Annotated in this window: 64 protein-coding genes, 1 rRNA gene and 4 pseudogenes; 50 read left to right on the forward strand and 19 right to left on the reverse strand. The window is 39.1% G+C overall.

Annotation, left to right across the window (positions count from 1 at the left end; all coding sequences use genetic code 11):
• The first annotated feature begins 314 nt into the window (after window positions 1–314).
• Window positions 315–1211: a diacylglycerol/lipid kinase family protein gene (locus ACFQ19_RS14635; RefSeq protein ID WP_379593326.1), complete on the forward strand. Its 897-nt coding sequence runs from the start codon at window positions 315–317 to the stop codon at window positions 1209–1211.
• 69 nt (window positions 1212–1280) lie between these two features.
• On the opposite strand, the gene ACFQ19_RS14640 is transcribed toward ACFQ19_RS14635, so the two are convergent.
• Together ACFQ19_RS14640 and ACFQ19_RS14645 are read right to left on the reverse strand one after the other, a co-directional pair.
• Entirely contained in the window at window positions 1281–1526 is a 246-nt protein-coding gene (locus tag ACFQ19_RS14640) for a phage holin (RefSeq protein ID WP_379593328.1), read from the reverse strand.
• Between the two features lie 256 nt (window positions 1527–1782).
• A complete protein-coding gene (locus ACFQ19_RS14645) occupies window positions 1783–2700 on the reverse strand; it encodes a LysR family transcriptional regulator (RefSeq protein WP_379593330.1) in 918 nt (305 codons plus the stop codon).
• 674 nt (window positions 2701–3374) lie between these two features.
• Here ACFQ19_RS14645 and fdhA point away from each other — a divergent pair.
• The 6 genes from fdhA (at window position 3375) to ACFQ19_RS14675 (ending at window position 8835) form a co-directional block, all read left to right on the forward strand.
• Window positions 3375–4589 carry a formaldehyde dehydrogenase, glutathione-independent gene (gene fdhA, locus ACFQ19_RS14650; protein WP_080873744.1) on the forward strand — a complete coding sequence of 405 codons (1215 nt, stop codon included), beginning with the start codon at window positions 3375–3377 and terminating at the stop codon, window positions 4587–4589.
• 46 nt (window positions 4590–4635) lie between these two features.
• On the forward strand, window positions 4636–5046 hold the full coding sequence (locus ACFQ19_RS14655; protein WP_379593332.1) for a GlcG/HbpS family heme-binding protein: 411 nt from the start codon (window positions 4636–4638) through the stop codon (window positions 5044–5046).
• A gap of 710 nt (window positions 5047–5756) precedes the next feature.
• Complete coding sequence (gene thrS, locus ACFQ19_RS14660; protein ID WP_379593333.1) at window positions 5757–7679, forward strand: threonine--tRNA ligase; 1923 nt, start codon at window positions 5757–5759, stop codon at window positions 7677–7679.
• Window positions 7680–7789: 110 nt separating this feature from the next.
• A complete protein-coding gene (locus tag ACFQ19_RS14665) occupies window positions 7790–8248 on the forward strand; it encodes a GNAT family N-acetyltransferase (protein ID WP_379593335.1) in 459 nt (152 codons plus the stop codon).
• A gap of 132 nt (window positions 8249–8380) precedes the next feature.
• Entirely contained in the window at window positions 8381–8566 is a 186-nt protein-coding gene (locus ACFQ19_RS14670; RefSeq protein WP_379593336.1) for a hypothetical protein, read from the forward strand.
• Window positions 8567–8580: 14 nt separating this feature from the next.
• A complete protein-coding gene (locus ACFQ19_RS14675) occupies window positions 8581–8835 on the forward strand; it encodes a spore coat protein (RefSeq protein ID WP_379593338.1) in 255 nt (84 codons plus the stop codon).
• Window positions 8836–8950: 115 nt separating this feature from the next.
• On the opposite strand, the gene ACFQ19_RS14680 is transcribed toward ACFQ19_RS14675, so the two are convergent.
• Both ACFQ19_RS14680 and ACFQ19_RS14685 read right to left on the reverse strand, forming a co-directional pair.
• Entirely contained in the window at window positions 8951–9574 is a 624-nt protein-coding gene (locus ACFQ19_RS14680; RefSeq protein WP_379593340.1) for a response regulator transcription factor, read from the reverse strand.
• Window positions 9575–9928: 354 nt separating this feature from the next.
• Window positions 9929–10327 (reverse strand): SLAP domain-containing protein, encoded by a 399-nt coding sequence (locus ACFQ19_RS14685; protein WP_379593341.1) that lies wholly within the window; start codon window positions 10325–10327, stop codon window positions 9929–9931.
• Between the two features lie 158 nt (window positions 10328–10485).
• On the opposite strand from ACFQ19_RS14685, the gene ACFQ19_RS14690 reads away from it, so the two are divergent.
• Window positions 10486–10794 (forward strand): DUF2187 family protein, encoded by a 309-nt coding sequence (locus ACFQ19_RS14690; protein WP_379593343.1) that lies wholly within the window; start codon window positions 10486–10488, stop codon window positions 10792–10794.
• 65 nt (window positions 10795–10859) lie between these two features.
• Here the strand turns inward: ACFQ19_RS14690 and ACFQ19_RS14695 are convergent, their stop codons facing one another.
• The 4 genes and pseudogenes from ACFQ19_RS14695 to ACFQ19_RS14710 form a co-directional block, all read right to left on the reverse strand.
• The gene (locus ACFQ19_RS14695; RefSeq protein WP_379593405.1) at window positions 10860–12746 is read right to left on the reverse strand and encodes a PTS fructose transporter subunit IIABC; all 1887 of its coding nucleotides are present in this window, start codon (window positions 12744–12746) and stop codon (window positions 10860–10862) included.
• Between the two features lie 78 nt (window positions 12747–12824).
• A pseudogene (locus ACFQ19_RS14700) lies at window positions 12825–13265 on the reverse strand (PTS sugar transporter subunit IIA); the annotation flags it as partial.
• 16 nt (window positions 13266–13281) lie between these two features.
• Window positions 13282–14193, reverse strand: coding sequence for a 1-phosphofructokinase (gene pfkB / locus ACFQ19_RS14705; RefSeq protein ID WP_379593345.1), 912 nt, complete (start codon window positions 14191–14193; stop codon window positions 13282–13284).
• Window positions 14194–14940 (reverse strand): DeoR/GlpR family DNA-binding transcription regulator, encoded by a 747-nt coding sequence (locus ACFQ19_RS14710; RefSeq protein WP_379593347.1) that lies wholly within the window; start codon window positions 14938–14940, stop codon window positions 14194–14196. It lies immediately after the preceding gene.
• A 217-nt stretch (window positions 14941–15157) separates the two neighbouring features.
• Between ACFQ19_RS14710 and ACFQ19_RS14715 the strand changes: the two genes are divergently transcribed.
• Window positions 15158–16186, forward strand: coding sequence for a PTS transporter subunit IIC (locus tag ACFQ19_RS14715; protein WP_379593348.1), 1029 nt, complete (start codon window positions 15158–15160; stop codon window positions 16184–16186).
• 116 nt (window positions 16187–16302) lie between these two features.
• Here ACFQ19_RS14715 and ACFQ19_RS14720 read toward each other — a convergent pair whose 3' ends face one another.
• Together ACFQ19_RS14720 and ACFQ19_RS14725 are read right to left on the reverse strand one after the other, a co-directional pair.
• Entirely contained in the window at window positions 16303–18216 is a 1914-nt protein-coding gene (locus ACFQ19_RS14720; protein WP_379593349.1) for a vWA domain-containing protein, read from the reverse strand.
• A 30-nt stretch (window positions 18217–18246) separates the two neighbouring features.
• On the reverse strand, window positions 18247–19116 hold the full coding sequence (locus ACFQ19_RS14725) for an ATP-binding protein (protein ID WP_379593351.1): 870 nt from the start codon (window positions 19114–19116) through the stop codon (window positions 18247–18249).
• Window positions 19117–19313: 197 nt separating this feature from the next.
• On the opposite strand from ACFQ19_RS14725, the gene ACFQ19_RS14730 reads away from it, so the two are divergent.
• Window positions 19314–20267: a D-2-hydroxyacid dehydrogenase gene (locus ACFQ19_RS14730; RefSeq protein WP_379593353.1), complete on the forward strand. Its 954-nt coding sequence runs from the start codon at window positions 19314–19316 to the stop codon at window positions 20265–20267.
• Window positions 20268–20313: 46 nt separating this feature from the next.
• Window positions 20314–20844, forward strand: a complete 531-nt coding sequence (locus ACFQ19_RS14735; RefSeq protein ID WP_379593354.1) for a thermonuclease family protein — start codon at window positions 20314–20316, stop codon at window positions 20842–20844.
• Between the two features lie 65 nt (window positions 20845–20909).
• Here ACFQ19_RS14735 and ACFQ19_RS14740 read toward each other — a convergent pair whose 3' ends face one another.
• Both ACFQ19_RS14740 and ACFQ19_RS14745 read right to left on the reverse strand, forming a co-directional pair.
• Complete coding sequence (locus ACFQ19_RS14740; protein ID WP_379593355.1) at window positions 20910–21680, reverse strand: GNAT family N-acetyltransferase; 771 nt, start codon at window positions 21678–21680, stop codon at window positions 20910–20912.
• Window positions 21650–21784 (reverse strand): hypothetical protein, encoded by a 135-nt coding sequence (locus ACFQ19_RS14745; RefSeq protein WP_379593408.1) that lies wholly within the window; start codon window positions 21782–21784, stop codon window positions 21650–21652. Before ACFQ19_RS14745 ends, ACFQ19_RS14740 begins: the two co-directional genes overlap by 31 nt.
• Window positions 21785–21956: 172 nt before the next feature.
• Here ACFQ19_RS14745 and ACFQ19_RS14750 point away from each other — a divergent pair, with 172 nt between their 5' ends.
• The 9 genes and pseudogenes from ACFQ19_RS14750 (at window position 21957) to ACFQ19_RS14790 (ending at window position 28440) form a co-directional block, all read left to right on the forward strand.
• Window positions 21957–22244 (forward strand): GNAT family N-acetyltransferase, encoded by a 288-nt coding sequence (locus tag ACFQ19_RS14750; RefSeq protein ID WP_379593356.1) that lies wholly within the window; start codon window positions 21957–21959, stop codon window positions 22242–22244.
• Window positions 22245–22475, forward strand: a complete 231-nt coding sequence (locus ACFQ19_RS14755) for a helix-turn-helix domain-containing protein (protein WP_379593357.1) — start codon at window positions 22245–22247, stop codon at window positions 22473–22475.
• A gap of 79 nt (window positions 22476–22554) precedes the next feature.
• Entirely contained in the window at window positions 22555–23466 is a 912-nt protein-coding gene (locus ACFQ19_RS14760) for an RluA family pseudouridine synthase (RefSeq protein ID WP_379593358.1), read from the forward strand.
• Between the two features lie 267 nt (window positions 23467–23733).
• The gene (locus tag ACFQ19_RS14765) at window positions 23734–24237 is read left to right on the forward strand and encodes a redoxin domain-containing protein (RefSeq protein WP_379593359.1); all 504 of its coding nucleotides are present in this window, start codon (window positions 23734–23736) and stop codon (window positions 24235–24237) included.
• A 1096-nt stretch (window positions 24238–25333) separates the two neighbouring features.
• The gene (locus tag ACFQ19_RS14770; protein ID WP_379593360.1) at window positions 25334–25519 is read left to right on the forward strand and encodes a hypothetical protein; all 186 of its coding nucleotides are present in this window, start codon (window positions 25334–25336) and stop codon (window positions 25517–25519) included.
• A 33-nt stretch (window positions 25520–25552) separates the two neighbouring features.
• A pseudogene (locus ACFQ19_RS14775) lies at window positions 25553–26377 on the forward strand (ABC-F family ATP-binding cassette domain-containing protein); the annotation flags it as partial.
• A 195-nt stretch (window positions 26378–26572) separates the two neighbouring features.
• Window positions 26573–26893: pseudogene (locus ACFQ19_RS14780) on the forward strand (ATP-binding cassette domain-containing protein); the annotation flags it as partial.
• A gap of 327 nt (window positions 26894–27220) precedes the next feature.
• A pseudogene (locus ACFQ19_RS14785) lies at window positions 27221–27439 on the forward strand (ABC transporter ATP-binding protein); the annotation flags it as partial.
• Window positions 27440–27771: 332 nt separating this feature from the next.
• Complete coding sequence (locus tag ACFQ19_RS14790; protein ID WP_080873774.1) at window positions 27772–28440, forward strand: hypothetical protein; 669 nt, start codon at window positions 27772–27774, stop codon at window positions 28438–28440.
• Between the two features lie 46 nt (window positions 28441–28486).
• On the opposite strand, the gene ACFQ19_RS14795 is transcribed toward ACFQ19_RS14790, so the two are convergent.
• Together ACFQ19_RS14795 and ACFQ19_RS14800 are read right to left on the reverse strand one after the other, a co-directional pair.
• Window positions 28487–29836 (reverse strand): CoA-disulfide reductase, encoded by a 1350-nt coding sequence (locus tag ACFQ19_RS14795; RefSeq protein WP_379593361.1) that lies wholly within the window; start codon window positions 29834–29836, stop codon window positions 28487–28489.
• A 166-nt stretch (window positions 29837–30002) separates the two neighbouring features.
• Complete coding sequence (locus ACFQ19_RS14800) at window positions 30003–31355, reverse strand: sodium-dependent transporter (RefSeq protein WP_379593362.1); 1353 nt, start codon at window positions 31353–31355, stop codon at window positions 30003–30005.
• A 780-nt stretch (window positions 31356–32135) separates the two neighbouring features.
• On the opposite strand from ACFQ19_RS14800, the gene ACFQ19_RS14805 reads away from it, so the two are divergent.
• A complete protein-coding gene (locus ACFQ19_RS14805; RefSeq protein WP_379593406.1) occupies window positions 32136–33593 on the forward strand; it encodes an aldehyde dehydrogenase family protein in 1458 nt (485 codons plus the stop codon).
• A gap of 51 nt (window positions 33594–33644) precedes the next feature.
• Complete coding sequence (locus ACFQ19_RS14810) at window positions 33645–34817, forward strand: saccharopine dehydrogenase family protein (protein WP_379593364.1); 1173 nt, start codon at window positions 33645–33647, stop codon at window positions 34815–34817.
• A 276-nt stretch (window positions 34818–35093) separates the two neighbouring features.
• On the opposite strand, the gene mreBH is transcribed toward ACFQ19_RS14810, so the two are convergent.
• The gene (gene mreBH, locus ACFQ19_RS14815) at window positions 35094–36101 is read right to left on the reverse strand and encodes a rod-share determining protein MreBH (RefSeq protein ID WP_379593365.1); all 1008 of its coding nucleotides are present in this window, start codon (window positions 36099–36101) and stop codon (window positions 35094–35096) included.
• Between the two features lie 658 nt (window positions 36102–36759).
• Here mreBH and ACFQ19_RS14820 point away from each other — a divergent pair.
• From ACFQ19_RS14820 to ACFQ19_RS14895, 16 genes are all read left to right on the forward strand, one after another.
• Window positions 36760–37485: a CAP domain-containing protein gene (locus ACFQ19_RS14820; RefSeq protein ID WP_379593366.1), complete on the forward strand. Its 726-nt coding sequence runs from the start codon at window positions 36760–36762 to the stop codon at window positions 37483–37485.
• Window positions 37486–38501: 1016 nt separating this feature from the next.
• Entirely contained in the window at window positions 38502–39497 is a 996-nt protein-coding gene (locus tag ACFQ19_RS14825) for a glutaminase (protein ID WP_379593368.1), read from the forward strand.
• Between the two features lie 189 nt (window positions 39498–39686).
• Window positions 39687–40178, forward strand: a complete 492-nt coding sequence (locus ACFQ19_RS14830; protein ID WP_379593369.1) for a low molecular weight protein-tyrosine-phosphatase — start codon at window positions 39687–39689, stop codon at window positions 40176–40178.
• Window positions 40171–40467, forward strand: coding sequence for a YtxH domain-containing protein (locus ACFQ19_RS14835; RefSeq protein ID WP_379593371.1), 297 nt, complete (start codon window positions 40171–40173; stop codon window positions 40465–40467). Before ACFQ19_RS14830 ends, ACFQ19_RS14835 begins: the two co-directional genes overlap by 8 nt.
• 130 nt (window positions 40468–40597) lie before the next feature.
• Window positions 40598–41413, forward strand: coding sequence for a YihY/virulence factor BrkB family protein (locus tag ACFQ19_RS14840; RefSeq protein ID WP_379593407.1), 816 nt, complete (start codon window positions 40598–40600; stop codon window positions 41411–41413).
• Between the two features lie 497 nt (window positions 41414–41910).
• Window positions 41911–42705: a YfkD family protein gene (locus ACFQ19_RS14845; protein WP_379593372.1), complete on the forward strand. Its 795-nt coding sequence runs from the start codon at window positions 41911–41913 to the stop codon at window positions 42703–42705.
• A gap of 133 nt (window positions 42706–42838) precedes the next feature.
• On the forward strand, window positions 42839–44146 hold the full coding sequence (locus ACFQ19_RS14850) for a Na+/H+ antiporter family protein (RefSeq protein WP_379593374.1): 1308 nt from the start codon (window positions 42839–42841) through the stop codon (window positions 44144–44146).
• Between the two features lie 81 nt (window positions 44147–44227).
• Complete coding sequence (gene pdaA, locus ACFQ19_RS14855; protein WP_379593376.1) at window positions 44228–45010, forward strand: delta-lactam-biosynthetic de-N-acetylase; 783 nt, start codon at window positions 44228–44230, stop codon at window positions 45008–45010.
• Window positions 45011–45342: 332 nt separating this feature from the next.
• Window positions 45343–47502, forward strand: coding sequence for an ATP-dependent Clp protease ATP-binding subunit (locus ACFQ19_RS14860; protein WP_379593378.1), 2160 nt, complete (start codon window positions 45343–45345; stop codon window positions 47500–47502).
• A gap of 474 nt (window positions 47503–47976) precedes the next feature.
• A complete protein-coding gene (locus tag ACFQ19_RS14865; RefSeq protein ID WP_379593379.1) occupies window positions 47977–51048 on the forward strand; it encodes an ATP-binding response regulator in 3072 nt (1023 codons plus the stop codon).
• Between the two features lie 678 nt (window positions 51049–51726).
• Window positions 51727–52728 (forward strand): response regulator, encoded by a 1002-nt coding sequence (locus ACFQ19_RS14870; protein WP_379593381.1) that lies wholly within the window; start codon window positions 51727–51729, stop codon window positions 52726–52728.
• A 26-nt stretch (window positions 52729–52754) separates the two neighbouring features.
• Window positions 52755–55799: an ATP-binding response regulator gene (locus tag ACFQ19_RS14875; protein WP_379593382.1), complete on the forward strand. Its 3045-nt coding sequence runs from the start codon at window positions 52755–52757 to the stop codon at window positions 55797–55799.
• A gap of 373 nt (window positions 55800–56172) precedes the next feature.
• On the forward strand, window positions 56173–64275 hold the full coding sequence (locus tag ACFQ19_RS14880) for a Cna B-type domain-containing protein (protein WP_379593383.1): 8103 nt from the start codon (window positions 56173–56175) through the stop codon (window positions 64273–64275).
• A gap of 164 nt (window positions 64276–64439) precedes the next feature.
• Window positions 64440–65318 (forward strand): ComEC/Rec2 family competence protein, encoded by an 879-nt coding sequence (locus ACFQ19_RS14885; protein ID WP_379593384.1) that lies wholly within the window; start codon window positions 64440–64442, stop codon window positions 65316–65318.
• A 74-nt stretch (window positions 65319–65392) separates the two neighbouring features.
• On the forward strand, window positions 65393–66238 hold the full coding sequence (locus ACFQ19_RS14890; protein WP_379593385.1) for an SPFH domain-containing protein: 846 nt from the start codon (window positions 65393–65395) through the stop codon (window positions 66236–66238).
• A 12-nt stretch (window positions 66239–66250) separates the two neighbouring features.
• Window positions 66251–66430 carry a toxin-antitoxin system HicB family antitoxin gene (locus ACFQ19_RS14895; protein WP_379593386.1) on the forward strand — a complete coding sequence of 60 codons (180 nt, stop codon included), beginning with the start codon at window positions 66251–66253 and terminating at the stop codon, window positions 66428–66430.
• 78 nt (window positions 66431–66508) lie between these two features.
• On the opposite strand, the gene ACFQ19_RS14900 is transcribed toward ACFQ19_RS14895, so the two are convergent.
• Window positions 66509–67411 carry a TIGR01777 family oxidoreductase gene (locus tag ACFQ19_RS14900; RefSeq protein WP_379593387.1) on the reverse strand — a complete coding sequence of 301 codons (903 nt, stop codon included), beginning with the start codon at window positions 67409–67411 and terminating at the stop codon, window positions 66509–66511.
• A gap of 90 nt (window positions 67412–67501) precedes the next feature.
• Between ACFQ19_RS14900 and recX the strand changes: the two genes are divergently transcribed.
• Window positions 67502–68320, forward strand: a complete 819-nt coding sequence (gene recX, locus ACFQ19_RS14905) for a recombination regulator RecX (protein ID WP_379593388.1) — start codon at window positions 67502–67504, stop codon at window positions 68318–68320.
• 62 nt (window positions 68321–68382) lie between these two features.
• Window positions 68383–68715 (forward strand): YfhH family protein, encoded by a 333-nt coding sequence (locus ACFQ19_RS14910; RefSeq protein ID WP_379593389.1) that lies wholly within the window; start codon window positions 68383–68385, stop codon window positions 68713–68715.
• A 163-nt stretch (window positions 68716–68878) separates the two neighbouring features.
• Here the strand turns inward: ACFQ19_RS14910 and ACFQ19_RS14915 are convergent, their stop codons facing one another.
• A complete protein-coding gene (locus ACFQ19_RS14915; protein ID WP_379593391.1) occupies window positions 68879–69868 on the reverse strand; it encodes a metal-dependent hydrolase in 990 nt (329 codons plus the stop codon).
• Window positions 69869–69940: 72 nt separating this feature from the next.
• On the opposite strand from ACFQ19_RS14915, the gene mutY reads away from it, so the two are divergent.
• The 4 genes from mutY to ACFQ19_RS14935 all read left to right on the forward strand — a co-directional run bounded on the left by mutY (window position 69941) and on the right by ACFQ19_RS14935 (window position 74359).
• Window positions 69941–71017 (forward strand): A/G-specific adenine glycosylase, encoded by a 1077-nt coding sequence (mutY, locus tag ACFQ19_RS14920; protein ID WP_379593392.1) that lies wholly within the window; start codon window positions 69941–69943, stop codon window positions 71015–71017.
• A 138-nt stretch (window positions 71018–71155) separates the two neighbouring features.
• On the forward strand, window positions 71156–71332 hold the full coding sequence (locus ACFQ19_RS14925; protein ID WP_080873799.1) for a gamma-type small acid-soluble spore protein: 177 nt from the start codon (window positions 71156–71158) through the stop codon (window positions 71330–71332).
• Window positions 71333–71919: 587 nt separating this feature from the next.
• Window positions 71920–72453: a nucleoside tri-diphosphate phosphatase gene (gene ntdP / locus ACFQ19_RS14930; RefSeq protein WP_379593394.1), complete on the forward strand. Its 534-nt coding sequence runs from the start codon at window positions 71920–71922 to the stop codon at window positions 72451–72453.
• Between the two features lie 157 nt (window positions 72454–72610).
• The gene (locus tag ACFQ19_RS14935) at window positions 72611–74359 is read left to right on the forward strand and encodes an ABC transporter ATP-binding protein (protein WP_379593395.1); all 1749 of its coding nucleotides are present in this window, start codon (window positions 72611–72613) and stop codon (window positions 74357–74359) included.
• A gap of 74 nt (window positions 74360–74433) precedes the next feature.
• Here the strand turns inward: ACFQ19_RS14935 and ACFQ19_RS14940 are convergent, their stop codons facing one another.
• Window positions 74434–75732: a glutamate-1-semialdehyde 2,1-aminomutase gene (locus ACFQ19_RS14940; protein WP_379593396.1), complete on the reverse strand. Its 1299-nt coding sequence runs from the start codon at window positions 75730–75732 to the stop codon at window positions 74434–74436.
• A gap of 337 nt (window positions 75733–76069) precedes the next feature.
• Between ACFQ19_RS14940 and ACFQ19_RS14945 the strand changes: the two genes are divergently transcribed.
• From ACFQ19_RS14945 to perR, 4 genes are all read left to right on the forward strand, one after another.
• Window positions 76070–76504: an ion channel gene (locus ACFQ19_RS14945; protein ID WP_379593397.1), complete on the forward strand. Its 435-nt coding sequence runs from the start codon at window positions 76070–76072 to the stop codon at window positions 76502–76504.
• A gap of 62 nt (window positions 76505–76566) precedes the next feature.
• Window positions 76567–77046: a thioredoxin-dependent thiol peroxidase gene (bcp, locus tag ACFQ19_RS14950; RefSeq protein ID WP_379593398.1), complete on the forward strand. Its 480-nt coding sequence runs from the start codon at window positions 76567–76569 to the stop codon at window positions 77044–77046.
• 20 nt (window positions 77047–77066) lie between these two features.
• The gene (locus ACFQ19_RS14955) at window positions 77067–77624 is read left to right on the forward strand and encodes a cob(I)yrinic acid a,c-diamide adenosyltransferase (protein ID WP_379593400.1); all 558 of its coding nucleotides are present in this window, start codon (window positions 77067–77069) and stop codon (window positions 77622–77624) included.
• A 157-nt stretch (window positions 77625–77781) separates the two neighbouring features.
• Window positions 77782–78231, forward strand: coding sequence for a peroxide-responsive transcriptional repressor PerR (perR, locus tag ACFQ19_RS14960; protein ID WP_379593401.1), 450 nt, complete (start codon window positions 77782–77784; stop codon window positions 78229–78231).
• 99 nt (window positions 78232–78330) lie between these two features.
• Here perR and ACFQ19_RS14965 read toward each other — a convergent pair whose 3' ends face one another.
• Window positions 78331–78702: a YgzB family protein gene (locus ACFQ19_RS14965; RefSeq protein WP_379593402.1), complete on the reverse strand. Its 372-nt coding sequence runs from the start codon at window positions 78700–78702 to the stop codon at window positions 78331–78333.
• A 245-nt stretch (window positions 78703–78947) separates the two neighbouring features.
• On the opposite strand from ACFQ19_RS14965, the gene ACFQ19_RS14970 reads away from it, so the two are divergent.
• Both ACFQ19_RS14970 and ACFQ19_RS14975 read left to right on the forward strand, forming a co-directional pair.
• Window positions 78948–79817, forward strand: coding sequence for a nucleotidyltransferase-like protein (locus tag ACFQ19_RS14970; RefSeq protein ID WP_379593403.1), 870 nt, complete (start codon window positions 78948–78950; stop codon window positions 79815–79817).
• Window positions 79818–80662: 845 nt separating this feature from the next.
• Window positions 80663–80744, forward strand: a 16S ribosomal RNA gene (locus tag ACFQ19_RS14975); the annotation flags it as partial.

Here is an 80744-nt window from a genome sequence, read left to right on the forward strand (position 1 = left end):
AATTGCGGAGGAGAAATGTATCCAGAATATTATAATGGCATCCATGGACAGGAATACAAATTATCAGATGTTCTCTAATTTGGATAGAAAGAAAAGGACCGGGCGGGGTTTGCCCGGTTTTTCTTAATAAAAAAGGACGTTCTATAAAAACGTGTCAATAGAAAGTCAAAACGAGTGCAGTACTTTTCTCTTAGGGAAAATGCTTATACTGATGTATAATTTACATGGAACGATATATTGGCACATCGGGTAGCTTCTCTTTTTAAAAGCATCTCCGGTATACGAATAAACCTAACTTGCGAGGAGCGGAGAAGATGAAAAAAGTCGCTTTAATTATAAATACACACGCAGGAAAACAAAAATTAGCTCAGAAATTGGATAAAATCATATCCAGGTTGAATGAAGCGTTTGAAGAGACAACCGTCTATCAGAGTGAGAAGGAAGGAGACGGGAAACGTCTTGTTGAAGAGCATGCACAGGACGTGGATATGCTGATTGCAGGCGGCGGGGACGGAACTGTTTTTGAAATAATGAATGCACTCGCTCCTTTGAAAAAAAGACCAGTGTTTGCCATTTTACCAGGCGGAACATGCAACGATTTTTCCCGGACTCTTGGCATCAGCCAAAAGCCATTAGAGGCGTTGGAGCAAATTATCAGTCAGAAACGAATGGAGGTTGATGTTGGGAAATATGGTGAGAATTACTTTTTAAATTTCTGGGGAATTGGTATTATTTCCAAGGTTGCTGAGGAAATGGATGAGGCAAATAAGCAGGTTTTTGGAAGGGTTTCGTATTACTTGAATACGTCGAAGCTGGCTTTTAAAAATGAAGCTTTTACATTGAAATTATCTAGTAAGGAATTTGATTTTGAAGAAAATGCAGAATTGCTGGTTGTCGGTAATGGATCCTTTCTTGGCGGAATTCAATCCTTCTTTCCCAATGCAGATGTGCAGGACGGGAAATTTGATGTGTTGATTGTGAAAGAAGCGAAATTAAAGTATTTAAAGAAATGGCTTGAAGCTAAAATACAAGATGATTATCCGGAAAATGAAAAAGATGATGACATTATCTTTTTTCGAACCAACCAATTAGAAGTATCCGCTTCTCCGGAACAAAATATTGATTGTGATGGGGAATTTTTAGATAAAACACCAGCAACTATTGAAGTACTTCCGAAACATCTGGAAATGGTTTACGGGGAGATGTTGTAACGAACAAGCTGATGGACAAATCTTTGCCGATACGAATGAAGGCATCGATTTGTCCATCCGTTTTTTGTACTAACGTTTCAACTTCTCCATTAATTTATCTGCTTCTTTTGCCTGTGAGGTATAGCTGTTATTTTTCCAATGGTTCCAGATTTCCGATAGGAATAAAGCAATGAGAGATAATACAGAAACAAGTTCTTCGTTGGATAAAGGGATCAGTTTGTAGCCTAAAAGCATAGCTGCTGTATTTAAGAAAACAATCACTAGTACAGCCAGCCGAATCCATTTGTTATTTATTTTTGACAAATTTTCATTCATGGAAGAAGCCTCCTCTTTGGCTCAATGTAAGCTTCATTGGTCCAAGGGTCTATCAATTATCTCATTGTGGCGCTAACAGGGGTGTTGGCTAGACGAGTAAGCACAACTAGTACACAGCCAGTACCAGTTACATTGCCGTTATAACGCCATGATGTTGTACTCTATAAGTATGTTTTGATTGAGATAATTATGAGCAGAGAAGGCTTGATAATAATATCAAAAGTTAAACGAAGCCATTGCCTGAAATAATAGCCTGCTATACTAAATATTTTCCTTGATCTGAAATATTAACCATCGGTTGCATGAACGGAAGAGCAGCTGATTTCTTACATTCATGGATAACATCCATAAACTTTGCCATTGTATTTGTTAAGTAAGTATCTGCCCGCCTGATAAAAACGGTAGATATATCACTGTACTTTGCGGGAATCGGGTAGCACTGAACAACGCCAGCTGCTTCTAGATGGCTGACTGCAGATTTAGACACCAGGCTGATGCCAAGTCCTGATACAACACTCCCTAAAATGGTTTCTAGTGTGCCGAATTCCATGACTTTTGCATCCGTTATTCCCTCTTCATACAACCAGTTTTCTAAACGTGTGCGGTAACTGCACCCTGCGTTAAAAACGAGTAAAGGCCTGGTTTTTAAGTGCTCGTAGTCAACTCTCTCGCTGTCAGATATGATAACGAGTTCCTCTTGAAAAACGTTTATTTGTTCTATCTCCGGATGGTTAAAGATTCCGGAAACAAAAGCACCATCCAGTTTATGTTTCAATACTTGGTGAATAAGTTCTTGGGATACACCCGTTTTCAATGTTAAATCTACTTGAGGGAATTTTCTGTGAAAGGAAGATAAGACCATTGGAAGTTTCATAACGGTTTCTATTGTTCCAATCTCTAAGGCCCCAGATGGATTGTCAGAATCTCGAAAATCCTTATTCATTTCCTCTATCATCAATAATATTTTTTCCGTATAACCCAAAAGTTTCTTCCCCTCTGAGTTCACTGTCGTTCCCCTGCTGTGCCGATCAAATAATTGTGTTTGTAATTGTGCTTCCAATGATTTTATTCTGGCTGTGACGTGTGATTGTACATAATTAAGTTCATCTGCTGCTTTACTAATGCTTCCATTGTGGGCAACGCTCTGAAAAATCAATAAGTCTTTAATCTCCATTTACAGCCTCCTCATTTTTCCATTCATTCATAGTGATAGCAGTTATCTATTTAAATCATTATTCGTGATTGCGTTTTCATTTTATAATATACCTTACTAATAAACAAGCTGGAATGACTGAAGATAGTTGTCGAATCATCATATATAAATTGGATTAATACATTTTCTTTGTGTGCTTAAACAATGAAGTTATTTATTTCAAGTTATATACCATTAAGAACTTCCTTGTCTCTGATAGTGTTTCTCTATTTTATATTGAACCGTCCCGTCCTTTATAAATCAAATTCTATCAGCAATATCGATGTACAAACATAAAGAAAAGATATAAAATTCTAAATTTGAAGTTTACTGCATATCGAAAAGGGAACAATACCTGAAACAAAAAATATTAGTAGTCATGATATACGTTCAAATTTAACGTTGAATCAAAACTCTATACAGTTATGTATGATGATTTGCGTTTAGAAGATCGTATATTATCAGTTTTACAGATGGGTCCTATCAATATTAGACATTTTACCTGCTGACAGTTCGTATTTATGATAGAGGTAAATACGGAATTTTTGGAAAATGGTCCCGACTTGATTATTTCTTAAAAGGGGGGGATTGCATTCATATTACTGTAGAATGGCATCGCTTACGCAAGGTGGTTATAACAAAATCAAGGAGGAATGATGATGACAAATAAAGGCGTAGTGTATAAGGAACCGGGAGTTGTAGCAGTTGAAGAAATTGGATACCCAGAACTTATATTAAGGGACGGTCCCGGGGTCAATCCCTTGAACGTTGGCCGGAAATGTGAACACGGTGTGATTGTCAAAGTGGTAACAACGAATATATGCGGAAGCGACCAACACATGGTCCGAGGCAGAACAACCGCTCCGTCCGGACTGGTTCTTGGCCATGAAATTACTGGAGAAGTAGTTGAAACAGGACGCGATGTAGAGTTTATTAAAAAAGGCGACTTTGTTTCCGTTCCTTTTAATATCGCTTGCGGACGCTGCAGAAATTGTAAACAGCAGGATACACATATTTGTGAAAATGTGAATCCGGATCGTCCCGGTTCTGCATACGGTTATGTAGATATGGGCGGCTGGGTCGGCGGCCAATCCGAATATGTGATGGTACCTTATGCAGATTTTCAGCTGTTGAAATTTCCTGATAAAGATCAGGCAATGGAAAAAATACTGGACTTAACGATGCTGTCTGATATCTTTCCAACAGGCTACCACGGTGCGGTAAGCGCAGGAGTTAAACCCGGGTCTACCGTATATGTAGCTGGAGCTGGACCTGTCGGATTAGCAGCAGCTCACTCTGCTCAGCTTCTTGGCGCGTCAGTTGTCATTGTCGGTGATATGATAGAAGAACGGCTTGAACAAGCAAGAAGCTTTGGCTGTGAAGCGGTAAACTTGCGGGAGCATGCTAATTTAGAAGAACAGATTGAACAAATTCTGGGTGATCCGGAAGTGGACTGTGCCATTGATGCAGTCGGTTTCGAAGCGAGCGGTCACGGAGAAAATGCAGAAGAGGCTCCAGCCACTGTATTAAATTCTATCATGGATATTACCCGGGCTGGCGGACGTTTAGGGATTCCCGGGCTCTATGTAACAGGTGATCCGGGTGCTAAGGACAAGGATGCGCAGGAAGGGGCATTAAAAATCCGATTCGGTTTAGGTTTTGCCAAGGCGCATACATTTGTTACCGGGCAAACACCTGTCATGAAATACCACAGAGATTTGATGCAAGCTATTTTAAGTGACCGGGCACAGATTGCCAAAGCTGTAAATGCAACGGTGATTTCCCTGAATGAAGCGCCAGATGGTTATAAAGCATTTGATGGCGGTGTTGCTAAGAAATTCGTTATTGATCCGCATGGTTCATTAAAATAATGTTTGAAAAGTTATCTCACTATTTTTACTAAGGAGGAATCGTTTGATGCGTGAAGTGAATCTTGAATTAGCAAAAAAATTGATTGAGGGTGCTGAGAAAGAAGCCCAAAATATTGGGGTTTCCATGGTCATATCTGTTGTCAATGAAGGTGGAAATCTTATCGCTGTACATCGTATGGATGACGCATGGCTGGCCAGCATTGACATCGCACAAAATAAAGCTTGGACTTCTGTTGCGCTAAAGATGCCAACTTCGAATTTAGCTGAGGCAACGGTTCCACATGCTGAATTGTATGGGTTAAATACCACCAATAATGGACGGATTGTGCTTTTCGGAGGAGGTATTCCGTTAGTAGAAAATGATCAAGTTGTAGGTGCTGTAGGGGTAAGCGGAAGTTCTGTAGAGCATGATATGCAAGTAGCACAGGCGGCAGTAGATGTTTTTGATAATGGCTGAATTTGAGACAACTTCGTGAACTTTTGAAAAATAAAAAAGAACCTTGCATAAAGTAAAAATCTTTAGTATGATATTCTATAATTTATTAATCAAAAGCGATGAAGAGGACAAGAATGACTTGGAAGGTTCCAAGAGAGGAGAGCAGAAGGTGTGAGCTCTCCAGCAAAGAAGAGCCATTTACCACCTCGGAGCTGTGTTAGAGTAACAACTGGCACCGTAATATGCAGCGTTATTGCAAAATGAAGCCGTCAATCAGGTTGGCGGGAATTTGGGTGGAACCGCGAAGATGACACATTCGCCCCTTCTTAGGAAGGGGAGGATGTGTTTTTTTAATACGATAAAATATAAGAATCATCAAAACGATGAAGAGGACATGAATGATCCGGAAGGTTTAAAGAGAGGAGAGCAGCTGCTGAGAGCTCTCTAGCCAAGAAAGATAATTTACCGCCTCCGAGTGCGTCAGGGTAACAACTGCCGCCGTAAACATGCAACGTTACTGCATAATGGAGCCGTCATTCAATGTGACGGGAATCTGGGTGGAACCACGGAAAAGCATATTCGTCCCTTTGTAATAGAGGGACGTGTATGCTTTTTTATTTGGCAGTAAGAAAGTTTACACTTTCTTACTGCATAAGTGTAACTAAGATTGACACTTAAAGCTTGGTGACAACCAAGTTTTCTAACATCAAACGGAGAGGGAGTATCAAAAAATGACAAAGAAAGTAAAAATTATATTTCCGGATGGAAAAGAAAACTATGTAGAAAAAGGAATTTCATTAAAAGTAATCGCAGAAAACATATCCATTAGTTTAGCAAAGAAAACTGTGGCAGGAAAGGTGAATGGCAAACTAGTGGACCTCAGTTATTCGATTTCCGAAGAGAGTGCGATTGAATTAGTGACACTGGAGTCAGAAGAAGGGCTGGAGGTTATGCGGCATACTGCTGCACACGTGTTAGCGCAAGCAGTGGAGCACCTTTATGGAAAAGGTAATGTTCAGTTTGGGGTTGGCCCGGTGATTGATCATGGTTTTTATTATGATATGAAGTGTCAGGAATCCATTACGCAAGCTGATTTGGTAAAAATCGAGAAAGAGATGCAAAAGATTATTCAGGAGAATATCCCCATTCGTTCATATGAATTTTCTTTAGAACAAGCAGAAGCGTATTTTAAACAGCAGAACCAGCCTTATAAACTAGAACTGTTAAAAAGCATTCCCAATGATGAACCGATTACGATTTATGAGCAGGGAGATTTTTCTGATTTATGCCGGGGGCCGCATTTGCCATCTACTGGTTATGTAAAAGCCTTTCATCTTACAAATTTGGCAGGCGCATATTGGAGAGGAGATAGCGATAATGAGATGCTTCAGCGTATTTATGGCATTGCATTTGCAAAGAAAAAAGATTTAGAAGCGCATTTACATTTCTTAGAAGAAGCTGAAAAAAGAGATCACCGCAAATTAGGAAAGCAGCTGGAGCTGTTTATGTTTTCGGAAGAAGCGCCGGGCATGCCATTTTATTTGCCTAATGGTCAAATGATCCGTCAGAATCTTGAGGAGTTTTCCAGAGAAGCACAGCTAAAAGCAGGCTATCAGGAAGTACGTACGCCGCTTCTGATGAACCAGCAGCTTTGGGAAGAATCCGGCCATTGGGATCACTACCATGAAAACATGTATTTTTCTGAAGTAGATCATACCAATTTTGCACTAAAACCGATGAATTGCCCAGGGCATATGTTGATTTATAAACAAAAGCTCCATTCGTATCGTGATTTGCCAATCAGGTTAGCTGAATTTGGGCAAGTACATCGTCATGAATATAGTGGAGCTTTAAATGGACTGCTTCGTGTCCGTACTTTTTGTCAGGATGATGCTCATATTTTTGCTCGTGAAGATCAAATTGAAGCGGAAATGGAAAAAGCCATTCACTTGATTGACGAGATATATGGGGTATTTGGTTTCAGCTATGCAGTTGAACTATCTACTCGGCCGGAAAAATCAATGGGGGAAGATGCTGCTTGGGAATTGTCAGAGCAAGCTCTAGAAAATGTTTTAGAACGGATGGAGCTTCCCTACCAAGTTAATGAGGGAGACGGTGCATTTTATGGACCAAAAATTGATTTTCATATCAAAGACGCCTTAGGTCGCAGTCATCAATGTGCGACATTGCAGCTTGATTTTCAGATGCCGGAAAAATTTGATTTAACATATATCAATGCAAACAATGAAAAGGTGCGTCCAGTTGTAATCCATCGGGCAATTTATGGTTCCATTGATCGCTTTTTAGGGATTCTGATTGAACATTTTGCAGGTGCTTTTCCTGTATGGCTGGCTCCTGTTCAAGCGGTTATTTTGCCAGTTTCCTCTGTCCATCAGTCTTATGCAGACCAGCTAAGGGAAACTTTCCAGGAAGCAGGTATACGTATGGAAACAGACTACCGGGAAGAGAAACTGGGATTGAAATTAAGAGAAGCACAGATGAAGAAAATTCCTTATCTTTTTGTTGTTGGTGATAGCGAAGAAGCACAGCAAGCTGTCAACGTCCGGAAATATGGGGAAAAACAGAGTCAGAGTGTACCGGTTAAGAATGTGTTAAACCATCTTAAAAATGAAATAGCTGAAAAGCATATATAATTTTCAGGATCAGGAATTTCAGAGTGGAAACGTTTGATTAATAACTATTCATTCTGTCTCCTTTCGTATAAAATAGAGGTATCATCTATAATAAAAGGAGATGAGTGGGAATGACAATTTCATTTAAGAAAATTGATGAATCAAATTATAAAGAATGCGCTTTATTAAAGGTGAATGATAATCAAAAAGATTTTGTAGCTCCAAATTGGTATTCTGTTTTGGAAGCTGTATATGAAGAAAAAGAAGAGAGACATCCATATGCGATTTATCATGAAGACGAGATGGTTGGATTTTTAATGTATGTGTATTATCCAGCTGATGAAGATTATGATAAAGATTCATGGTGGATGGAGCGTTTTATGATTGCAAAGGATTTTCAAGGCAAAGGTTATGGCAAAGCTTCTTTAAAGAAATTTATTAAAGATTTTCAGGGAAATCACCCAAGCGAGGCATTGCGCACATCAGCCGTGAAGGAGAATCATGTTGCTATCACACTGTATGAACATAGCGGTTTTCAACGGACAGGAGAGTTTGTTGACGAAGAAGCTGTGCTGCTGCTGGAGGGTTAGAGTATTTGAATGGGATATAAAAAAATAAACATAACACCAAGAATTATTTTTTAATCATTCTCTTATGCGAGCATATAAAATCGCTTAACGGGCATAATAACCTTGATTCTTATTTGGAAAGGGGTTTGTCTGATGAGCCAATTAACGCAAACAGAACTAGAAACATTGCGTAAAGTTATTGGAGAGCATGGGATGATTGCGAATAAACTGGAGGCTTATGCTGAGCAGGCACAGGATCCAGAATTTCAATCGATTCTGCAATTTGATGCACAAGATGCTCGGAATGCACAGCAACAATTAATGTCATTTTTACAATAGGAGGGTGATTAAAAATGTTTCAGGATAAAGAAATGGTGAATGATTATTTAAATGGGCTGAATGCAAGTTTGAAAGGTTATGCTGGTTATATTTCTGAATCAAATAACCCCGAATTGCGCCAAAAATTCGTGGAAATGAGAAACAAGGATGAAGCACGCCAATTGAAAGTGTATCAATATGCATTGCAGCATGGCTATTACCAGCCTGGTCAATCGGCAAGTCCTCAAGAAATCCAGCAGGTGCAGACGGAACTGTCTCAAGGCAGCTAATGCAATAGAATGGGTGTAAAACATAAATAGTATTGCGATGCGTAAGGGTTTTATGAATTATTAAAAACGAGAAGTCTATTTTTTATAGGCTTCTCGTTTTTAATAACATTATTTTCTATATCCAGCCTTTTCGGTACGCTAATAACATTGCATTGGTCCGGTCATTAACATTAAGTTTCCGCAACACAGTTGTTACATGGTTTTTTACTGTTTTATCAGAGATATCTAAATTACTGGCAATAATTTCATTATTATTTCCTCTGGATATTTCAAGTAAGACATCCCATTCCCGTTTGGTAAGAAGACCTTCCGGGCGGGACTGTAAGGTTGAAGATAGAGTTAAAAACTGATCATGTAACGCTTTAGCCAATTCGGGGTAAACATAAATGTATCCTTCGTGAATGAAACGAATACCTGATATGATTTCATTTAAGCTCATATTTTTAACAAAGAATCCATCGATATCATGTTCATATAAGCGGATAGTATCTTTCATATGCAAATTAGGCAAGATAACTGCTGTTTTAACGTCTTTTAACTGCTCCTGCTCCAAAATACGGGTTACATCGTTATATTGATAAATTGGAATCATCATTAAATCTGGTATATTAGAGGAATCGAGCTGAAAGTTATCTAGTTCTCTTAAAGATAAGATAGAAATATTTAAATTCGTTTTTTCAGATAATGTAAATGCATCAATAAAATTGAAAGTAGAATTCGAAGTTGGCGTAATACTCAAAGTTATCATCTCCTGTCATTTAAGTAAGTAAGTTCGTGATGTCAATAAGAATGAATAATCATGCGACTTGAGTGTTGCTTCTATTTGCTTGTTTTGAAAAACGATTCTAAATATTATTTATATAAGATACAGGTATGGAGAGTCTTAGCAATGCCCATCTTTAAATATAGCATACGATTGAAGATATTTAAATTTTGTAACAGTTTCTTAATATAAAATGATAATTAAATCCTGGTTTAAAAAAGTCAAAGTACCTACTTAAGCATGAATATTCATGTAATATATTGATTAAAAATTTAATTATACCTAAAATTCTTTCGACATAATCAGATCAACCGCTGCATTTTGTCGGAGTTATCGATTGTCGTTTATTTTATGAAAAACTAAACTGCCGTTTAAGTTAATGGAATGATTGATAAAGCTGGATTTTGGAAAGATAAAAGTCCAAGGCATACTGGAGTCAGGAGGAACCAAAACCCTGTCTAAGGTAAATTCTTTCCTCGCTTTAACCACATCTTCTTCTATATATTCGAGCGTGGAATGCTCGAATGAATATGGCTGTTTGCTGAAATTATTAATTAAAACAGTAACCAGTAAATTGGATCGGTGATTTCTTGCTTGCCATAAAGGGGTGAAAGTAATTGATTTATTCGCTGACTCTGCTGGAACTTTGTGCTGGAATGTTTGTTCAATTTTTTGCCGATCTGTATCTGGAAGGGCTTTATGCCATTTTGACTCAAAAACAAGGTTCATAACAAATCCTCCTAACAAGATACCTTGATTATATAAGATTCGGATGCAGAAATAAATTTTTAGCGTTTCTTTTGAAAAAAAATATGATTCGTTTTAGACTTGTGGTACGATAGACGAAGTGAGTCACTCGTCCGCTATGAATGAAGGAGGTTATGAACATGGAAGAGGAAAATTTAGAGCAAAATCAAGAGCAAGAACAGGAAGAAGAAGAACAGGATCAAGACCAAATTCGAGAACAAGAACTGGTTCAGGAACTAGAGCAAATGCAACAACAAGAGCCTGTGAAGCAAGAGGATATTGCAGAAGTCGGTGAAACGATCAGTGTTGTCCGGGGAGAGTACAAGGGAGAAACAGCAGAGGTTCTTCTTATTCGTGATAATTCCGTGATAGTCCGTATCGGAAACCATCCTTCCACAGGAGAACCGATTAAAACGGTGGTCAACCATAAAAATTATAAAAGAAAATAAATGAAAAGCTCCGGTATAGTTGAATATGCCGGAGCTTTTCATTTATTTGGTGAGTACAATATCTCTTATTTGGAAACAGGTTTTCTCCAAAATCCAAGTATGAGTGCTGCAATAATAGTACCGATGATTAATGATAAGACGAAGAATATTCGAGCATCACCTAGTCCTAAAACAACAATAATACCGCCATGTGGTGCGGGAACGGTACTCTGGAAGAATTGCGTCAGTCCGCCGGCAATGGCTGAACCAATAACAGATGAGGTGATCACACGTAATGGATCGGCTGCTGCGAATGGAATAGCACCTTCTGTAACAAAGAATAGTCCCATAATATAATTGGCTGTTCCAGATTTACGTTCATCGGATGTAAATTTATTTTTAAAGAATGTTGTTGCCAAAGCAATTGCCAACGGAGGCACCATGCCACCAATCATGACAGCTGCCATAAAAGCGCCATCTCCTGTATCGGTGAAAATACCGATAGAGAATGCGTAAGCTGCTTTATTAAATGGTCCGCCCATGTCAATAGCCATCATGCCTCCAAGCAGTACACCAAGTAAAACAATATTTCCAGTTCCAAGACCTTGTAAGAAATCTAAAATATAGTTATTTAGTGTTGAAAATACAGGTCCGATTACGAAGTACATAGCTGCTCCTGTTACAAGCAGGCCAAGTACCGGGAATATTAAAATCGGTTTAAGGCTTGCTAATGACTGTGGCAGGTCTTTTAATAAACGTTTTATTAATAAGACTAAGTAACCAGCTACAAAACCGCCAATCAGTCCGCCGATAAATCCGGCATCACTTTGAACCGCCATCATACCAGCTACAATACCAGGCATCAGTCCAGGTCTGTCACTGATACTCATAGCAATATAACCAGCAAGAATAGGGATTAAGAAGTTAAATGCTGTTTCACCAATCGTATTGAAGAAAAGGAAGATCTCTGATTCATCCCCGTATATCCCTTCAAATAGAAAGGAAATAGCCATTAAAATCCCGCCGCCAATAACAAATGGCAGCATGTAGGAAATACCGTTCATTAAATCTTTATAAATTTTACCCCAAGCAGATTGTTTTTCATATTCTTCATCGTCCTCCGTGCTTTCTCCAGAGCTTTGATAAATTGGCGCATCCTGATTTACTGCTTGTGTAATCAGTTCTTCTGCTTTCTTTATCCCGTCGACAACCGGGCGTTCAACGACATGTTTTCCGTCAAAACGGGCCATTTCTACTTTCGTACTGGCTGCAATGACAACGCCGGTAGCTCTTTGGATATCTTCATCGGTTAAGCGATGCTTTACCCCGTCTGAACCGTTTGTTTCCACTTTTATATCGATATCCATTTCTGCTGCTTGTTTCTTTAATGCATCTTCTGCCATATAGGTATGAGCGATGCCGGTAGGACAAGCTGTGACAGCTACTAAAAACGGTTTGTCGCCATTGTTGTTTGCAGGTTCCGCTTCAGATGAATCGGTTTCTGCCGGTGTTTCCTCTTCTTTTGTTTCTTCTAAGAAAAGCTGCTGCACTTCATCAGGTGTAGAAGCTTCTTTTAATTTCGTTACAAAAGTTGGTTCCATCAATAGTTTAGATAAGGATGCCAATGTCTGCAGGTGGGTGTCATTCCCGCCTTCAGGAACAGCAATCATAAAGAAGAGGTGGGCGGGCTGTCCGTCCAAGGAATTATAATCCACACCTTGTTTACTTTTCGCAAACAGGACAGCAGGTTCTGTGACTGCTTTTGTTTTTGCGTGCGGCATTGCAATCCCATCACCTAAACCAGTAGAGGATTGTTCTTCACGGGCCAGAATCGCTTCTTTAAATGATGCTTGTTCTGTTAATATATTGTGCTTATGCAGGCTTGCAATCATTTCATCAATTGCCGATTCTTTCGATGAAGCTTGAAGATCTAAAAGCATTACATCTTTTTTTAATAAATCAGCTACATTCATCGCAGCATGATCTTCTTGATCTTCCTGGTTGGTATCCTCTTCAGGAGTATCTTCTTCTTTCGTTGCTTCCGTGAACAGAGTTTGTACTTCATTTGGTGTACTTGCTTCCTTCAATTTATGGACAAATTCGGGTTCCATTAAAAGACGAGATAGTGCTGCAATGGTTTGCAGATGTGTATCGCTTCCGCCTTCAGGAACAGCAATCATAAAGAAGAGATGCGCAGGCTGTCCATCTAAAGAATTATAATCAATCCCTGCTTGACTTTTAGCGAATAGAACAACCGGTTCTCTGACTGCTGCTGTTTTCGCATGCGGCATGGCGATTCCGTCGCCAAGCCCGGTAGAGGACTGATCTTCACGGGCAAGAATGGCATCTTTAAACGATGCTTGTTCTGTTAAGAAGCCATGCCGATAAAGATTGGTAATCATTTCATCAATAGCAGCTTCTTTGGAGGAAGCTTGCAAATCCAAGAGCATGACGTCTTTGTTTAACAAGTCGGTTACTTGCATGTTTCTCATCCTTTCTTTCGTAGTATTAAAGTTTTTTGACTTGAACTTGAGAGCATAAATTTTCTATAGCTTCTGCGGCAGCCAGATCCTCTGAAAAAGCTGTTGCACTGCCGGATGCCACAGATGTTTTAAATGATTCGACAGGATCTTTTGATTTTAAGAAGGAGCTGATAAATCCTGCGACCATGGAGTCGCCCGCACCAACAGAGTTAATAAGCTTTCCTTCAGGCGCTTTAGCTTTATAGTTTCCCTCTTTCGTGACAAGTAATGCGCCATCACCGCCCATGGAAATAATAACGTGCTCTGCACCTAGTTCTAAAAGTTTCTTTCCGTAGGTTATTACATCTTCATCCGTTTTCAGTTTTACATCAAATAACGCTTCTAATTCATGAATATTGGGTTTGACCAATAATGGTTTATAACGTAAAGATGCTTCTAATGCAGCTCCTGTCGTATCAATTACGAACGCAGCACCTTGGCGGCTGGTTTTCTGGATTAATTGTTCATAAAAATCCCCGGGCAGAGAAGGGGGCTTGCTTCCGGATAAAATGACCGTATCTCCTTCTTTTACCTGTTCCAGCTGTTGCAACAGCTGATTGACTTCTTCATTCGTTAATGTTGGACCGCGCCCATTTATTTCTGTTTCCTGGTCTGATTTAAGTTTGATATTAATGCGGGTATCTTCCTGGATATGGACAAAGTTTGTATGAACATCTAATTGATTTAAAGAATCTTCAATAAATCTGCCAGTAAAACCACCTGTAAAACCAAGAGCTACAGAATCTGTCGAGAGTGCTTTTAAAATTCGTGAGACATTGATTCCCTTCCCTCCAGGGAGTTTATAATCATTGTCCATGTAACTTAATCCGCCTAATTCGATGTGCTTTACTGGAACAATAAAGTCAATCGATGGGTTTAAGGTGATGGTATAAATCATCTAATCTACCTCCAAAATGGTTGTGTGATTTAAATAAGGCTGATGGATAGCTGATAGCTTATCTGTAATAAACATTACGTCGGAAAAATCGCATATCTTCGCAAAACTGACTTTATTCCATTTACTGTCATCTGCAAGAAAATACGTACTTGAAGCTCTGTCAATCGCCAGCTGCTTCATGGAAGCTTCCTCGGGGTCCGGTGTTGTACAGCCGTATGTCATATCAATACTGTCTACACCGAGAAAAGCTTTGGTGAATTGGTAATTCATTAAAGCATGTTGACTGGGAGCGCCTACCATTGCTTTTGTAGCATGTTTTAATTTACCGCCGACGAGATATGCTTCTATTTGTCTGTCTGCAAGCATGGAAGCATGGGCAACACCATTTGTGACAACGGTAACAGATAAATGCGCGAGAAATGGAATCATTTCAAGCGTCGTGGTTCCTGCATCTAAATAGATGACATCATTTTCTTCCAAAAGAGACGCTGCATGTTTCCCAATATTCCTTTTTTGTTGACTGTTTTTGACTGTTTTTTCCTGGTATGTTAATTCCGTTCCAAATGTAGCGCGTAACTTTGCTCCGCCATGAATACGCAGGAGCATTCCTTTTTCTTCAAGGTATGCAAGATCTCTGCGTATGGTGGATTCCGAGCAGACAAGGCTCTCGATTAAATCAACTGACTTAACTACACCGCTTTCATTTAAACGACGCAAAATATACTGATGGCGTTCATCTGTTAGCATGACCTTCACCTCTTGTTATTATCCTATCATTAAAAACAATCAAAAACAACCAAAAACATTCTTTTTCAATTAATAAATAAAAATTCACGATAAAATCATTATTGACGTGATAAAGAATTCGGTTTATTATAAATAGCACTTTCTATTTAGAATTAAATAACATTTCCCACTAATTGAAAGAAAAAGAATGAAAGAAAGTTTTTAGGAGGTAAGGAAAGTGAAAGAGTCAACAAAGAAATACATCATCGACCGCTTATACAAAGCGTCCCAAGGTTTGGCTAATGCCGTCTTAGTGACACTTGGTATCGGATTGTTAATTGAGACAATCGGAACATTTACAGGGTGGGAAGGTTTTTTGGTAGTTGGTAATGCAGCTCAATTGATGCTGGCTCCGGCAATTGGTGCGGGAATAGCTTATCAGCTTGGAGGAAATACACTAGTTATTTTTGGAGCCATGGCTTCCAGTACGGTTGGTGCGAATGCCTTATCGATGGCGGATGATGGAAGCTGGGTGCTTATTACAGGACAGCCGATCAGTGCGGTATTAGCAGCAGTTATTGCGACGTGGGTCGGGAAGCGTGTAACAGGGAAAACATCGCTTGATATGATGGCGATACCGTTTTGTTCTATATTCGTTGGTGGAGTGGCCGGTGTTGGACTGGCTGCAGTAACGACTCCGCTGCTGGAAGAGATTAGTCAGATAATTGCTAACTCTACAACAGGATCACCATTTATTTCAGCTGTCGTTATTTCGTTAATTTGGAGTATCTTTTTAATGTCGCCAGCGTCTTCTGCAGCGATAGCGATAGCTTTGCAGCTTGATCCGGTGTCAAGTGCTGCCGCTTTAATTGGTTGTACAGCACAATTTGTAGGATTTACTGCTATGTCTATCAAACAAAACAATTTAGGTGCAAATATTGCGCAGTTCTTCTTAACACCAAAAGTGCAGGTTCCAAACATTGTGAAGAACCCGCGCTTAGTTATTGGGCCATTTGCTTCATCGATTATATGTGCACCCATCGCTATTTTACTATTTGATTTTGAAGTACCTTATGAATTGGCCGGCTTAGGATTAAACTCCTTTATCGCGCCGTTGAATATATTAGCCAATCAAGGTGCAGGTGTTTTAGTCATGTACATTGTGGTTGGGGTAATTACACCTGCAATTATTTCAGTCATGACTTATAAGGCTCTGCAAATGAAAGGTTGGGCAAAAACAGGCGATCTGCACATGGAAGTACAGTAACAGCTGTACATAAGCAGGTTATTTTGAGAATAAATGTCAGAAAAATAGTATATATTTGTTTTTCATAAAAAAGGGAAGCACTTCCAGGAAGTGCTTCCCTTTATAATAGGTGATGTTTAGATTACTTTTAATAATAAACGCTTAAGCAATGGAGCAAAATGCTCTGGCAGGGCGCTTACGTCAGGAACCATAATACGTTCTTTTCCATAAATATTCTGCATCAGGCTATCATCATTTTCTTCCACCTGTCCGTTAGCCAGAAACATGCCGATGACATCAATTTGATGTTTGCGGGCTTCGACTACAGCCTGGTACGTGTCTACAATGCCGTTTTGATCATAGCCCGCAGCTGCCGGTTGTCCATCGGAAAAAATCAGCAGGAATTTATTTTTCTCATTACGGGTAATGAGTTTTCTAGTAACATGACGGATGCTGAAACCGTCACGATTATCCTCTTGTGCTTCAAGTTGCATGATTTTTGCACCGTGTTCCTGATATAAAGAATCCTCCAATGTTTGAATATATTGCATGTAATTCGGTTGATAGGTATTTGTTACATTGTTTGCGTCTTCCCAAAAACCAATAATTTCATGCGGAATGCGTAATTCTTTCAAAACTTCATGAAACAGGGCTACGCCACGTTTTGTTTCTTCCATCTTATTTTCCATGGAGGCTGAGCAATCAATTAATAATGTGAATACCGCATCAAACTCTTTTGACTCTTGTTCTTTTTTATAAAAAACACGCGGGGAATCATCCAAAAAGACAGGTAGCAGTTTTTTAGACAGACGGCCAAACAATAAATTGGTTCTTGGTGCATTTTGTTTATGCTCCAAGGTTAATTGAATGGTTTTGGCAAGTTTGATTTTAAAAGGGTTGACGTCCTCTATTAATTGCCGGTACTGCATTTCCTCTTCTTCCGTCGGTGTCTCTGCATATTCTGTAAACATCTGCGCATGCTCATTTTCTTTCCCGAAACTGGAATTGCTGCTGCTTTGGGAAGTATTTTCTTCCTTGGTCAAGGTCTCTTGATCGGAATAATCGTTTTGCTGACTTTGGCCGGAAGTTCCTTGGATAGCTGCCATTGCCTGGTCGCCATCTTCTGTTTCCCGAGCGCCGCCTCCAAGCATCGAGGTTTTGGTTCCTTGCTCCAGCTCGAATTGCAAAAAGTTCTGTTTACGGTCATCATTTTTATTTTCACGATGCCAGGTGGAGAACGTTTCATCAAAATATTCATTTTCTTCATTCGTTTCTTCCTGTTCCTCGTCATTCACAAGGGGATCGGTACGCGTTAGTTCATCGAACAAGTTGTTTTTATCATAGGATTCTACATGGCCGATTGGCAAAATAAAGTACTCATGGATCGAATCACGATAACCTGCTCCTTGCATCATTTGTGTCATTTTTTCTGCCAAATCGGTATTATCCCGGGTGTGTTTTGCCTCAAAGACGCTGTATAAATAGGGCTTTAAACGGTCAAGCATTTCCAGCTGTTCTTCTCCCGCACGTGGGAAATCCGGATCTGGCTGATCGGCAAACAACTGTAAATAAATCATGCAAAATATTTCGTCTGTGACATAACTGCGGGTAACATTAGCCTGCAGTTGTGTCGTGAAGTAATGATGAAAATACTTTTGCCGGTACATAAAGTTTTGCCTTATACCTGGCCGTTGTTTGCGGATAGCGTCTTCTAAACGGATGTCTTCTAATAAAGTTAACAGCTGTATGGCAAATTTAGGGAGCTGCGTGTCTTGAATGTTTTCTTTGAATTGCTGGATTGTTTTTACATCCGTTTGATGAAGTGTACCCAGTGTGCGCAGAATAACATCTGATTTGGCGCCGGCTTCCTGCGTTTCGGCCGGGAGTCTATCCCAAAAACGTCCGGCTGTGACTTTGTTCTCTGTTAAATCGATAAAAGAACCGAAGCTGGACTCGAATTGCAGCTGCTCATTCTTTGCCAAAACGGTCGTTAAATCTTGCAGTTGCATAAATAAATGAGTATCCACTTTGGATTGATGAAATCGATACATATAAAAGCTACTCCTTTCAAAGGATGTGCATCAAAATAGCGTGTCTGCTAAATTCTCTACAAACGCTTTTTCCCGTTCTTCATCCAGCTTATCGACAATGCTGCGTAAAATAGCACGTTTAGGAGGAAGATAAGCCGAAAGGTCACAAGCATCCAGTAAAGCACGGACAGATGCCGCATCTTCTGCTAATTTTCCTTGACTTACTGCAGTAATCAAGTCGTTGGATAACGTGACAAAACGTGTAATCAACTGTTTATCGTTCAAATTGGTCATATCTGAAATTAATTGCTCCAGCTGCTCTCCCTGAATATATGGGACATCAATGACAATAAAACGATTTTTTAGCGCTTCGTTCAATGGAACAGTTCCTATATAGCCTTCGTTAATCGCTGCAATCACGCCAAACCCTTCTTCGGCCGTAATGTTTTCATTGGTGAAAGGATTGGTAATCGTTCGACGGTAATCCAATACCCCGTTAATCAATGGTAAGGTTTCTGGCTTAGCCATATTAATTTCATCAATGTAAAGAAAAGAACCTTGTTTCATTGCATTGGTTACTGGTCCAGGAACGAATTGAATGGTTTGCTTTTCTTCTTCGTAAGCAAGTGTTTTAAATCCCATTAAGCTTTCTGCATCTAAGTCGACTGAACAGTTCACACTGTACATTGGCTGCTCAAATAGTGAAGACAGGGTTTCCGCTAATTTGGTTTTTCCTGATCCTGTCGGTCCTTTTAATAATATATTTTTACCCATGCTTAAAGCGACAATGGCATCAATAAATAATTCTTCACTAGGGGGAAGGTATCCGCCAGAACGAATGAGTTCTTTGTGATTGGATGATGTTTTTTTATGATTATCAAGCAGTTTTTGTACTTCCTCTGGTAATTGAATGGTATTCATGCTAAGTTCTCCTTTCGAAATCAAATCAGGGCGATTCCGTTGTTCATAGCTTTTCAGTTCCGTCCATATTGTATTACTACTTCATCCAAATTACAAAGAATGCGCAGTTGTTGCGCTATGGGTGAGCAATTGCTAAGATTAATATAATAACGCAGAGGAGGCGCTGTCCACGGGACGGTACCTGGATAGGAGGATATATGGCGAAACGGACGATGGCAATTCATTTAGATTTAAAGGATAAATATGTGGAGGAAATTCGGAAGATTGTGCCAGATTGGGATATTTATGTGGGAAAAGAGCTTTCGGATGATATCCTGAAAGAAGCAGAAATCCTGGTTCATTGGCGTAAAGATAAAGAAGATACCTATCTGGAAAGCAATCAAATTAAGTGGGTACAATCCTGGAGCGCAGGGGTGGATTCTTTAAACCGAAATAAAATTGCGGAGAAAGACATCATGCTGACAAGCGCAAATGGGGTACATAGTTATCCGATTTCTGAAACGATCTTTGCTTATATTTTAGGATTTACGCGGCGTATTCATACTTATGTCAGGCAGCAGCAGGAAAAGGTATGGCATCATGCGAAACTCCGAGGCGAAATTCATAACAAAACCATGGCTGTGCTTGGTGTCGGAAAAATTGGACAGGAGACAGCAAAAATTGCGAAAGCTTTTGGAATGAAAGTACTTGGGGTACGGCATTCAGGAAAAGCAGCGGAGTATGTGGATGAAATGTACCAACCGCATCAGTTAGACCAGGTACTTCCGCAAAGTGATTTTGTTGTCGTTACATTGCCGTTAACGGAGGAGACACATCATCTTATGAGTATGGAGCAATTTAAGCAGATGAAGAAGGAAGCTTTTTTTGTCAATATCGGACGTGGTTCGGTCGTGGATGAAGAAGCATTAATCAAAGCACTAGAAAATGAAAATATTGCCGGTGCAGGTCTGGATGTGTTTGAACAGGAACCATTAGAAGATTCCAGTCCGCTCTGGGAGATGGAAAACGTGATTCTGACCCCACATACAGCGGGAGCAACGGAATTTTATAATCAGCGTGTTGTGGAAGATATATTTATTCCCAATTTAAAAAGCTATGTAGAAGGCGATACACCATCTATTAATTTGTATCGGCATGACCGCGGATATTAAAGGATAACTTGAAAAAAGAATATCGATGAAGGTAAGGATACATGAAATGAAAAAGGTACTTATTGTGCTTGCATCTCTGTTTGTTTTAACGGGATGCGGCGTACTTGATTTATTAGAAGAGCAGGAGCCGGCGGAAGGAAGAGAACTTGTTACAATAGAACGGGTCGTGGATGGGGATACTGTCATTGTTCATTTGGAAGATGGAACAAGAGAACGTGTTCGCCTGCTTTTAATTGATACTCCGGAAAGTGTCAAACCGGATACGGAAGTACAGCCATTTGGAGAAGAAGCCAGTGATTTTGCCAAAGAATTCATGCAGGAAGGGGAGACGGTTGAATTAGAAAGAGGAAATCCAGAAAGAGATGATTATGACCGTTTGCTTGCCTATATCTGGGTGGATGGTGAAAATGTCAATCAGCTGCTAGTAGAGGAAGGGTATGCGAGAGTTGCTTTTGTGTATGAGCCGAATACAAAGTATTTGAGTGAGTTAGAGGAAACGCAGGAGGAAGCAAAGGAAAATGAGGAAAATATTTGGTCTATTCCCGGTTATGCAGAAAGCAGGTTTTATGAATATTAAAGCTCTATAAACTGAATCGCACCAATCAAAGCGTAGTGCATATGCTTGATTGGTGCGGTTTTTGTTTACGTATGGTTTTTCCACGTATTCCTGTCCATTCCATATAACAGCCACGGGGAATCTAATTCAAACGGATGATCTTCAGGCAGCTGATGAATGATAGAAGCAGGGATATCCATCCATACGTGGACAGTTTCATCTGGGCACTGATTTTGTAAGTCTTTTTGCGCTTGGACAATTGTTTCCCATAAACCAGGCCGTTGAAATAAATCTTCATACGGATAAACAGCATGAAGATAGGCTTCTTTTTTTGTATCTGTTTTTGTAACCAAAGGGGGAAGGTCTCCCTCTTGAAAAAAGCGCCAGTCTTCTATTTGTTTTGCTTCTTCTTGAAATAATGTAGAGGTACTAGGAAAAGGATAGTAACATTCGATTGGAAAAAATGTATGTTTATTAACATGGTATGTATGTAATAAATTCTGTTTTTCTTTCAACTGAGTTGTTTTCGGCCAAACATTACCTGCACGCAATAGGTTATCTATGCTTTGTGCCGTACATCCATAAAGCAGTGTCTGTTTTTCGAAATAACTGCTGTTTAAGACTTGTTGCGCAGGAATATTATTTTTTTGCGTATTTGCGCCAAGCCATTCCAACGCCTGTGCCTGAAAAGCCTGATTACGGACATATTGTGTTAATTGCTTGGAATATCCTTGCCCTTGATAACGAATATCGGTTCTCAATCTTCCAAGCATAGCATTTGCAGATCCGAATGTCGTGTATCCTGCTGTGCACACTAATCGATTATCTATAAAAAGGCCAAAAAGCGTATTGTGCATAATGTCTCAAAAATACGTAAAATATAATCATCTGTAATCCCAGTATGCATGTCCTCCATTGATTTTTTATCAGATGGTAATAATTGTCGAATAATCGTCGCCATCAAATCACCTCAAGCTTCATTGTAAAAAGAAGTATCTGGTTTCGTCCAGCAATTCATTTGCAAAAAAAGTGTGTTATTTCTCAATATTTAAAACGCTTACAAAAATAATATCTTGTAGCAGGAAACTTGGAAGAGTATAATGAAGTAAATGTAGATATTTAGGAGGGCTATAATGACTACCATTCATAGAGGAGAAACAAAATTTTTTGTAGGGGAGGACATCCGTGACCCGCAAGCAGAAATTACTTTTGTACAATCAGGGTCGAATCGCTTAGTGATAGATCATACGTATGTGGCAAAAGAACTCCGAAGCCAGGGAATTGCTCAACAGCTGCTGGAGCAGGTTGTTCAGTATGCAAGAGAAAATGATAAATATATTATCCCTTTATGCCCGTTTGCAAAAAAACAAATGCAGAAAAATGAAGCGTATCATGACGTCCTTCAAAATCAATTTATTTAAATGTATCTAACAATCAAAGAAACAGCAGCATATTTATCAATAGATGAATCCATTGTGCGTACGTATGTATTGCAAGGAAAGATACGCGCGGTTTATGATGGGGAAAATTATGTCATTAATAAAGAACAATTTACAACATATTTTGAACAAGTGGAGAAGTATAGAAAGGTTATTCAGGCATATTTAGACGAACCGATTCCAGAAGATATCGATGTGAAGGATGAGGATTAAGTGTTTCTCACAAGACGGAATATGAAAAATGTTTGAAGAAATGAAATTCTATACTGTGCAAGTATAAAGGAGATTTTAAATGAAAAACAATAAACGTCCCCGAACGAAAAAAGCTGCCCCTTTTTTGAGTTATACGGTGACGGAAGAAAAAGAACTGCTTTCTTTTTTAAGAGAAGTATTAGTAAATCGCAGTCGTAATTCCGTGAAGTCTATTTTAACGAGAGGGCAAGTTTCTGTGAATAATCGTATTCAGACGCAGCATAATTATATGCTGGAAAAGGGACAAGTTGTTAAAATATTGAAGAATAAAGAGGCTGTCAAACAAGAAGTATTTATTGGCATGTCTATTGCTTATGAAGATGAAGATATTATTGTGGTTGATAAGGAAGCAGGACTGCTTTCGATTGCTACCAAAGAAGAAAGGCGACAAACCGTTTTTCATCAGCTGATGGATTATGTGAAACAAGATGACCCTGCAGGCCGCATCTTTGTTGTTCATCGTCTTGATAAAGAAACATCCGGCGTCATGATTTTTGCGAAAAGCGAGAGAGTGAAACGGAAACTTCAGAACAATTGGAAAAACATAGTAAAAGAACGTACTTATATCGCTCTGGTGGAAGGCGAAGTTCAAAAGGAAAAAGGGTATATTGTTTCCTGGTTAAAGGAAAGTTCCACCCATCAAATGTACTCCAGCCGTGTTAAAAATGACGGTCAGCGAGCAGCGACGCGTTATCGGGTTATTCAATCCAACCAACAATTCTCTTTACTGGAAATCGAGTTGGAAACGGGAAGAAAAAATCAGATCCGTGTTCATATGCAGGAACTTGGTCATCCCGTAGTAGGGGATAAGAAATATGGCGGCGGAAATCGCCGGGTACTTGGCCGACTAGGACTGCATGCAAAAGCCTTGGCGCTGTATCATCCGAGCACAGATAAACTGATGTTTTTCCGTTCGGATGTTCCAAAATCTTTTTATCATAAATCGAAATAAGTCAAAAGCCATTATCCTTTGGCGGAAGGATAATGGCTTTTATCTGATGAAAGGGTTTGTAAAGCACTCTATAAAAAGTTAAATAGACACTCCTTCTAACACTTTCCCTCCGTGCTTCGCGGTAAATTACTTCTTCAATTATATCTGCGACAGCTTGAAAAAATGGGTTCATGATTGGATAATTATCTTTTTTTGAATAAATTTGCTGTATGGGATGGACTATATCGGAGAAATTAAGACAGAGGTGATTGTATGGGGAAGCGTATGATGAATATATTCATACTCAGTCTGCTTTGTTTTTTGTTTACAATAAATGAAGCCTATGCAGCAGATGTACAGGAAGGCGTTGAGATTGGCGATAAGGCACCTAATTTTATGTTGGAGACGCTGGATGGGGAAACAATGCAATTATCTGACTTTCAAGGTGAGCGGGTTATGATTAACTTTTGGGCAACCTGGTGTCCGCCTTGTAAGCAGGAAATGCCTGATATGGAGCAATTTTATCAGGAACATGACCCTGTTATTCTTTCGGTAAATTTAACGGATGGGGAAATGAATACAGAACAAGTGGGGCAATTTATTCAAGAACTTGGGCTAACTTTCCCTGTTTTATTGGATAAAGAAGGAGAAGTCAGTCAATTGTATCGCATTCAGCCGATTCCAATGACGTATATGATTGACGCAGAAGGAATCATTCAATTTAAATCCTTTGGGGCATTAAGTTATAAGCAGATGGTAAAGCAGTTTGAGCAAATGAAGAAAGCGGACTAAGACAGCGAGAGAAGTATTAAACAAGCATGAAAATCTTTGATTATAGAGGACCATGCTTGTTTTTTGAATGCATACAGCTTTCTAAAAAGGTAAACATATAAACCTCGCTGTTCCAGGATGGACATGAACTCTATTCTCATGCTTGCTTTTTGTTCAATCATCCTTCTATTTTTTTGAACAGAGTATGGTGTGTAGCAACCGCTCCGGCCAGGCCCTCCGCTTTCTGACGTACAACTCTTTTCGATGGGGCGAGTAAGCGCAGCCCCAGCCCCAGGATGTACTAGTGCAGACGTTGCAACAAATGTATTCGGTGGGGTGAGTAATCGCAACAATGTTGTCAGGTTAATGAATTTTCAAAAGATTATAGTTGCTACTAGCAGATAGCATGAAAGCTAACTAGCGGAGGAAAAATACGGAGACTCCTGTGGGAATGCGCAGTGTGAAGACCCCGCAGAAAAAAAGCGAACTTCTTTTTTTCGAGGAGGCTGAGGACAAGCCCACGGAAAGCGTAGTGTTTTTCCGTAGCGGTCATATTAACCTGACAACATTGGTAATCGCAACCCCAGGAGTCACGGTTTTAGCCTGCAAACCACTCAAGGAGTCTCCGTGGTTGGCCTGCGCTCTAATAGGACGCTTACAATGTTTGGAAGAAATAACATCCTGATGAAGTGAGATGAAATAATGACTTCTCAGCCTAAATAAACAATCATTTATTTGTTCAGCTATTTCAAGTATATTACATCCCACTAGCGGAGACGGACCGTTTTGACTCCTGAGGGATTAGCACCCTCTGAAGATGCCCTTTTGCCAAGCGCTCTTCTTGGCAAAAGTTAGCTGAAGAGCGTGCCCCTAGGAAAGCAAAACGGTCCGCCGCAGCGGTAGTCTTATACTTTACCACTTTACCTTCTCATTTTTGTCAATTCCTGTTCTTTTGGAAAGGAAGTTACTTTTAATATGCGAAAGTTGAGTTTCTAAGAAAAGATAATGAATTAAGATAGAAAAATGCCTGCGAATACGATAAAATAGAAGTTAGGCGTTTTTTATGGAAATACAAATTTACGAATACATAAATAATATAACTTTGGGAGGCATCCACATGAAATTACTGCTTGGCCAGTTTGTGATTATTTTCATTGTATGGCTTGGTCTGCTTTCCTTTTTTCAGGATATGAATCAGGTAAGCCAGTATATTTTTTATTTGGTTACTTCTTGGCTGCTGTTGTTAGTGGTTTTAATGATGAAGACATGGATCAAAGAAAAGAAGAAAGCCAATCAGAAATAATCCGTATTTAAAGAAATAAGGAAGTGATGCGTTATGTTACGTATTGAAAATATCAGTAAATCTTATGGAGATAAAGATTTATTTACCAATATCCATACCACCATCGGTGAATATGAACGGATTGGTTTAATCGGTGTGAATGGTACAGGAAAGACAAGCTTCTTAAAAGTCATTGCTGGAATAGATAAGCCGGATCAAGGTGAAATCAAACACGCAAAAGATTATCAGATTGAGTATATTGCACAGGAAATCGACCTTTTTGAAGATTTAACGGTTATTGAACAGATTTACTATGGTGACTCAGATCAGATGAAACTGATGCGTGCTTATGAACAAGCGTTGCTTAACTTGGAAAAAGAGCCGGAAAATGAAGCAGTTCAGCAGCAGTTATTACAGTTGCAGCAAAAGATGGATGAGGCAGAGGCTTGGGAAGCAAATGCCAACGCTAAAACAGTGTTAACCAAGCTTGGCATTACCGCTTTTGGCAAACAGGTCCGGGAATTGTCGGGCGGACAGCGAAAACGGGTTGCTATTGCTAAAGCACTGATTCAGCCTGCAGATTTGCTTATTTTAGATGAGCCGACAAACCATTTGGATCATGAAACGGTGGAATGGTTGGAAAAATATTTACAGAACTATCGCGGTTCCATCTTATTAGTGACCCATGATCGTTACTTTTTAAACCGGGTAACTAACCGTATTTTTGAACTGGATAAAGGCAACCTTTATGTCTACGAAGGAAATTATGAGCTGTTTTTAGAGAAAAAAGCAGAGCGGGAAGCACAAGAAATAAGTGATGAGCAAAAGCATCGCAATACGCTAAAACGCGAACTTGCCTGGCTAAAACGCGGGGCAAAAGCAAGGTCAACGAAACAGCGTGCCCGTGTGGAACGGGTGCAGGAAATGAAGGAAAAGAAATTTGATACCAAAAAAGAAAATGTGGCTATTCAAGCTGGTTCAAAACGGCTGGGGAACGACGTTATTGATTTGGAAAATATCTCAAAAGCTTTTGAACAGCAGACGCTTATTGATGATTTCTCTTATCAAATTATTCCGGGCGACCGGATTGGTATAATAGGTCCTAATGGTACTGGTAAAACCACCTTACTCCATATCATGGCGGAGCGTATTTTACCTGATAAAGGAAATGTGAAAATTGGAGATACTGTGCGAATCGGTTACTATACCCAGGATGATGAAGATTTAGATGGGAATTTACGTATTATTGAGTATATCAAAGAAGTAGCAGAGGTCATGCATACCTCAAATGGACAAGTGATTACGGCAGAACAGCTGCTGGAGCAATTTCTATTTCCAAGACCGCAGCAATGGTCTTATATTCGGACGTTATCAGGCGGAGAAAAACGTCGTCTGTATTTGCTTAAAGTATTGATGCATGAACCAAATGTATTGTTTTTGGATGAGCCGACGAATGATTTGGATACGCAAACCTTAGGCGTTTTAGAAGAATACTTGGAGACATTTCCTGGCGTCGTTATAACTGTTTCGCATGACCGTTATTTTCTGGACCGGATTGTAGATAAGCTCTTTGTATTTCAAGGAGGCGGCGAGGTTTCCCTTTATTATGGAAACTACAGTAATTTTTTAGAAACCAATACGATTCCAAAACTAAAAGAAACTGCACCTGCAAAAGAAACAAAAACAGAATCTGCTCCGAAAACAAAAAAGAAACTGTCATACATGGAACAGCGTGAATGGGAAACAATAGAAGAGGAAATCACACAGCTGGAAACTCGGTTAACCGAAATCGAGCAGGAAATTGCAGATGCAGGAAGTGATATTGGCAAGGTACAGCCGTTATTTACAGAACAGCAAGAGGTAGAAGACAAACTGGAAGAAAAAATGGAGCGCTGGGAAGCATTATCCATATTAAAAGAAAGCCTTGAAACAGATAAATAGTATGGTGACAAGTTATCATGTATCGTAATTTTTTTGCATACGATAATAATCGGGTAGCATTCAAATGATTAGCGTGTTATACTTACGTTGGAAAATTACCAGATAGGCTGAGGAAGTCTAGTGTATAGGCGTTTGTCCACACTTAGTACCCGAATAAACTTTCTGTTTATGTCAAACGCAGATTCATATCAATCCTTGCTCCAAATGAAAATAATTAGCGCTTCCTAAAATGAAAATGAGAGCATTAGAGGTTTCATTTTTGTGAGTATGAGGGTATATAGAGAAGAAGAGCGTGCCTTATTTTGGAATTGATCAATCAAGGAGGTTATTAAATGAAACTTTTTCAAGTAAGAAAAGGACAATTTGTATTTTATGAGAATGAATTGCATAAGGTATATTCTGTTAAGCCGATGTTTAAAAAATCTGTGCATATGTATCGGTTAAAGGATATGAAACAAGTATTAACAACAGCAAGAGAAATTAACTTTTATCGTCCGAAACATAATGATACTTTTATTTTTTATGGCAAACGATATACGGTTGATCAATATGCAAAACCAAAAGCCGGTGACTATATTTTGATTGTGAAACCTACGCCAGATTTTCTGGATCATTATTCATTGAATGAGATTGAGAAAGTGGAGCGGGTTGAAGATGGAAATGTTATTACAACCCGTGATAATGGTGTGAAACATAGTGAATATGTTGTGATGGTTCCAGGGAAATCAGATGCAAGTCAAGAAATTGCTTACTTTGATAAATCACTTGTTCCGGAAGAAAAGCAGCTGCAAGATGAATCCATTTCTTATTTAGCAGAAAATGATGATACACTCCAGCCTGCTGTTGGGGATATTTATTTGGATATCCATAACAATACCCGGGCTATGATTATAGCTATGACGGATGATGAGATTGTATTCGGTCATGGCGTACGGGTGCATGTTGCTGAACTGTTAGATGAAACAAGATATGAATTAGTTTATCAATTTGAAGATAATTAATAGAGAAAAGCCGGCTAAGGATGATGAAGCCGGCTTTGTTTATGCTCTATTTATTTGATTTCTTCCATTCGTCTGTTGCTTTATACCCCAGGATGTTGAGTGCATCTTTGGAACTGGAATAAATCGGGTTATATCCTAACTCCAGGTCTGTCAAATCCTCAACCGTCAGTTTTCCTTTAATTGCTGTTGCAAGTACGGCCATTCGTTTATCAGCCCCTTCTGGTCCGATAACACTGCCTCCTAATAATCGACCTGATTCCGGATCAAATACAATCTTCATCCAGAGCTTTTCTGAACCAGGGTAATATCCGGCGTGGGAAAAGCCTTTAGACATAACTTCTTTGAATGGTATATCTAATGCTTCCAGAGCTTTACTGCTTTGTCCTGTTATAGCCACGGTATAGTCAAAAATGCGGAAAATAGAAGAACCTAAAATACCGTCACGCGCAATTTCTTCCCCGTTTAAATGAGAAGCAATCACAAATGCTTGCCGATGGGCAGGCCATGCCAATGCTACATGAGCTGGTTTTTTGGTAATAAAATCAACTTCCTCCACAGCGTCTCCTAATGCATAAATGGAAGGGTCGCTCGTCTGCATGAACGCATTCACTTTAATTGCTCCGGTTTCCCCCAGTTCCAGACCGGCATTTTCTGCAAGTTCAATATTAGGCGTGATACCAACAGCCATCAGTGTCATATCTGCCTGAAGGCTTTTTCCGCTTTGAAGGTGCAGCGTCGTGCCATCGTCAGAATAACTTTCCAATCTGTCATTTAGATAAAGGTCTACGCCGTTTTCTTGGATATGATTATCAACAAGACTTGCCATATCAGCATCTAATCGAGACATGACATGCTCGGAATGATCGACAAGGGCACATTGCAATCCTCTTTGATGCAGGTTCTCAAGCATTTCCAGACCGACAAACCCGCCGCCGATAATAGCAGCTGTCTTCGGTTTATTATCCGAAATAAATGCCTCTATCTGATCCATATCTTCCACCGAACGCAGTGTAAAAGTATTGTACCCGATACCATCTAATTCTGGCATAACAGCTCGTGCTCCGGGTGAAAGAATTAATGTATCATAATCCATTTCATATGGCTTGTTATTTTTCTCAAATAACAGGGTTTTTTTCTCTGGCTCGATATGCGTAACCCTGGCATAGGTTTCAATCGAAACATGGTATTTCTCTCTAAAATCATTTTCCGAATAAATGACCTGACTCCGGTCTGTAATGGTTCCTCCTAAATAATAAGGCATGCCGCAATTTGCGAAGGAGATGTAACCATTCCGTTCAATGATATAAATTTCGGACTCTGTATCATATCTTCGTATTTGTGCAGCGACTGTGGCCCCGCCCCCGACACCGCCGACGATGACAATTTTATTAATCATAATCAAAGTTCTCCTTTCCAATTCGCTTTTTTATATTTAAAATACGTCTTATCAGTATCATAATTCCCGAATTTTAGTAATTTAAAAAGTGATTATGCTATTAAAAAATCTCCCTGCCAAAAAGCAGGAAGATTTTCATGTGCATCAAACATTGTCTGTGGCATTTTTAAAATGGAAAAACGCCGAGTGAATAAAGAAAAACAATAACGATGGTAATGGGTGCAATCCACCGTAATAGTTGATACCATAGCTGAAACATACCGTTTCCAAGAGGATGTCCTGCTTGGAACTCCTGTTCAACTAAGGAACGGTTCATTTTAAAACCGACAAATAAAGCAATAAATAAACAGCCGACAGGCAGCATAATGTTGCTGACTAAGAAATCACTGGCGTCAAATGCTGTTTTTCCGAAAATATGAAAATCAGCAAGCACATTGGATGATAAAGCAGCAGGTATACCAAATAAGAATACAGCCAGTCCGGCAATCCAGGCAATTTGTTTGCGTGAACCTTTTGTTTTTTCATTCAGAGAGGATGTAATGATCTCCAGCATACTGAAGGAAGAAGTTAAAATCGCAAACAAAAATAAAAACAAGAATAAACTAAGAAATAATTGACCGAAAGGCATTTGTGAAAATGCTTCTGGAAGTACGACAAACAACAACCCTGGTCCTTCTGCCGGTTCCAGTCCAAATGCGAATACGATTGGAAAAATCGCTAATCCGGCAAGCAAAGATACGAAAATATTCATAATAGAAACGGAAGCTGCCGAGGTGGTTAAACTGACGTTCTTAGCAAGGTAAGAACTGTAGGTAACCATGACGGATATACCAACAGCAAGCGAGAAAAATGCCTGTCCTAATGCATATAAAATATTTTCCCCGTTTAATTGTGAAAAGTCCGGCTGCAAGAAGAAGCGTACCCCTTCCATAGCCCCTTCAAAGGTTAAAGAACGTACAACAATAATAAGGAAGAATATAAACAATAACGGCATTAATACTTTACTATATTTTTCGATGCCATTTTGCACGCCATTAGAGATAACAAAAGAGTTGATAAATACAAAAACAGCAAGCCCTGCAATTGTCAGCAGCGGGTTGCCGGTAATGGTATCGAACAAAGCACCATAATCAGCACCATTTGTAATGACCATTCCCGAAATGGACATCAAGCTGTAAATCAATACCCAGCCGCCGACAACACTGTAAAAGGACATTAAAATAAAGGCGCCGACAACTCCCCAATGTCCGATAAAAGAAAAGATGCTGCGTTTCGGAGCAAGTTTTTGGTATGCACTGACCGCTTCTTTCTGGGCTCCACGGCCAACGACAAACTCAGCGATTACCAGCGGAAGACCAATCAGAATCGTAAATAATATAAAAATAAAGAAAAATGCTCCTCCGCCATTCATCCCGGTCATATATGGGAATTTCCAAATAGCACCTAAACCGACAGCGGCACCGGCAGAGGATAAAATAAATCCAAGTCTTGTTGACCATTGTTCTGTTTTCTTTTCCATATACATAAAATCCTTCCTGCAATAGGATATTAAAGCGTTCTATAAAAATGCCAGATTACCTAACTGATTTTATCGAACTTTTGAACTTATATAAGTTGAATTATTAAATTACCTTTTTAATCTAACTCAAGTTTCGCACCTAAGCATAACCATATAAACGTTACTGTTCCAGGGTGAGGATGAACTCCATTATCATGCTTGCTTTGAGTTAAATCATCCTTTTATTTTTTGAACAGGATAGGCTGTATAGCTTCCGCTCCGGCCAAGCCCTCCGCTTTCCATGGGCACGGCGCAACGGTAGCCTTACACTTTACCTTCCAATCTTAACAGATGTATGGAAGAAACGATCAACTCCTGCCTCTATGGCAAGAGAGTTACTTTTAAAGTGCGAAAATGGAGATTTAACATAATCAATCATTAATTATGTAGTTAAACACTATAATCAGCGTAGTGTTTTTCCGGAGCGAATGCCAGAAGGAAAAAAATTTGTATTTCAACTTATATATTTTAAAAATCAGTGTCCAGTATATCATAAAAGCTTATTTCCTTCAGTGGTATTTCCTATTTTCTTGTTTAAAAAGTATTACTTCTTCACCAATATTGTTTCCATTTTCTGAATATTACTCCAAAAATGTTGTAAACATATTTGGATTTCCATTATACTAGAATGAGAAAGAGCAGAAATTCATTGGCTTGGCAGAGAAAAGCAATTATTTTGAATCCTGAGGAGGAATAAAAATGATAACGCTTTCAAGTGAAGAGAAGAATGTACAAAATTTTATGGATGGTGCCTGGGTAGCGACAGCGGGGAAGGAAAATGTTTATAATCCTGCTAATGGCGAAGTGATAGCAGAAGTTCCGGATTCAGGTGCGGCGGTGATTGATCAGGCTGCAGCATGTGCATATGCTGCGCAGAAAGAGTGGGCGCTTATACCGGCGCCTCAGCGTGCAGAACTGCTGCTCCAAGTCGGTATGATTATGAAAGAACGTAAAGAAAGGCTCTCACAGCTGTTAACTTTAGAGAATGGGAAGGTGATTGAGGAAGCGCGGGGAGAAGTCCAGGAAGGCATTGATATGGCGTTTTATATGGCAGGCGAGGGGAGACGTCTATTCGGACAGACGACACCGTCTGAATTAAAGGATAAATTTGCAATGAGCGAAAGATGTCCGGTCGGTGTAGTTGGAATCATTACACCATGGAATTTCCCGATTGCTATTGCTACATGGAAGTCCTTTCCTGCTATTGTTGCGGGAAATGCTGTTATTTGGAAACCTTCGTCTGAAACACCGCTGATGGCAAACGAATTGGCGAAAATTTTTAACGAAGCCGGCTTGCCCAAAGGGGTGCTAAACGTTGTCTATGGTTCAGGTTCTGCAGTCGGGCAGGCAATGATTGAGCATGAATCTATTCGTGTTATCTCATTCACTGGATCCAATGAAACGGGAAGAAAAGTAGCGACAGAATGCGGTAAACAATTGAAAAAGGTTTCTCTGGAAATGGGCGGAAAAAATGCTGTTATCGTTATGGAAGATGCAGATATCGATTTGGCGGTGGAAGGTATCCTGTGGAGTGCATTTGGAACAAGCGGCCAGCGCTGTACAGCCTGCAGTCGTGTTATTGTCCATAAAGACGTACGGGAGCTATTGGAGAAGCGCTTATTAGCGGAGATGAAAACCCTGACGATAGGAGACGGGTTAGACGCCAAGAATAAAGTTGGACCAATTATTAATCAAGCTGGTTTAGATAAAATTTTAAAATATATGGAAATCGGAAAAGAAGAAGGAGCAAAATTAGCGGCGGGCGGTAAACAGCTCACCATAGAGAATTATGAAAAGGGCTTTTATTTTGAGCCGACATTATTTACGGATGTAACAATTGATATGCGAATTGCCCAAGAGGAAATTTTCGGGCCGGTTGTTTCGCTTATCGAGGTAAAAGATTTGGAGGAGGCGATTGTTGTAAATAATAAAGTAAAGTATGGCTTATCCAGTTCTATTTTTACGCAGAATGTGAATCGTGTGTTTCAGGCACAGCGTGACCTGGATACAGGAATCGTTTATGTGAATGCCGGAACTACCGGAGCAGAAATTCATTTGCCTTTTGGAGGCACCAAAGGTACCGGAAACGGACATCGTGATTCCGGCGTGCAGGCATTGGATGTGTTCACAGAATGGAAAGCGGTTTATGTAGATTATAGCGGCAAGCTGCAGCGTGCCCAAATTGATACAGATGCATAGACTATCTATGAAAATTCCTTTAAAAGAAGGAAGGGAAAAGGGGGAATAATCATGAAAATAGGTGTGTTAGGAACCGGGCTCATGGGAAAAGAAGTTGCAAGAGATTTGGCCAATAGCGCAGACGTCAAAGAAATAGGTCTTGCAGATATTAACTTGCAACGCGCCCAGGATATTTGTTATCAATTACAGTCTCCGTTCATGACAGCGTATCAGGTAGATGCGCAGAATGAAAAGGAACTTGCTGATTTTATGCGCCGTTTTGATGTTGTCGTGAATGCGCTCTTTTATACGTTTAATGAAGTTGTTGCTAAAACCGGTATCAAAGTAGGAACTTCCGTTGTTGATCTAGGCGGTCATATTGATCATATTACAGATAAAGTGCTGGAGTTGGAGGGAGAAGCAAGAGCTGCAGGAGTAACCATTATCCCTGATTTAGGTGTAGCGCCGGGGATGATAAATATATTATCCGGCTATGGTGTGAGTAAATTGGAAGAAGCCGCGTCCATCCAATTATATGTAGGCGGTATTCCTGTTCACCCCGAACCTCCCTTGCAATATAATCATGTGTTTTCCATGGAGGGTGTACTGGACCATTATACCGATCCATCCGAGATTATCCGTCATCGTACATTAATTACCGTTCCATCTTTATCTGAAATAGAGCCGATTGAATTTGATCATTTTGGACAATTAGAAGCTTTTCATACATCAGGGGGAACATCAACCTTAATAAAGTCTTTTCCATATTTGGAAACGCTGGAGTATAAAACCATACGATATCCGGGACATGCTGAAAAAGTGAAGTTATTAGTAGATCTGAATCTGACAAAGAATCATTATGATGTAGTGGTGGATGGCGTCAAAGTCAGCCCCCGGAAAGTATTGTTGAAGGTACTTGACCCCATTGTTGCGCTAAATGACAAAAAAGATGCCGTGTTATTACGGGCTGTGATAAAAGGCCGCAACAAACAGGTGAACACGACATTCACCTATGAAATGGTGACTTATAAAGAGGAGCAGACAGGAATTACAGCGATGGCACGGGCTACAGCGAACACCATTTCTATAGCTGCCCTAATGATAGCAGGCGGAGAAATTACGAAAAACGGTGTCTATCCGCCAGAAAAAATTATCCCGGGAGAAGCTTATATTAGAGAAATGGCAAAAAGGGGAGTAATGATTAAAGAAAAAATCTCCATGGAAAGCCATTCAACCGTATCTTAATCAATAGAAAAGAAATTTCAGCACACGACAAATAAGCTCCCATATTCCTGTTTTTAAAAATTGGAAGCACATACGCGTTATTTTTAAAATGGTAATTTCTAGAAAAAGGAGTAGAGAAAGAAATCAAGTGAGCTCAGAGCTTGATTTCTTTCTTACCAGTTTTTCAAAACAACTTAAAAAAATGTATATTTCATATGCGTTATATATTTAACTAAAAATAAATAAAATGCCAGCAAATTCCTTATTAAAAGTATATTTTCTCACACAAAAAAACATTTATTTTGCTGCTTTTTGCAATTTATGAATCATTTTTAATGCACGGCCGGTTCCGATTGCTACCGATTCTAACGGATTAGGAGCAATGTGAACAGGGACGCTGAGCTCCTCTGCAAGCCAATCTTTCATCCCGTTTAATTGGGAGCCGCCGCCAGTCAGAACAATTCCGTTATCTACAATATCACCGCTTAATTCCGGAGGGCATTCTTCTAATGTTGCGCGGATTGTTTCTAAGATTTGATCCAAGGACTCTTTCAAAGAAGAATAAATCTCTGTAGAAGTTACTTCGATTGTTTTTGGAAGCCCGGTAACCATATCACGGCCGCGGATTTCCATTGTTTCTTCTTGATGATTCGGGTGTGCGTGACCAATTTCCATTTTAATGTTTTCGGCAGTGCGCTCACCGATTAAAATATTGTATTGTTTACGGATATGCTGAATAATTTCTTCATCCATTTTATCTCCTGCAGTGCGAACGGAATTACAAGAGACGATTCCGCCGAAAGAAATAATCCCTACTTCGGATGTTCCGCCGCCAATATCTACAATAACGTTGGCATAAGGTTCATCAACTGGAAGATCTGCTCCGATTGCTGCAGCAACTGGCTCTTCAATAAGATGGACTTGTTTTGCTCCGTAACTGGAAACCGCATTATGGATAGCTCTTCTTTCTACACTTGTGCTGCCTGATGGTGTACATACGATAACATTCGGTTTACGCATGGACATACCTAATGTTTTGCTTACTTTTTTAAGTAATTCTTTCAGTAATTGAGCTGTCACGTCGTAATCAGCGATAACGCCGTCTTTTAAAGGGCGGATTGGAATAATGTTCTTTGGTGTCTTCCCAACCATTTCTTTTGCTTCTGTTCCGACAGCCATTACCTGCTTTGTATCTGTGTCGATAGCGACGACACAAGGTTCATTTAAAACAATTCCTTTTGTTTTTGAGTAAACTAAGATATTTGCGGTTCCTAAGTCAATTCCAATTTCAGCGCTTGAAAACATATATAAAATCCTCCATTAAATAACATTTTATTTTCATTACATACAGAAAAGACAAAATGCGACACTTTTCTATATAAAAGAACACTTAACAAGCCTGATCAAAATGAAAATGAATATTCATTTTGATTCTCTTCTTAAATATTCTTCTTGGTATTTTGGTGTAAGCCGGTAATTTACGATTCATATATCATTTGATTGATTGCATTCTATTCTTTGTTCTTTTGTTTGTGTAACATAATTATTTCAGTCTTTAAATACTATTCTATCAAATAATTGCTTTTTTGGGGGTGATGAACTCCCTAAATTATATAGATATAATAGACAGAACTAGTTTATAAAATAAAATAAATGTGAAATGAAATCAAGTAACATTTCCGTTACAATTTTGCTTATGATGTAACATTAGTCCTCCTGTAGAAACTTGTCAATATTCGTTTTATAGAAATGATTTCCTGTCGATTGATTAATTTCCAATAGAGGAGAATTATACGCATTTTAGAATAGTAGATTTGACAGGGTTTTACAAGTTTAAAAGTAAAAAATAAAAAGCGAAAAAAGTCCTTGGTAAACCTTGCCTTCAATATTTCAAATATTACAGCCAAACCCGTGTTATGATTTTTTTGCACAAAACAAAACAACAAAAAAGGAGTGTATGTGCATGTTTAAGAAAGTAGGCATTGCTACTGCATTGTCAGCAACCGTATTAATTGGAGGAGCGTTCGCTTCAAATGTTGAAGCATCTGCAAATTCTGGAGCCTCTCCTCAAAGTTCCGACCAAGTCTATTATTCTGAGAATGGACAAGGCTGGAACAATATAGATACAGAGCAATTAAATAATGGTGATTTTAATTGCGTGGAGACAATAAATGGAGAAGCAGCTCCAGATCAAGAAGCAGAAGCTGAGGCGCCGGCAGAAAACCAGCCTTCGGAAGAAGCAAATCAACAAGACTCTGGTAATCAGGAAGAAGCTCAGCAAAATACAGAAGATAACCAGACAGATGGTGAAGTAAGTCAATTTGAGCAAGAAGTAGTTGATTTAACTAACGAAGAAAGAGAAAAACAAGGTCTGGAACCATTGGAAATCGATACAGAGTTAAGTGGAGTAGCTAGCGAAAAATCAAAAGATATGCAAGAAAACAATTACTTTGATCATAATAGCCCAAGTTACGGCTCTCCATTTGATATGATGCAAAGCTTTGATATTGATTACAACACTGCCGGTGAAAACATTGCGCAAGGACAGCAATCTCCAGAAGAAGTAGTAGATGCTTGGATGAACAGTGAAGGTCACCGTGAAAACATCATGAATGGTGATTTCACACACATTGGCATTGGTCATGTAGAAGATGGTAACTACTGGACACAAATGTTTATTGGAAAATAAGCAGCGTCTTTTCATTCCATCTTGTAAATAAAACCTTTCCGTTTGGATGGTGTCAAACACCATTCATTCGGAAAGGTTTTTTTAATAAACTCAAGTTTCGCACCTAAGAATAAGCATATAAACGTTGCTGTTCCAGAATGAACATGATCTCTATTATCCTGCTTGCTTTGAGTTAAATTATCCTTTTATTTTTTGAACAGGATATGGTGTATAGCTTCCGCTCCGGTCAAGCCCTCCGCTTTCCGACGTACAACGGTTTTGATGGGGTGAGTAAGCGCAAAAGCTCTTCGATGGGGCGTAACCGCAGTCCCAACCCCCAGGAGTCACGGTTTTAGCCTGCAAACCACTTAGTTTTACAGCGGATGGAAGAACTAACATCTTAATGTATTTAAATAAAATAATCGCTTGTAACCTAAATAAACAATTATTCTGGTGCTTCAGTTGCTTAACAACATGGATCGTTCATATCAAGCATAGCTTTCATGCATAGAAAGGAATGATTGCTGAACATTTTTACCATGCACCACGAAAAATGTGTTCTGTCTAATCTACTTTTATTTGTTCAGCTATTTCATATAGAGAACATCCCACTAGCGGAGGCGGACCGTTTTGACTCCTGAGGGATCAGCACCCTCTGAAGATGCCCTTTTGCCAAGCGATCTTCTTGGCAAAAGTTAGCTGAAGAGCGTGCCCCTAGGAAAGCAAAACGGTCCGCCGCAGCGGCCGCCTTAAACTTCACCTATGTTCCTGGTAAGGAAGTTACTTTTTAAAGTGCACAAATTAAGTAATAAAGAATAATGTCAATCATTTCGTTTGTTTTGATTAGGAGAACAAACGCAGTTAAGATAAAAATGGACGGCTAAATCTTTACTTTATGGGGTATAGTTCATATAAGAAGATTTCATCATTGCATACGAACGCTCTCTTCCTTATAAAAAAGGAATCACGGTGATAATTGTTTGCAAGGAAAGATGCCTGTCTGAATAAAAGCTATTTCAATTAAAAGAGGTGACGATATGGTACAAGGATTTGTCAATTTAAATACAGAAAAAAATAAAGAGTGGTTACAGGAATATGTAGATGGCTGGGTGGATTTTTTTAGAAAACAGACTGATACAGGCAAGGTCGCGGATTATATACCAAAATTAGAGGAAGCGGATCCGAATACGCTGGGTATTACGATTATCGGAAAAGATGGTATGCAAATCCGATCAGGCGATTTAGATCACTCTTTTTCCATTCAAAGTATATCGAAAGTGCTTAGTTTTATTGTGGCGTGTATGGACAGAGGAATAACCTACGTGCTGCAGCGGGTGGATGTGGAGCCTACAGGAGAGGCATTTAATTCTATTGTCCATTTAGCAATTAATTCTTCAAACAGACCATTTAACCCAATGGTGAATGCAGGAGCCATTACAGTATCTTCTTTATTAAACGGTAATACATCGGATGAGAAGCTAGAGCCGCTATTTCAATTAATGGAAAATATGATTGGTTACCGTCCTGAATTAGATATCGATGTATATGTGTCAGAACGGGATACTTCCATGCGCAATCGTGCTATCGGTTATTATCTATTAGAAGAAGGATATTTGGAGTCGGATTTAGGTGTGACATTGGAAACGTATTTTAAACAATGTTCCATTAATATCACTACGGACGATCTAGCTCGTATGGGGTTGATTCTTTCTAATGATGGAGTGCATCCGGAAACGGAAGAAGTCATTATTCCTAAAAATGTGGCACGCATTGCGAAATCATTAATGTTAACATGCGGGATGTATGACGCTTCCGGAAAATTTGCGTCCTACGTTGGAATACCGGCGAAAAGCGGTGTTTCAGGCGGTATTTTAGCAGTAGTACCTCCAAGAGTACGGGACAATGATTTGCCATTTTTAGATGGTTGTGGTATTGGTGTATTTGGACCAGCTTTGGATAAGCAGGGAAACAGTGTTTCAGGAATTAAATTATTACGTCATATTGCGAACAGCTGGGATATGAGTTTATTTTAGCTTTGCATTTTCGATAAAAAATGAAGCAGAATCACAATTTTCTACAATTAAGCCTTTGCTTATCAAGATAAGTTGCTTATAATGGAGATAATGTAGTACATCCTTAAAATCGATTGCAAGATTGTTTGAGGATGTGGAGAAAAGCGCTTCTTCAAAGCGGACGAAATTAAATAACGGGGTGTATAGTGAGTGGTGCGTGTATTATTTGTTTGTTTAGGTAATATTTGCCGTTCTCCGATGGCAGAAGCGATTTTCAGAGATCTTGTACAGCGTGAACAGCTGGAAGATAAGATTCAGGTTGATTCTTGCGGAACGGGCAGCTGGCATCTTGGAGAATCCCCTCATTCCGGAACGAAGGACATCCTCCATGAGCAGGGGATTTCTTTTGACGGAATAATATCCAGGTTGTTGAAAGAAGAAGATTATAAGCAATTCGATTACATGGTTGCGATGGATCAGCATAATTTTACTGCGCTCCAACGGTCCAACAATCATGACGAGGCAGTCATTGTGAAATTAATGGAATTTGTGGAAAACATAGAAGAGGAAGATATCCCTGATCCTTACTACACAGGTGATTTCAATCAGACATATCGATTAGTTTTGGAAGGCTGTCACGGGTTGCTTCAATTTTTAAAAGAAAAGCATTATTTAGATCAAAGGAGAGATACTAATGGGTAAACGTAAAATTATTTTAGGTGTTGTTGCCGGAGCAGTAGCAGGAGGAGCTATCTCATTATTGGATAAAGAAGCTCGCAGTTATGCTTGCGGAAAAGCGAAAGAGATGAAAGCCGCTTCATCTTATTATATCAGTAATCCTTCTGAAGCGGTTCAAGGTTTACAAGGTTCAGTAAATAAAGTAAACCAAGTTTTTGAAAGCGGGTCTGCGAATGCAATGAATGCTTTAGAGCAAGTAGAGCAGACATTGGATAAAGTAACGAATAAATTTTCAAATGGCGAAATAGAGTAGTACAGGGTGTTCAAATAGAAGGACTGTTGGAAGGGTAATAGTGAAATAAGAGAATAGCTGTCTTTATCAGTATCCGCCTTCCCCTTTTTGAACAAGCCATTTTAAAAGTGGGAAGGGGAGGTGGAAAAGTATTCGAAATCTAAGGAGTACAAGCAAAGATTTTTGGAGACATTATAAAGACGTAGATGTGCTCGGATTGTCGGCGCAGCTTGCTTATTTCTTTATTCTGTCTTTGTTTCCCTTTTTGATCTTCTTACTTAATTTGATTCCTTATTTGCCGATTGATATGGAGTTAATTTTAGGGACAATTGGGGATTTTGCTCCTGAACAGGTGATGGGACTGATTTCGACGAACCTGGACGCGTTGACTGTTCAAAACGGCGGGCTGCTTTCCATTGGTATTATTGGAACTTTGTGGGCAGCTTCAAATGGCGTTAATGCGATTACCAAAGCATTTAATTATGCTTACGGGATACAGACAGACCGATCTTTTATCGTAGCTCGGCTGGTGGCGATGGTACTTACAATAGGCATGGTACTAATTATTATTTTAGCTTTATTGCTGCCGGTTTTCGGGAGGATGATTGGGACGTATCTGTTTTCCTGGATTGGTTTCACAGAGTCATTTTTGTCTGTATGGGGAACTTTAAGGTGGGTATTGTCATCCCTTATTTTCTTTATTGTATTACTTTTTTTGTATAAGCTTGCGCCTAATGTGCGATTGAGGTTTTCTCAAGTTATATGGGGAACGGCTTTGGCAACACTTGCCTGGCAGCTGGTTTCTTGGGGATTTTCCTTTTATGTTAATAATTTGGGGAATTTTTCTGCAACATACGGCAGTTTAGGAACCATTATTGTATTGCTGATCTGGTTCTATTTGTTTGGAATTATTATTATTACAGGCGGTATCTTAAATGCTGCCCTGCTGGATAAAAGGAACGATTAAAATAAAACGGAGATGTATTTCTCCGTTTTATTTATGGATAAGAAGTTTAACTTTTTTCGAAAATAAATTCTCAAACTAGAGATATAGCTGTCCAGCTCCGAGCGCCAAAAACTAGGAGCCAACACGCGAGTGCCCTACGATAAAGAAGACTTAGCGATTGGCAAGCCGATAGGCGCAGACAGAGCAAAAGTCGCACTTATGCCCCGCGGGTGAAAGTCAACATCGGTTTAAGGTGAAGGAAGGCCGACTAATACCAGGCTAAAGCCTAACGTCGGCATACCCCTAAAGGGGCATGTTTCCTTTATCTCAAGCATAAAGGAAGTTCGACCAAGGTCGAACCACCCCCCCAAAGACCGGGGGGCGCAATCTCTACGTTTTTAAACGGGCGCTCTGCGCTTTTCTTATTTATATTCAATTTCCAAAAAGTCTCATGGCTTCAGGTGTATAGTTTTCTTCCTTTCTGAAAAAATAAAACAAAAAGAAAGGAAGGTACCGTAATGAAAACATGCCATCGTGTTTATTTTTATACACTTCTCTTATGTTTAATAGGCTTATGGATGCCCGGGAGCAGTTTTGCAGAAGAAACAAAAAAAGAATCGGATATACCCAGCCATGTTTTAGATATCTCGAAAGAAAACACATTTCCGAATTCAACAGAAGACCAGGAAATTATTGAGCCGAGCAAGTTAACAAAGGAACTGATGGAAGAAGTGGATATGCCAATTGAAAATCCGGAATTAATTAAAGTTTTGAATGAAAGCAGTATTAAACCTTCCCCTGTAGCTATCGGTTATCGAGGTATGGTCTATTTAGGAAGATGGCCGATCAATTATCAATCCGCAGAGTCAAATGTAAATTGGGAATATCAGTTGATTAATAAAAATGAAATGAATAATGTCGATGGAGAAGATGTACAGAAGATGAGTTATTATCAACAGGAAGAAAAAGAAATACAAGGTGCATTAACCAGTAAAATTAGTGATCCGGAACAAATCAAAACCATGATGTTGTTAAAAGCAAGTGAAAATACCAAACTGCCGCTTTCATACAAAACGGTCATCGGCCACAATACCAAATTACCTAATTCGTACAATATTCCAGTACAGAAACATGGAATTTTGGACGCTTATGCCCCTGCAGTCAATGAAAAAGGGCAAGTCACTTTTGGAGAGGTATATATTGAATTAAAAGGTTCTAAAAAAACGATTCAGGTTAAAAATGTAACCAAACAAGGAATCGGAGCTTGGATACCTGTACAGGATCATTTATCATTCTCTTTTAAAGTCAACTAAAAATATGTCTAAAAAGGGGTTGTCGCATAGACAATCCCTTCCTTATGTAAAAAACCTCTTGCAATTTACTCTTTATTGCTTTATTATGATAAAGTATTAAAGAGATTTAGAAATGACTATTGGAGGAAGAGAAATGGGTTGGGTTGTTATTGTGGCAGTCTTACTTATGACTGTACTGTGTTTATTAAAGGTTAATGTTATTTTATCTATTATTATATCCGCCATTGCGGCAGGGTTGATGAGTGGACTTGGATTTGTTGATTCTGTGGAATTGATGGTAAGCGGAATGGGAGAGTCTGCTAATACAGCGCTCAGCTATATTTTATTAGGAGCTTTTGCAGCTGCAATCAGCTATACAGGAATCACCAAAATATTGGTGAATTTTATCATTCGTATTTTGACTGGTAAAAAGACCATGATGCTGTTAGCTCTAGCCGGGGTTGCATCTTTATCGCAAAATCTGGTGCCGGTGCACATTGCATTTATTCCAATTTTAATTCCGCCTTTATTAAAGTTATTTGATCAAATGAGAATGGATCGCCGTGCCGTGGCTGTATCCTTAGCATTTGGACTAAAGGCGCCATATGTTATGATTCCTGCAGGATTTGGATTGTTGTTCCAAGATTTGATTTTGGAAGGTTTGAGAACGAATGGCGCAGAAATAACCCTGAATCAAGTAACATTATCAATGCTGATTCCCGGTTCTGGTATGATCTTTGGATTACTCGTTGCGATATTGGTTTCTTATAGAAAAGACAAGCTTCCGGAAAATAAAGAGAAGGATACGGAAGCCAATGCTGTTGATTTAATAGAAGAAGTCTCGTTCAGCAAGAAACATGCTTGGACACTTGTTGCGATTGTGTTAGCACTGATTGTACAAATTATTACCGGCAATCTGATTTTAGGTGCATTAACAGGAATTATTGCGCTGTTTGTGTTTGTAGCTGTTCCATACAGAGAACTGGATCAGATAATGACAAGAGGGATTTCAATGATGGGAACAATATCTTTCGTCATTTTAGTTGCTGCCGGATTTGCTGAAGTGTTACAACAAACTGGTGCAGTAGCAGAATTAGTAGAAGCTTCTGCATCTGTCTTAGGAGACAATAAGCCGTTGATTGCTTTTGTTCTGTTGTTATTAGGTCTAGTTATAACAATTGGAATTGGAACATCATTTGGAACAATCCCGATTATTGCAGCTTTATTTGTACCGATTTGCCTGACTGCCGGCTTTTCACCGCTGGCAACAGCCGCTTTAGTTGGGACTGCTGGTGCTTTAGGAGATGCAGGATCTCCGGCATCTGACAGCACCCTTGGACCAACAGCCGGGCTTAATACAGATGGACGGCATAACCATATCTGGGATACATGCGTGCCGACGTTTCTTCATTTTAATATCCCATTGTTTATTTTCGGCTGGATTGCAGCAATGGTGCTGTAAGAAGACAATTGAAAATGAGATGAAAAGTGTATAATGTTCGCAGTATAAGGAAAAGGTAAGAAAAAACGAGGTGGGATTTGCATGAAACGACCAATCACTATCCTGTTATCACTTGCCTTTTTCTTTTGCATTTTTTCATGGAATACAGCTTTTGCACATGGCTGGGGCTATCAGAAAAAAAATAACCATACGCCACCGGATATAGGTGCGTATCAAGAAATTTTGGATCAATACAATGCATTCTATGTTGATGACAGCGGCGAAAAAAATATTTATCTCACCTTTGATAATGGCTATGAGCAGGGCTATACACAAGAGATATTGGATGTACTCGCGCAAGAGGAGGTGCCTGCTGCTTTTTTTGTAACAGGGCATTATGTGGACAGTTCACCAGATTTGATCAAAAGAATGGTGGATGACGGACATATTATCGGCAACCATTCTTACCATCACCCTGACTTTACTGTGATGAATAAAGAAGCAATTCATCAAGAATTAGCGGATTTAGAACAAGCTGTAGCAGAGGTGAGTGATCAGGATGAATTAATCTACGTCAGACCGCCCCGAGGAACATTTAGTTCAGATACATTAAAATGGTCTACAGAACTCGGACTTGTGCATGTATTCTGGTCGCTGGCTTTTATTGATTGGGAAACAGACGCACAAAAAGGGGCAGATTATGCTTACGATGAGATTATGAAACAAATACATCCCGGAGCCGTTATGTTACTGCATGCAGTCTCCAGTGATAATGCAACAGCTTTGGAAAAAGTCATCCAAGATCTGAAACAAGATGGGTATCAATTTAAAAGCCTCGATGATTTATGGATGCGCGAGCAATTGCCAAAGCAGTTTCCTCATTAAATAAATAATAATAACTCAAAGGGCAAATCGGAGAAAAATAATTCCGATAAGCTCTTTTTCTTTTTTACTGATAATTTTTTTGATATACTTCAACAAAATCTTATTTATAGCAGAAGTTTTCCGATTTTCAGATGAAAGAAAAGACTATAAAACCCTGATAGAATAAGGTTTTGCTTCTGAAAAACAAAAAGGTCAAAAAAAATCATAAGAAATTTGACTAAAACACTTGAAAGTCAAAGAAGGTCAGAGTATAATGAAATTATAGTCAAAGATAGTCAAAGTCAAAAAACGCTATACGAAGCTATCTGACTAACTTGAAGGAGGAATGAGAAATGAAGTGTCAAAACTGTGGACAAAATGAGGCAACGATAAATGCACAAATGCAAATGAATGGACAACGTATGGAAGTGCATCTTTGCCAAGAATGTTTACAAGAAATACAAGGAAATATGATGAACAATGACTTTTTCTCTAATTCTCCATTTGGCAATATGGATCAATCATTTGCCAACAACTTTTTCCAAGGCAATGGCAATGGTAATGGACAGCAAAGTGGTGCAAATGCACGCACTAGAACACAACAAAAATCAAATAATGGAAATGGCTTGATTGATCAGTTAGCTAAAAACATTACTGATCAAGCACGAGCAGGAAAGATTGATCCTGTCATTGGCAGAGATAAAGAAATTAAACGCGTTATTGAAACATTAAATAGAAGAAATAAAAACAACCCGGTATTAATCGGTGAACCAGGTGTTGGTAAAACAGCAATTGCAGAAGGTCTGGCAGCAAATATTATCGAAGGAAATGTTCCGACGAAATTGCTGGACAAAGAGATCTATCTGCTGGATGTATCCTCTCTGGTTGCAAACACAGGCGTTCGCGGTCAATTTGAAGAAAGAATGAATAAACTGATTGCCGAACTGCAAGAACGAAAAGATGTCATCGTGTTTATTGACGAAGTACATCTCCTTGTCGGTGCTGGTACAGCTGAAAGTTCTCAAATGGACGCTGGCAATATCTTGAAACCGGCACTGGCACGTGGTGACTTGCAAGTTATCGGTGCAACCACCTTAAAAGAATATCGTCAAATTGAAAAAGACGCGGCATTAGAAAGACGTCTGCAGCCAATTATCGTAAAAGAACCAACCTTAGAAGATACGGTGAAAATTCTTGACGGAATTAAAAACCGTTATGAAAAATTCCATGAAGTACGTTATTCGGATGACGTTGTTGAGGCGTTTGTTAACTTATCCAACCGCTATATTCAAGACCGTTATCTTCCGGATAAAGCAATTGACTTAATGGACGAAGTTGGTTCCCGCTTAAATCTGGCGAATGCACAGAAAGACTCTGAATCACTGCAGCAACGTATAGATGAAATTGTTCAACAAAAACAAGAAGCTGCAGAAAAAGAAGACTATGAACGTGCTGCTAATCTCCGTTATCAAGAAATTCAATTGCAAAAACAATTGGATAAAGCGGAAGAAGGCGAAAAGGTACTGGATATTGATATTTCTGATATTCAATTAATTGTAGAAGAAAAAACAGGTATACCAGTAACCAAAATGCAAAAAGATGAAAAAGAAAAAATGAAAAACTTGGCTGATGATCTTCGTGCCAAAGTTATTGGACAAGAAGAAGCAGTAAATAAAGTTGCTAAATCTATCCGCCGCAGCCGTGCCGGATTGAAAGCAAAAGAACGTCCAATCGGTTCCTTCCTGTTTGTCGGACCTACCGGCGTCGGTAAAACAGAATTAACCAAAGTACTGGCAGAAGAATTATTCGGCACAAGAGATGCGTTGATTCGTCTCGATATGAGTGAGTATATGGAAAAACACGCGGTGTCCAAAATTATCGGTTCACCACCAGGATATGTAGGACACGAAGAAGCTGGACAGCTGACTGAACGTGTCCGCAGAAATCCTTACTCCATTCTGTTACTGGACGAAATTGAAAAAGCACATCCAGATGTGCAAAATATGTTCCTGCAAATTATGGAGGACGGTCTTTTAACAGACTCTCACGGCAGAAAAGTAAGCTTTAAAGACACAGTCATCATTATGACAAGTAACGCTGGAACTGGTGAGAAGAGAGTAAGTGTCGGCTTTAATGCAGACAATCATGAATCAGTTGCCACATTAGATATGCTGAGCGACTATTTCAAACCAGAATTCCTCAACCGTTTTGATGCGATTGTGAACTTCAATGAGCTGAAAGAAAATGATTTAATGCAAATCGTTTCTCTGATGCTGCATGATTTAGAAGAAGCCATGAGAGAAAACCAAATTACGATCACGATTACCGATGAAGCAAAAGAACGTCTGGTTAAATTGGGATATGACACTCGCTTCGGTGCACGTCCATTGCGCCGTGTTATCCAAGATAAAGTAGAGGATCAACTAACAGACTTGATTCTTGAAGGCGAAGACGTTACAGCAGTTCACGTGGATGTAAATGAAGAAGACATTGTTGTTTCCAATGCATCTTAATGGAGAGTAAAGTCATTGCGTAAGGCATTTCAAATAAAATAAAGGTAAGCATACAAAGATCAGTTGACCAATAAATGGTTAGCTGATCTTTTTTTGTGTCAAGCAAGTAAAAATTTTGTATAGGAAAAGTACAGAATTCGAATGAATAACTGTTTTTAATTGGCGTGTATAATTGGATATGGAGATTTAGTAATAAATCTCTATATAAATTGAACTAATAAACTTGTCTTTTGTGCTTAAACAATGAAGTTATTTATTTTAGGATTAAGCATAATAATTAGCGGAGGAAAAACACGGAAACTCCTGTGGGAATGCGCAGTGTGAAGACCCCGCAGAAAAAAGCGAACTTCTTTTTTTGAGGAGGCTGAGGACAAGCCCACGGAAAGCGTAGTGTTTTTCCGTAGCGAGCAGCAAGGGTAAAATATTAATTTCAAATTATATATATCCAATTGTTATTAGAAAAGATGATAAAAAATGAGATTAATGAAAAATAATTACGTGAAACTGGGGCTGATTTTGCTGCTTGTTTTCGTCTGTTTATCAGCTTTTCGACTTATTTGGATGGACGTTTTTCAAAACAGTACTTCATTGGATATTGAGGAGGGAGAGCTCGATTTACGAGGTTGGAATGCAGATGAAAAAGAAACTTTGCTATTGGATGGGGAATGGGATTTCTATCCATCTACTTTTTTAATGGATGAAAAAGAAATTGCATCAGTGTCTGAAGAAACTGTTAGAGTGCCGGATGGCTGGAATAATATATTGGGTTCTTCTACTGGTTACGGAACTTACCATCTACAAATCAATGTTAATTCAGATCAAGACAGGAATTATAAATTATACATACCGAGTATTCGCAGTGCTTCTGAAGTCTATATCAATGGAAAACAACTGTCCTCATCAGGGAAAGTTGCTGATGGGGAAGAAGGCTTTATAGCTGAAAATTCTCCCCAAAGTGTCGTTTTCACAGCAAATGAAGAAGGCGTTATTGATATTGTGATTCAGGCTGCCAATTATAAAGATATTCGAAGTTTTAACAGCGGAATTATTCGTTCCATTCGTTTTGGAACAGAACAGGCTCTGACTAATGAAGTACAATTTTCCAAGTATTTGCAGATTGCGATGGTCATCATTCTTCTTATTCATTCCGGATATGCATTCATCCTGTATTTGATAGGTAATAGAAAGAAACAGTTATTCTTTTTTTCTTTATTAAACTTTATTTATGCCTTTTTGTTTCTTCTTAGTGGAAAAGATAAATTATTACCTTCCTATTTTTATACATGGAATGAATTAGGTTTTCAGTTATTTGCGGCTTTGGTATTAATTGAATGTTATGTCTTTCTGCAATGCACCAATCATCAAAAACTTCCTTATTGGAATAAAATATTCCCTTATTTTCAATGGGGTGTATTTGTATTAGCAGCAGCGATAATGTTTTTACCTCTATCACTATCACAAATGATTATATTGTTGCCTGTTTATTATTTCATAGGTTGTTGCCTTGTTGGTGTCGGTGTTTTTGCGATGATACGATCGTATCAGCAATCAGCAAATAGGAATTTATTTTTAATCATATCCTGTGCTGCTGCTATTCATCATGTGATATGGGCATTGATATGGAGAGGGACTGGAGAATATATGCCGCATTATCCATTCGATTTGATTGTTGCCATCGTATGTTTTATGGTGGTTTGGTTCAAAGGATACTTTCGCGTACATGAGGAGACGAAAGAACTGGCTGCGACATTACAGCGGATGAATCAGGAAAAAGATCAATTTTTAGCAAACACCTCTCATGAATTCCGTAATCCACTGAACAGTATTTTATTACTTTCTAAAGCTGTACGGAACAGGGAAGAAACAGCGATAACGGAACAAAGCAGGAATGATTTAAACACGGTTTTGAATATAGGAAACCGAATGAACCTCCTGCTGACGGATTTATTAGAAGAGCGGCAATTGCAACAGGGGCAGCCAAGACTCAATAAACAGGTTATCAAATTGGAACCGATTGTTACAGGGGTAATAGACTTACTGCAATTTTCATCTAACGTGAAGAAGGTGCAAATTATCAATCGCATTTCCAAAACATTTCCCGCTGTATATGCAGATGAGAATCGACTCACACAAATTTTATTTAATTTAATTAAAAATGCTATCAAATTTACGGATCAAGGGAATATTACTATCTCTGCAACAGTAAAAGACGATAAAGTGGAAATTCATGTTACTGACACAGGTATCGGTATCAGTCAAGAGATGCAAAAGCGATTATTTCTTCCCTATGAACAAGAAGAAACGCCCGGAGAGAGAATACGGGAAGGCGGTTTTGGCTTGGGATTGAGTATTACAAAACAGCTGGTAGAACTTCATGGCGGAACCATCCAGGCTGATTCAGTAAAAGGAGAGAAAACAACTTTTACTTTTACATTGGAACTCGCATCTGTCCAAGAAGAATCAGTACCTCATCTTGGAGAGCATATACGAACAGCCAAAGCAGATGGGGAAGCGGAACAGATAGAAACGCCGCTACCTCTGAAAGATGATGAAAAACCGTCTGTTTTAGCAGTAGATGATGATCCCGCCAGTTTATTGGCCTTACAAGCAGTTCTGCCGGATGATGTGTATCATCTGACGCTTGTATCCAGTCCTGATCAGGCATTAAAAGTATTGGAAAAGAGAGAATGGGATATCGTTATTTCGGATATAATGATGCCCCAAATGTCCGGATACCAACTGACCAGAGTGATTCGGGAAAGTTATTCCCTGACAGAACTTCCTATCTTGCTGTTGACGGGTGGAAATTCGGATATCCAAGCTGCTTTTGCAGCAGGTGCCAATGATTATATAACCAAACCGGTAGAATCGATAGAACTGAAAACTCGGCTGGATTCGTTAATTACGCTGAAGCAGGTTGCTGAACAGCAGTTACAATTGGAAACGCTGTGGTTGCAAGCGCAAATACAGCCACACTTCTTGTTTAATACGTTAAATGCAATCAGAGCATTGAGCGAATGGGATCTGGACAAAATGAGGAAGCTTTTAGATGAGTTTGGTAATTTATTACGCAGTAAATTTCAGTTCCAGCAAATGAATTTGTTGATTCCTTTAGAAGAAGAATTACGTCTCGTTCACTCCTATCTATATATTGAACAAGTTCGTTTTGGAGACGCGCTGCAGGTGAAATGGGATATGGATGAGATACATGATATATATGTTCCGTTCCTTTCTGTACAGCCATTAGTGGAGAATGCTGTACAGCACGGTATTAGGCAAGGAAAAGGGAAAGGCATGATAACCATCCGTTTGAAAAGAGATACAGCTGATCACAAAGCAGCGATTACGGTAGAAGACGATGGAGCAGGTATGAAAGAAGAGGAGATCACAGCTATTTTTAAAGGAGCATCGAACAGTGAATCAGGTATCGGCATTATAAACTTGGAAAAAAGATTGCACCAGCATTATGGAAAAGGATTAACCATCGACAGTGCGCCTAGTCAGGGGACAAAGATCTTTTTCGAAATCGATACATCTGATGATTAAAAAATGGATTATATGAGAAAACAACCAATAAAACTTCATTCTGCAGGGATATGATCTTTTCTCCGTAGAATGAAGTTTTATTGGTTACTTAGCGTTTTTTCAGGTTTTGAAAAAGAAGGAACAGGAATAAAAAATATATTCCATTAAATACTAATTCAACTTACGCATCTAAGAATAAGCATATACTCCTTGCTATCCCAGTATGAAAAGGCTTTCTATTACCATGCTTGCTTTGGTTTCAATCATCGTTCTATTTTTGATCAGGAAATGGTATATAGCTTCTGCTCCGGCAACCACTCCGCTTTCTGCCATAGCGGTATCCTTGCACCTTACCTGCTAATCTTTGTCAACAGATGTATAAAAGAAACGATCAACCTCTATTTCTGTGGTAAAGAAATTACTTTTTAAAGCGCGAAAGTCGAAATGTTAATAAAAAAGTTCATAGGCAAGCAGTTATTTTAAACATAGTATGATATGATTAAAAAAACAGAAAATTTGATCGCATCATAGTAAATAAGGGAATATGTGTGTGAAGCAACTGGAAATATGAAGTGATCATCTGTTTATTGTATAGAAATTGTATAGTAAAAAAGAGAATAGATGTTATTTAGCAGCATGTATCTTTGGATTATAATGAAAGTTTGGAACACAGACAAGAGATAATCAGGAGGAGATTCAATGCTTCATATAGCAATCATTGACGATGAACATTTAGCCTTACAATATTTGGATTTATTGTTGCGTAAAATAGAAGGGGTACATGTTACCGGGAAATATATAGAGGCCAATGATTTGATTCAGCATGTTCAGACTGAACATGTAGATGCTGTGTTTATTGATATACATATGCCGGCAATCAAAGGAACGGATTTGGCGGAACAGCTTCTAAACCTGCAGCCTTCTTTACAGATTGGCTTTATTACAGCTTATGATGAATACGCAGTGAAAGCTTTTGAATTAAATGCAGTAGATTATATCCTTAAGCCTGTAAAAGAGGAGCGTTTGGCTTTAACAGTACAGCGGATAATGGAAAGAAAGACGATGGATCAGCACACCGCAACAGAGGAAACAGACATCGTTATTAAGGATTTAGGAGCTTTACAAATATATCAGAATAATAAGCGGACAGATGTGAAATGGCGTACGTCCAAAGCAAAAGAACTGTTTGCCTATTTTATTCATAATCATGAAAATACCATTTTAAAAAGCGATTTGATTGAATTGTTGTGGAGCAATTTATCGTGGGAAAAAGCAAATGCTCAATTGTATACAGCTGTATACCAAATTAGAAAGGTTATGGAGCAAAAAGATATTCCTATTAAAATCATCAGTCAAAAAGAATTTTATCAAATTGATATAGATAGCAGTGTACATATTCAATCACGCGAATTTAAACTTGCTGCATACGAGTTATTAAAAAGAAAAAATATTAATGTAGAACAGTATTTCACCGTATTGGAAACATACCAAGAGGAGTACTTAGCTGGATTAGATTATCTTTGGGCTGTTAACGATCGGAAAATACTGAAAGATGTGTGGCTTGAGCTTATCATCCGTTTGTCATCTCATATACATCGTTATGAGAAAACATCATCCTACAATATGTCGAAATTAAAAAGTTTAACTGACTTGGATTCGGAAGTAGCAGAAATCGTAAAAGAAAAAAACTGGATTCACTAATTTCTCTAGAAAAAGAGTTGATATAAATGAAGCGGGATTATATCCGAACGGGAATTTTTGTGATTATCTGTATCATCAGTTTGTCTGTTTTACGATTAATATGGGGAGGTATATTTCAAGAAAATATAACACCTGCTATTGAAGATGGAGAGCTGGTTTTAAGATCATGGGAAATAGGAGAGAGAAATACGCTGATGTTGGATGGGGAGTGGGATTTTTACCCGTCACAGTTTGTCATGCAAGAAGGTGGATTACCTGCAGAAGCGCCGGAAGCGATTCAAGTCCCTCATGGATGGGAGAATAATCTTGGTTCTCCTTTTGGTTACGGAACTTATCGGCTGCAAATGACGGTGGATCCGGATGATGATCGAAATTTTAAATTATATATACCAAACATCCGAACATCTTCCGAAGTCTATGTGAATGGCCGCAAAGTAGCAGAGACTGGCCAGCCAGCTGAAACAGAATCGGCCTATGTTGCAGATATCATGCCTGAGACAGTAACTTTTACAGCGGATGAAGAAGGTAACATCGATCTTATGATTCAAGCGGCAAATTATATAGACAGCAGAGATGGAGGCATTTATCTCTCACTTCGGTTTGGAACAGATGCAGCAATTACAAGAGAAGTGCAGCTTACGAATTATTCTCAAGTTGTCATTGCGGCTATTCTGTTGATGCATACTTTATATACTGTGATTATTTATTTTATAGGTGGAAGAGATAAAAAGGTGCTTGCTTTCTCGTTATTGACCTTTAGCTTATTTTCGGGTTTTCTGGTTCATACTGGCGAGAAATTATTGCAGCAATTTTTTAATTTGAGTTATGAATTTGAGTATTGGATGATTCATACGGTGTATTTAATCATTTTTTATGCATTGATTCAATGTACCAATCATCAAGAACTGCCTTATTGGAATAAAATCTTTCCATTTTTTAAATGGGGAATGGCAGCGTTGGCTGTGGTAACGATGTTTTTATCCATGCCGCAAATTTTGGCACTTCGTCCGCTTTATTATATCTTTGGTACTGTGACGGCGGTAGTTACCGTTGCTTCGATTGTATTAATGTATAAGGTAAACCCAAAAGCTACGTACCTTCTAATATGCAGTTATGCCGCTATTACCAATCATGCTATATGGAACTTTATATGGAAAGGACAAAGTGTTTATCTGACCTTTTATCCATTTGATCTGCTGGTTTTTGTAACCTGTTATACGATTGTCTGGTTTCAGAGATATTTTCAAAAGCATAAGGAGACAAAAGAATTAGCGGAAAGATTGAAAAAAGTGAACGAAGAAAAAGATCAATTTCTGGCCAATACATCGCATGAATTCCGTAATCCTTTAAATAGTATATTGTTGCTTTCCGAGGCTGTACGGGACAGGGAAGAAATCAGATTATCCAAACAGAGTATGACAGAACTAAACACGGTCTTGAATGTTGGGCAGCAAATGAATCTGCTGTTGACAGATTTATTGGAGTCCAGAAACTTACAGATAAATAAACCGGGATTAAATAAACAGGTAATTGCATTAGAACCGATTGTCACGGGAACTGTCGATGCATTGCGTTTTTCATCCGATGTAAAGAACCTGTCCATTGTTAAGCTGATTCCCGGAGATTTTCCACCTGTATATGCAGATGAAAATCGCGTGAAACAGATATTGTTTAATCTTATAGAAAATGCGATTAAGTATACCATGCAAGGATCTATTACTATCTCGGCTTCTGTTAGAGAACATTATGCAGAAATCCATGTGACAGATACAGGTATTGGTATTAGCGAAGATTTGCAGCAGCGAATTTTTCAGCCCTATGAACAAGGGCATCAGGAAAATGAAATGTCTGCAGGCGGTTTTGGATTAGGATTAAATATAACCAAAAAGCTAGTAGAACTGCATGGCGGAACAATCTGGGTTTCTTCTGAAAAAGGGGTACAAACAACTTTTACATTCACGTTAGCATTGGCATCACAAGAAGCGATGGAACTGCCTTCTGAAAGTAAAATAAAAACTACAACTAAAAAAGAAGATAGTGAACCAATAGAACAGCTGGCCCGGACAAATGATAAGGTGGCATCTGTCTTAATCGTCGACGATAATCCAGCGAGTTTATTGGCGTTAAAGGCTATTATTTCCAATGATACGTATAATCTGGTATTTCTTTCTTGTTCCAGACAGGCTGTAAAGGAACTGAAGAAGCGAGAATGGGATATGGTTATCTCAGATATTATGATGCCGGAAATATCGGGGTATGAACTTACCAGGATTATTCGGGAACGTTATTCTCTCACAGAATTGCCTGTACTGCTGCTTACAGGTGGAACGACAGATATACAGGGAGCTTTTTCAGCCGGAGCAAATGATTATATTGCCAAGCCGGTCGAACCAGTGGAACTGAAAGCGCGGATGGATTCTTTGATAACATTAAAACGTGTCGCCGAGCAGCAGGTACAGCTGGAAACTTCCTGGCTGCAAGCACAGATTCAACCGCATTTTTTATTCAATACATTGAATTCCATCATGGCATTAAGTGAATTGGATGTAGAAAGAATGAGGAAGCTTCTGGATGAATTCAGTAATTTGCTAAGAAGTAAATTTCAATTTCAGCATATGAAAGAGCTGATTCCGCTGGAAGAAGAATTAAATATTGTCCGTTCCTATTTATATATTGAGCAGGTTCGTTTTGGAGAAGCTTTACAGGTTGCATGGAATCTGGAAAGTGAACAAGGCATTTATGTTCCGTTTTTATCCATTCAGCCGTTGGTAGAAAATGCGGTGCAGCATGGAATCCGGAATAATAAAGGGAAAGGGACAGTTATCATTACCTGTAAAATAAATGATGCCCGTTCTAAGGCAGTGATTACGGTGGAAGATGATGGGACAGGAATAGAAGAAACAGAAATTCAAGCTATTTTAAAAGGAGAATCAAATAGCAAATCGGGAGTCGGCATTTTGAACGTGGATAAACGATTACAGCAGCATTTTGGAAGAGGGTTACAGATTGACAGTTCGCCGGATCAAGGAACAACAGTGTTTTTTGAGGTGGATCTGCCTTCAACAGAATAAGATATATATTTAAACAACTACACTTGATAAAGAAGTAAGGATTTTTTATCAAGTGTAGTTTTTAATGATTATAAAAATCCATAAAATGGAATTTTGGTGATTATCAGAATGTATAGAATTTGTAGATATATACAAACTTCTCTATTACATATTTCATAAGTTACGATGAAATAGACCACTACATATCCATATCACCTATGAATAGAACAGCTATATTTTTTTGATTACTTAAGGAAAACTAAGATATATCAAAATATTAAAGTGGATACGTTTGTGGTCTTATCTAATACAAAGATAGATACAGGAGGTGGAAGGAAAAGTACAGTTTTCCAACATGTAACAATTTAAATTAGTAAAAGGAGGAAAAAACGAATTGAAGATACGAGCAAAAAGAGTCAGTATATGGATGATTTTTCTTCTTTTGATGCAGTCTATTGTAACAGGAATTGCTCCTTTACAAACGGCACAAGCAGAAGAAAACAACAGCGATACGTTCTTTGACTTTGCAAGCATCACAGAAAGTTCTTTTTCCGAGAAAGATGGTGACGGATTTCTTCAAGTAGATTGGTCGCTGAAAGATTATGAAATAGAAGAAGCGGGCCAACCTGTCGATTTCCAATCCCCTGTTGCATTAACAGAGCAGGAAGGAACATTATCTTTGGAAGAGGAAGCGGTGGAAATTGCTTCCTTTGAAGCTACAGAAGATGCGATTCGTGTTACGTTTCATGAAGCAGCATTGGAGCATCCGGAAGCTGAAGGTACATTAAAGTTGCAAGTTCTTTCAGAAGAGGACGATGAAGTTGTAGAGGAAGAAGCAGGCGAAGAGCCTGTTGAAGAAGTAGCTGAAGAAGAAGGCACGGAAGAGTCTGCAGAGGAAGAAGCAGCTGAAGAAGAAGGCACGGAAGAGTCTGCAGAGGAAGAAGCAGCTGAAGAAGAAGGCACAGAAGAGTCTGCAGAGGAAGAAGCAGCTGAAGAAGAAGGCACGGAAGAATCTGCAGAGGAAGAAGCAGCTGAAGAGGAAGGTACAGAAGAATCTGCAGAGGAAGAAGCAACTGAAGAAGAAGGCACAGAAGAGTCTGCAGAGGAAGAAGCAGCTGAAGAAGAAGGCACAGAAGAGTCTGCAGAGGAAGAAGCAGCTGAAGAAGAAGGCACAGAAGAGTCTGCGGAGGAAGAAGCAGCCGAAGAAGAAAACACTGCAAGTTCTGCTGCATCAGATGTTGGTCCACAGGTTGAATTAGAGAATATTTTTGAATTTGAATATTTTAGACTTGATGGAGAAGATGTTGAAGACGGTGCGGAAGTTGATTTTGATGCAACTTATCAAATTCAGTATGCTTGGGATACGAACGATTTGGATGTCAATGCTGGAGACACAGCAACATTAGAATTGCCAGATGTATTTTTGCAATGGGAAAATACACCCGATCAAAACATTACCGTTTCTGACGGTACTGTAGTAGGAACTTATACGATTAATGATGGTGTATTAGAATTTACTTTCAACGAAAATATTGAAGGTGAAAGTGTTCAAGATGGTTATGTCGGTTTTGGGTTAGAATTTGACCGGGAAAAATTCACCGAAGAATGGGAACAAGAGATTGATTTCGATGGTGATGGGAATAAAGATTTAACGGTTGTTACTACGCCAAATGAAATTGATACAAGTATGGATAAAAGAGCGGAATTGGATAGCGAAACAAATGCTACCGAGATCACCTGGACCGTTGACATTGTAAACGGCGGCGAGAACCCATTAACAAATGGTGTATTAACAGATACTCTCCCAGATGGTGTAGGTAATCCTGAAAATTTTGTTGTTCGTCCAATTACCTATGATGTTGATGGAGAAGAATCCGTTGGTGAACCACTTGACCTTGGTGAATTTTCTGATCCAACTATAGGTGATGGAGATTTCAACTGGGATTTAGGTGACATTCCTGAAAGAAGTGGTTACCAAGTTGAATACACAACATCGATTGAAGATTACGAACAAGGTTCATTTACAAATGATGCAGAATTTCATCATGATGATGGGGAGTTAGAAGCCCAAACAACGGTGGATGGTGGAGAACGAAGCAATCCGATTCAAAAGAGCGGGGAGCAGATTTACTGGTCTGAAAATGAAGATGAAATTGGTCAAATTAGATGGACCATTACAGTTAATGAAGGTGGATCAAGTATTGATGAAGCCATTGTTCATGATGAATTGCCAGAAGGTCTAGGAATCCTGTCTGATTCCATTGCAGTTGATAAAAATGGAGAAGATGTAACAGCTGACTTTGACACAGCTGATTTTCCAATTAATTTAGGTGAAGTGAGCCGTGATGAAGTTTATACGATTACTTTTGTCACAGAGATTGATTGGGCAGAAGTCAATGATGGGAATTATCAGCATGGAAATACCTTTACAAATAAGGGTAAATTAACAGATGGGGACGATCCAATAGGTGAAGATGACGCTACCGTTGATTATTGGAGAGACTCCCTTCTTGAGAAGTCAGGAAACCAAGACTTCACTTATGAAGATAAAAATCTTAGCTGGGAGATCACTGTAAATGAAGCTGGGCATCCAGTTGATAATGCTGTTTTAACAGATACATTACCAGCAGGATTAGGTACCATTACAGCTGAAGATATTCATATTGACGGTGCAGATGTTGATCCTAGTGATATTCGTGTCACGCAAAATGAAGATGGAACACAAACAGTCGTTGTTCATCTTGGAAACATTGATAGTGCAGTAACGATTGCTTATACAACTGAAGTTGAAGATTTTGCAGAAGATAGTTTTAGAAATGAAGCAACCCTTGAAGGCGACGGTATTGGTGAAGAGGGTACGGAAGGGGAATCAACTGTTGACCCGCCAGCAAACGAGTTTGGTAAGTCATTTGAAGGCATAGATTATAATGCCAAGACAATGGATTGGCAACTTACAGCAAATCCAAATAGAGAGCCCATTGACTCTCTAACTATTACGGATACATTCCCGAATGACGGACTGTATTTCTTAGAAGACTCACTGGAAGTAACCCTTGGCGGAGAAGCATTTGACGATTATAGCTTAGAACTATCAGATGATGGACATAGTGGTTTTGTCATCACTATAAATGATGGTGTAGAAATTAATGATGAGTTAGTTGTGACATATAAGACTTCATATGATCCAGATATCATTGAAAATGAGCATAGTAATGATGATGAGCCAAATCGTTATCTCAACAATGCTAATTACGAAGGTGAAACGAACCAAGGACATGAATTTGATGAAGACCGGGATGCCCACGCTGATGTAAACGACCAAGCATGGAATAGTGGGTATAAAACAGGAAATCTTGTTGATGCTGATAACTGGTCAGATGAAACGGATAGAAAAATCGCATGGCAAGTATACACGAACTACCATCAAAATAATCTTGGTGAAAATGTTTCCGTAACAGATACATTGGATTATGATGGAGAAATTATCGAAGACTCTATCAAAGTTTCCATTTATGATGTTGCCGAAAATGGTGATACGTCTATGACGGATACAGAACTTACTCCTGGTGAAGATTATACAGTTGACATAGATGGTGATGAACTTACTGTTAATTTTACAGGAGAGGTAACTGAGAGGTACGTCATTGAATTTGAAACAACTGTTCCAGATATATCAGAAGAAAACTATGTAAATAATGCTGTTGTGAACACCGAAGATGGAGAATTTCCTTACAGTTCATCCGTTGATTACAACAAGTGGAATGATATCTTAGATAAACAAGTCCTTGATCATGAAGGAACAGAAGCATATATCGGAGACGAGCTGGATTGGGAGATTACGGTTAACGAGAGTCTTTCAAGAATTCAAAATGCAACACTTACCGATACAATTAGCACAGGACTTTCATTTGTAGAGGATAGCCTGACGATTGTTACTAGCAGTGGTGACGAGTTGACGGAAGGTGAAGATTACACACTTGAAGTAAATAATGACGAAGATGGTCAAACCATTCTAAATATTGAATTCACAGAGGATGTAACCCAAGCCTTAACATTAACTTATAGCACTATTGTGACTGCGGAAGATGGTCAAGGGGTTAATAATACAGCCAGTTTTGATGGTCAAGGTATTGAGACAAAAACAGAAGAAACGGAAGAGATTACTGCGACACAATTCTCATGGGTTGGCGGAGAATTTAGAGACGACCGCGGAGTGATCGAAGTTCGTAAAGTGGATTCATCTGGTGAAATCATTGATTCATCTGAAGCTGTTTTTGAACTGTACAGAGATGTAAATGGTGAAGAAGTACTCATGGGTGAGTTTAGTACAGAAAATGGTGTGCTAGAAATACCAAACTTGAACTTAGGAACGTATGTATTAAAAGAAATGGAAGCACCAGATGGTTATCGATTATCTGAAGAGGAAATGGAAGTTGAAGTAGATCAAGCCTATGGTGAAGAAGAATATGTGTTTGAAGAAGAATTTAGAAATATAAGTGATGCGAAGACTGAGATCCCTGTAGAAAAAGTTTGGGATGATGCAGAGAATCAAGATGGACAACGCTCTGAATCGATTGAAGTCGAATTGCTGGCAAATGGCGAAACGACAGATTTTGATAACTTGGAACTGCATGCTGAAAATAATTGGGAAGATACATTTACGGGTCTGCCTGAATTGGATGAGGCAGGTGAAGAAATCACTTATACAATTCAAGAAGTTGACGTTCCGGAAGGGTATGAAAGTAACATTAATGGTGATATGGCTGAAGGATTCGATATCACAAACAGCTATACGCCAGAAGTAACTGACATCTCAGGAACGAAGACATGGGATGACGCAGATAACCAAGACGGCGTACGCCCAGAGTCTATCACAGTTAACCTGCTTGCAAATGGTACAGAAGTGGATGAACAAACAGTGACAGCAGAAGATGACTGGGGTTATACATTCACGGACTTACCAAAGTTTGAAGCGGGCGAAGAAATTACCTACACCGTTACCGAAAATAGTGTAGAAGATTATACAACAACAACTGACGGCTATGATATTACCAATACGCATACGCCGGAAGAACGCAGTGTAACAGTTACAAAAGCTTGGGAAGATGCCAATAACCAAGATGACAAACGTTCCGAATCTGTTGATGTTCAACTCTTCGCAAATGGGGAGGAGTACGGTGAACCGATTACATTAAGTGATGAAAACGAGTGGACGCACACTTGGACGGAACTGGCTGTGAATGAAGCAGGTGAAGAAATTACGTATACGGTTGAAGAATTGGATGTTCATGAAGATTATCATGTGAACATTAATGATGAAGACCTGGGTAATATCACAATCACCAATAGCTATGAACCAGAAGTAACGAACATCTCAGGAACCAAAACATGGGATGATGCGGATAATCAAGATGGTGAACGTCCAGAGTCCGTCACGGTTAACCTGTTTGCAAATGGTGAAGAAATTGACAGTCAAGAAGTAACAGCTGCAGATGACTGGAATTATACGTTTGACAGCTTACCGGTTAATCAGCCGGGAGAAGTTGGTCAAGAAATAGAGTATACAGTGGAAGAAGAAGCTGTGGAAAGCTATGAAGTGTCTTATGATGGATATGACATCACAAATAGTTACACACCAGAAGTAACGGAAGTTTCAGGAACCAAAACATGGGATGACGCAGATAACCAAGACGGTGTACGTCCAGAATCCATCACAGTTAACCTGCTTGCAAATGGAGAAGAAGTGGATGAACAAACAGTAACAGCAGAAGATGACTGGGGTTATACATTCACGGACTTACCAAAGTTTGAAGCGGGCGAAGAAATTACCTACACGGTTACCGAAGATAGTGTAGAAGATTATACAACAACAACTGATAACCATGATATTACAAACACCCATACGCCGGAACAACGTAGTGTAACGGTCACAAAAGCTTGGGACGATGCTAACAACCAAGATGGCAAACGCTCCGAATCCATTGACGTTCAACTCTTTGCAAATGGGGAGGAGTACGGTGAACCGATCACATTAAGTGATGAAAACGAGTGGACGCACACTTGGACGGAACTGGCTGTGAATGAAGCAGGTGAAGAAATCACTTATACGGTTGAAGAATTAAATGTTCATGAAGATTATGATGTGAACATCAATGATGAAGATCTGGGTAATGTAACAATTACAAACAGCTATAATCCGGAAGTAACGGAAGTTTCCGGAACAAAAACGTGGGATGACGCGGATAACCAAGATGGTGAACGTCCAGAGTCTATCACAGTGAACTTGCTTGCAGATGGTGAACAAGTGGATGAACAAATAGTAACAGCAGCAGATGACTGGAGCTATACGTTTGACAACTTACCGGTTAATCAGCCGGGAGAGGTTGGCCAAGAAATAGAATATACAGTGGAAGAAGAAGTTGTGGAAGGCTATGAAGTGTCCTATGATGGATATGACATAACAAACAGCTATGAACCGGAAGTAACAGAAGTTTCCGGAACAAAAACGTGGGACGATGCAGATAACCAAGACGGCGAACGTCCAGAGTCTATTACAGTGAACTTGCTTGCAAATGGAGAAGAAGTGGATGAACAAACAGTAACAGCAGCAGATGACTGGAGTTATACATTCGCTGACTTGCCTCAATTTGAAGCAGGGGAAGAAATCATCTATACAGTTACTGAAGATAGTGTAGATGGTTATACAACAACAACTGACGGCTATGATATTACCAATACGCATACGCCGGAAGAACGCAGTGTAACAGTTACAAAAGCTTGGGAAGATGTTAATAACCAAGATGGTAAACGTTCCGAGTCTGTTGATGTCCAACTCTTCGCAAATGGCGAGGAATACGGTGATCCAATCACATTAAGTGATGAAAACGAGTGGACGCACACTTGGACGGAACTGGCTGTAAACGAAGCAGGTGAAGAAATCACGTATACGGTTGAAGAATTAAATGTTCATGAAGATTATGATGTGAACATCAATGATGAAGATCTCGGTAATGTAACAATTATAAACAGCTATAATCCGGAAATGACTGACTTCTCAGGAACCAAAACATGGGATGACGCTGATAATCAAGACGGCAAGCGTCCTGAAGCGATTACAGTGAATCTTTTAGCAAATGGAGAAGAAGTGGATTCCGTTGAGGTAACAGCGGATACGGATTGGAAATTTGAATTTACTGACCACCCTAAATTCGAGAATGGAGAAGAAATCAATTACACCATTCAAGAAGAAACTGTAGAAGGGTATTCTACAGAGATTGATGGCATGGATATTACCAATACCTATACGCCGGAACAGACTAGTATCAATGTGGTAAAACGGTGGAACGATGGTAATTATAAAGAAGTAAGGCCGGAAGCTATCACGGTGAACTTATTAGCAGATGGAGAAGAAGTCGATTCTGCTGAGTTGAATGAATCGAACAACTGGCAGGCTGACTTTACAGCATTAGATACCTTTGCTGATGGAGAAGAAATTAATTACACCGTTGTCGAAGAAGAAGTTGATGGCTATGTAAGCTCTGTCAATGTAAAAGATCAAAATAATGTCGTCATTGTGAACAGTCCCGAAAAAGTGAGTGTCGGCGACTATGTATGGTTCGATGAGAACAAAGACGGTCTTCAGGATGAAACGGATATTCCAATCGAAGGAGTCGTCTTAACGATTGAAGATGTAGATGGCAATCCAGTAACGGATGTCTACGGAAATCCAGTAGAACCAGTTACTACAGATGAAAATGGTTATTATATCTTTGACAATCTCCCAATCGATAACACGTATATTGTACGAATTGATCGGGAAGCGTCCTCAGAAGCTTTGGAAGGATATGTTCCAACCTTGGAAGAAGTGGGCAATAATCGTTCCATTGACTCATCTACATGGTTTGCAGTATCTCGACACTTAACGGAAGATGGGGAACATGATCCGACATTAGACTTTGGTTTTGTGAAAGCAGAGTCAGAAGATCCAAAAGATCCTGAAACGCCAGGGGAGCCAGGAGAAGATCCGAAAGATCCTGAAACGCCAGGGGAGCCAGGAGAAGATCCGAAAGATCCTGAAACGCCAGGAGAGCCAGGAGAAGATCCAAAAGACCCTGAAACGCCAGGGGAGCCAGGAGAAGATCCAAAAGACCCTGAAACGCCAGGAGAGCCAGGAGAAGATCCAAAAGACCCTGAAACATCAGAGGGATCGGAAGAAAATCCAGAAGCCTCTGGAAAATTTGAGGATTCAGGAGAAGCCTCAAAAGATACAGATGCATCGCATGCTGATGGAGAAGAAAAAACAGATGGAGATTCCGATGCTAAGACAGAAGATTCCAAAGATGGAGGAGATTCGGAAGCAGATAAAGGTGATGAAGGTGAAACATTGCCTGGTACTGCAACATCTATGTTCAATTTATTGTTGATCGGTTTAGGTTTATTGGCAGCCGGGGCGATTGTGATTATTGTTTACCGGTTTCGCAATCGTTCATCTCAATAAATAGCACAAATTGGATGAAAAGAGGTTATTACCAATTCAAGGTAATAGCCTCTTTTTACGTCTAAAAAAGATAAACCACTTTTCAACAATTACCAATCACCTTCTCTCATATCGTACTGTCTTTTCGCTCACACTAATGAAAAAGAAGGGAAGGACATTGAAATATGCGAAAATGCGGTTTTATTTTCTTACTAATACTGATAATCATACCATTTCATATCCCTTCTCCCATTCAAGCGGCACAAGAAATGCCTGCGATGAAGGTACATTTTATTAATGTCGGGCAGGGAGACAGTATTTTAATTGAAACGCCTTTGGACAGGACAATTTTAATTGATGGCGGGCCTCCAGAAGCAGGAGAAGCGGTTGTGGATTATATTAAAGAATTGCGGATTAATGAAATTGATTTAATGATTGCCACCCACCCGGATGTGGACCATATTGGCGGTTTAGTACGGGTATTGGATGAAGTGGAGGTGGGTGGTGTGCTTGATATCGGAAAGCTTCATCCGACGAAGACATTTGCTTCTTACATGAACCGGATTCGTGATTTGCAAATCCCTATGACTGTTGCTGAAAAAGATACACCGATTGAAATTGACCCGATGATTTCAATGGATATTTGGAATGCCGCACAGCCTTTAACGTCTCCGAATGCTTCCTCCCTCGTTATAAAATTAAATTATGGTGAAACCGATATGCTTTTCATGGGCGATGTTGGTAAAAAAGAGGAAAAAGAGATGATGAAAAAACACGATGTCGATGCAGAAGTGATAAAAATAGGGCATCATGGCTCGAATACAAGCTCATCTATGCCATTTCTAAAGGCGGTAGACCCTGAATTTGCTTTTTTAACTTATAGTAAGGATAACAACTATGGTCATCCTGTTCCCCGGGTTATTGACCATTTAAATGACATCCATGCGCTGATTTATTCTACAGCGGCTCTGGACAGTATTACGGTAGAAACGGACGGAAATACGCTCATGGTAAATCCTAAAATGAATCCAATCCAAAAATTTGTGGACGAACAGACAAGTTAAAGGAGTATCATTTTACAAATTAATACAAAAATGATATCATAATAGTATGATTTAGATATGAAGAGGAGGATTTCATGCAAGAACGCAAAGCTTGGAGTATTAACGGTGCACTTGGAATAGGCATTATAGTTGTTTTACTTGCAGCAGCGGTATTCAGTATCTTTCAATCGTATTATTTGTTCGGAGCCTTGCTATTCCTAGTTGCTGTGGTTTTAATCAGCGGTATAACGATTGTGCAGCCTAATCAATCCATTGTGGTTATTTTCTTAGGAAAGTACATGGGAACAGTCCGCCGGGAAGGGATTGTTATTACCATCCCATTCTCCGTACGCCGAACGATTTCTTTAAGAGTCCGAAACTTTAACAGCAATCGGTTAAAAGTAAATGATGTGAATGGGAATCCGATTGAAATCGCTGCGGTGGTTGTTTTTAAAGTAGTAGATGCAGCAAAAGCTGTTTTTGATGTCGATCAATATGAGGACTTTGTTGAAATTCAAAGCGAAACAGCTATTCGCGCGGTAGCGACAACCTATCCCTATGACTCATTTACAAACGAAGAATTAACTTTACGCGGAAATGCAGATGAAGTATCAAGCCAATTAACAGCGGAATTGCAAGACCGTCTTCAGGTTGCTGGTGTGGAAGTGAAAGAGGCCCGGTTGACACACTTGGCTTATTCAACAGAAATTGCCCAGGCAATGCTGCAGCGCCAACAGGCAAGTGCAATTATCTCTGCCCGGGAGCAAATTGTTCAAGGCGCAGTCGGAATGGCACAGGATGCTATTTCCCGCTTAGAAGCAGATAATGTTGTGGATTTAGATGATGAGCGCAGAGTAGCCATGATTAATAACCTGCTTGTCGCCATTGTTTCCGACCAAGGAACACAGCCGGTAATCAATACAGGAACACTTTATCAATAAGCGGGATGTACTATGGCTAAGAAGAAAAACTTTCCATTACGCATAGATCCTGAACTTTATGACATATTGCAGCGTTGGGCACAGGATGAATTCCGCAGTGTCAACAGCCACGTTGAATTTCTGCTGAGGGAATCTGCTAAACGGGCGGGGAGACTCCCAAAAAAGCAGGATAAGAAAACAGGGGAAGATTAACGATGCGGGTGCATTCCTGAATAAACAAATAGCCTTCAGATACATTGTGGCGGTATCTGAAGGCTATTTGTTTATCCGTTATTTGGACGAATTATTTTTCAAATCAGATAATGTCTGATCAAGTGATGGAAAATCAAAAATGAAATCCTGTTCAAGTGCCTTCTGAGGATAGACAAACTGTCCCTTTACCAGGAGCTGTGCCATTTCACCCAGCGCCAGATAAAAAAACACAGCAGGCAAATGCAGCCAGTTCGGTCGTTTGTAAATTTGTGCTGCTTTTTTTATAAAGTCTTTATTTCTTTTTGGTGTTGGGGCAGTAACATTAACGGCACCCTCCATGTTTTGATTTTCTAAACAAAAGGTAATTAATTTTACGGCGTCTTGGACGTGAATCCAGGAGAGCCATTGTTCGCCATCGCTGAGATGTCCGCCTGTATATAGCTTTACTGGCAGCGACATAAGCGGAAACGCACCGCCATCATTACCGAGCAGGACACCAAAACGTGTATAGACTGTGCGAATTCCCATGTTTTCAGCGTAACTTGCTTCTGCCTCCCATTGCCTTACGACAGATGCAAGAAAGTCATTTCCGGGTTGCGTAGTAGCTTCCGTGTACATGACATCTTCGGACATACCATAGTAGCCTACCGCGGATCCGCTGATAAATACACGGGGTTTCTCCTTCATATCTTCCATTAATTGAACAAGGTATTTAGTGACGCGGATACGGCTGGTAAGAATCATTTCTTTCTTTTTCTTTGTCCAATATCCAAACAATGATTCGCCGGCCAGGTTAATGACAGCATCTATCTTCGGAAGTTCATTTGCAGTCGTTTCATAATTCAAAAAAGTCATGTGCGATGTATTTGATTTTTTCTCGGCGGAACGGGATAAAATATATAATTTATGATTTAGATTAGTGAGTTGAACAGCTAATTTACTCCCTAAAAATCCTGTAGCACCGGTTATAAGTATGTTCATATGATGAAAACCTCCTTCAAGTGTTAGTATTCTTATGATATCCCCTCACTCTATTTTTTGCTATGATAATAAAAGAAGAGGTGAATAACATTGCAAACAATCAGCCGGATTACAACGCAAAAAAAGCAGAAGCATCGTTATAATATATTTTTTAATACCCCAGCTGGTGATAAATATGGATTTAGTGTTGATGAAGACATTCTTATTAAATTTCGGTTAGAAAAAGGAATGGAACTGGATGATGAACTCATGAAAACACTGCAGGAACAAGATAGCCTCCATAATATATATACCCTTACTATAAACTTTTTAAGCTATCGAATACGTTCCGAAAAAGAAGTTATCACCCATTTGCAGAAAAAAGAAGTAGAAGATGAACAAATTTCTGTTATTATGCAGCGATTGAAGAAAGAAAATCTTCTGGACGATCAGCAATTTGCGGATATGTTTGTACGTTCACGTATGAATACCAGTTCAAAAGGGCCGAAAGTGATTGAACAAGAGTTATTTGAAAAGGGGGTCAACGGTTCAATTGCTGCGAACGCTTTGGAACAATATACGCCGGCACTCCAAAAACAGAAGATTCAAAAGCAGCTCGAAAAAAAAATACAGCAAAGTTCCAAAGACTCTTTTCAGAAACAAATGAATCAGGCTAAAAATACGGTAATGCAAAAAGGGTTTGATCAGCAGCTTGTTTTCCAGGCTGTCCAGGGTATGAATCAGGAAGAGAATACAGATCAGGAATGGGAAGCGTTAAAATTTCAAGGAGAAAAGTTGTACCGGAAACATGTGAAAAAGTATGAAGGTTTTTTCTTAAAACAAAAGATGATAGAGGGATTATACCGGAAAGGATTTCATTTTGATATGATTCAGCAATTTATAGACGAATATATCGAGGATCAAGAATAAATAAAAGTCAGTTTTTCATTATTTTGGTACAATGGGGATGGAAAGTCAGAGGGGGGAAGAAAATGAATTATCGTTATAGTGATTATTCTATAGAACAGCTTCATCAGGAAATCGGGAAGTTAAAAGAACAGGCTCAAAAAGCGGAACAACTAGGGAATATTTCCGAGGTTCAGGTTTATGAACGAAAAATGCAAGTAGCTCTTGCTTATACGATAAGTCCGGATGATTTTGAAAAAGAAGCAATTTATCAGTTGAAAATGGAAGCCGGCTATAAATTTAAAGTAGCTTATATTAATGGCGTATTTGCATGGGGCTACCGTATCGATTTAGTAGATGAAGAAAATGAAAATATCGAAGCTTTACCAATTTCTTTATTAGGAAAGAAAGTAAGCTAAAAAAAACAACTCAGGCAGCTTATCGCTTCACCTGAGTTGTTGCTTTTCTTTAGAAGAAAATTTTTAAAACCGTATCTGTCGTACAGAGCTGCACCCGTATCTGCAAACATATGCCGCATCGTAGCTGCCTTTTTTATCAAAAACGCTATCTAAATTGTACGTGTTACGGGCTTGAATCGCTTGGAATTAATTTGCTCTGCAGTTTTTGTTCCGAGAAAATCCAGCCTGTATAAGAAGTAATGACATTCAGATTGTCATCCATCTTCACAACGGCTACAAAAGGATAATATCCTTTACTTCGGTAGCGTAAATCAATAAAACGTACTTCAGTAACATCATCTTCTTCTGTATTTATTTCCCAACGGTAAACCGGAGAAAAATTAAGGAAAGAAGAGATATTTTTATCTTTTAATGCCGTTTTTATGATGTCTGAATCAGGCAGAGGGACACGATAAAATTCATCAACAATTTCAATGTGCCGATTTTCAACATTACCTACATAATAGCGTTCGTTTGTTGTAATAGCGACACGCCAATAATTTTGTTTGAGAGTAGGGGATGTAGCGACAAATTCTGTGTCAGGTAAATATTCTTTAATTTTGTGAACAATTTCTCTTTTGTCCATATAGCGTTTGATGTAATATAATACAATAACTGTATAAATAATCAGCCATGTATATCCGGGGTTGGCGCCTAGTGCCCATGCTACGATACCGGCAACGTTCAAGAAAAAGATATAGGGATCAAAGGTGTTAATAAATCCTTTTGCAATCCATTTTTTTGTAAACGGCCGGAAAGCCTGTGTGCCATACGCATTAAATAAATCGACAAATACATGAATAGACACAGCTAACAGAGTCCATAGCCACAGAGTCAAATAACTTACTTCAGGAACGAATAAATAAATTGCTCCGGAGACAAGGAGACTCCACATAAGAATAGCTGGAAGTGAATGGGAAGCTCCACGGTGTTGTCTAATATACGTTGCATTACTTTTTAATTTAAATACTGTATCAAAATCAGGAGCGTGTGATCCGACGACTGTTCCAACCAATACGGCATGAAATAGAGTAGGGTCACTTTGCACATTAGGGTCCAGTGTTGCCAGACCACCGAGTGCAACACCCATAACTATATGCGTACCAGTATCCATAGTTACTTATCCTCCTTAAGTTGCTTCCATTAAAGCACTTCAAGATTATTTTAACACATAGGAAGTGAAAACATGAAAGATAAACGATTAGAAAATATAGATATTTCCGCTTTCCAAGAGGATTTAATCAGCTGGTATCTGGAAAACAAACGACATTTGCCTTGGCGTGAAAATAACGACGCCTACCGCGTTTGGGTGTCTGAAATCATGCTTCAGCAAACCAAAGTAGATACGGTTATCCCTTATTTTAATCAGTTTATGGAGAAATATCCGACCGTATATGACTTAGCTGAAGCAGACCAGCAAGACGTATTAAAACAATGGGAAGGCTTAGGTTATTATTCCCGTGCAAGAAATTTACAAACTGCTGTACGTGAAGTTGTAGCATCTTATGATGGAGAAATTCCTGATGATCCCAAACAGCTTGGCAGTTTAAAGGGAATCGGTCCTTACACAAAGGGAGCTATTCTTTCTATAGCTTACAACCAGCCGGTTCCGGCGGTAGACGGCAATGTCATGCGTGTTTTTTCACGGGTACTGCTGATGGAAGAAGATATTACGCAGGCCTCCACTAAAAAATTATTTGAATCCTATGTTGGAGAAATGATTTCCAAAGAAGATCCTTCATCATTTAACCAGGCGATTATGGATTTAGGTGCGACGATTTGTACACCAAAGCAACCTTTATGTATGTTTTGTCCTGTAATGGAACATTGCCAGGCGTATGCGGAAGGTGTGCAAGAGAATCTTCCCGTAAAAAAGAAAGCGAAAAAACAGCGTAAGGAACAATATATTGCGCTGCTTATCCAAAATCAGGAAGGAAAATATATCATTGAAAAAAGACCCGATTCCGGATTACTCGCCGGATTATGGCAATTTCCGATGATTCCGGAAGACGACATAGTTAAAAATGATTGGCAAAGTTGGATAGAAGAGCATTATGATTTAGATGTGGATATTAGCGAATCATGCACTTCCATCAAACATGTTTTTTCTCATATTATTTGGCATGTAGATGTACGCAAAGCAACAACAAATCACAAAACTGCAGAAGACAGCCGATTAAGGTTTGTTTCCTTAGAAGAGCTGAATCAATATCCATTTCCGGTTTCGCATCAAAAAATGATTCCTTTTCTAGAGGAAAAATAAGAGGTCAAAAATTCATACCGCAAAAAAGTTGTAATCCCTGGTGTAATGCGGCTAAGCAAGCATAAAAAATTTTTCTTAAAAAAGTTTGGATAAAGAAATGCATTTCGGGACAGATTAATTATTGCGGAGGTGATATTGATGGCTAAAAAACAAAATCAACAAAACCAGCAAAATCCTGCAAAAACAAACGCAGCTCAAGTGAAGAAGCAAAACCAACAAGCAGCTCAAGGACAATATGGTACTGAGTTTGCTCAAGAAACAGATGCGCAAGAAGTGAAAAAGCAAAACCAACAATCTCAACAAAACAAGCAATAACATCTGTTTAACCAATAAAAGGGTTTCCAACTATGGGAACCCTTTTAATTATTTTTATACATAAAAAGAAATCATGCTATATAAATTGAATTAATAATCCTGTCTTTTTATTTACTCAACTGACGCACTTTAAAGAGTAACTTCTTTCTATAGGAACAGAGGTTAATCGTTTCTTCCATACATCTATTGAGAAAGATGTGAGAAGGTAAGGTGTAAGGCTGCCTCCGCTAGTGGGGTGTTCTATACCGGTGAAATAGCTGAACAACTAAAAGGTAGATCAGACAGAACACTTTTTCCATAGTGGTCGTATTAACCTGACTCTATTGCTGTGGTCACTTGCCCCACCGATAATATTTGTACGTCGGAAAGCGGGGTGATTGGCCGGAGCGGAAGCCAGAAGGTAAAATATTAATTTCAAGTTATGATAGTTCAAAATTTTTTATTAATAAGAACCATTCTGAAATGAGCTTGCTTTTCATTTACTATGCTAATTTAAAAAGACTTATTCTTTAACTTTTACCGCTGAAGGCTTATAATAAAAAATAACTTTAAAAACACTGTATGAAAAATGGAGAGGGAGATTTTGAATGGTTTCTCCAAACGCTGGTTCGAAAATAATGATTCAAAGTTATAAACATAATGGACAATTTCATCGAGTCTGGAAAAATAGTGTGGTACTAAAAGGAACGGAAAGCATTATCATTGGAGCAAATGATCGGACAAAGGTGGTGGAAAGCGACGGACATTCCTGGGTGACAAGAGAGCCGGCTATTTGCTATTTCGATGCCAAGCATTGGTTTAATATTATTGGCATGCTTCGTGACGACGGCATTTATTATTACTGTAATCTCAGTTCGCCGTTTGTTTATGATGAGGAGGCAAGATCACTGAAATACATTGACTACGATTTAGATGTAAAGGTATTTCCCGATATGACTTTTAATCTGCTCGATGAAGATGAATATGAAGAAAATAAAGTTTTAATGCATTATCCGGAAGAAATTCACCACATTCTTTACCAGCAGCTCAATGTATTGATTCATTGGATTCGTCAGGGGAAAGGACCTTTTTCTCCGGGATTTGTGGATGATTGGTATGAAATGTATTTAACGTATCATTAAAAGGAAGGGGAGCAGCAAACAGAAAGGTGAAATTGTCTGAGAGACTTCAAAGCGATTTGATTGCAATCAGAATGGATAAAGAGGTATCCTTATTACTGGGTATAGTAATAAGGATACCTCTTTTATATTATCGTATTGAAGCAGAGGAAGTTGATAAATGAGCAGTATCAGACAGTATATGAAATTTGTAAAACCGTACACATGGAAAATTATATGGACATTACTTATCGGGGTTGTCAAATTCGGTATTCCATTGTTAATGCCTTTAATTCTGAGATATGTTATCGATAATATTGTTACGGTAGAAAATATGACTCAAGCCGAGCGAATCTCCCGGTTATTCTGGATAATGGGAATTTCCTTTGTGGTCTTTTTAATTATTCGTCCGCCAGTTGAGTATATACGACAATACTTAGCGCAGTGGGTAGGAAATAAAATCCTTTTTGATATCAGAGGAAAGTTATTCGATCATCTGCAGAAATTAAGCTTAAAATTTTATTCGAAGACCAAGACAGGAGAAATTATTTCCAGGGTCATCCATGACGTGGAACAGACGAAAAATTTTGTGATGACAGGGCTGATGAATATTTGGCTGGACGTCACCACCATTTTAATTGCCATTATTATTATGTTTACCATGGATGTGCCGCTCACCTTTGTATCGATTATTTTATTCCCGTTATTCGGGATTTCTGTCAAATACTTTTTCGGCCGTTTACGCCGTTTGACAAGGGAAAGGTCACAGGCTTTAGCTGAAGTACAGGGACATCTGCATGAGCGGATTCAAGGTGTTCCGGTAACGAGAAGTTTTGCACTGGAAGATTATGAAGATGAACAGTTTGATAAAAGAAACAGACATTTTCTGGACCGTGCCTTGAAACATACAGATTGGAACGCCAGAACTTTTGCAGTAACAAATACAATTACCGATTTAGCGCCGCTTTTAGTAATTGCTTTTGCGGGTTATCAGGTAATTATGGGCAATACAACGCTTGGTACGATGGTAGCTTTTGTCGGATATATGGAACGTGTCTACAGTCCGCTGCGCAGATTGATTAATTCATCCACGACATTAGTACAGTCTATTGCTTCGATTGACCGTGTCTTTGAATTAATGAATGAGCCTTATGATATTACGGACAAAAAAGATGCAGTGGATCCGGGCAGATTACAAGGAAAAGTGACGTTTAACCATGTTTCCTTCCAATATGATGACGAAGAAGAAATGGTGCTCAATGATGTGGATCTCCATGTTCAAAAAGGAGAAACGATTGCCTTTGTCGGAATGAGTGGGGGAGGAAAGTCAACACTGATCAGTTTAATTCCCCGCTTTTATGATGTCACAGGCGGGTCCATTGAAATTGATGGTATGGACTTGCGGGACATGCAGGCGCGTGCGTTGCGGGATAACATTGGCATGGTGCTGCAGGATAATATTTTGTTTTCTGAATCCATTGAGACAAATATTCGAATGGGGAATCCAGATGCAACGAAAGAAGAAGTTATCCGCGCAGCAAAAGCAGCCAACGCCCATGATTTTATCGAAGAAATGCCAGAAGGATATGAAACCATGGTCGGCGAACGTGGTGTAAAATTATCCGGTGGGCAGAAGCAACGGGTTGCTATTGCACGTGTCTTCCTGAAAAATCCGCCGCTCCTGATTTTTGATGAGGCTACGTCGGCATTGGATTTAGAAAGTGAGCATCTTATTCAAGAAACATTGGAAAAACTTGCTTCTGACAGAACAACCTTTATTGTAGCGCACCGTTTAGCAACCATTACACATGCAAGCCGTATTGTGGTTGTAGAAGATGGAGAAATTGTAGAAATCGGATCGCATGAGGAACTAATGAAGCTTCGTGGTCATTATTATGATCTGTATCAAATTCAAAATTTAGATGAATAGAGCAATATAAAAAAGGCTTTTCCCGGATGTTTCAACCATTTTCCAGGAAAAGCCTTTTTATATAATGAAATGCTTTATTGGTTTTCCGCCATTTTTTCAAATACACGGCCAACTGCATCAATCGTATGCTCAATATCTGATTCTGTGTGTTCAGTAGTTAAGAACCAAGCTTCATACTTGGAAGGTGCCAGATTAATACCTTCTCTCAGCATAAGTTGGAAGAAAGTTGCAAAAGCGTCTCCATCTGAAGCGTCTGCCTGGCTGTAATTGGTTACTTTATCAACGCCGAAATAGACAGTTAAAGCGCCGCGGAGACGATTAATGGTCAGATGGATATCATATTCTCTCGATTTTTCTAAAATACCTTCTTCCAGACGCTGTCCAAGATGTTCTAATTTATCGTAAACGCCATCTTCTTTTAATACTTCTAAGCAAGCAATTCCTGCCGCCATCGAAGCGGGATTTCCCGACATGGTTCCAGCCTGATATGCAGGCCCGAGCGGTGCAACTTGTTCCATAATGTCTTTACGTCCGCCATAAGCGCCGATTGGCAGACCGCCGCCGATTATTTTGCCCATTGCAGTTAAATCAGGCTCGATGTTATAAAGCTGTTGCGCACTGCCATAGGTGAAGCGAAAGGCAGTGATAACCTCATCGTAAATAACAAGCGCACCGGCGCGATGCGTGAGCTCATTCACTTCCTGTAAAAATCCTTCGAACGGTTCGACAATGCCAAAGTTACCTACAATCGGTTCAACGAGTACCGCTGCAATTTCGCCTTCCCATCGATCTAACGCTTCTTTAAAAGCATCCAAATCATTAAATGGCACGGTAATAACCTCCGCAGCGCTGGAGGCAGGAACGCCGGCTGAATCGGGAGTGCCCAGAGTAGAAGGACCGGATCCTGCTTCGACCAGTACAGCATCGAAATGTCCATGGTAGCAGCCGGCAAATTTGATGACTTTAGTGCGGTTTGTATAGGCGCGTGCCACACGTACCGTTGTCATGACAGCTTCTGTACCAGAATTATTAAAACGGACTTTTTCCAGCGAAGGCATTGCTTCTTTTAACATTTTCGCAAATATATTTTCCAACTCTGTCGGCGTTCCGTACAGCACACCGGTTGTTGCCGCTTCTGCAATTGCTTTGGCAATATGCGGATGGGCATGTCCGGTAATGATTGGACCGTATGCTCCTAAATAATCAATATATTTGTTATCATCCACATCCCAGAAATAAGCTCCTTGACCTCTTTTCATATAGACCGGTGATCCTCCGCCAACCGCTTTATACGAGCGGGAAGGAGAATTCACCCCGCCGACAATATCTTGTAAAGCTTCTTGGTACAGCTTTTCTGAATTTGTAAACTTCATTATTTTGTTTCCTCCTCATTCTTCCCAACCTGTAAAGGATGTTCATACGCATTTGCAGGTTCCATTAAACATGAGAATCCCAAAAACAGCCAAAAGAGACCGGATAATCGGTTCATCAAATATGCTGGCGGATTTTGTGTATTCTCTAGAAGGTAAAATCTGTTTTTCTTTCTAATGTATTTTACCCAGTTACTAATATAACAAAAAATTGCAAGGAAAACTTGTACAAACTGTTTTTGTTTCTGCATATATATAAGATAAGTGCAGGTGACTTACCTGTCCAATCAGGAATTGCGAGTATATTTCGAAAGAGCAAAGCGGGAAGGAGGCAAAAAGAATGGGTATCCCCTGGATATTTTGTATCTTGATTATTATGTTAATCGGCAGAAGTTTGTATGATTTTATACAATATAAATCCATACATCCTCGTTTGCATATGAGGGAAGGCCATTTTTCTCTGGAAATTTTTATCGCTATGCTTGTTGTTTATTTTATTATTATGGTTGGTTATGGGCTGGTTTATTTTATTTTATCGTTTCAGGGAATTGTTATTGTAGAACATGGAGAACTTAGAGAAGTGTCCATATGGGGATCAGTTGCCCATTCCATTTATTTTAGCGGTGTTACTTTGCTGACGCTTGGTTACGGCGACCTGGCGCCAGTCGGTATTGGGCGGATTATTGCGCTTTCAGAAGCGCTGATTGGATACATACTGCCTGCTGCATTTGTGCTAAAGGTGGTACAAATCAGCAGCAGAGACAATGATAAATGAATCTTGTTCTGTAATATGCTATATTGAACATAGAAAATAGATGAAGTATATGGAGGGATTCGATGCAGTTGGAAGCAGGAACAAAGGTAAATGATTTTACATTGCCAAACCAGGACGGGGAACAAGTCAGTCTATCTGATTTTCAAGGAAAGTATGTTGTTTTATATTTTTATCCAAAAGATATGACTCCAGGATGCACGACGGAAGCGTGTGATTTCAGAGATCATCATGAAAGTTTCGGGGATTTGGATGCAGTCATTGTCGGTATCAGCCCTGATCCGGCCGCCCGGCACCAAAAATTTATCGATAAACATGAATTGCCGTTTACATTGCTTTCAGATGAAAACCATGAAGTAGCCGAGCAATTCGGTGTGTGGAAGTTGAAGAAGAATTTTGGCAAAGAATATTATGGTATCGAGCGTTCTACTTTTATTTTAGATAAAGAAGGAAAGCTCATGACAGAATATCGAAAAGTTCGGGTAAAAGATCATGTGACGGATGCTTTGAATTACTTAAAAGAAAATACAACTGATGAAGCATAAAAAGATGGGAGGGTGACAAAGTGCGAATTTACACCAGATCTGGGGATAAAGGTCAAACATCGCTGGTTTACGGGCAGCGTGTGCCTAAAAATCATCTGCGGGTAGAAGCGTACGGAACTTGTGATGAAGTAAATGCAGGAATTGGCCTGGCCGCAAGCTATATTGAAGAAACGGATTGGGAGGGAAAAGCTGCATTTCTAGATCAGCTGCACCGGGTACAGACTGTTCTTTTTCATGTCGGAGCAGAATTGTCCACGCCAAAAGGAAAAGAAGTTTATTGGAAGCTTGAACAAAAACATATTGATGAGATGGAAAAGCAAATTGATGAATGGGATAAATCACTTAATCCTTTAAAGAATTTTATTCTGCCATCCGGTCATAAAGCAGCCAGCGCACTCCATCAGGCCCGCACAGTAGTCAGAAGGGCAGAGCGTTTAACAGTGGGGTTGGAAGATGAAGTGGAGAATAAGCTTGTTTTTAGTTATCTGAACCGATTATCCGATTATTTATTTGTTGCTGCCAGGTATGTAAACAAACAGTTGGAAGGAGAAGAAAAGCCGCTTCATATTAATGTGTAAGTTCAAAAAGAGGAACAACAAGAATACAGGTAATATGGATGCTTTTTGATCATAGGCACTTTGTTTGAATTGATTGACATAATGCACACAGGGCGATAAACTAATTATAAGAATTATAATCTAATAATTTTATTAATTGGGAAGAGAGGTGTTTAGGGTGTCTGAGACTGAAGATAAATTACGGCAAGCAATTGATACTTTGAAAAAGTCAGGCGTCCGGATTACACCACAACGACACGCCGTACTCGAGTATTTGCTTAATTCAACGATTCACCCGACTGCGGATGATATATATAAAGCACTTGAAGGAAAATTTCCAAATATGAGTGTTGCAACGGTTTATAATAATTTACGTGTATTAAAAGATATTGGACTGGTTAGAGAACTCACTTACGGAGATTCTTCGAGCAGGTTTGACTGCAATACATCAGATCATTATCATATCATTTGCAATCAGTGTGGAAAGATTGTTGACTTTCACTATCCATCGTTAGAAGAAGTAGAATCGCTGGCTGAACAGGTGACAGGTTTTGACGTCAGTCATCATCGCCTGGAGGTTTACGGAACTTGTAATGCCTGCAAAGAGCAGCAGGTAGCAAAAGGATAGTACATTCCGGCCGGCGTCGAAATTTTAATTTCTATGTTATTAAAAAAGCACAATGCTTTAGGGGTTCATGGATGATACCTCCCGGGCATTGTGCTTTTTTTACTTGTTTTCTTCACGGAATTTACGTTGATTATACCGTTCATCAAAGTCTTTACCTTCTAAGCTCTTATCTAATGTCAGCGGTTCCTTGCAATGCATACATGCATCTACACGTCCTAACATTTTTGTAGGCTTCTCACAATTCGGACAGACGACGGGGACCGCCCGTAAAGATAAAGTACCAATCCATATGTATATAACGCAGCTGAGTACAATCATCAATATGCCTAATATAAACAGGCTGAGCATCAACCAGCTGATATTACGGACCATCAGACCGACATACATGATTAAAATACCGGCAAAAACAAGGATTAGGGCAAAGGTGCGTATTTTATTTATTTTACTTGAATAAGTGATTTGTTTCGCCATTAAAAATCCTCCCTTAGATGCTAAGGTCAGTATATCACAGAATAGGAGAAGAATGAATCTTAAAAATAAACTACTCCGCTTTGAAAGATGCAGGAATGCCGAGTTGCATTTATAATATAATTTTAATTGTGCCGAAAAAGCTTATTTTCTAAAATTGTATATTTTTTAGAAGTGAAAAAAGGGTTTTTAAAGTATATATCGAATCATGTGTTAATGAGAGAGAAAACAGGGAGGCAACTGTTAAAATGGAGAACTTTCAAAGAATGATTTATCAGGAGCATGCGAGCAATCCGAATACATTAGGAATACTTGTAGTAGAGAGAACGCAATTTGATCATCCGATTACCGACGAATTCGATAGTATTTTATTGATTATTGTCGAAGGTCAGGAAGTCGACTGGTACGTAAAACATTATGAAGTGAGCGGTCAGACTGTAGCAATGCATATTGTAACAAAGACACTTTTGATGGATTGGATTGATACAAGCGGTTATCGGCGTGCAGCAGAATGGGTTATATATGGAAAGAAAGTATATGACCGGAATGAATTTGTAAAAGAATTAAAAAATGAACTTCAATCTTTTCCAGAAGATAAACGTACACTTCGTAAGATGATTGATTTCGGGAAATTGCTGAAAAATTTCAGTGAAGGAAAAGCATTATATGAATCCAAAGAGATAATGGATTCCTACAGTAAAATTCTAAATTCACTCCATTATTTAGCGAGATTATCTGTTATTGATCAAGGATATTATCCAGAAGTAACGGTCTGGACGCAGGTGAAGAATATTGACTTAGAAGTCTACAAACTATACGAAAAATTTATGGACAGCACCGAGAATTTAGAAAAAAGAATTGAATTAATGTTAATTGCGATGGATTTTGTTATGTTCAATAAAGCGGAATCTGCTTCCATGCATCTTTTAAACCTATTGAGTGGACAAGAGGGTTACTGGTCTTATGCATCTATTAAAGCTTTACCGGAAATTGAACACTATACATTGGATTTAAACGCGATTATATCTTACTTGGAGGAAAAAGATATTATCGAGATGGAACTCGTTGCTACCAAGAATCCGGCTGTGTTTCAACGAATGTACAAGCTGAAGGGGTAAGGGAAGGATTTAATTTTAGAACAAATCTCAAGCCCTATCTTTTCTTTTGAATCAAGTATGGTATTCGTTCAATTTAGTTTGCGTTATATATCAGGTCTCCGTTCATTTAATTGGAAAGGGTTAGGCTAGTCAGAAGGGGAAGAGAATTCAAAGCATGTTTGATGAAAGAAATTATTCAAACATACTTGTTCTTTTTAGTTAAGTAATGAATAACTGCAGTTTTCCCTTTTGTTTTCATATTCCAATGGAGAAAACCTACAGAAAAGCAGATTTCATTTTTCTGTAAATAAACATAGGCAGTGCCCAGGTTTGTTCCTATTCCTCCATTTGTTTTGTTGAGAAGTCTAGACTTCGAACGCGTGGAATAGGAAGTGTTTTTCTGGTTAAAGAATACAAGTTTTTCAATTACGAAGGAAAATAAAAATAGGCTAAGCTCTTTCTGTTTGTATATATATAGAAAAGAACGGCAATGATTAATATGTTCGTGTTTATACGGTTGTACACTATTTGGCTACCCTGCAAATCTGCAGGGTATGTCAGTATTTGTAAATTTATTTTGATTAAATTTACAAAATCCGTTGACTTTCTATTCCCATGATGGTAAAGTTATTTTTGTTGCTGATTTGAGCAACCGCTCAGCTAATATAAAAGCTAGCGCGAAATAAAAAAGTTATTGACATCATTTTGCGGAAATGATATATTAATTGGGTCGCTGTTTTTAGAGGCGACAAACAAATTGCTCTTTGAAAACTGAACAAAACAACCAGTACGAAAGAAGAAAGACAACCTCGTTTTTCTTAAAAAAAGTCAGTAATGACTTCTGAAAGCTAAGAAACACAAACACTTTTATGGAGAGTTTGATCTTGGCTCAGGACGAACGCTGGCGGCGTGCCTAATACATGCAAGTCGAGCGCGGGAAGCGAACGG

This window comes from Oceanobacillus locisalsi (assembly GCF_042675985.1).
Taxonomy (GTDB): Bacteria; Bacillota; Bacilli; order Bacillales; family Amphibacillaceae; genus Oceanobacillus; species Oceanobacillus locisalsi.

Bases quoted from the DNA above. Each gene is read 5' to 3' on its own strand.
- ACFQ19_RS14635 (WP_379593326.1), top strand. From the start codon at position 315: ATGAAAAAAGTCGCTTTAATTATAAATACACACGCAGGAAAACAAAAA.
- ACFQ19_RS14640 (WP_379593328.1), bottom strand. From the start codon at position 1,526: ATGAATGAAAATTTGTCAAAAATAAATAACAAATGGATTCGGCTGGCT.
- ACFQ19_RS14645 (WP_379593330.1), bottom strand. From the start codon at position 2,700: ATGGAGATTAAAGACTTATTGATTTTTCAGAGCGTTGCCCACAATGGA.
- fdhA (WP_080873744.1), top strand. From the start codon at position 3,375: ATGATGACAAATAAAGGCGTAGTGTATAAGGAACCGGGAGTTGTAGCA.
- ACFQ19_RS14655 (WP_379593332.1), top strand. From the start codon at position 4,636: ATGCGTGAAGTGAATCTTGAATTAGCAAAAAAATTGATTGAGGGTGCT.
- thrS (WP_379593333.1), top strand. From the start codon at position 5,757: ATGACAAAGAAAGTAAAAATTATATTTCCGGATGGAAAAGAAAACTAT.
- ACFQ19_RS14665 (WP_379593335.1), top strand. From the start codon at position 7,790: ATGACAATTTCATTTAAGAAAATTGATGAATCAAATTATAAAGAATGC.
- ACFQ19_RS14670 (WP_379593336.1), top strand. From the start codon at position 8,381: ATGAGCCAATTAACGCAAACAGAACTAGAAACATTGCGTAAAGTTATT.
- ACFQ19_RS14675 (WP_379593338.1), top strand. From the start codon at position 8,581: ATGTTTCAGGATAAAGAAATGGTGAATGATTATTTAAATGGGCTGAAT.
- ACFQ19_RS14685 (WP_379593341.1), bottom strand. From the start codon at position 10,327: ATGAACCTTGTTTTTGAGTCAAAATGGCATAAAGCCCTTCCAGATACA.
- ACFQ19_RS14690 (WP_379593343.1), top strand. From the start codon at position 10,486: ATGGAAGAGGAAAATTTAGAGCAAAATCAAGAGCAAGAACAGGAAGAA.
- ACFQ19_RS14695 (WP_379593405.1), bottom strand. From the start codon at position 12,746: ATGAATGTAGCTGATTTATTAAAAAAAGATGTAATGCTTTTAGATCTT.
- pfkB (WP_379593345.1), bottom strand. From the start codon at position 14,193: ATGATTTATACCATCACCTTAAACCCATCGATTGACTTTATTGTTCCA.
- ACFQ19_RS14710 (WP_379593347.1), bottom strand. From the start codon at position 14,940: ATGCTAACAGATGAACGCCATCAGTATATTTTGCGTCGTTTAAATGAA.
- ACFQ19_RS14720 (WP_379593349.1), bottom strand. From the start codon at position 18,216: ATGTATCGATTTCATCAATCCAAAGTGGATACTCATTTATTTATGCAA.
- ACFQ19_RS14725 (WP_379593351.1), bottom strand. From the start codon at position 19,116: ATGAATACCATTCAATTACCAGAGGAAGTACAAAAACTGCTTGATAAT.
- ACFQ19_RS14730 (WP_379593353.1), top strand. From the start codon at position 19,314: ATGGCGAAACGGACGATGGCAATTCATTTAGATTTAAAGGATAAATAT.
- ACFQ19_RS14735 (WP_379593354.1), top strand. From the start codon at position 20,314: ATGAAAAAGGTACTTATTGTGCTTGCATCTCTGTTTGTTTTAACGGGA.
- ACFQ19_RS14740 (WP_379593355.1), bottom strand. From the start codon at position 21,680: ATGCACAATACGCTTTTTGGCCTTTTTATAGATAATCGATTAGTGTGC.
- ACFQ19_RS14745 (WP_379593408.1), bottom strand. From the start codon at position 21,784: ATGGCGACGATTATTCGACAATTATTACCATCTGATAAAAAATCAATG.
- ACFQ19_RS14750 (WP_379593356.1), top strand. From the start codon at position 21,957: ATGACTACCATTCATAGAGGAGAAACAAAATTTTTTGTAGGGGAGGAC.
- ACFQ19_RS14755 (WP_379593357.1), top strand. From the start codon at position 22,245: ATGTATCTAACAATCAAAGAAACAGCAGCATATTTATCAATAGATGAA.
- ACFQ19_RS14760 (WP_379593358.1), top strand. From the start codon at position 22,555: ATGAAAAACAATAAACGTCCCCGAACGAAAAAAGCTGCCCCTTTTTTG.
- ACFQ19_RS14765 (WP_379593359.1), top strand. From the start codon at position 23,734: ATGAATATATTCATACTCAGTCTGCTTTGTTTTTTGTTTACAATAAAT.
- ACFQ19_RS14770 (WP_379593360.1), top strand. From the start codon at position 25,334: ATGAAATTACTGCTTGGCCAGTTTGTGATTATTTTCATTGTATGGCTT.
- ACFQ19_RS14790 (WP_080873774.1), top strand. From the start codon at position 27,772: ATGAAACTTTTTCAAGTAAGAAAAGGACAATTTGTATTTTATGAGAAT.
- ACFQ19_RS14795 (WP_379593361.1), bottom strand. From the start codon at position 29,836: ATGATTAATAAAATTGTCATCGTCGGCGGTGTCGGGGGCGGGGCCACA.
- ACFQ19_RS14800 (WP_379593362.1), bottom strand. From the start codon at position 31,355: ATGGAAAAGAAAACAGAACAATGGTCAACAAGACTTGGATTTATTTTA.
- ACFQ19_RS14805 (WP_379593406.1), top strand. From the start codon at position 32,136: ATGGATGGTGCCTGGGTAGCGACAGCGGGGAAGGAAAATGTTTATAAT.
- ACFQ19_RS14810 (WP_379593364.1), top strand. From the start codon at position 33,645: ATGAAAATAGGTGTGTTAGGAACCGGGCTCATGGGAAAAGAAGTTGCA.
- mreBH (WP_379593365.1), bottom strand. From the start codon at position 36,101: ATGTTTTCAAGCGCTGAAATTGGAATTGACTTAGGAACCGCAAATATC.
- ACFQ19_RS14820 (WP_379593366.1), top strand. From the start codon at position 36,760: ATGTTTAAGAAAGTAGGCATTGCTACTGCATTGTCAGCAACCGTATTA.
- ACFQ19_RS14825 (WP_379593368.1), top strand. From the start codon at position 38,502: ATGGTACAAGGATTTGTCAATTTAAATACAGAAAAAAATAAAGAGTGG.
- ACFQ19_RS14835 (WP_379593371.1), top strand. From the start codon at position 40,171: ATGGGTAAACGTAAAATTATTTTAGGTGTTGTTGCCGGAGCAGTAGCA.
- ACFQ19_RS14845 (WP_379593372.1), top strand. From the start codon at position 41,911: ATGAAAACATGCCATCGTGTTTATTTTTATACACTTCTCTTATGTTTA.
- ACFQ19_RS14850 (WP_379593374.1), top strand. From the start codon at position 42,839: ATGGGTTGGGTTGTTATTGTGGCAGTCTTACTTATGACTGTACTGTGT.
- pdaA (WP_379593376.1), top strand. From the start codon at position 44,228: ATGAAACGACCAATCACTATCCTGTTATCACTTGCCTTTTTCTTTTGC.
- ACFQ19_RS14860 (WP_379593378.1), top strand. From the start codon at position 45,343: ATGAAGTGTCAAAACTGTGGACAAAATGAGGCAACGATAAATGCACAA.
- ACFQ19_RS14865 (WP_379593379.1), top strand. From the start codon at position 47,977: ATGAGATTAATGAAAAATAATTACGTGAAACTGGGGCTGATTTTGCTG.
- ACFQ19_RS14870 (WP_379593381.1), top strand. From the start codon at position 51,727: ATGCTTCATATAGCAATCATTGACGATGAACATTTAGCCTTACAATAT.
- ACFQ19_RS14875 (WP_379593382.1), top strand. From the start codon at position 52,755: ATGAAGCGGGATTATATCCGAACGGGAATTTTTGTGATTATCTGTATC.
- ACFQ19_RS14885 (WP_379593384.1), top strand. From the start codon at position 64,440: ATGCGAAAATGCGGTTTTATTTTCTTACTAATACTGATAATCATACCA.
- ACFQ19_RS14890 (WP_379593385.1), top strand. From the start codon at position 65,393: ATGCAAGAACGCAAAGCTTGGAGTATTAACGGTGCACTTGGAATAGGC.
- ACFQ19_RS14895 (WP_379593386.1), top strand. From the start codon at position 66,251: ATGGCTAAGAAGAAAAACTTTCCATTACGCATAGATCCTGAACTTTAT.
- ACFQ19_RS14900 (WP_379593387.1), bottom strand. From the start codon at position 67,411: ATGAACATACTTATAACCGGTGCTACAGGATTTTTAGGGAGTAAATTA.
- ACFQ19_RS14910 (WP_379593389.1), top strand. From the start codon at position 68,383: ATGAATTATCGTTATAGTGATTATTCTATAGAACAGCTTCATCAGGAA.
- ACFQ19_RS14915 (WP_379593391.1), bottom strand. From the start codon at position 69,868: ATGGATACTGGTACGCATATAGTTATGGGTGTTGCACTCGGTGGTCTG.
- mutY (WP_379593392.1), top strand. From the start codon at position 69,941: ATGAAAGATAAACGATTAGAAAATATAGATATTTCCGCTTTCCAAGAG.
- ACFQ19_RS14925 (WP_080873799.1), top strand. From the start codon at position 71,156: ATGGCTAAAAAACAAAATCAACAAAACCAGCAAAATCCTGCAAAAACA.
- ntdP (WP_379593394.1), top strand. From the start codon at position 71,920: ATGGTTTCTCCAAACGCTGGTTCGAAAATAATGATTCAAAGTTATAAA.
- ACFQ19_RS14935 (WP_379593395.1), top strand. From the start codon at position 72,611: ATGAGCAGTATCAGACAGTATATGAAATTTGTAAAACCGTACACATGG.
- ACFQ19_RS14940 (WP_379593396.1), bottom strand. From the start codon at position 75,732: ATGAAGTTTACAAATTCAGAAAAGCTGTACCAAGAAGCTTTACAAGAT.
- ACFQ19_RS14945 (WP_379593397.1), top strand. From the start codon at position 76,070: ATGGGTATCCCCTGGATATTTTGTATCTTGATTATTATGTTAATCGGC.
- bcp (WP_379593398.1), top strand. From the start codon at position 76,567: ATGCAGTTGGAAGCAGGAACAAAGGTAAATGATTTTACATTGCCAAAC.
- ACFQ19_RS14965 (WP_379593402.1), bottom strand. From the start codon at position 78,702: ATGGCGAAACAAATCACTTATTCAAGTAAAATAAATAAAATACGCACC.
- ACFQ19_RS14970 (WP_379593403.1), top strand. From the start codon at position 78,948: ATGGAGAACTTTCAAAGAATGATTTATCAGGAGCATGCGAGCAATCCG.